The sequence below is a fragment of the Amycolatopsis acidiphila genome (genome assembly GCF_021391495.1).
GTDB classification, from domain to species: Bacteria; Actinomycetota; Actinomycetes; order Mycobacteriales; family Pseudonocardiaceae; genus Amycolatopsis_E; species Amycolatopsis_E acidiphila.
Genome location: NZ_CP090063.1, coordinates 3,615,654 through 3,728,217 on the forward strand (window position 1 = coordinate 3,615,654; position 112,564 = coordinate 3,728,217).

At 69.0% G+C, this 112,564-nt stretch carries 110 protein-coding genes, 1 tRNA gene and 4 pseudogenes (2 of these 115 only partly in view); 53 read left to right on the forward strand and 62 right to left on the reverse strand.

Translation table 11 applies throughout. The features are described from left to right. The 6 genes in view from LWP59_RS17570 to LWP59_RS17595 are tightly spaced (at most 10 nt apart) and all read left to right on the forward strand, a layout consistent with a single transcriptional unit that may run on beyond the window. Window positions 1–474, forward strand: partial view of an MSMEG_0572/Sll0783 family nitrogen starvation response protein gene (locus tag LWP59_RS17570; RefSeq protein ID WP_144631934.1) — the 3' portion only. Its footprint begins 39 nt before the window's first position; only the last 474 of its 513 coding nucleotides appear in the window; its start codon lies beyond the left edge, outside the window; the stop codon is at window positions 472–474. Window positions 475–484: 10 nt separating this feature from the next. After that, a complete protein-coding gene (locus tag LWP59_RS17575; RefSeq protein ID WP_144631931.1) occupies window positions 485–1,558 on the forward strand; it encodes an MSMEG_0568 family radical SAM protein in 1,074 nt (357 codons plus the stop codon). Window position 1,559: 1 nt separating this feature from the next. Further along, complete coding sequence (locus LWP59_RS17580) at window positions 1,560–2,981, forward strand: MSMEG_0567/sll0787 family protein (RefSeq protein ID WP_144631928.1); 1,422 nt, start codon at window positions 1,560–1,562, stop codon at window positions 2,979–2,981. Further along, a complete protein-coding gene (locus LWP59_RS17585) occupies window positions 2,978–3,838 on the forward strand; it encodes a carbon-nitrogen hydrolase family protein (RefSeq protein WP_144632323.1) in 861 nt (286 codons plus the stop codon). The genes LWP59_RS17580 and LWP59_RS17585 overlap by 4 nt, the downstream gene beginning before the upstream one ends. A gap of 5 nt (window positions 3,839–3,843) precedes the next feature. Continuing rightward, on the forward strand, window positions 3,844–4,671 hold the full coding sequence (locus LWP59_RS17590) for a carbon-nitrogen hydrolase family protein (protein WP_144631925.1): 828 nt from the start codon (window positions 3,844–3,846) through the stop codon (window positions 4,669–4,671). After that, complete coding sequence (locus tag LWP59_RS17595) at window positions 4,668–5,750, forward strand: MSMEG_0565 family glycosyltransferase (RefSeq protein WP_144631922.1); 1,083 nt, start codon at window positions 4,668–4,670, stop codon at window positions 5,748–5,750. The genes LWP59_RS17590 and LWP59_RS17595 overlap by 4 nt, the downstream gene beginning before the upstream one ends. Window positions 5,751–5,780: 30 nt before the next feature. Here the strand turns inward: LWP59_RS17595 and LWP59_RS17600 are convergent, their stop codons facing one another. The 11 genes from LWP59_RS17600 to LWP59_RS17650 are packed head-to-tail and all read right to left on the reverse strand — an operon-like array spanning window position 5,781 to window position 16,984. Next, window positions 5,781–6,524, reverse strand: a complete 744-nt coding sequence (locus LWP59_RS17600) for a maleate cis-trans isomerase family protein (protein WP_456151354.1) — start codon at window positions 6,522–6,524, stop codon at window positions 5,781–5,783. Then, a complete protein-coding gene (locus tag LWP59_RS17605; RefSeq protein WP_144631919.1) occupies window positions 6,521–8,911 on the reverse strand; it encodes a xanthine dehydrogenase family protein molybdopterin-binding subunit in 2,391 nt (796 codons plus the stop codon). The genes LWP59_RS17600 and LWP59_RS17605 overlap by 4 nt, the downstream gene beginning before the upstream one ends. Continuing rightward, window positions 8,908–9,420: a (2Fe-2S)-binding protein gene (locus LWP59_RS17610; protein WP_144631916.1), complete on the reverse strand. Its 513-nt coding sequence runs from the start codon at window positions 9,418–9,420 to the stop codon at window positions 8,908–8,910. Before LWP59_RS17610 ends, LWP59_RS17605 begins: the two co-directional genes overlap by 4 nt. Continuing rightward, a complete protein-coding gene (locus LWP59_RS17615; RefSeq protein ID WP_144631912.1) occupies window positions 9,417–10,463 on the reverse strand; it encodes a M29 family metallopeptidase in 1,047 nt (348 codons plus the stop codon). Before LWP59_RS17615 ends, LWP59_RS17610 begins: the two co-directional genes overlap by 4 nt. A gap of 12 nt (window positions 10,464–10,475) precedes the next feature. Beyond that, a complete protein-coding gene (locus LWP59_RS17620; protein ID WP_144631909.1) occupies window positions 10,476–11,300 on the reverse strand; it encodes an alpha/beta fold hydrolase in 825 nt (274 codons plus the stop codon). Then, the gene (locus LWP59_RS17625) at window positions 11,297–11,890 is read right to left on the reverse strand and encodes a hypothetical protein (RefSeq protein WP_144631906.1); all 594 of its coding nucleotides are present in this window, start codon (window positions 11,888–11,890) and stop codon (window positions 11,297–11,299) included. The genes LWP59_RS17620 and LWP59_RS17625 overlap by 4 nt, the downstream gene beginning before the upstream one ends. After that, complete coding sequence (locus tag LWP59_RS17630; RefSeq protein WP_144631903.1) at window positions 11,887–12,498, reverse strand: CoxG family protein; 612 nt, start codon at window positions 12,496–12,498, stop codon at window positions 11,887–11,889. Before LWP59_RS17630 ends, LWP59_RS17625 begins: the two co-directional genes overlap by 4 nt. Then, the gene (locus tag LWP59_RS17635) at window positions 12,485–13,354 is read right to left on the reverse strand and encodes an FAD binding domain-containing protein (protein WP_144631900.1); all 870 of its coding nucleotides are present in this window, start codon (window positions 13,352–13,354) and stop codon (window positions 12,485–12,487) included. The genes LWP59_RS17630 and LWP59_RS17635 overlap by 14 nt, the downstream gene beginning before the upstream one ends. Continuing rightward, window positions 13,351–14,451 (reverse strand): PEP/pyruvate-binding domain-containing protein, encoded by a 1,101-nt coding sequence (locus LWP59_RS17640; protein ID WP_144631897.1) that lies wholly within the window; start codon window positions 14,449–14,451, stop codon window positions 13,351–13,353. The genes LWP59_RS17635 and LWP59_RS17640 overlap by 4 nt, the downstream gene beginning before the upstream one ends. Then, window positions 14,448–16,322, reverse strand: coding sequence for a PEP-utilizing enzyme (locus tag LWP59_RS17645; RefSeq protein WP_144631894.1), 1,875 nt, complete (start codon window positions 16,320–16,322; stop codon window positions 14,448–14,450). Before LWP59_RS17645 ends, LWP59_RS17640 begins: the two co-directional genes overlap by 4 nt. Beyond that, on the reverse strand, window positions 16,319–16,984 hold the full coding sequence (locus LWP59_RS17650; protein WP_144631892.1) for an isochorismatase family protein: 666 nt from the start codon (window positions 16,982–16,984) through the stop codon (window positions 16,319–16,321). The genes LWP59_RS17645 and LWP59_RS17650 overlap by 4 nt, the downstream gene beginning before the upstream one ends. Window positions 16,985–17,343: 359 nt before the next feature. Between LWP59_RS17650 and LWP59_RS17655 the strand changes: the two genes are divergently transcribed. The 3 genes from LWP59_RS17655 (at window position 17,344) to LWP59_RS17670 (ending at window position 21,866) form a co-directional block, all read left to right on the forward strand. Beyond that, window positions 17,344–18,720 (forward strand): ammonium transporter, encoded by a 1,377-nt coding sequence (locus tag LWP59_RS17655; protein ID WP_186382985.1) that lies wholly within the window; start codon window positions 17,344–17,346, stop codon window positions 18,718–18,720. Between the two features lie 100 nt (window positions 18,721–18,820). After that, complete coding sequence (locus tag LWP59_RS17660) at window positions 18,821–19,522, forward strand: GntR family transcriptional regulator (protein WP_233921995.1); 702 nt, start codon at window positions 18,821–18,823, stop codon at window positions 19,520–19,522. A 670-nt stretch (window positions 19,523–20,192) separates the two neighbouring features. Then, the gene (locus LWP59_RS17670) at window positions 20,193–21,866 is read left to right on the forward strand and encodes a sialidase family protein (RefSeq protein WP_229857735.1); all 1,674 of its coding nucleotides are present in this window, start codon (window positions 20,193–20,195) and stop codon (window positions 21,864–21,866) included. Between the two features lie 56 nt (window positions 21,867–21,922). On the opposite strand, the gene LWP59_RS17675 is transcribed toward LWP59_RS17670, so the two are convergent. The 4 genes from LWP59_RS17675 to LWP59_RS17690 are packed head-to-tail and all read right to left on the reverse strand — an operon-like array spanning window position 21,923 to window position 27,217. Then, window positions 21,923–23,980 (reverse strand): glycoside hydrolase family 2 protein, encoded by a 2,058-nt coding sequence (locus tag LWP59_RS17675; RefSeq protein ID WP_144631880.1) that lies wholly within the window; start codon window positions 23,978–23,980, stop codon window positions 21,923–21,925. Between the two features lie 5 nt (window positions 23,981–23,985). After that, window positions 23,986–24,855, reverse strand: coding sequence for a carbohydrate ABC transporter permease (locus tag LWP59_RS17680; RefSeq protein ID WP_144631877.1), 870 nt, complete (start codon window positions 24,853–24,855; stop codon window positions 23,986–23,988). Window positions 24,856–24,857: 2 nt separating this feature from the next. After that, window positions 24,858–25,832: a carbohydrate ABC transporter permease gene (locus LWP59_RS17685; RefSeq protein WP_144631874.1), complete on the reverse strand. Its 975-nt coding sequence runs from the start codon at window positions 25,830–25,832 to the stop codon at window positions 24,858–24,860. Continuing rightward, window positions 25,829–27,217, reverse strand: a complete 1,389-nt coding sequence (locus LWP59_RS17690) for an ABC transporter substrate-binding protein (RefSeq protein ID WP_144631871.1) — start codon at window positions 27,215–27,217, stop codon at window positions 25,829–25,831. Before LWP59_RS17690 ends, LWP59_RS17685 begins: the two co-directional genes overlap by 4 nt. A 113-nt stretch (window positions 27,218–27,330) precedes the next feature. On the opposite strand from LWP59_RS17690, the gene LWP59_RS17695 reads away from it, so the two are divergent. After that, window positions 27,331–28,374 (forward strand): LacI family DNA-binding transcriptional regulator, encoded by a 1,044-nt coding sequence (locus tag LWP59_RS17695; protein WP_229857737.1) that lies wholly within the window; start codon window positions 27,331–27,333, stop codon window positions 28,372–28,374. A 638-nt stretch (window positions 28,375–29,012) separates the two neighbouring features. On the opposite strand, the gene LWP59_RS17700 is transcribed toward LWP59_RS17695, so the two are convergent. The 3 genes from LWP59_RS17700 to LWP59_RS17710 form a co-directional block, all read right to left on the reverse strand. Beyond that, window positions 29,013–29,684, reverse strand: a complete 672-nt coding sequence (locus LWP59_RS17700) for a VOC family protein (protein WP_144631868.1) — start codon at window positions 29,682–29,684, stop codon at window positions 29,013–29,015. 490 nt (window positions 29,685–30,174) lie between these two features. Further along, window positions 30,175–32,316, reverse strand: a complete 2,142-nt coding sequence (locus LWP59_RS17705; protein ID WP_144631864.1) for a 2Fe-2S iron-sulfur cluster-binding protein — start codon at window positions 32,314–32,316, stop codon at window positions 30,175–30,177. A gap of 13 nt (window positions 32,317–32,329) precedes the next feature. Next, window positions 32,330–32,638: a siderophore-interacting protein gene (locus LWP59_RS17710; protein ID WP_229857739.1), complete on the reverse strand. Its 309-nt coding sequence runs from the start codon at window positions 32,636–32,638 to the stop codon at window positions 32,330–32,332. 221 nt (window positions 32,639–32,859) lie between these two features. Here LWP59_RS17710 and LWP59_RS17715 point away from each other — a divergent pair, with 221 nt between their 5' ends. Continuing rightward, window positions 32,860–33,480: a TetR/AcrR family transcriptional regulator gene (locus tag LWP59_RS17715; RefSeq protein WP_144631860.1), complete on the forward strand. Its 621-nt coding sequence runs from the start codon at window positions 32,860–32,862 to the stop codon at window positions 33,478–33,480. A 91-nt stretch (window positions 33,481–33,571) separates the two neighbouring features. Here LWP59_RS17715 and LWP59_RS17720 read toward each other — a convergent pair whose 3' ends face one another. Then, window positions 33,572–34,315, reverse strand: coding sequence for a TetR/AcrR family transcriptional regulator (locus LWP59_RS17720; RefSeq protein ID WP_144631857.1), 744 nt, complete (start codon window positions 34,313–34,315; stop codon window positions 33,572–33,574). Between the two features lie 267 nt (window positions 34,316–34,582). Here LWP59_RS17720 and LWP59_RS17725 point away from each other — a divergent pair, with 267 nt between their 5' ends. From LWP59_RS17725 to LWP59_RS17735, 3 genes are all read left to right on the forward strand, one after another. Further along, entirely contained in the window at window positions 34,583–35,314 is a 732-nt protein-coding gene (locus LWP59_RS17725) for an SDR family NAD(P)-dependent oxidoreductase (RefSeq protein WP_144631854.1), read from the forward strand. Between the two features lie 95 nt (window positions 35,315–35,409). After that, window positions 35,410–35,559, forward strand: a complete 150-nt coding sequence (locus LWP59_RS17730; RefSeq protein WP_186382983.1) for a hypothetical protein — start codon at window positions 35,410–35,412, stop codon at window positions 35,557–35,559. Window positions 35,560–35,566: 7 nt separating this feature from the next. Further along, entirely contained in the window at window positions 35,567–37,054 is a 1,488-nt protein-coding gene (locus LWP59_RS17735) for an MFS transporter (RefSeq protein ID WP_144631851.1), read from the forward strand. Between the two features lie 553 nt (window positions 37,055–37,607). On the opposite strand, the gene LWP59_RS17740 is transcribed toward LWP59_RS17735, so the two are convergent. Next, complete coding sequence (locus LWP59_RS17740; RefSeq protein WP_144631848.1) at window positions 37,608–38,330, reverse strand: sulfite exporter TauE/SafE family protein; 723 nt, start codon at window positions 38,328–38,330, stop codon at window positions 37,608–37,610. A gap of 200 nt (window positions 38,331–38,530) precedes the next feature. Continuing rightward, window positions 38,531–39,265 (reverse strand): ketopantoate reductase family protein, encoded by a 735-nt coding sequence (locus LWP59_RS17745; RefSeq protein ID WP_144631845.1) that lies wholly within the window; start codon window positions 39,263–39,265, stop codon window positions 38,531–38,533. Window positions 39,266–39,338: 73 nt separating this feature from the next. Between LWP59_RS17745 and LWP59_RS17750 the strand changes: the two genes are divergently transcribed. Continuing rightward, window positions 39,339–40,220 carry a MurR/RpiR family transcriptional regulator gene (locus LWP59_RS17750; protein WP_144631842.1) on the forward strand — a complete coding sequence of 294 codons (882 nt, stop codon included), beginning with the start codon at window positions 39,339–39,341 and terminating at the stop codon, window positions 40,218–40,220. Further along, the gene (locus tag LWP59_RS17755; RefSeq protein WP_144631839.1) at window positions 40,220–41,080 is read left to right on the forward strand and encodes a DMT family transporter; all 861 of its coding nucleotides are present in this window, start codon (window positions 40,220–40,222) and stop codon (window positions 41,078–41,080) included. The genes LWP59_RS17750 and LWP59_RS17755 overlap by 1 nt, the downstream gene beginning before the upstream one ends. A 252-nt stretch (window positions 41,081–41,332) precedes the next feature. Here the strand turns inward: LWP59_RS17755 and LWP59_RS17760 are convergent, their stop codons facing one another. Then, window positions 41,333–42,034, reverse strand: a complete 702-nt coding sequence (locus LWP59_RS17760; RefSeq protein ID WP_186382982.1) for a TetR/AcrR family transcriptional regulator — start codon at window positions 42,032–42,034, stop codon at window positions 41,333–41,335. A 246-nt stretch (window positions 42,035–42,280) separates the two neighbouring features. Here LWP59_RS17760 and LWP59_RS17765 point away from each other — a divergent pair, with 246 nt between their 5' ends. Genes LWP59_RS17765 through LWP59_RS17775 form a run of 3 tightly spaced genes read left to right on the forward strand, consistent with a single transcriptional unit; the run spans window position 42,281 to window position 45,006 of the window. Then, entirely contained in the window at window positions 42,281–42,913 is a 633-nt protein-coding gene (locus tag LWP59_RS17765; protein WP_144631834.1) for an FAD-dependent oxidoreductase, read from the forward strand. 31 nt (window positions 42,914–42,944) lie between these two features. Next, on the forward strand, window positions 42,945–44,132 hold the full coding sequence (locus LWP59_RS17770; RefSeq protein ID WP_144631831.1) for an FAD-dependent oxidoreductase: 1,188 nt from the start codon (window positions 42,945–42,947) through the stop codon (window positions 44,130–44,132). A 1-nt stretch (window position 44,133) separates the two neighbouring features. Further along, entirely contained in the window at window positions 44,134–45,006 is an 873-nt protein-coding gene (locus tag LWP59_RS17775; protein ID WP_144631829.1) for a VOC family protein, read from the forward strand. 132 nt (window positions 45,007–45,138) lie between these two features. On the opposite strand, the gene LWP59_RS41020 is transcribed toward LWP59_RS17775, so the two are convergent. The 11 genes from LWP59_RS41020 to LWP59_RS17825 form a co-directional block, all read right to left on the reverse strand. Beyond that, window positions 45,139–45,816, reverse strand: a complete 678-nt coding sequence (locus LWP59_RS41020) for an AAA domain-containing protein (protein WP_144631826.1) — start codon at window positions 45,814–45,816, stop codon at window positions 45,139–45,141. 199 nt (window positions 45,817–46,015) lie between these two features. Then, window positions 46,016–47,353: an ROK family transcriptional regulator gene (locus LWP59_RS17780; protein WP_222425380.1), complete on the reverse strand. Its 1,338-nt coding sequence runs from the start codon at window positions 47,351–47,353 to the stop codon at window positions 46,016–46,018. Next, window positions 47,319–48,299 (reverse strand): GDP-mannose 4,6-dehydratase, encoded by a 981-nt coding sequence (locus LWP59_RS17785; RefSeq protein ID WP_144631823.1) that lies wholly within the window; start codon window positions 48,297–48,299, stop codon window positions 47,319–47,321. The genes LWP59_RS17780 and LWP59_RS17785 overlap by 35 nt, the downstream gene beginning before the upstream one ends. 34 nt (window positions 48,300–48,333) lie before the next feature. After that, window positions 48,334–49,536 (reverse strand): class I SAM-dependent methyltransferase, encoded by a 1,203-nt coding sequence (locus LWP59_RS17790; RefSeq protein WP_144631820.1) that lies wholly within the window; start codon window positions 49,534–49,536, stop codon window positions 48,334–48,336. 39 nt (window positions 49,537–49,575) lie between these two features. Continuing rightward, window positions 49,576–50,121, reverse strand: coding sequence for an NUDIX domain-containing protein (locus LWP59_RS17795; protein ID WP_233921996.1), 546 nt, complete (start codon window positions 50,119–50,121; stop codon window positions 49,576–49,578). Between the two features lie 273 nt (window positions 50,122–50,394). Next, a complete protein-coding gene (locus tag LWP59_RS41025) occupies window positions 50,395–50,634 on the reverse strand; it encodes a GTP cyclohydrolase I (protein ID WP_229857741.1) in 240 nt (79 codons plus the stop codon). A gap of 196 nt (window positions 50,635–50,830) precedes the next feature. Beyond that, window positions 50,831–51,025 (reverse strand): hypothetical protein, encoded by a 195-nt coding sequence (locus LWP59_RS17805; protein WP_144631814.1) that lies wholly within the window; start codon window positions 51,023–51,025, stop codon window positions 50,831–50,833. A 162-nt stretch (window positions 51,026–51,187) separates the two neighbouring features. Further along, complete coding sequence (locus tag LWP59_RS17810) at window positions 51,188–51,355, reverse strand: hypothetical protein (protein WP_186382979.1); 168 nt, start codon at window positions 51,353–51,355, stop codon at window positions 51,188–51,190. A 286-nt stretch (window positions 51,356–51,641) separates the two neighbouring features. Continuing rightward, a complete protein-coding gene (locus tag LWP59_RS17815) occupies window positions 51,642–52,262 on the reverse strand; it encodes a hypothetical protein (RefSeq protein ID WP_222425379.1) in 621 nt (206 codons plus the stop codon). Further along, entirely contained in the window at window positions 52,259–52,732 is a 474-nt protein-coding gene (locus LWP59_RS17820; RefSeq protein ID WP_229857743.1) for a DUF6292 family protein, read from the reverse strand. Before LWP59_RS17820 ends, LWP59_RS17815 begins: the two co-directional genes overlap by 4 nt. A gap of 169 nt (window positions 52,733–52,901) precedes the next feature. Then, window positions 52,902–53,342 carry an Hsp20/alpha crystallin family protein gene (locus LWP59_RS17825; protein ID WP_144631811.1) on the reverse strand — a complete coding sequence of 147 codons (441 nt, stop codon included), beginning with the start codon at window positions 53,340–53,342 and terminating at the stop codon, window positions 52,902–52,904. A gap of 106 nt (window positions 53,343–53,448) precedes the next feature. Between LWP59_RS17825 and LWP59_RS17830 the strand changes: the two genes are divergently transcribed. Next, window positions 53,449–54,054, forward strand: coding sequence for an HSP18 transcriptional regulator (locus LWP59_RS17830; protein WP_144631808.1), 606 nt, complete (start codon window positions 53,449–53,451; stop codon window positions 54,052–54,054). A 310-nt stretch (window positions 54,055–54,364) separates the two neighbouring features. Here the strand turns inward: LWP59_RS17830 and LWP59_RS17835 are convergent. The 4 genes and pseudogenes from LWP59_RS17835 to LWP59_RS17850 form a co-directional block, all read right to left on the reverse strand. Further along, window positions 54,365–54,461: transfer RNA gene (locus LWP59_RS17835), tRNA-OTHER, on the reverse strand. Between the two features lie 14 nt (window positions 54,462–54,475). Further along, window positions 54,476–54,691: pseudogene (locus tag LWP59_RS41030) on the reverse strand (DoxX family protein); the annotation flags it as partial. A 107-nt stretch (window positions 54,692–54,798) separates the two neighbouring features. Beyond that, window positions 54,799–55,884 (reverse strand): glycosyltransferase family 4 protein, encoded by a 1,086-nt coding sequence (locus LWP59_RS17845; RefSeq protein WP_144632305.1) that lies wholly within the window; start codon window positions 55,882–55,884, stop codon window positions 54,799–54,801. A gap of 38 nt (window positions 55,885–55,922) precedes the next feature. Continuing rightward, entirely contained in the window at window positions 55,923–58,037 is a 2,115-nt protein-coding gene (locus LWP59_RS17850) for an amylo-alpha-1,6-glucosidase (protein WP_144631803.1), read from the reverse strand. A gap of 16 nt (window positions 58,038–58,053) precedes the next feature. Here LWP59_RS17850 and LWP59_RS17855 point away from each other — a divergent pair, with 16 nt between their 5' ends. Further along, entirely contained in the window at window positions 58,054–58,704 is a 651-nt protein-coding gene (locus tag LWP59_RS17855) for a hypothetical protein (protein WP_144631801.1), read from the forward strand. Here LWP59_RS17855 and LWP59_RS17860 read toward each other — a convergent pair. The 3 genes and pseudogenes from LWP59_RS17860 to LWP59_RS17870 form a co-directional block, all read right to left on the reverse strand. Further along, window positions 58,691–59,209 carry an Hsp20/alpha crystallin family protein gene (locus LWP59_RS17860; protein ID WP_229857746.1) on the reverse strand — a complete coding sequence of 173 codons (519 nt, stop codon included), beginning with the start codon at window positions 59,207–59,209 and terminating at the stop codon, window positions 58,691–58,693. The genes LWP59_RS17855 and LWP59_RS17860 overlap by 14 nt on opposite strands. 288 nt (window positions 59,210–59,497) lie before the next feature. Continuing rightward, window positions 59,498–59,904 (reverse strand): annotated as a pseudogene (locus LWP59_RS17865) (transposase); the annotation flags it as partial. A 453-nt stretch (window positions 59,905–60,357) separates the two neighbouring features. Further along, a complete protein-coding gene (locus LWP59_RS17870; RefSeq protein ID WP_144631795.1) occupies window positions 60,358–61,017 on the reverse strand; it encodes a TetR/AcrR family transcriptional regulator in 660 nt (219 codons plus the stop codon). A gap of 410 nt (window positions 61,018–61,427) precedes the next feature. Between LWP59_RS17870 and LWP59_RS17875 the strand changes: the two genes are divergently transcribed. The 12 genes from LWP59_RS17875 to LWP59_RS17930 all read left to right on the forward strand — a co-directional run bounded on the left by LWP59_RS17875 (window position 61,428) and on the right by LWP59_RS17930 (window position 73,390). After that, window positions 61,428–63,131: a 4Fe-4S binding protein gene (locus LWP59_RS17875; protein WP_144631792.1), complete on the forward strand. Its 1,704-nt coding sequence runs from the start codon at window positions 61,428–61,430 to the stop codon at window positions 63,129–63,131. After that, the gene (locus LWP59_RS17880) at window positions 63,128–64,306 is read left to right on the forward strand and encodes a thiolase family protein (RefSeq protein ID WP_144631790.1); all 1,179 of its coding nucleotides are present in this window, start codon (window positions 63,128–63,130) and stop codon (window positions 64,304–64,306) included. The genes LWP59_RS17875 and LWP59_RS17880 overlap by 4 nt, the downstream gene beginning before the upstream one ends. Then, complete coding sequence (locus tag LWP59_RS17885; RefSeq protein WP_186382977.1) at window positions 64,296–64,751, forward strand: Zn-ribbon domain-containing OB-fold protein; 456 nt, start codon at window positions 64,296–64,298, stop codon at window positions 64,749–64,751. The genes LWP59_RS17880 and LWP59_RS17885 overlap by 11 nt, the downstream gene beginning before the upstream one ends. Window positions 64,752–64,756: 5 nt before the next feature. After that, window positions 64,757–65,794, forward strand: a complete 1,038-nt coding sequence (locus LWP59_RS17890) for a quinone oxidoreductase family protein (RefSeq protein WP_229857768.1) — start codon at window positions 64,757–64,759, stop codon at window positions 65,792–65,794. A 52-nt stretch (window positions 65,795–65,846) separates the two neighbouring features. Further along, a complete protein-coding gene (locus LWP59_RS17895) occupies window positions 65,847–66,596 on the forward strand; it encodes a dioxygenase family protein (protein ID WP_186382976.1) in 750 nt (249 codons plus the stop codon). After that, window positions 66,596–67,510 (forward strand): isocitrate lyase/PEP mutase family protein, encoded by a 915-nt coding sequence (locus LWP59_RS17900; protein ID WP_144631778.1) that lies wholly within the window; start codon window positions 66,596–66,598, stop codon window positions 67,508–67,510. Before LWP59_RS17895 ends, LWP59_RS17900 begins: the two co-directional genes overlap by 1 nt. Then, window positions 67,507–69,117: a class I adenylate-forming enzyme family protein gene (locus LWP59_RS17905; RefSeq protein ID WP_186382975.1), complete on the forward strand. Its 1,611-nt coding sequence runs from the start codon at window positions 67,507–67,509 to the stop codon at window positions 69,115–69,117. The genes LWP59_RS17900 and LWP59_RS17905 overlap by 4 nt, the downstream gene beginning before the upstream one ends. Before the next feature lie 130 nt (window positions 69,118–69,247). Next, complete coding sequence (locus tag LWP59_RS17910; protein ID WP_144631775.1) at window positions 69,248–70,603, forward strand: aromatic ring-hydroxylating oxygenase subunit alpha; 1,356 nt, start codon at window positions 69,248–69,250, stop codon at window positions 70,601–70,603. A gap of 1 nt (window position 70,604) precedes the next feature. Then, window positions 70,605–71,156, forward strand: coding sequence for a 3-phenylpropionate/cinnamic acid dioxygenase subunit beta (locus tag LWP59_RS17915; RefSeq protein WP_144631773.1), 552 nt, complete (start codon window positions 70,605–70,607; stop codon window positions 71,154–71,156). Between the two features lie 34 nt (window positions 71,157–71,190). Continuing rightward, window positions 71,191–71,427: a dihydrodiol dehydrogenase gene (locus tag LWP59_RS17920; RefSeq protein WP_222425377.1), complete on the forward strand. Its 237-nt coding sequence runs from the start codon at window positions 71,191–71,193 to the stop codon at window positions 71,425–71,427. Window positions 71,428–71,431: 4 nt separating this feature from the next. After that, a complete protein-coding gene (gene hcaB, locus LWP59_RS17925; RefSeq protein WP_144631770.1) occupies window positions 71,432–72,214 on the forward strand; it encodes a 3-(cis-5,6-dihydroxycyclohexa-1,3-dien-1-yl)propanoate dehydrogenase in 783 nt (260 codons plus the stop codon). Window positions 72,215–72,400: 186 nt separating this feature from the next. Then, entirely contained in the window at window positions 72,401–73,390 is a 990-nt protein-coding gene (locus LWP59_RS17930) for an AraC family transcriptional regulator (protein WP_186382974.1), read from the forward strand. On the opposite strand, the gene LWP59_RS17935 is transcribed toward LWP59_RS17930, so the two are convergent. Then, window positions 73,380–75,380 carry a carboxylesterase/lipase family protein gene (locus LWP59_RS17935; RefSeq protein ID WP_144631764.1) on the reverse strand — a complete coding sequence of 667 codons (2,001 nt, stop codon included), beginning with the start codon at window positions 75,378–75,380 and terminating at the stop codon, window positions 73,380–73,382. The two genes, LWP59_RS17930 and LWP59_RS17935, sit on opposite strands and share 11 nt — an antisense overlap. Window positions 75,381–75,625: 245 nt before the next feature. After that, window positions 75,626–76,243: a TetR/AcrR family transcriptional regulator gene (locus LWP59_RS17940; RefSeq protein WP_144631761.1), complete on the reverse strand. Its 618-nt coding sequence runs from the start codon at window positions 76,241–76,243 to the stop codon at window positions 75,626–75,628. Between the two features lie 75 nt (window positions 76,244–76,318). Between LWP59_RS17940 and LWP59_RS17945 the strand changes: the two genes are divergently transcribed. The 4 genes and pseudogenes from LWP59_RS17945 (at window position 76,319) to LWP59_RS17955 (ending at window position 79,307) form a co-directional block, all read left to right on the forward strand. Further along, complete coding sequence (locus tag LWP59_RS17945) at window positions 76,319–77,818, forward strand: FAD-dependent oxidoreductase (RefSeq protein ID WP_144631758.1); 1,500 nt, start codon at window positions 76,319–76,321, stop codon at window positions 77,816–77,818. A 10-nt stretch (window positions 77,819–77,828) separates the two neighbouring features. After that, window positions 77,829–78,104 (forward strand): annotated as a pseudogene (locus LWP59_RS41035) (NADPH-dependent FMN reductase); the annotation flags it as partial. Window positions 78,105–78,189: 85 nt separating this feature from the next. Beyond that, a complete protein-coding gene (locus tag LWP59_RS17950) occupies window positions 78,190–78,609 on the forward strand; it encodes a DUF6153 family protein (protein WP_229857747.1) in 420 nt (139 codons plus the stop codon). Window positions 78,610–78,692: 83 nt separating this feature from the next. Next, window positions 78,693–79,307, forward strand: coding sequence for a DUF305 domain-containing protein (locus LWP59_RS17955; RefSeq protein WP_144631752.1), 615 nt, complete (start codon window positions 78,693–78,695; stop codon window positions 79,305–79,307). 347 nt (window positions 79,308–79,654) lie between these two features. On the opposite strand, the gene LWP59_RS17960 is transcribed toward LWP59_RS17955, so the two are convergent. The 4 genes and pseudogenes from LWP59_RS17960 to LWP59_RS41040 all read right to left on the reverse strand — a co-directional run bounded on the left by LWP59_RS17960 (window position 79,655) and on the right by LWP59_RS41040 (window position 82,607). After that, entirely contained in the window at window positions 79,655–80,842 is a 1,188-nt protein-coding gene (locus tag LWP59_RS17960) for an MFS transporter (protein ID WP_144631749.1), read from the reverse strand. Beyond that, window positions 80,839–81,132 (reverse strand): phosphatase PAP2 family protein, encoded by a 294-nt coding sequence (locus LWP59_RS17965; protein WP_222425376.1) that lies wholly within the window; start codon window positions 81,130–81,132, stop codon window positions 80,839–80,841. Before LWP59_RS17965 ends, LWP59_RS17960 begins: the two co-directional genes overlap by 4 nt. Next, the gene (locus LWP59_RS17970) at window positions 81,117–81,449 is read right to left on the reverse strand and encodes a phosphatase PAP2 family protein (protein ID WP_222425375.1); all 333 of its coding nucleotides are present in this window, start codon (window positions 81,447–81,449) and stop codon (window positions 81,117–81,119) included. The genes LWP59_RS17965 and LWP59_RS17970 overlap by 16 nt, the downstream gene beginning before the upstream one ends. After that, window positions 81,446–82,607, reverse strand: a pseudogene (locus LWP59_RS41040) (Chromate resistance protein ChrB). The gene LWP59_RS17970 and the pseudogene LWP59_RS41040 overlap by 4 nt, the downstream one beginning before the upstream one ends. Window positions 82,608–82,992: 385 nt before the next feature. Between LWP59_RS41040 and LWP59_RS17985 the strand changes: the two are divergent. After that, entirely contained in the window at window positions 82,993–84,249 is a 1,257-nt protein-coding gene (locus LWP59_RS17985) for a sodium:proton exchanger (RefSeq protein WP_229857750.1), read from the forward strand. Between the two features lie 328 nt (window positions 84,250–84,577). Here the strand turns inward: LWP59_RS17985 and LWP59_RS17990 are convergent, their stop codons facing one another. After that, window positions 84,578–85,321 (reverse strand): VIT1/CCC1 transporter family protein, encoded by a 744-nt coding sequence (locus tag LWP59_RS17990; protein WP_144631746.1) that lies wholly within the window; start codon window positions 85,319–85,321, stop codon window positions 84,578–84,580. A 51-nt stretch (window positions 85,322–85,372) separates the two neighbouring features. Next, window positions 85,373–85,675, reverse strand: a complete 303-nt coding sequence (locus LWP59_RS17995; protein WP_144631743.1) for a hypothetical protein — start codon at window positions 85,673–85,675, stop codon at window positions 85,373–85,375. 538 nt (window positions 85,676–86,213) lie between these two features. On the opposite strand from LWP59_RS17995, the gene LWP59_RS18000 reads away from it, so the two are divergent. Beyond that, window positions 86,214–86,780 carry a dihydrofolate reductase family protein gene (locus LWP59_RS18000; protein WP_144631740.1) on the forward strand — a complete coding sequence of 189 codons (567 nt, stop codon included), beginning with the start codon at window positions 86,214–86,216 and terminating at the stop codon, window positions 86,778–86,780. A 326-nt stretch (window positions 86,781–87,106) separates the two neighbouring features. Here LWP59_RS18000 and LWP59_RS18005 read toward each other — a convergent pair whose 3' ends face one another. The 4 genes from LWP59_RS18005 to LWP59_RS18015 all read right to left on the reverse strand — a co-directional run bounded on the left by LWP59_RS18005 (window position 87,107) and on the right by LWP59_RS18015 (window position 91,021). Further along, the gene (locus tag LWP59_RS18005; RefSeq protein WP_144631737.1) at window positions 87,107–88,114 is read right to left on the reverse strand and encodes an RNA polymerase subunit sigma-70; all 1,008 of its coding nucleotides are present in this window, start codon (window positions 88,112–88,114) and stop codon (window positions 87,107–87,109) included. A 96-nt stretch (window positions 88,115–88,210) separates the two neighbouring features. After that, window positions 88,211–88,333 (reverse strand): hypothetical protein, encoded by a 123-nt coding sequence (locus LWP59_RS40350; protein WP_267903737.1) that lies wholly within the window; start codon window positions 88,331–88,333, stop codon window positions 88,211–88,213. Window positions 88,334–88,802: 469 nt separating this feature from the next. After that, on the reverse strand, window positions 88,803–89,354 hold the full coding sequence (locus LWP59_RS18010; protein ID WP_229857754.1) for a hypothetical protein: 552 nt from the start codon (window positions 89,352–89,354) through the stop codon (window positions 88,803–88,805). Window positions 89,355–89,458: 104 nt separating this feature from the next. Continuing rightward, the gene (locus tag LWP59_RS18015; protein ID WP_308431738.1) at window positions 89,459–91,021 is read right to left on the reverse strand and encodes an MFS transporter; all 1,563 of its coding nucleotides are present in this window, start codon (window positions 91,019–91,021) and stop codon (window positions 89,459–89,461) included. A gap of 77 nt (window positions 91,022–91,098) precedes the next feature. Between LWP59_RS18015 and LWP59_RS18020 the strand changes: the two genes are divergently transcribed. The 3 genes from LWP59_RS18020 to LWP59_RS18030 are packed head-to-tail and all read left to right on the forward strand — an operon-like array spanning window position 91,099 to window position 97,593. Further along, on the forward strand, window positions 91,099–93,744 hold the full coding sequence (locus LWP59_RS18020; RefSeq protein ID WP_186382972.1) for a LuxR C-terminal-related transcriptional regulator: 2,646 nt from the start codon (window positions 91,099–91,101) through the stop codon (window positions 93,742–93,744). A 24-nt stretch (window positions 93,745–93,768) separates the two neighbouring features. Continuing rightward, entirely contained in the window at window positions 93,769–96,399 is a 2,631-nt protein-coding gene (locus LWP59_RS18025; RefSeq protein WP_144631728.1) for a LuxR C-terminal-related transcriptional regulator, read from the forward strand. Window positions 96,400–96,456: 57 nt separating this feature from the next. Then, window positions 96,457–97,593, forward strand: a complete 1,137-nt coding sequence (locus LWP59_RS18030) for an AI-2E family transporter (RefSeq protein WP_144631723.1) — start codon at window positions 96,457–96,459, stop codon at window positions 97,591–97,593. Here the strand turns inward: LWP59_RS18030 and LWP59_RS18035 are convergent. The 3 genes from LWP59_RS18035 to LWP59_RS18045 form a co-directional block, all read right to left on the reverse strand. Then, window positions 97,576–98,010: a DUF7144 family membrane protein gene (locus LWP59_RS18035; protein WP_144631720.1), complete on the reverse strand. Its 435-nt coding sequence runs from the start codon at window positions 98,008–98,010 to the stop codon at window positions 97,576–97,578. The two genes, LWP59_RS18030 and LWP59_RS18035, sit on opposite strands and share 18 nt — an antisense overlap. Window positions 98,011–98,099: 89 nt before the next feature. Continuing rightward, window positions 98,100–98,699: an Rv1733c family protein gene (locus tag LWP59_RS18040; RefSeq protein WP_186382971.1), complete on the reverse strand. Its 600-nt coding sequence runs from the start codon at window positions 98,697–98,699 to the stop codon at window positions 98,100–98,102. 25 nt (window positions 98,700–98,724) lie between these two features. Next, on the reverse strand, window positions 98,725–99,129 hold the full coding sequence (locus LWP59_RS18045) for an SHOCT domain-containing protein (RefSeq protein ID WP_144631714.1): 405 nt from the start codon (window positions 99,127–99,129) through the stop codon (window positions 98,725–98,727). Here LWP59_RS18045 and LWP59_RS18050 point away from each other — a divergent pair. Further along, on the forward strand, window positions 99,128–99,274 hold the full coding sequence (locus LWP59_RS18050) for a hypothetical protein (protein WP_186382970.1): 147 nt from the start codon (window positions 99,128–99,130) through the stop codon (window positions 99,272–99,274). The genes LWP59_RS18045 and LWP59_RS18050 overlap by 2 nt on opposite strands. A 268-nt stretch (window positions 99,275–99,542) precedes the next feature. On the opposite strand, the gene LWP59_RS18055 is transcribed toward LWP59_RS18050, so the two are convergent. Next, a complete protein-coding gene (locus LWP59_RS18055; RefSeq protein ID WP_308431739.1) occupies window positions 99,543–100,007 on the reverse strand; it encodes an archease in 465 nt (154 codons plus the stop codon). After that, a complete protein-coding gene (locus LWP59_RS18060) occupies window positions 99,965–100,486 on the reverse strand; it encodes an HD domain-containing protein (RefSeq protein ID WP_186382968.1) in 522 nt (173 codons plus the stop codon). Before LWP59_RS18060 ends, LWP59_RS18055 begins: the two co-directional genes overlap by 43 nt. 187 nt (window positions 100,487–100,673) lie before the next feature. On the opposite strand from LWP59_RS18060, the gene LWP59_RS18065 reads away from it, so the two are divergent. Genes LWP59_RS18065 through LWP59_RS18080 form a run of 4 tightly spaced genes read left to right on the forward strand, consistent with a single transcriptional unit; the run spans window position 100,674 to window position 103,785 of the window. After that, window positions 100,674–100,913, forward strand: a complete 240-nt coding sequence (locus LWP59_RS18065) for an amphi-Trp domain-containing protein (RefSeq protein ID WP_144631705.1) — start codon at window positions 100,674–100,676, stop codon at window positions 100,911–100,913. Between the two features lie 4 nt (window positions 100,914–100,917). Continuing rightward, on the forward strand, window positions 100,918–102,324 hold the full coding sequence (locus LWP59_RS18070; RefSeq protein ID WP_222425374.1) for a DUF2252 domain-containing protein: 1,407 nt from the start codon (window positions 100,918–100,920) through the stop codon (window positions 102,322–102,324). After that, the gene (locus tag LWP59_RS18075) at window positions 102,321–102,767 is read left to right on the forward strand and encodes a hypothetical protein (RefSeq protein ID WP_144631702.1); all 447 of its coding nucleotides are present in this window, start codon (window positions 102,321–102,323) and stop codon (window positions 102,765–102,767) included. Before LWP59_RS18070 ends, LWP59_RS18075 begins: the two co-directional genes overlap by 4 nt. Then, the gene (locus tag LWP59_RS18080; RefSeq protein ID WP_144631699.1) at window positions 102,757–103,785 is read left to right on the forward strand and encodes an RDD family protein; all 1,029 of its coding nucleotides are present in this window, start codon (window positions 102,757–102,759) and stop codon (window positions 103,783–103,785) included. Before LWP59_RS18075 ends, LWP59_RS18080 begins: the two co-directional genes overlap by 11 nt. A gap of 12 nt (window positions 103,786–103,797) precedes the next feature. Here LWP59_RS18080 and LWP59_RS18085 read toward each other — a convergent pair whose 3' ends face one another. The 3 genes from LWP59_RS18085 to LWP59_RS18095 form a co-directional block, all read right to left on the reverse strand. Continuing rightward, window positions 103,798–104,046: a hypothetical protein gene (locus LWP59_RS18085; RefSeq protein WP_144631696.1), complete on the reverse strand. Its 249-nt coding sequence runs from the start codon at window positions 104,044–104,046 to the stop codon at window positions 103,798–103,800. A 20-nt stretch (window positions 104,047–104,066) separates the two neighbouring features. Beyond that, the gene (locus tag LWP59_RS18090) at window positions 104,067–104,417 is read right to left on the reverse strand and encodes a hypothetical protein (protein ID WP_144631693.1); all 351 of its coding nucleotides are present in this window, start codon (window positions 104,415–104,417) and stop codon (window positions 104,067–104,069) included. Window positions 104,418–104,494: 77 nt separating this feature from the next. Continuing rightward, complete coding sequence (locus tag LWP59_RS18095) at window positions 104,495–105,028, reverse strand: DUF308 domain-containing protein (RefSeq protein WP_144631690.1); 534 nt, start codon at window positions 105,026–105,028, stop codon at window positions 104,495–104,497. Between the two features lie 182 nt (window positions 105,029–105,210). Here LWP59_RS18095 and LWP59_RS18100 point away from each other — a divergent pair, with 182 nt between their 5' ends. Further along, window positions 105,211–107,055 carry a glycoside hydrolase family 15 protein gene (locus tag LWP59_RS18100; RefSeq protein WP_144631687.1) on the forward strand — a complete coding sequence of 615 codons (1,845 nt, stop codon included), beginning with the start codon at window positions 105,211–105,213 and terminating at the stop codon, window positions 107,053–107,055. Here LWP59_RS18100 and LWP59_RS18105 read toward each other — a convergent pair. Beyond that, window positions 107,003–108,310 carry a diacylglycerol/lipid kinase family protein gene (locus LWP59_RS18105; RefSeq protein ID WP_229857755.1) on the reverse strand — a complete coding sequence of 436 codons (1,308 nt, stop codon included), beginning with the start codon at window positions 108,308–108,310 and terminating at the stop codon, window positions 107,003–107,005. The genes LWP59_RS18100 and LWP59_RS18105 overlap by 53 nt on opposite strands. A 178-nt stretch (window positions 108,311–108,488) precedes the next feature. Beyond that, entirely contained in the window at window positions 108,489–109,034 is a 546-nt protein-coding gene (locus tag LWP59_RS18110) for a hypothetical protein (RefSeq protein ID WP_144631681.1), read from the reverse strand. Window positions 109,035–109,201: 167 nt separating this feature from the next. Between LWP59_RS18110 and LWP59_RS18115 the strand changes: the two genes are divergently transcribed. The 5 genes from LWP59_RS18115 to LWP59_RS18135 form a co-directional block, all read left to right on the forward strand. Continuing rightward, window positions 109,202–110,296 carry a cation:proton antiporter domain-containing protein gene (locus LWP59_RS18115; protein WP_144631678.1) on the forward strand — a complete coding sequence of 365 codons (1,095 nt, stop codon included), beginning with the start codon at window positions 109,202–109,204 and terminating at the stop codon, window positions 110,294–110,296. Next, entirely contained in the window at window positions 110,293–110,751 is a 459-nt protein-coding gene (locus LWP59_RS18120; protein WP_229857756.1) for a DUF7144 family membrane protein, read from the forward strand. Before LWP59_RS18115 ends, LWP59_RS18120 begins: the two co-directional genes overlap by 4 nt. Before the next feature lie 14 nt (window positions 110,752–110,765). Beyond that, window positions 110,766–110,987, forward strand: coding sequence for a hypothetical protein (locus LWP59_RS18125; RefSeq protein ID WP_144631675.1), 222 nt, complete (start codon window positions 110,766–110,768; stop codon window positions 110,985–110,987). Between the two features lie 13 nt (window positions 110,988–111,000). After that, on the forward strand, window positions 111,001–112,350 hold the full coding sequence (locus LWP59_RS18130; protein WP_144631672.1) for a hypothetical protein: 1,350 nt from the start codon (window positions 111,001–111,003) through the stop codon (window positions 112,348–112,350). Window positions 112,351–112,543: 193 nt separating this feature from the next. Further along, window positions 112,544–112,564: the 5' portion of a hypothetical protein gene (locus LWP59_RS18135; protein ID WP_144631670.1), read on the forward strand. It continues 195 nt past the right edge of the window; only the first 21 of its 216 coding nucleotides appear in the window; it begins with the start codon at window positions 112,544–112,546; the stop codon falls past the right edge of the window.

Sequence of the window (112,564 nt, forward strand, 5' to 3'; positions counted from 1 at the left end):
GAGATCCCGCACCCCGCGCTGCCGCAAGGGTCCACTCTGTACGGGGGGACGAAAATCTTCCCGGACTACAAGGCGGAGAACGGGGAGACGTATTTCACGCTGGTCCACGGTATCGCGCACGAGTCGTCGGTGAGCTTCGTGGCGATCCTGCAGGCGACCCGAGCACTGCGCAAGGGTTTCGAGACGGCGATCTACTTCTATGGTCCCGGTTCACTGAACTGTCTTGCCACCCGCGGCTTCCCCACGACGGGCAACGCGGCGTTCCCCGGCGAGATGAACATCAACGACCAGCTCAAGACGTTCATCGCCGAGGGCGGCAAGGTGTACTGCTGCCGGTTCGGGCTCTCGCTGCACGGCGCGCGGGAAGAGGACCTGATCGAAGGCGTGATCCCGGCGCATCCGCTCGACGTGCAGGACGCCTTGATCCACTACGCCCGCAAGGGCGCCATCATCAACTCGACCTACATGTTCTAGGGGAGCCGCAGTGCGCGTTGGCACCGAGCAGAACTCTTTCGAAGCCAGGGTGGATGTTGCCGTCCGCGGCGTGCGCTGGGACGCGCCCGTCCAGCGCAGCAAGGGCGCCGGTCCGAGCGACGACGGCCATCTTGTCGTCGACGGTGCCAACGCGGCGCTGCCGCTCGATCCGGACAGCCCTTACACCGTGCGGGAAGGACGCGTCTACGACGGCCGCATCGACCTCGGGTTGACGGTGGAACCCGTGGCCCGGCCGAACTTCTATGACCTGAAGACGGCGGACGGTGTGCCGTACCGGCAGATCGCGCTGTTGCACGGCCGGGACGTGCTCGCCACAACCGTCGTGCAGACCTGTATCAGGTACGCCGAGGACCAGCGCTGTCGCTTCTGCACCATCGAGGAGTCCCTGCGCGCCGGCTCGACCATCGCCGCGAAGACCCCGGCGCAGCTCGCGGAGGTGGCCGAGGCCGCCGTCCGGCTGGATGGGGTCAGGCAGATGGTGATGACCACCGGCACCACCGCGGGTCCCGATCGGGGCGCCCGCCATCTCGTGCGCTGTGTCCGAGGGGTCCTCGAAGCCGTGCCGGGGTTGCCGATCCAGGTGCAGATCGAGCCGCCGGGCGATCTGGCGGTGCTGACGGAATTGCACCAGGCGGGCGCTGTCTCGGTAGGCATCCACGTGGAGTCCCTCGACGACGAGGTGCGCCGCCGGTGGATGCCGGGCAAGTCGACAGTGCCGATGACGGAGTACGAGGCGGCCTGGGACGAGGCGGTGCGCGTGTTCGGCCGCAACCGCGTATCCACCTATCTCCTGATCGGCCTCGGCGAGGACCCGGACGAGCTGGTGGCAGGCGCGGGCCGGCTCATCCAGCGCGGCGTGTACCCGTTCGTGGTGCCGATGCGCCCGATGCTCGGCACCCTCGCCCGCCGCGACGGCGCGAAGGCTCCGTCCGTGACAGTGGTCAAGGACGTCACGGAACGCGTCGCGGCGTTGCTTCGAGCGGCGGGCATGACGGGCGCCGACCAGGTCGCGGGCTGCGCGGCGTGTGGCGCGTGTGGTGCCCTCAGCGCGGCGGGAGCCTGACGTGCGCGACGTCCTGGCACTCCTCGGCGACACGGTGAGCGTGCAGCGCGAACCGGCTTTTCACATCGAACAGGCCGACGACCGCGCGACGGTCGCCGCGTACCACGCGTTGCGCAGGCAGGTGTTCGTCGACGAGCAGGCCCTGTTCACGGGGCACGACCTCGACCACCACGACGAAGACCCGCGCACGGTCGTCCTCGTCGCCCGTGAGCGAGCAGGCACCGTCGTCGGCGGCGTCCGGCTGCACCCGGCCACGGACGGCCCCGACCTCGGCTGGTGGCTTGGCGGCCGCCTCGTGGTCGCACCCGCCGCGCGCGGACGGCTGACGGCGCCGCACGCGGCGCTCGGCAGCCTTGACCGTGTCGGGCCCGCGCTCGTGCGGGCAGCGTGCGCGTACGCCGAGAACGCAGGCGTTCTGCGGTTCGATGCCGCCGTCCAGGCCCGCAACGAAGCCATGTTCCGCAGGCTCGGCTGGCACCGGGTTCGTGCCGTGACCGTCGCGGACACCCCGCACGTGCTGATGCGGCGGTCCATCGGCCGCGTCCAGGCACTCGCGAACGCGACCAAGCGCGACCTCGGACCCCTGCTCACCGGCCTGACCGGCATCCCGGGCTTCGTCGGTGACGACGGCGTGCCCGTGCCGGGCAGCGATCTTGTCGCGGCGTGCGACGCGATCGTCCCGTCGATGGTCGAACGGGACCCGGACTGGGCCGGCTGGTGCTCGGTCCTGGTCAACGTCAACGACCTCGCCGCGATGGGCGCGGAACCGGTCGGCCTGCTCGACGCCCTCGGCGCCCGCGACAGGTCCTTCGCCAGCCGGGTGCTGGCAGGACTGAGGCGGGCGAGCGAGGCCTATGGCGTACCGGTGCTCGGCGGCCACACCCAGTTCGGCGTTCCCGCAGCCCTGTCCGTCACCGCGCTCGGCCGGTCGGCGCATCCGGTACCGGGCGGTGGCGGGCAGCCGGGCCACGTCGTCCGGCTGACCGCCGACCTGGCAGGCCGGTGGCGGCCGGGATACGCCGGACGCCAGTGGGACTCGACGACGTCCCGCCGGACGCCCGAGTTGCACGCGATGCTGAGCTCGGTCGGCCGAGCCCGCCCGGCTGCCGCCAAGGACGTGTCCATGGCCGGTATCGCCGGCACTCTCGGCATGCTCGCGGAAGCGAGCGGCTGCGGCGCCGAACTGGACGCGGCGCGTATTGCCCGTCCTGCGGGCACGAGTGCGGGCGACTGGCTCACCTGCTTCCCGGGTTTCGCGATGCTCACGACGGACGAACCGGGCAACGGCACCCTCGATGCAGGGCCCGCCGTGTCTGTCGAGTGTGGACGGTTGGTGTCCGGGGGCGGTGTGGCGCTGTGCTGGCCGGACGGGGAGCGGACGGAAGTGCTGGCCGGGGGCGTGACCGGATTGGGAGAGGCATGACCACCTTGCGGATGGCCGCTGTCGCGGCTCCTTTCGATCGGGATCTGGACGGCGATTTCGCCCGGATCGAGCGAATCATCGAGCAGGCGCGTGGCGACGGTGTGGGTTTGCTCGCGCTGCCCGAGGCCTCTCTCGGCGGTTATCTCGCGGACCTCGGCGGGGACGCCGAAGGGCCGCCCCCGCTGGCGCTGGACGGCCCGGAGATCCAGCGCCTGCGCAAGCTCGCCGGCGACATGGTCGTCGTGGCCGGCTATTGCGAGGATGCCGGTGATCGTCTCTACAACAGCGCGGTCTGCGTGCACGGCGACGGCGTGCTCGGGAACCACCGCAAGGTGCATCAGCCGTTGTCCGAGGACGCGAGCTACGGTGCCGGCCAGTCGTTCGCGGCCTTCGACACGCCGGTCGGGCGCCTCGGCACCATGATCTGCTACGACAAGGCTTTTCCGGAATCCGCGCGGTCGCTGGCCTTGGACGGCGCCGAGATCGGGGTGTGCGTCTCCGCCTGGCCGGGCAGCCGCACGAATCCTGCCGCCGATCTCGCGCAGGACCGCTGGAAACGCAGGTTCGACCTGTTCGACCGGGCTCGCGCGCTCGAGAACCAGATCGTGTGGCTCTCGGCGAACCAGTCCGGCACCTTCGGCGCGCTGCGGTTCGTGGCCAGCGCGAAGGTGGTCGACCCAGGTGGCGAAATCGTCTGTGAAACTGGCGTCAGGGAGGGGCTGGCGGTCGCGGAACTCGACGTGACGCAGGCGCTGGCGACGGCTCGGCGGTCGATGGGGCACCTGCGGGATCGCCGCCCGGAGGCGTATCCGGCGCTGGGTGCCGGCGAGGAAGAGCTCGCCGGAACGAGATACTAGGGTTCATGGGCCTCATCCGGATCGGTGCGGTGGCTGCGCACTTCGGTCGCGACCTCGACTTCGACCTGCAGCGCATCGGGACCTTGATCGAGCACGCGCGCCGATCGGGCGTGAGCCTGTTGGTCCTGCCCGACGCCGCATTGGGCGGCTACCTCGCCGACCTCCGCCATCCCGACCCGGACGCGCTCCCGCCGGCTCTCGATGCCGATGGGCCCGAGGTCGCAAAGGTCGCTGCCATGGCCGCGGAAATGGTGGTCTGCCTCGGCTTCTGTGAGGCCGGTGGCGACCGCCGGTACAACTCCGCGGTCTGTGTGACGGGGGACGGCGTGCTGGGGCGGCACCGCAAGGTCCATCAGCCGGTGGGGGAGTCCGCGGCGTACGCGCCGGGCGAGCGCTTCGCCGCGTTCGAGACCCCGGTCGGCCGCGTCGGCATGCTCATCGATTACGACAAGACGTTCCCCGAGGCCGCGCGGTCGCTGGCAGTCGATGGGGCGGAGGTGCTCGCCTGCCTGTCGGCGTGGCCCACGAGCATCACGAACCGTGCCCCGCGGATGGCGCAGGACCGGCAGTCCCGGCTGTTCGATCTGTACGACCAGGCCCGGGCCGCGGAGAATCAGGTGGTACTGGCTTCGTCGAACCAGACCGGCGCCATGGGCGGCATGCGCTTTCTCGGTCAGGCGAAGGTCGTCGGCCCCGGCGGGGATGTCCTCGCCCGCACCTGGGCCAAAGCGGGGCTCGCGGTCGCCGAGCTGGACGTGCAGGCGGAGATCGCGACCGCCCGCCGCGTGTTGAAACATCTCGACGAGCGAAAACCAGAGGTCTACCGAGCATGAGGATCGCGCTCCTGAGCTACTCGACCAAGCCACGCGGCGGAGTGGTGCACACACTCGCGCTCGGGGAAGCCCTCGCGGCCGAGGGCCAGGACGTGACGGTCTGGACGCTGGGCCGAGGCGGTGACAGCGGCTTCTTCCGCCCGGTGGATCCGCGGGTGCGGCTGCGGGTCGTGCCGTTTTCCGAGATCGAGGGTGAGGGCGTCGGCCCGCGGATCCTGCGCTCCATCGACACGCTGCGCGCCGCGTTCGAGCCGGCCGGCTACGACGTCGTGCACGCTCAGGATTGCATCAGTGCGAACGCTGTTGATCGCTGTGTGCGAACGGTCCACCACATCGACCACTTCACGACGCCGGAGCTCGCCGCGTGTCACGAGCGGGCGCTCGTGCGACCCTACGCGCACGTGTGCGTCTCGGCCGCCGTCGCGGACGAATTGGCGCAGGGATGGGGAATCAAGGCCACGGTGATCCCGAACGGCGTCGAAGCCGCGAGGTTCGCCGCCGCGGCATCGCCGGCTGCCGAGCGGCAGCGGCAGCGGTGGCGGGAGCGCCTGGGCCGGTATGTCCTTTCGGTGGGCGGTATCGAGCCGCGCAAGGGATCTCTCGAGCTGCTCGAAGCCTTCGCGTTACTGACCGAGCCGGATGTGCGGCTGGTGATCGCCGGCGGCGAAACCCTGTTCGACTACCGCGAATACCGGGCGCGGTGGGAAAAGCGCGCGGTCGAACTGGGTGTGTCGCCGGTGGTGCTGGGTGCGGTGGCTCATGACGAGCTTCCGTTCCTGGTGGCGGCCGCCGGTGCCTTCGCCTTCCCGTCGAGAAAGGAGGGGTTCGGCCTGGCGGCCATGGAGGCGGTGGCGGCCGGCGTTCCGCTGGTGGTAAGCGATTTGCCGGTGCTGCGCGAAGTCTTCGGTGGCGTAGCGGGTTTCGGCTCGGATGCGCCGGGCCTGGCACTGGAGCTCGCCCGGGCCTTGGCGGCTCCTGACCCGGCACGCCGCGCGGCGGGCGAGTCGCTGGCTGGTCGCTACACGTGGCGGGCCTGCGCGAAGTCGCACATTCAGCTCTACCACTCGCTGACCGGCTGAGAGAACACTGACGCCAAGTAGCAGCAGCGGTCAACCCCGCAGCAGGCGGCCCGCACCGGAGATCGCCGGCTCGTGGCCGAGGGACCGCAGCACCTCGTAGGCGGTCGCCGTCGCGGCGGTGACCACAGGCAGCCCCAGCTCCTCCTCGGCCACCTCCACCGCGTCCAGCGACGGCATCTGGACGCACGCCGAGAGCACCACGGCCTCCGCGCCCTCCCGCCGCAGGCCCCGGGCGATGCCGGGCAGCTTGCCGGGATCCAGCCGGCCCACGGCAAGGTTGTCGGCCACCTCCAGCGACACCGCGTCGAGCACCTGCACACCCTCGCCCTCGATGTACTCCCGCACCATCCGCGTCAACGGCGCCATGTACGGCGTCACGATCGCGACGTGGCTCGCCCCGATCGCCCGCAGCGTCCGCACGAGCGCGCCCGCGCTGCTGACCACCGCCGCCGGATGGCCGTTGCGTTCCGCCGCGTCCCCGATGGCCTGCTCGGACTCCTTGTGCGCCCCCGGCCCCTGCGCCATCACCGCCACGAGGCACGCATACGCGATCACGTCGACATCCGCGTCCGACACCGCTGTCGCGCACTCCGCTGCCTTGCCGACCATGGCCAGCAGCTCCTCGCGGTTGACGTGCTTCATCCTCGCGCGCGCCGAGTGGAACGTGTACCGGTGCCCGGTGCTTTCGCGCTGCCTGCGGAACAGCTCCGGCAGCTCCGTCTCCATCGTCGTGTTCGAGCTCGGCACGATCAGGCCGATCCGGGACGAGTTCACCACTGTTCGACTCCTTTGTCCGAAGTGAGGGCGCGCCAGACCTTCTCCGGCGTCACCGGCAGGCTGTCCAGTTCCACGCCGTGGTCCGCCAGCGCCTCGCAGATCGCGTTCGCGATCGCCGCGCCCGGCGGGATCGTGCCGACCTCACCGACCCCGCGGATGCCGAACGGCGTGACCGGCGACGGGACCTCGGTGTGCAGCAGCTCGACCGGCGGCAGGTCCGCGGCCGTCGGCGGGAAGTAGTCCACCATCGACCCGTTGACCAGCTGCCCGGTCTCCGCGTCGTAGCGCAGCTCCTCCGTGAGCGCGGCACCGAAACCCTGCGCCAGCGCGCCCCGCACCTGCCCGTCGACGATTTTCGGGTTCACGACCGTGCCCGCGTCGTGGACCAGCACGAACCGCTCCACGCCGAACTCGCCGGTCTCCGGGTCGACCGCCACCAGCGCGGCCGCCGTGCCGAACGAGTAGGCCGCGTCGGACGGCTCGAAGTGCGACGTCGCCTCCAGGCCGGGGTCCTCGCCGGGCGGGATGCCCTGGCCGGTGATCGCGGCGCTGTAGACCTCCGCGAGCGGGACCGCCACGCCCGGCTCGGTGCGATGCCGCACGAGCGGACCCGCGATCTCCAGCTCCTCGGGCTGCACCTCCAGCCGGAACGCCGCCAGCCGCAGCGTCTTGCGCGCCAGCTGTTCCGATGCCTCGCGGATCGCGCCCGCGGCGGCGATCATCGTGCGCGACGCGAACGAACCGGTGTTCAACGGTGACGCGGCCGTGTCGCCGACGTGCACCGTCACCGCGTCGTAGTCGGTGCCGAACACCTCGGCCACCAGCTGCGCGAACGCCGTCTCGCTGCTCTGGCCGATCGTCGACACTCCCGTGTAGGCGTCGATCCCGCCGGACCTGTTGGCGCGCAACGTGATGCTCTCGTGCGCGCCGAACTGCGAGCCGCGCTTGGCGAGGAAGCGCGAACTGGCGTACCCGGTGCGCTCGACGAACGACGAGAAGCCGATGCCCACCAGCCGCCCGTCCGCGCGTGGCCGCCGCGGTGCCGCCCGGTGCTCGGCCCAGCCGATCCGCTCCGCCGCCATCCGCAGGCAGCGCTCGTAGTCGCCGCTGTCGTAGACCGCGCCGGCCGGGTTCACCCACGGCAGGTCGGCCGGCTTGAGCATGTTCCGCGCCCGCAGCTCGACGGGGTCCATCCGCAGCCGCCGGGCCAGCCGGTCCATCAGCCGCTCGTACGCGAAGTTGACCTCGGGCTGCCCGTAGCCGCGGTACGCGCCGACCGGGGTCTTGTTGGTGAGCGTGACCCGGCGCTCGGTGTAGCCGTCCTCGACCTTGTAGGGACCGTTGAAGACCACGCTGGACAGTTGCGCGGACCCGAACGGCGAGTTCCAGCCGCCGATGTCGGTGGCGTAGACGTCGGTCATCGCGAGGATCCGCCCGTCCGCGTCCGCCGCGATCCGGTAGTCGTGCACCGACTCGCGGCCGTGCGTGCTGGCCCGGAAGTGCTCACCCCGGTCCTCACTCCACTTGACCGGGCGGTGCAACGCCATCGCGTGCAGACACGCCAGCACGTCCTCGGGGAACACGCCGAGCTTGAGCCCGAAACCACCGCCGACGTCCGACGCGATCGCGCGGACCTCGCTTTCACGCAGCCGCAACGACTCCGCGAGCTGCTTGCGGATCAGGTGCGGCACCTGGGTCGAGCAGTGCACGGTCAGCTCCCGTGCGCCGGGCCGCCACTGCGCGACGACCCCACGGGTCTCCATGGGCAGCGCCGTGACCCTGCCGATCCGGAACCGGCCTTCGACGACCACGTCCGCTTCGGCGAACCGTGCCGCCGGGTCTCCTCGTCCGTCCGAATTGGACGCGAGCAGGTTGGACCCCAGCACCGACGGGTGCAGCACCGGCGCATCGGGCTCCAGCGCCGCGAGCACGTCGACGACGTGGGGCAGGGGTTGGTACTCGACGTCGACCAGTTCGAGCGCGTCCTCCGCCAGGTGCCGGCTGGTGGCGACGATACTGACCACCGGCTGCCCCTCGTGCGTTGCGACGTCCTGGGCGAGCGCATAGTACGGCAGCCTCGGTGCGCCGGGCACCGGGCGCAGCACGCCAAGCGGCTCGCTCAGCCGCTGGACCTCAGGCCCGGACAGCACGTGCTGGACACCTTCGAGCCGTTCGGCGGCGGAGGTGTCGACCCGCACGATCCGGGCGTGCGGGTACGGGCAGCGCGCCACGGCCATGTACAGCACCCGGGCCGGGTCGACGTCGTCGGTGAACTGCCCGTCGCCGCGCAGCAGCCGCTCGTCCTCCTTGCGGGCCACCGAGACACCCAGTGCGCCGGGTCTCCTGCCGGCGGTGCGTTCCGGTGAGCTCTCCAGCGTCGTCATGCCGTCCTCGCGCCGTCGGCCGTTTCGTCCTCCCGGGCCCCCTGCGGGTGCTCGGCGAACCACCGCTCGATAGCCGTTACGACGTTCTCGTAGCCGGTGCACCGGCACAGCACGCCCGCGATCTCCTCGCGGATCTCGGCCCGGCACGGCCGCTTCCCCTGGTACGCCAGTGCCGTCGCGGTCATCAGGAAGCCGGGCGAGCAGAACCCGCACTGCAGGGCGTGCTCCTCCTTGAACGCCTGCTGCAGCGGGCTGAGCCGGTCGTCCTCGGCCAGCGACTCGACGGTCCGCACGTGCCGGCCGTCGAGCTGGCAGGCGAGCATGAGGCACGACTTGACCGCCTCGCCGTCGACCATCACCGTGCACATGCCGCACGAGCCTTGCTCGCAGCCGACGTGGGTGCCGGTGAGGCCGAGGTGCTGGCGCAGGAAGTCCGCCACGTGCAGCCGGGCCGGGACGCTCGCGTGCACGAGCTTCCCGTTGACCATGGTCTCGACCTCGACGTTCATCGTTTCTCGGCCGGGCGCATGTCGGGCACGGTGAGCTCGCCCGCGTCGACGATGAGCTCGTCGTCGAGGTACAGCGAGCAGCCACGCATCGGGATGTCGAAGTGGCAGGGGGTGTCGTTGGGTCCGCCGAGCTCGTTGTTCGGGCCGATGGAGAACATGACGTTGCCGTAGAAGCTGCGCAGCTCCATGCCCATGCCGCCGGGGAACTGGGTCAGCCCGTGCCAGTGTGCGCGCTCGTCGAGGCCCCAGCCGACGTGCGACATGCCGTAGCCGCGGGGGTCGTGGAACGACTCGATGTAGCTGCGCAGCAGGTCGGCGTCGAGGCCGGAAGAGCCGGAACCGCCGCGGATGTCGCGGATGAAGCCCTGTTCAATGGTGAGCTCGACCGGGGTCTGCACGTAGGTGTTGAACGGCAGCAACACGTCGCCCGGTGCCAGGACGATCTTGCCGTCCACGCCGTCGTCGGCGCCGCCGGTGAACACGAATGCCGCAGGCCAGTGGTCCCACCGGCCGGGCTGGTCGGTGTAGCCGTACTCCGACAGCGTCGGGTAGACGCCGAGGCGGTAGCTGACGTCGGTGCCGAGCGGGCTGGTGATCCGCATGGTCTGGGCCTTGGCGAGGATCTCGGCGGCGATCTCGACGCGCCCGCGCAGCTCCTTCGTCGGCATCAGCCGGGCCAGCAGCGGCACCGGCTCGACAGCGCTGAGGATGCGGGTGCTGGCGCCCTGGATTTCGAACTGCTCCTTGCTGAACAGCAGGAACGTGCAGTCGACCACCATGTCGACGCTCTTGAGCGCCTCCACCGCCAGCCTGTTGCCCTTCAGCCCGGACTCGCCGACCGCCCACGCGCCGGAGGAGCCCGACGGCGAGGGAAGGCGCAGGTGGAACGTCTGGGCGCCCAGCTGCTGCGCGGCCCACAGGAAGGCGTCGGCGTACTCCGCGCGCTCGCCGCCCTGGGTGAGCACGGCGACGGTCTCGTCCTCGTGCACGCCGGACAGGGTCAGCTGGCGCAGGCAGATCTCGTTGAACAGGTTCTGGTCCATGGGGTTGCTCTCCTATCGCTGGCGTGCCGCGAGCAGGTGCGGCCGGACGGTGTCGAGGAAGCCGGTCAGGTTGTCCCACGGCACCATGTGGCCGGCCGCGGGAACGCTCAGGATTTCGATGTCGGGACGGCCCGAGCGCAGGTCTTCGGCGGCGGCGGCCGGGACGACGGGGCTGTCCCCGCCGCGGACGAGCAGGACCGGCGCGGTCAGCCGGGCCCAGTACTCGAAGAAGTCCTCGCGTTCGAAACCCTCGTGGGTCTCCAGCACGGCGGTCTCGTCGCACGAGGCCAGCACTTCGGCGCGCAGCCGCAGTTCGCGCTCCGGCCACTTCGGGTAGAAGCGGCGGATCTCGTCGGCAGTCGTGCCGCGCTGGGCTTCGTGCAGCTGTTCCAGGAAGGACTCCCGGGACGTCGGGTACGGCCCGCGGCCGGGGCCCGACGTCGGCGGGTCGACGAGCACGAGCAGGCCGTGGTCCCGCGGGGCGTGCCGCACCGCGTAGGCGGCGGCGATCCGGGCGCCCATCGAGTGCCCGACGACGACCGGCCGGTGCAGGCCGAGCGCGCCGACGAGCCCGGCGACGTCGGCCGCGTAGTCGGTGAGCCGGTACTGCCCCGACGGGGCCCGCTCGGTCTCGCCGCGACCGCGGGCGTCCGGGACCGTGACGCGGTAGCCCCAGTCGGCGAAGAGCACCGCGAGGAAGTCCGCGGTGACCGCCGGGCTGGTGATCCCGGGCAGGACGAGCAGGTCGGGGGAGTCCGGCTCGCCGTAGCGCAGGACACGGTGGCGCAAGCCGTTGGCTTCGGCGAAAACACTTTCCCCGGCAATGGCTGTGGTCATCGGTCCTCCTCCGGCAGCTGTCCGGTCGCCCACTCCAGCAGCGCCGCGACGGGTTCGCGGGCGGCGGGGACCCGGACACGGCCGGCCATGTAGGTCAGCTTGGCGATTCCCTTGTCCCGCGAGCAGCTGCCCGAGGACACCCAGCTCGCGGTGAGCCCGGCGAGGGTTTCCAGGTAGGACAGCGAGTCCGCGGCCTGGACCTCGTCGGCGCCGTTGAGCCCGCCGACCTCGTGCAGGCCGACGAGCCTGCGCACCTCGGCGATGTCGAGCGAAGCGGTGTCGAGACCGGCGAGCCAGAACCCGACGATCTCGGCCGAGCGGAGCATGTGCGGGTACAGGTAGAACGGGCTGTCCCAGTCGGTCGTCGCGTGGTCGAGCGCCGGGCCGCCGGGGAACATGCGCTCGATGTCGTGGGTGAGCGCGGCGATCCGCAGCTCGGCCGGCGCGTCCGGCACCAGCCAGACGAGCCAGTCGCGGGCCCGCGCCAGGTGGTGGGCCTGGTTGTAGGGCCGGACCCACTCGGCGGCCAGCGCCTCGGTCCCGCTCGCGGCGGGCACCTCGGGCGCGGTCCAGGGCAGTACGGACGTCATCGGCGCGACCTCCGGAAGCTCCTCGCGAGCGTCGCGAGGCTGACGGCCACCGAGACCGCGCTCAGTGCGGCCACGACCTTCGTCCACGGATCAGCCGCGGCCACGGGGGTGGGTTCGGCCACGGTGGACGCCACCGGGGTGGCGACCGGAGCCGCCGCGGTTTCGCCGCCCAGCGCGGTCTCGAGGTTGCGCGAGAACGCGCCCGTGACCTTGCGCGCCTGCTTGGCGACCACCTTCTGCCCGACGCTGCCGAGCGCCCCGGCGAGTGCGACGTCGCCTTCGACGATGACCGTCGTGCGGTCGCCCGCGGGCTCCAGCTGCACGTTCACCGTCGCCCGGACATTGCCCATCGCGCCGCGGACCGTCTTGCCGGTGGCGGTGAAGGCGATCAGCTTCTCCGGCACCCGCTCGACGATCTTGATCGAGGCGGCGAACGTCGCGGTCATCGGGCCGACGCTCTGGGTGACCCGCACGTCGATGTCCTCCGGACCGCGCATCGTCAGGTCCTCGACCCCCGGGACACAGCCCGCCACCCGCGCGGGCTCGTCGAAGAAGGTCCAGACCTCGGCCACCGGCCTGCCGACCTGGAACTCCTCACGCAACTTCATGGATTCCTCCTTGGGCTTCGCGCAGCTCGGTGAGCACCCGGCGCACGTACACGGGCACCAGGTGGCGGCGGTACTCCGCGGAAGCGCGGACGTCCGTCGGCGGGTCGACGACGGTCAGTGCCGCCTCGGCGGCGACCGTCACGTCGTCGTCGGTCAGCCGGCTGCCCTCGAGCGCCGAGGGGGCGAGCACGGGGCTGTCGGCCACGCCGCCGAGAGCGAGGCGGACGCCGTGCCAGGTCCCGTCCTCGTCCCGGTTGCCGGTGGCGACCGCGCTGATGACCGCGAAGTCGTTGTGCTTGCGGCAGAACTCGCGGAACGCGAAGTGCTGCGGATGGGCCGGGAACTCGACCGCGACGACCAGCTCGCCGGGGTCGAGCACGGTGGCGTACGGGCCTTCGTAGAACTCCGCCAGCGGGATGCGGCGGGTACCGGCGGGCCCGGCGGCGACGACCACCGCGCCGAGCACGAGGCACGCCAGCGGCAGCTCGCCGGTCGGGTCGCCCTGCACGAGTGCGCCGCCGACGGTGCCGCGGTTGCGCACCTGCCGGTCGCCGATGTGCCGGACGATCCGGGCGAGCAGCGGCAGCCGCTCGGCGACGAGTGGGGAACGCTCCACGGTGGAGTACCGCACCAGCGCGCCGAGGACGGTCCGGTCGCCCGCTGGGAGGATGTCGTCGAGGTCGTCGATGTCGTTGATGTCGACGAGCGCGTCCGGCCGCCACAGGCGCATGTTCAGCATCGGGACCAGGCTCTGGCCCCCGGCGAGCACGCGGGCGCCACCGCCGTACTCACCGAGCCGGGCGACGGCCTCCGCCACGGACGTCGGCCGGTGGTACGCGAACGGAGCAGGCTTCATGCGCCCGTGCCCCGGCTGCCGCGAGCCACGCCCACCCCCGCGAACCGCGCCAGCACGTGGTTGACGGCGGACTTCCGCTCACCGACCAGCTGCTCGGCCCGCCGGCGGCTCCACACCGTCTCCGGCCGCACCTGCAACACCCGCACGTCACCCCGTTCGCCGACGGCCCACTCGACGTCCTGCGGGCCGCCGCGGTGCTGTTCGATGCGCTTGGCCAGCTCCGCGAGCGCGCGGATCTGGTCGTCGTCGAGGCACGGCGACTCCTGCCGGTCCGTCTCCACCGGCACCAGACCGACCGCCGCGGCCGCCGGGTCGAACCCGAACTTCGACTCCTGCCGGGCCACCTCGCGCCGGATCACCTCGAAGGTCACCTTGTCCACGACGTAGCGGCTGGGCGTGATCCCGCCGCTCACGACGCCTTCGCCGAGGCCCCAGCAACCCTCGATGACCACCTTGGACCGGTCGCCGGTCACGGGGTCGAGGGTGAACATCACCCCGGCCGCGCGCGCCTGCACCATCTGCTGCACCCCGACGCAGATGCCGAGGTCCGCGGTGAGCACACCGGCATCGGCGTCCGGCCGGTAGGTGAGCACCGCCGCGCCGAACATCCCGGCCCAGCAGCGGCGGACGTGCCGCAGCAGGTCCTCGGCGCCGCGGATCCACAGGAAGGTGTCGTACTGCCCGGCGAAGCTGGCACCCGCGAGGTCCTCGGACTCGCCGCTCGACCGCACGGCCACCGGCAGGTCCTCCTGTCCCGCACGGCGTTCCAGCTCCGCGTAGGCGTCCCGGATCTCGCGCTCGAGGTCGGCGGGCAGGTCGGCGTCGTCGATGGCGGCGGCGAACTCGGCGCTGATCCGCTGCACGTCCGCCAGGTCGGCGCCGCCCGCCTCCGCACGGACCGCACGCGCCCGCTCCGCCAGCCCCGCCGACTCCAGGAAGTGGCGGTAGGCGGTGGTGGTGATGCCGAACCCCGGGGGCACCTCGAAGCGCGCCGCGGTCATCTCGGCCAGGCTGCCGAACTTGCCGCCGAGCACGCGGTTGCCGACGGCGCCGGGGTCGTCGAGCCACAGGACGAACCGGGAAACGGCGGGGGTCATGCCTGCGCCTCCTCGACAACGCGGACGACGCCGGTGTTGCCGTCGACCTCGATGAGCTGTCCGGTTCGGATGGTCGTCGTCGCGAAGCCGGTGCCGACGACCGCGGGCAGGCCGTACTCGCGGCACACGATCGCGGTGTGGGCCATGATCCCGCCGACGTCGGACACCGCGGCCGAAAGCCGCGAGAAGACCGGCGCCCAGCTGGGCGCGGTGATGCGGCAGACCAGGATCTCCCCGTCCTGCACCAGGTGCAGGTCCTCCGGGTCCACGATCACCCGGGCGCGGCCGGTCGCCTTGCCCGCGGACGCCGCGACCCCGCGCAGCTCGCCGCCCTCCTCGCCCTTGGCGCCCAGCCACTCCTGCACCGACTCCTGCGTGATGCCCCAGAGCATCACGGTCAGCGGTTCGGTGATGAACTCCGGCGGCACGCCGAGCGCGGGCTGCGGCGGGTGCGCCTTGAGGACGTCCCGGATCCGCTTGCGGCGCGCGATCTCGGGGCGCCAGTAGGTGACGCCGCGAGCCTCCGTGCCGGTGGCCCAGCCGATGTTGAGGTCGTACAGCGCCGAGTAGATCTCGTTGCGGTGCAGGTAGAAGATGTCCTCGCGGTCGTCGAGGAAGTCGTGTGCGACGAACACGTCGCCCAGCTCGCGCACCTTCGACCAGAACAGCGAGTGGTGCCAGTGCTCGACGTAGAAGTTGTGGTTCTCGACGAACGGGAACACCTTGCGGGCGAGCTCGACCAGCCCGTCGAACACCTCCTGGTCGGCCTCGGTGGGCAGGTAACCGCGGTACTCCGCGGTGATCCGGGTGCGCTCGGCGAGGATCTCGTCGAGCGGGCGGCGGATGTCCGCACCGCCGAGCAGGCTCTTGACGTATCCGCGCAGTGCGGTGAACGGCAGGCGCAGGTCGTCGATCCAGGCCCGGTCGCTGTGCGTGTAGCCGGCACCGGTGGAGAACCAGAACCACGGGTCCTTCGCCCCCTCGAACGCCTCGATCCACTGTGGACCGTTCGGGTGCGCGGCGATGGCGGCGAGCACGTCGTCCGGGTTCTCGCCATCCAGCACGAGGTCGGCCAACTCCAGCTCGACGGCGAGCTTCGCCAGCCCGCGCACCTCGTCGTCCGGGCGGAACAGCATGATGTCGATGCCCGACACCATGGCCGCGAGCGTCTGGTCGGTGATCCCGGGGAAGGCGGCCTGGCAGAACTCCTGGAACGTCAGGTACGCGCCGTACCCGAGGTTGAGCATCTCGAAGTGGTACGAGCCCATCTCGAACAGGTTCGCGGTCAGCTCGCCGTATTTCGTGAGCAGGTCGTACGTGGAGTACGTGCCCTTGTGCCGCAGGACGCTCTCCAGTGGCTCCTGCTCGGGCAGCGGGGCGAAGTGGATCGCCTTGAGCCGTTCGATGCAGCCGGTCGCCTTCGCCACCCACTGCTCGTAGATCTCGTCCCAGTTCTCGTAGTAGTGCCCGGCGCGGAGGGAGAACTCCTCGGCGCGGCGGGCGATCTCGTCGGGGTCGGTGACGGCGTTGGGGCTGATGTAGAGGTAGCCGTTGATGATCCGGTGGTCGATCCCGCCGGCGGGCGGTACCGGCCACACCCGCGTCGACATCTGGCTGGCGGCGACCCACCAGTTCTCGGTCATGATCGTGTCGAACGGGTAGAGCGGCTCCGGGTTGTGCATCCCGTCGAAGAACCAGAACTTGCCGTCCTCGAACTCCGCCCGCTCCTGGCTCAGCAGCGCGTAGTACGGGTACATGCTCTCCCAGCCTTCGGCGCCCGGCGGCGTCTCGACCGCGAAGGGGCTGGCGAAGCGTTCGCCGGGTACTGCCTGTGCCGGTCGCGTGCTGGGATTCGGGTCAGTCACGGTCATGCGTGCGCCTCCGCCTCGGCTGTGGTGGTGGGAAGGGTCCCGAGGTAGCTCAGGACGTCGTCGAGGTCGACGACGTCGCCGTACTTCTGGTCCATGTCGAAGAGGTTCGCCTCGTGCGGGCCCGGCGCCCGGTCGGCGACGCAGTCCCGCGGCACGAGCACCGGGTAGCCGTACTGCACGGCGTCGACGACCGTGGCCCGGACGCAGCCGCTCGTCGTCGCGCCGGTGACGACCACCGTGTCCGCCCCGGCCGACGTGAGGTACGCGGCCAGCGCCGTGCCGAAGAACGCCGACGCGCCGGTCTTGACCACCAGGTGCTCCTCCGGCCGCGGTGCGAGCCTGCCGTCGATCTCCACCAGCCTGCTGCCGAGCGTCAGCGCCGCCATGCCGGTCGCCTTCCGCAGCCACGCGAGCGTGCCGACCTGGCCGGGGTCGTAGGCGATGGTGGTGAACACGACCGGCAGGCCGAGTTCGCGAGCCCGGCCGAGCAGCCGCGCGGTGGCCAGCACGGGCCCGGTCATGTCCGCGCCCGTCGGGTACGCGCGGTCGGTGAACCCGTAGGAGAAGTCGACCACGATCACGGCGGGTCGCGCGCCTCGCGGTACCCGGCGGCCGAAACCGGCTTGGTCGTAGACGCGTGCGGTCGAGGACGGGGTGTCCACCGGCGGCTCCCTTCGTTGGAAAGCTCCACCAGTGTGGCATACATGTATACCATTTTGGCAAGGACTTCCTCGCGGAATTCTCGGGCGGCAGTGGGTCCAGTCTGCGTCACGCACCCGGTTCGGGGGAAGGGCTCGGCGCCCGTCGCAACCTGTCCGTCATGATCCGTAACCCGTCTGTCACGAGGAAAACCAGCAGGTCACGGGGTCGACACGAAGGCTTGCCGCGAGTTGCATACCGGTATACCTTCTTGCTTCACGCATACCCGCGGCACCCGCGGGAGCGGTTTCTCGGCACCTCCGCGGATCTCGCCCACTCCGGCGCACTCGGTGCGCCCCTTCCGTCCCCGCTGGGAGAAGTGATGCCACAGTTCCCCGAACAGGCCTCCACCAACTGGGTCCTGTCGACCTTCATCTACACCGTCGGCGCGGTCGCCGTCCTGCTCGTCGTGGCGGGACTCGTGTTCGTCGACACCGGCCTCGTCCGCCGGCGCAACGTCCTCGACACCACCGTGCAGAAGATCGGCGCCGCGATGGTCGGCGGTCTCGGCACCCTGCTCATCGGCTACCCGATCTGGCAGTGGCAGTTCAACCAGGCGTTCGGCGTGCCGGAGCCGTTCCGGCAGGCGGTGCGGGACTGGTGGCTCGGCGGCGCCTTCACCACCACGTCGTCGCGGTACGTCGACCCAGCCGCCCTGCCCGAGGCCGACGTGCAGCAGATCTTCCTGGTGTTCTTCGTGACCTTCACGATGGCGACCGTCGCGTTGATCCACACCGGCGTGGTCGAACGGATCAAGCCGGTTCCCCTCTACGTCATGTCCTTCGTCGTCGGCGCGGTGCTCTCACCGCTCGTCGGTTATCTGTGCTGGGGTTCGCTGTCGCCGCTCACGCTGCGCGGAACCCACGACTTCGACGGCGTCTTTCCGCTCTACATCACCGCGGGCACGTTCGTGCTCGTGCTGGCGTGGCGCGTCGGCCCGCGGCTCGGCGCCTTCCTGCCGCACCGCAGCGGCGCGAAGCCCGCGTCCCACAACGCGGCGTTCGTGGGCATCGGGGTGCTGCTGATACTGGTGGCCCTGCCGTTCGTGACGCTCGGCAGCGGCTACATCGTGCCGGGCACGGGTTTCTTCGGGATCTCGTTCACCGAAAGCGGGCTCGGGCTGGTCGTCGTGAACCTGTTCGCCGCGCTGCTCGGCGGTGCGGTGACGGGGTTGCTGCTGGCGTACCGGCGCCGGGACGCGACCTCGGCGCTGCTCGGCCCGGTCGCCGGTGTCGTCATGGCGGGCACGCTGCTCGACATCGGGAACGCCTGGGAGTGCCTGCTCGTCGGCGCGCTCGGGCCGGTGGTCGCGCTCGGCACCGCGGCGTTGCTGAAGAAGGCGCGCATCGACGACCCGAAGGTGGTGCCGCTGGCACTCGGCCCCGGTGCGATCGGTGCCGTGCTGACGGGCTTCCTGAAGTGGGGCACGCGAACCGGTGGTTACCTCGGGCTGGACGGCGCGCACGCGGTGGGCGTCGGGGAGATCACGCCGTGGTGGCAGCTGGCGGGGGTCGTGGCGACGATGCTGGTGGCCGGGGTGCCCGCGCTGCTGCTGTGTCTGGTGTTCGAGCGGTTCGACGGGCTCCGGGCGAGCGAGCATGAGGAGCTCGTGGGGCTCGACCAGACGCGGTGGGGCGTGTCGAACTTCGCGGACGACCTGGAGGCGATGCCGGTGGCGGAGCCGCCGGTGCCCGCGTGACTCCGGCGGCGGGGCCCGTTTCCGGCGGGCCCGCCGCTATGATCTGCACTTGGCCCGCGGCGCATCCGGCGGTCGCGGCGAGCGTTGGGAGAGCGCGTTCATGCAGTCACCGGGGCGTGGCGTGGTGCCCCTGTCCCAGCGCACGAGCGAGGGTGTGGCGCGCGTCCTGCGGAACGAGATCTTCTCCGGCCGGCTCAAGCCGGGGGAGCCGGTGCGGGAGCGGCTGCTGGCCGAGCAGCTCGGCGTGAGCCGGACGCCGGTGCGAGAAGCCCTGTTCACGCTGCAGAGCGAGGGGCTGGTCGAGCTGACGCCCAACCGGGGCGCGACCGTTCGCACCATCACCGCGCGCGACATCATGCAGATCTACACGCTGCGCGAGGTACTCGAGTCGTACGCGGCGGGCGAGGCGGCGCAGGCCAGGACGAGCGAGGACCTGGAGGCACTCGAGGACGCGCACGCGAAGCTGGAGCGCGTCTCGCCGACGGGCACCCCGATGCAGGTCGCGATGGCCGACCTGGCCTTCCACACGCTCGTCAGCGAGGCGGCGGGAAGCCGGATGCTGCAGACGATCATGGGACAGGTCCTGGCGTTCACGGTCAGCTTCCGGTCGAACTACTCCTATCCGGGTGAGCGGGCCGCCGTGGCGATCGAACAGCACCGCGCGATCCTCGACGCGCTCCGGGAACAGGACGCCGAGCGGGCGGAGCGGCTCATGCGGGAGCATGTCGAATCGGCGAGGCTCTTCGCGCTGCGGCACTTCACGCATGCGCAGCGGGAGGCAGAGCCCGAGACGGGCACCTGAGCAGATCGCTGTGCCGCGTACGCGCCTGTGTGTGGCCGGCGCCGAGCCCGCGAACGCCTCGGGCGCGCGGGCATCGGCGATCTGTCCCAACTGCGGGACGTCCTTCACCACTGTCGCGAAGGCTCGGCGAACACGGCGGGTCGAGGGGTGGGAGTACGCCTTGTCGCCCCGCAGCCGGACATCCAGCGGCCCAGCGCCGGCATAGCCGGAGGCGAGGTCGTCCTCCACCAGGGGCAGCAAGTGGGGATTGTCTCCGGCCTGTCCGGGGCTCAGTCGCACGGCGACGAGGTCGCGGGTGGCGTCGGCCAGCGCGTGAATCTTGGTGGTCAGCCCGCCACGGGAGCGGCCCAGCGCGTGATTGTCCGGCTCGGCGGGCGGATTCGTGTCGATCGCCCCAGCCCGCTGTGTGGTCGCCGGCCGGCTCCCGGCCCGGGATCGCCGTCCAGGTGGCCTATTGCAACGTGTGCAAACCCGCAGTACCGTTCTTGCAAACGATGGCAAAGCGGCCTGCGGTGGGCACCCGGAGCATCGGCTGACGGCGAGAACGGCGGACGGCCCGTGTGCTGCCGCAGCGGCTCGGCGATCTCGGATGCTGCTCGGGTGGGCTCAGCGGGACGACGGATCGAGCTGTCCGCGGCCGCGGCGCCATCCCGTCCGAGGAGTGAGGTCCATGGCCCCTGGTCCCCTGATTTTCCATCACCGCTCTGATCCCCGGCGGCGCGTCGCGCTGCTCGCCGCCGCTGTGCTGACCGCCGCCGTGGCGGCCGCCGTTCCGGCGGCAACGGCCACGGCGGCCACCACATCGGGCGGAGTCCTCTACCGTCCGAGCACCGCGAGCGGGTCCACAGAGGACGCGAGCTACCCACGGGTGATCCGCCTCGAACACAGCGGCAGCGCGAACGGCACGTTGCTGTCCACGTTCTCCCATTCCGGCACAGGCGTGACGAAGGCGAACTTCCCGGTCTACCGCTCCACCGACAACGGCGTCACGTGGACGTCCTCGCCGATCGGCACGGTCACCGACACCCAGCACGGCTGGGATCTCGACGGCCCGACGCTGTACGAACTCCCGCGCGCCGAAGGCTCACTGCCGGCAGGCACACTGCTCGCCGCCGGCACAGCGTGGAACCACGGCGACTACACGCAGCAGGCTGTCGAGGTGTTCGTCTCCACCGACCAGGGCGCGCACTGGACCTACCGCAGTTCGTGCGCCGCCGAGTCGGGCATGGCCGACACGACCGGCCACGGCATCTGGGAACCGGAGTTCACCACCACCGATCACGGGCTGATCTGCTACTACTCCGACGAACGCCCGTCGGTGAACAACTACGCGCAGGTCCTCGCGCACACCGTGTCCACCGACGGCGGCCTGACCTGGGGCAGCGAGGTCTACGACGTCGCGGTGCAGAACGGCGTGGAACGGCCCGGCATGACCACGGTCGTCGCGCTGCCCAACGGCACTTACGCGATGACGTACGAGGACTGCAAAGCCGGCTTCGACCCGGACCAGGCGTGCGACATCTACCTCAAAACCTCGTCCGACGCCGAATCGTGGAACCCCGGCAGCCTCGGCACCCGCATCGAGACCAGCGACCACCGCTTCCTGCTCCACACCCCGTATCTGGCCTGGTCCTCCGCGGGTGGTGCCAACGGAACACTCATCGCTTCCGGGCAGCGGGTGGTCGCGGGCACCGACGGTTCGCTCGCGGTCCAGCCGGAGGACGGTCACGTGCTGTTCGTGAACCGGAACCTCGGGTCCGGTGCCTGGCAGGAGATCACCACGCCGGTCACCACGGCCCCGACCGGCGGCTACGACGCGGGTGAGACTTCCTGCGCCGGGTACAGTTCACCGCTGCTCGCGGCGGCTTCCGGCAACACGTTCCTCATGCTCGCGGGCACGCATCTGTCCACGGGCAAGTGCGAGACGGCCTTCGGCACGGCCACGCTGCCGAACGCGCAGGGCCAGATCACCGGCCCCGGCGACACCGGCAAATGCGTCGACGTGAACACCAACACCTCGGTCAACGGCAACGCGGTGCAGCTCTACACCTGCGGCATCGCGACGGGTCAGCAGTGGTCGCTCGAAACCGACGGCACGATCCGCGCCTACGACAAGTGCCTGAACATCGTGAACAACGGCACCGCCAATTCGTCCAAAGTAGAGCTTCGTGACTGCCTGGGCACCGCCGCCCAGCAATGGCAGGCGCGTGCCGACGGGTCGATCTACAACCCGCAGTCGGGCCGCTGCCTGGACGACCCGGCCGCCCAGACCACGGACGGTACGCAGCTGCAGATCTACGACTGCAACGGCCTGTTCACCCAGGTGTGGCACGTCCCCGCCTGAGTCCTTCGAGCATGAAAGGGGAGGCCGGTCCACGGTGGACCGGCCTCCCCTTTCGCTCAGACGCGCCCGCCGCGCCGGTTCGGCTCCTCCACCACCGCCGCGTCGACGAACGTCCGTGCCAGCACGCGGTCTTCGGCCACCAGCCACAGATGCAGCCGCGCCGGGCCGCCGGGCGCCGGGACGGTCAGCGGGACAGCGGCACTGAGCCGGAACGGCTCCGCCTCTACCGCATGGGAATCCGTTGCCGCGACGGGAATGCCGCGTGAGCCCGAAGCGCCCCACGCCGCGTGCAGGGTGCCGGTGACCGGCGCCGTGCCCGTGTGCGAGACGTGCACGTCCAGGGTCAGCGGGCCGTCCGGGACCGGGATGTCGGCGCCGGCATGCGCGGGCACGAGATCCACCACCAGCGTGGTCGGCGCGAACGCATCGGCCGGGTCCAGCCCGCCCCAGTCCTTCCGCCCGCGGCGCGCGTCCAGCAGGCCGGCCATCTCGTGCTCGACGTCGGTCAGTTCGGTGTAGATGTAGCCCGCGAAGCGGTCGTGCCGGCGGATTTCCTGCGTCTGCCAGCGCACGTGCCACGCGCGCTCCAGGCTGGTGAAGCCCGCGCCGAACTCACTGTTCAGCACCGGCACGCCGGAACGCGGGAAGCCGGGCGAACCGTAGAAGGACTTGTCGACGACGAAGTCCGGCGAGAGCCTCACCTCGAACGTCTCACGCTCGCCGGAGGCCAGCGCGGCGAGGTTTTCCGCCCAGTCGCGCGGGTTTTCGTCGTAGTAGTGCCAGTCGACCAGGTCCGTCTTCACGTGCGCCCAGCCGGAGTTCTCCACGATCGGCCGGGTGTCGTCCAGCGAGCGCATCTCCTCGTACGCGTGCTCCGCCGCGGCAGCGCGCTCGGGGCTGCCCGGGATGTCCCAGTCCAGGCCCCATTCTTCGTTGTACAGTCCCCAGATCACGATCGAGGGGTGGTTGCCGTCCCGGCGGACCAGGTCGGGCAGCTGGGCCTCGAACGCCGCCGCCGCGGCCGGGCTGAACCGGCTCGGGCACGGCGGTTCCGCCCAGACCAGCATCCCCATGCGGTCGGCATGGTCGAGCCACCGCGGTTCCTCGAACTTGAGATGCTTGCGCACCAGGGAAAATCCGAGTTCACGTGCCAGATCGAGGTCTCGCACCAGCGCTTCGTCGTCCGGTGCGGTGAGGCCGGTCTCCGGCCAGTACCCCTGATCCAGCACGCCACGCACGTAAAGCCGTTCCCCGTTGAGGTAAAGCTCCTCGCCGCGGGTTTCGATCCGCCGCAACCCGCCGGTCACGGTGAGGTGATCGGCTTGCGGTCCTTCGCCGACGCGCAGCGAGACACGGTAGAGGTGTGGCGACTCCGGGCTCCACAACCGGGGCGATTCGACCTCCAGCCGGGCCTCGAACCGGCCGCCGGTCACCGGGAGCACGGTTTCCCGGCCTTCCAGCTCGGCCACGACCGTGCCGGTGTCGGAAGTGTCCCCGGCGAGCACGCCGGCGATGTCGAACCCGGTGAGGGAATCCCCGCGCAGCGCGACTTCCTCGACGTAGGTGCGCCCGCGCGCCTCCAGCCAGACGCTCTGCCAGATCCCCGAGGTCGGCGTGAACGAGACGCCGTCGTAGTCGTCGCGGGGGATCGACCGCTGTTTGCCGTGCGGGATCTCGCGCTTGTCCGCCGGGGCGTCCACCTCGACGGTCAGCTCCGCCGGCCGACCCGGCTCGAGCACGCCGGTGACGTCGAACTCGAACGAGCTGTGCCCGCCGACGTGGGAGCCGACCGGCACGCCGTCGACGGAGACGGTCGCCCGGTGATGCACGGCGCCGAAGCACAGCACCACCCGCCGGCCGGACCACTCGGGCGGCACGGTCACCGTGCGGGCATACACGGCGTGCTCCAGCCAGGTGCGCTGGACCCCGGAAGCCGCGGTCTCCCAGGCGAACGGGACGGTGATCGAGCCGGGCGCCCCGTCGCCGGCGGTGAACTCCCAGCGCCCGTTGAGGCTCAGCCAGTGGGCCGAGCGGTCCCGGTCGGGCCGCGGGTATTCCGGCCGGGGCACCGCCTCCGCGACGAGCGGTTCGGCGGCGTTCTCGGCAATCGTCATGTGTTTCAGCCCTTTACGCTTCCGGCGAGGATGCCGTTGATGAAGTGCTTCTGCAGCAGGATGAACAGGATCAACAGGGGCAGGAGCGCGACCGTCGCGGCGGCCAGGAGCTCGCCGGTGATGGTCGCGTAGTCGGCCCCCACCCGGTTGCCCGAGATGTTCTGGGCGAGGGTCGTGAGGACCACCTGGAGGGTGGCCATCCGGCTCGAGCTGGCCGCCACGACAGGCCAGACGACGTCGTTGTAGATGTTCATGATCGTGAGCACGCCGAGCCCGGCCAGTCCCGGCCGGATCGCAGGCAGGACCACGCGCCAGAAGATGCCGAACTCGCCGCAGCCATCGATGCGGGCGGCGTCGAGCAGCTCGTCCGGTACCGCCGCGATCACCTGGCGCATCCAGAAGATCGCGAAGGCGTCCACCGAGCCGGGCAGGATCAGCGCCTGGTAGGTGTTGACCCAGCCGAGCTCCTTCATCTCCAGCAGCAGCGGGATGATCAGGACGATCGTCGGGAGCATGAGCGTGAGCAGCACGGCGCCGAAGATCAGGTTCTGGCCGCGGAAGCGGTACTTCGCGAACGCGTAGGCCGCCAGCGGGGCGAAGAACATCGTGATCGCGCCCTTGGCGAGCAGCACGACGCCGGTGTTGAGGAAGCCGCTGCCGACCGGCACGTCGTGGAACATCCCGCGGAAGTTGGCGAGCGTGAAGGTCGCCGGGTCGAAGCCGAGCGGGTCCCGGATGATCTCGCCCGCGGGCTTGAACGAGGACAGCACCGCCCACACCACCGGGGCGAGCAGTGCCACGGTCAGCACCAGCAGGAACATGTGCGAACCGAGCAGCGGGCGGCCGCGCCGGCCTCGGACGTCGAGGGTGGTCATGGTCAGTCCTCCGCTCGGAGCAGCCGGACGAACAGCAGCGACACCGCCATCACGACGATCACCAGGAGGAACGAGTTCGCCGCCCCGGTGCCGAGATCCGCGCGGTTGATGTGGTTGAACAGGAAGAGCCCCGCCGTGGTGGTCGAGTTGTAGGGCCCGCCCTTCGTCACCACGTACGGTTCGGTGAAGATCTGGAACACCGCCAGTGTCTGCAGCACCACGGAGAACATCAGGGAACGGCGCAACAACGGGACGGTGATGCTCCACAGCTGCCGCACCCGGCCCGCGCCGTCGAGCGACGCCGCCTCGTAGAGGCCGGGTTCGACCTGCTGAAGTCCGGAAAGGACGATCAGGACGACGAAACCCGTTGTCTTCCAGAGGAACAGCAACGCCAGCGTCGGCTTGGCCCAGGCGCTGGTGACGAGCCAGCCGACCGGGGGCAGCCCGACGGCGCCGAGCACCGCGTTCACCGCGCCGTAGTTCTGATCGAACAGCACGATCCAGATCTGGGCGATCGCGACGAGCGGCATCACGAACGGCACGACGAACGCGACCCGGTAGAAACTCCGCAGCCGTTTGATGGTGTTGAGCAGGACCGCGACGATCACCGACAGCACCAGCTGCACCGGCACGACCAGCAGCCACAGCACGGCGGAGTTGCCCAGTGACGACCAGAAGGCGCTGTTGGCCAGCAGGTAGCGGTAGTTCCCGAAGCCGACCCACTGCGCCGCGCCTGTCCCGTGCCAGTCGGTGAAGCTCAGGCGCAGCGTGAAGAACAGCGGGTAGATGCTGAAGGCGAGGAAGACCGCCACGAACGGCAGCACGAAAGCGTAAGGCGCGAGGCGGCGGCGCCAGGAGAACGTGCGCCTCCCGCGTGGCGCCGCCGCTTTCGCTGTGCGGGGCCCGGCAGGCACCGCCGGGCCCCGTCGTCCTTCCCGGAACACCGTCGCCGCGCCGGACGGGGCGGGCCGGGTCATTTGCGCTCGATCAGGTTGGTCTGGATGTCCTTGCCCGCCTGGTCGATGACCTGCTGCGGGGTCATGCTGCCGTCCAGCATCTTCTGCAGGTCGGTGCCGAGGTAGTCGACCGCGCCGTCCCACCAGACCGGGATCGGCGCGCCGCCCGGGATCTGCCGGCCTGCCTCGACCGCGGTCTGCCACAGGTCCTGGCCGCCCATCGCGTCGATCGGCTGGAACAGCGGCTTCGCGGGGTCTGCGGCAGGCTGGTAGGCGGGGATGGACGTGTTCGTGCCACCGGGGTAGACCTCGTTCGGGCCGTAGACGGCGGTGTAGCCGGCCTGGTCGAAGGTCAGGAACTGGTAGAGCAGCCAGGACAGCTGCGGGTTCTTGGCGTCCTTGGGGATCACGAACGACGAGCCACCCATCGCGCCGCTGCGCGCGCCGCCGTCGGACCAGGCCGGCAGCGCCATCGCCCGCCAATCGCCCTTCGTCGCGGTCAGCTGCTGCTGCGGCGCGTAGTCGAACCAGATCGCCCACGGGTAGAAGACCTCGTCACCGGAGTCCAGCGCGCCGACGTCGCTGGGCTTGAGATACTCCGCGCGGGTACCGAGGCCGTCCTTCTGCACGGTGTCGAGCCAGGTCAGGATCTGCTGGTACGGCGCCGAATTGAGGCGCAGCTGCCCATCGGCGCCGGCGAGGCTGGTGCCGAGCTGGCTCGCGTACATCTCCAGCTGGAGCTGGCTGTTGAACGCGTTCTGCTCCAGGTGGATGGGCTTGGCGCCGGGCTTGTACTGCTGGTACTTCTTCGCCGCGGCAAGGAGATCGTCGTAGGTCTTGATCCCGTTCGGGTCGATGCCGGCCGCGCTGAGCGCCTTCGCGTTGTAGAAGAGCAGCCCGGGGTCGAGGTCGAACGGCACGCCGTAGATGCCGCCGTTGACGGTGTTGACGTCGACCTTCTGCTTCGCGATGTCCTTGGTGTAGGGCGCGAGCACGTCCTTGAGGTTGTACAGGTGCTCGACGTAGCCGCCGACCTTCGCGTCGTCCAGGAAGACGCCGTCGGGCACGTCGGTGCCGGTGATCAGCGTGTTCTGCAGCTTGGAGTCGATGTCGACGGCTTCGTGGTGGACCGTGATGCCCGGATATTTCTCGGTGAACTTCCTGATCGCGGCGTCGAAGACCTTGAACAGGTCGCCGGAGCGGTCCCAGATGGTGATCTCGCCCTTCGGCGAGGCGTTCGCCGGGACTTCGAGCATGGCGCCGCCGGCAGCCGGACCGCTGGCCGAACCGATGTCCGGACCGCAGGCGCTCAGCCCGGCGGCGAGCACGGCCGCGGCGGCGATGGCGGTGCCGCGACGGGCGAACGACCGGGCGCTCCGTCCGTTCCGGCCAAGAGTGGGGTTCATGGCACTCCTTTGTGCGGGGACAGCGGCAGGACGGCGCGCGGGAATCGGCACGCCGCCGGTTTGCCAACGTGAGCAAACTGTACGACATGCTTGCACACGTTGCAAACGCTAGGATGAGCACTCCGGCCGAAGGGAGCGTGGTGATGGCGGCGACGTTGCGGGACGTGGCGGATCGGGCGCAAGTCTCCGTGCGCACGGTGTCGAACGTCGTCAGCGGTTACGAGCACGTCAGCGAGAAGATGCGGCAGCGCGTGCAGCGGGCCATCGACGAGCTCGGCTACATCCCGAACCCGGTGGCGCGCACGCTGCGCACCGGGAAAACGGGTCTGCTGTCGCTGGTGGTGCCGGAGATCGACGTGCCGTACTTCAGCCAGCTCGCCCGGGAGGTCATCGACGCGGCGGGCCACCTCGGGTTCCAGGTCATGATCGACCAGACCGGCCACGACCACGAGCGGGAACGGCAGCTGCTGCGCGGCGGCGGCCGGCGCAACCTGTTCGACGGCATGCTGTTCGCGTCACTGGCCACCCGTGACGAGCTGCGCGACGTGAACCCGGCCAGGTCCTCGCCGCTGATCCTGCTGGGGGAGCACCTCTTCGACCGCCGCTTCGACCACGTCGCCATCGACAACGTCGTCGCGGCCCACGACGCGACCTCGCACCTGCTCGACCGCGGCCGCACCAGGATCGCGGCGATCGGCGCGCAGCCGAAGGAGTCGTACGCGACGCCGCTGCAGCGCACGGAGGGATTCCGGAAAGCGCTCCGGGAGCGCGGCCTGGGACCGGTGAACGCCTTGCAGCGCACGGCCGCCCATTACGGCCGCGCCGACGGTTACGCCGCCGCCACGTCCCTGCTGCGCAAATCGCCACGCCCGGACGCCATGTTCTGCTATTCGGACCTGCTGGCGATGGGCGCGATCCGCGCGGTGTTCGACGCCGGCCTGCGCGTCCCGGAAGACGTCGCGATCATCGGCATCGACGACATCGAGGAAGGCCGGTACTCGCGGCCCTCACTGAGCACGGTTTCCCTGGACACGCCGTTCATCGCCCGCACCGCGGTGTCCCGCCTCGCCGCGCGCATCGAGGACCCATCGCTGGCGGCGGAGGAATTCATCGCCCCGCACACCCTGATCGCGCGGGAGAGCACGGAGAACCGCTGAGCCGGGAGTGCGGTGTCCTGGTTTTGGCGGGAATGGGAGAAGTAAGCGCACGGCGAATTCGGGGGAAAGGGAAAGGAGTACGCCCGGCGGCAGAACCACGTGCTGCTGCTGAGCGTGGACAGTTGCCGACTTATTGTATTTCGGCGATTCACCCAACGAATGCGAAGAAGTGGACGGCATGGCCACTGGGGCGATCACAGCGTTGGTCATGACGAGCACCGGCGGAAACCACGCAGCCGTGGCTTACAGGCCACTGGCGGGTGTTGAAGTGCCTTCTGGCACCAGTACGTCAGATGTAGCAGGGATGCCACAAACTGTGTCCGAGGGGGAGCTGCACACTAACCACACGGTTGCAGCTCTGAACATCTGTGCTGGGGCCGCGCGCGATCGCCGGCTCCGGGGCAGGGCGGGACCGACGATCGGCTACCCGCAGCGAGGACGTTCGCCCAGAAGGCGCCGTGCCGCTCGGGCTTGGCTCGCTCGTGCTGGCTGCGGCTCTCACCGCTAATGTCGTGTACCACGGTCGCGGCGGTGTGCCGCGCGTCGGTGCCCTCGGCCGCGCCGCCGATGCCGAGGGTGGCCACGCGGCGGCCAGTCTCCCAGGTCGCCACCGGGAGTCGCGAGGAAACGGGCGCCCGCTACAGGTCGGCCGGGTTCCTGCGCAGCGTGACCTCGCGCCCGGACGCGGTGCGCACCGTGACCGCGCGCACGCCCGGCCGGCCGGGCACGACCGCCAGCGGCAGCCGGTCGAAGGTCTCGGCACCGATGTGCTCCCGCAGTTCCTCGGCGTCAGCGCCGATCTCCAGCCGGGTCACGGCCACCCCGCGCTCACCGTGCTCCACCGCCCCACGATCCGGGTTGGTGGCCGGGTCCTCCCGGTAGAACCAGTTCGGCAGCCCCCGGCGCCAGCACGTGTCGAGCGCGCGGCCGGGGCCGGGGGCGGTGGTGATGATGCGCTGGGTGCCGTCGGGCTGGACGCGCCCCGGAAGCCGCGCCACCTCGCCGCCGAGCCGCTGCGCGACGGCGGTCATCTCCTCGAGGGTGTCGGCGCGCAAGCTCCAGAACATCCACCGGTCGCCGTCCGCGACGACCTGGTCGAACCAGGCGACCCCCGCATCCCGCTCGGCTGCTGGGGCCGTCGCGGCCTCGACCTCCAGGTAGACGTCCTCGCCGAGCGGGAAGATCGTGTTCGCGATGCCGGCGGCGAAGACGCCACCGTCGTAGTGGGCGAGTCCTGTCTCCTCGTGCACTCTGCGGACCCCGTCAGCCAAGTCGCGGACGCCGAGGCAGAGATGATCCAGATGGAACATCCGCTGAGGCTACCGTGATAAGGCTTATGGCCTCCGGCGGGCAAGGCCGACTGCTGATCCGGGGTGAGATGGTCTGCAGACCGGAGCAAGATCACCGGCGGCTGTAGGCCGCTCGACGACGGCGCTCCGGGCGTCGTCTCGCTCCGGATCGGGTCTCATTTCTGGTCTTCGAGTGACTCGTTGTCGCTCGTATAGGTCACGAGAGCGTTGATAGTCCTCTGCCAGTCAGGTCCTGACACCTCGTCGGCAACTCGCGAGTCGCACTTGCTTTCGCAAGCAATGCTCGGCGGAGTCTGTACCCCCGCCGGGCTGCGGGAGTCCTCGATCGCATCACCGTCCTGCTCTGCGCGCTCGCCGCCGCGAGCGCTGGCCGTCCTCCTCGGCTCGCAGCGGCGCGTCCAGGTGCGTCACGGCGTCGTGTAGCGAAGCCCTGAAAGCGGTCGAGCTCCGAGAGAGCAGGGCGGCTTTGCGTCGCTCCCACACCTAGCCGTTACGGCTCGGTGATGTCCAGGGTGACCTTGGACAGCGGGCAGCCCACGCACGTCAAGACGTAACCGTCGGCCTTCTGTTGCGGCGTCAGGCAGTTCGGCCCGTTCATCGCGACCTCCCCGCCGCGGAGCTTCACCATGCAGTCCCCGCAGTTGCCAACCGTGCACGAGTACGGCATCGGCAGCCCCGCCGCGAGCCCGGCGTCGAGAAGAGTCTGGCCGGGCTCGACCACCACGGAGCCGACCTCGTGCGCCCCTTCCTCGACGATCATCTCCTGCGGCGCGGTGGCCGTGGTGGTCGTGTCCGGCCCGCTGGTATAGCGCTCGTGGTGCACGCGGTCGTCCGGCACACCGAGCTCGATCAAGACGCCCTGGACCGTGTCCATCAGCGCTTCGGGCCCGCACAGGTAGTACCGGGCGTCTTCTGGCGGCCGCAGCTCGGTGAGCCAGGTGCGCACACCCGCGGCGTCGAGCCGTCCGTGCTCCTGCGTCAGGACGTGCGTGACCGACAACCGCTCGGGGTTCTCTTTTTCCAGCCGGAGGAGCTCGTTGGCGAAGATGACCTCCTCCTCGCTGCGGTTGCTGTAGAGCAGCGTGATCCGGCCGGCCGCCGGTGCCGCCAGCAGGGTGCGGATCATGCTCATCATTGGTGTGACACCGCTGCCCGCGGCGACCAGGACGACGTCTTGCGCCGCCGCCGGATCGGTGTGGAACGCCCCGGACGGACCGCGCACCGACAGCCGGTCCCCGGCGCGAAGGTTCCGGTGAACGTGGGTCGAGAACCGGCCGCCTTGGACTTGCTTGACCGTGACCTCGAGCCGCGATGCCCCAGGCGCCGATGACGCGGAGTAGGCGCGTCGCACCGGTCGCCCGTCGATGTCCGTGACGAGCGTGAAGAACTGCCCTGGCCGGAAGTCAAAGGAACTCCGGCCCTCGGCGTCCTCCAGCACAAGGGTGACGGCGCTCGACGTTTCCCGGCGCACTCCAGCGACGCGGACCTCCCGTAATCGTTGCGCCGGCTCGGATTCGACGACGGGCGGCGTCGGTCGCGAGCCGACCTGGACGTCTTCGTAACCCTCCTTCCGCAGTCCGGACCGGTAGGCGACGTTCATCGCGCGCCGCAAAACCCGATCGATACCCGGAATTCCCGCGACGATCCTGAGTACGCGGGCGAGCACGCCTCTCTGGGCCTTGGCCATGTTCGCGGCGAGGTGATCCCCGGCCAGCACCATCAAGTCGGGCGCCGTGCCGCGTTCGAGATGGGTGGCCGCTGCCCAGACCCGCGAGCGCGCCACCGCGTCGCTGGCGGTCACCTCGGCGTGCTCGACGTCGATCAGCAGCGCGGCGTGCGGAGGTGTCCCGCGCAGCGCCATCGTCTCCAGCAACGCGGGATCGTCGGTGATCGTGCCCCGGCCGCCGACGTGCAGCACGCCGGTCCGGCCCGGGACGAGGGCGGCGAACGAGAGCCGGTCGTCATGGAGAAGGTTGTGGAGGCTGTCCGCGCGCTTGTTGCCCTTGCGGTCCGGGATGATGAGAGTCCGGCCGTCGAGGATTCGCGCGACGGTCCGCTGGTCCCCACGCGGACTGGTGTCGCTCCCGCCCGAACCGTCCCAAGTAGACAGAGCGAGGAACGGTGCGGCGGCGAGGAAGTCCGTGACGCCGGGACCGCACAACGGGCCGTCGCCCTCGACCTCCGGCGCCGGTTCGGCGGGGGAGGGTGGCTGCCACAGGCGTGCACGGATGACGGCCTGTGCGCAATGCACGTAGGCTTCTTCGACGTCGACGAATGTCTCGGCGCCCTTTCGTTTTCCCACGGAACCGTTGACGCGCAACGTCTCCCCGACGCCCGGCAGGAGGAAAACGAACGACACCGGGCCGTGCGCCTCGCCGTCGGGCAGGGTGAACGAGAACCGCGTGGGCGTGTGGACGCGCACGAATCCCGGTGTGCCGCCGATGAACGTCGTGTGGCTGACGCCACCGGCGTCGCGGTGGCCGAAGCCCGCGAGCGGGCAGTGCGCCAGGATGGTCCGGCAGCCCTCGTCGAGGGCGCTGATCTGCTTCAGCATGATCATCGACGGCGGCCGCCCGAGGACCGCCTCGACCTCGTCGACCGTCGTCATCCGGTGGAGTGTGCTCAGCTGCATCGAAAATCCCTCCTCAGCCCGGTGCGGACCAGCCGTGCCGCCAGTAACCCGCGAATGAGATGCCCGCCTTCGGCGCGCCGTGGTCGTTGACGAGGTGCCGCCGCACCGACGTGGCCGCGTCGGTGCGGCGGCACCAGTGGATTCGCGTCCAGGGCGGTGCCACCACGTCACGCACTTCGGCCGCGGCCGGTGCTTCCAGGTGGACCTCTGCGGTCAGCGACGGCGCCTGGTCGAGGATCGCCAGGATGGCCGGCAGTGCCGTCTCGTCGCCGGCGAGCAGTTGCGACTGCGCATGTTCCGGCGGCCGGTACGTGGTGCCCATGTCGAAAATGCCTGCGGACCGACTTCGGCATCAGCAGCACCTGGGCCATCCACGCCTCGCCCGACGTGGTCGGCATTCGCCGCGCGGTCTGGCCCTCGCGCGGTGTGCCCTCGGGATCACGAGACGCCACCCGAGATATTGTTTTCCCAGCTCATGACACTATTATGAGCATTAGCTCAGGTAAGTTCTACTCGCTTTTGCCGCCCTCGAGGAGGATCAGGATGCCGTCGGCAGACCGTCGCTTAGAACCACGTCGCAAGCCCCGCCAGGTGCGCGCCGAGCTCACGCGCGAGCGCATCCTCACCGCGGCTGCTCGCGTTTTCGCCGAGCACGGTTACGCCGCCGGCACCACCAACCGCATCGCCGAGCGCGCCCGTATCTCCATCGGCTCGCTGTACCAGTACTTCCCGAACAAGGACGCCATCCTCGCCGAGCTCCTGATCCAGCACATCGACCGGGGCATCTGGACCGACGCCGATGAGCTCGACCTCTCGCCCGGGACGCTGGAGGCGACGGTCCGGGCGCTCATCCGCGACGCGATCGACAACCATGGCGACGATCCCCAACTGCTCCGGGTGATGATCGAGGAGGCGCCGGTCTCCCAGGAACTGCTCGACGCGATTGAGCGGCACGGGAAGCTGCGCACGGCCCAGGTGCGCGACGTCATCGTCCGGCACCCCGACGTCCGCGTGGGTGACCCGGACGTCGCTGCGGAGATCATCATGTTCACCGTTGAGATGAACACACACAAGTTCATGGCCGCGCCGCGGACCATCCCCGTCGAGACGTTCGAGAACGAGCTGGTCGCCATGGTGACCCGCTACCTGCGCGGGGATCAGTAGCAGCAGCACGAACGACCCCGGCAACCACCGAAGTCTCAAATGGGAAAAGCCTCCGGACACTGCGGGGCGGTTCACTGACCGTTTCTGCTGTCTATGTCTGCTCAGCGTGTTCCGGTGGCTGCCCGGTGAGGCTGTCGAGCATCAGGTTGAGGGTGAAGTCGAAGCGCTGGTGTCCGCTGCCGGAGGTCAGTTCGGCGGCGTGGCTCCTGGTGTGGGGGAATCGGTCGGCCGGCAGGGAGCCGAGGCGCTGGAGCAGCTCGTCGCGGCTGAGGACCCATTCGTGGCTCTGGTCGGTCTGTCGCGTGCGGACCAGGGAGATCTCCAGTGTGTAGGCGGCGACGTAGAGAGACAGGGAGTCCATGGCCCAGGCCGCGGTCTGGGGCGCTATTCCGCCGGCGAGCAGGATCGCCAGGATCGCCTCGCTGACCCGGAGGGTCTCCAGGTTGGTGGGCATGGCGGCCAGCGTCGCGCGGGAGATGCCGGGGTAGCGCAGGTACTGGTCGCGGATCTGGGCGTAGACCTGCAGGATCTGTTCGCGCCATTGGTCCGGGTCGGGTTCGGGCAGCACGAGTTCGGAGTTGAGCCGTCCGATGATCAGATCGTCGATGTCGGCCTTGTTGACCACGTGCACGTACAGCGAGGAGGGGCTGGTGCCGAGCTCTGCGGTGATGGCGCGGATCGTCAACGCCTCGTAGCCCTGGGTCGCCACGACGTGCAGGGCCGCGTCGATGATCCGCTCGACGGTGAGCGGCTCGCGGCGCGGCGTGGGCCGGGCGGGAGCGGCGGCGGGCTGCAGGTGCCGGGCCGCGCGGCGCGCTTTCGGATCTAGGACCATGCCCTCAACCCTATTTGACAAGAACTAAGTTCGCCATGTAGAACTTAGTTCACGTCTGATGAACTAAGTTCACCACCGAGCCGCCGGTAACTCCCGCTCGATCCCGCCTGGTCAAGCTCGTATCCACCATCCTGGCCGGACTGCTGCCCGAGCACTCTCCAGCAAACTTGCTGACCGTGTCCCACGGGCATCCCGACCCTCACCCCGAACTGCGCCGTCCCCGGACAAGCACAAAACTTCTTACCTGCTCGAAAGGAATACGCCACCGTGAGCGTCAAGACGGCTTTGATCACCGGCGCCGGCCGTCCGGCGGGGCTCGGCTTCGCCGTAGCCCGCCAACTCGGCGAACTCGACTACCACGTCATCCTGACCGCGCGCGACGTCACCCGCGCGGAACCACTGGCCGAGCAGTTGCGTCAGGACGGGTACGCAGCCACCGCTCTGCGCCTCGACCTGACTGACCAGGCAAGCATGCGGGAAGCGGCCGGACACCTCACCCGAACCTTCGGCCACCTGGACGTGTTGATCAACAACGCGAGCGACATGCCTGACTTCAGGACCCTGTCCGCGCTCGACGCCGACCTCGACGCGGTGCGCTCAGCGATGGAGGTCGACGTGATCGGCCCGTGGGGACTGGTCCAGTCGGTGCTGCCGTTGCTGACCGCCGCGCCCGCGGCGCGGATCGTGAACGTCTCCAGCATTTCGGCCCTCCAGGTCGCCACCGGACTCGATCTCGGCGCGAGCCTGCGCGCCCCGGCGTACTCGATGGCCAAGCACATGCTCAACGTTCTGACCACCGTGCTCGCCCGCGCCTTGGACGACACCCCGATCCTGGTCAACGCTGTCGACCCCGGCGAAACCGCCACACACCCCGAGCGCGGAGACGACGACAACGACCGCTCGGCCGCGGAAAGCGCCCGAGGCATCGTCTGGGCCGCCACCCTGGGCGCCGACGGACCCACCGGTGGGCTCTTTCGCGACGGACGGCCATTGACCTGATACAACCCCCGACCTCGCGAGCATCCCCGGCCACCACGAATGGCCTGGTTGCTATGGCGAGCGGTGCGGGCGCCTCGACCTGATGAGGAACCACCATGAGCACTCCGGTCGCGATCACCGGCACCGGGCTCGGCGGCCGCACCCGCGAAGCCGCGGCCTCGGCGCAGGCCCGCGCCTCCTTCGCGGACGAGACCCCCGACGGCCTGCTCGAGCTGCTTACCAGCAACGTCGAGCCGACGGAGTGAGGGCGACATGGATGAGATGGAAACGACGGCGACCGGCGCAACTTCCGGGGCCCAGCCCCACCACCCACGCCGCTGGTGGATCCTGGCCGTGATCTGCCTGGCCCAGCTGATGGATGTGCTCGACGTCACGATCGTGAACATCGCGCTGCCCGATGCGCAGAAGGAACTTGCCTTCTCGGTCGGCGACCGGCAGTGGATCGTGACCGCCTACTCGCTGGCCTTTGGCAGCCTGCTGCTGCTGTTCGGCCGCGTCTCCGACCTGGTCGGACGACGGGTGATGTTCCTGGCCGGCCTGATCGCCTTCGGCGCCGCCTCGGCGCTGGGCGGCGCGGCGCCGAACTTCGAGGTGCTCGTCACCGGCCGCGCTCTGCAGGGCGCGGCCGGCGCGATGCTCGCCCCCGCCGCGCTCTCGCTGCTCTCGACGAGCTTCACCGAAGCCAAGGAACGCGCTGCCGCGTTCGCCGTGTTCGGTGGCGTCTCCGGTTCGGGAGCGGCGATCGGCATGTTGCTCGGCGGTGTGCTCACCGAATGCCTCAACTGGCGCTGGACACTGTTCGTCAACGTCGTCATCAGCCTCGTCGCGGTCGTCGGCGCCGCGACCCTGATCCCGCGCCAGCCCAAGACCGACGACCGGCCCCACGTGGACCTGCCCGGCACACTCATCGCCTCGGTCGCCCTGTGCTGCGTCGTCTACGGCTTCGCCAACGTCGAATCGCACCCCTGGAGTGCCCCGGGCACCTGGGTGTCCCTGGCCGGGGGCGCCCTGCTGCTCGCGGTGTTCGTCTGGTGGCAGACCAGCGCCGCGCACCCGCTGCTGCCGCTGCGCGTCATCCTCGACCGCACCCGCGGTGGCTCCAACCTGGCGATCTTCCTCGGCGGCATCGGCCTGTTCGGTGCGTTCCTGTTCCTGAACTACTACATGCAGGAGATCCTGCGGTACTCACCGGTCATGACGGGTATCGCGTTCCTGCCGATGGTCGCCACCCTGGTGATCACCGGGGGAGTGTGCACTACACAGCTCTACCCGCGAATCGGCGCGAAAATACCGGTGTGCGGAGGTATGATCATCGCGGCCGGAGGCATGGCCTGGCTCACCGGCATCAGCCCGCACAGCTCCTATTCCGCGAACATCCTCGGCCCGCTGATGCTCTTCGGGATCGGCATCGGTGCCATCATCGCCCCGGCGATGAACGCCGGAACCTCCGGCGTCGAACCGCACGATGCGGGCGTTGCCTCAGCCATGGTGAACATTGCCCAGCAGATCGGCGGATCGATCGGAATCGCGTTGCTCAACTCGCTCGCCGCCTCCGCGCTGACCCGGTACCTGATCGGCAAGGACGTCACCAGCCAGATAGTCCAGGCGGACGCCGCGATCCACAGCTACGCCGTCGCGTTCTGGTACTCGAGCGCGATCTTCACCGCCGGCGCCGTGGCCTGCGGTCTGACCCTGCGAGCCGGCAAACCCGAACCCGTCAATCCCGACTCCCCTGGCTGACGTACCACCCACCGGGCCCGGGACCCAGTCACCCATGGAACTGGTGCGCGCGGCTCCATACAGCGCGTCGGCCGGGGGAACGCGGTTGTAGTGGTACCAGCCGCCGTATTCGGCTACGGCGCTCTCGCCATCCTGGATTGATTGAGCTCTGCCACCGCCAGGCGTTGATATTGCCCAGGTTCGACCGGTCGTCGCAATACCGAATAGCAGCTCGTTCAGTGCTTCGACCGGTGACTTACAACCGAGTCTCTTGTGTGGACGGTTGTCGAGTGCGGTGGCGACTGCGTCGAGTTCGTCTCGGTTCCAGCGGGCCGGGTCGGTCCCTTTCGGGAATGCTGGCGTAGCAAGCCATCGGCAACACTATCGACACAAACACGAGCCTGCCGTGGATCACCGGTAGTCACAACTCTCGTGAGCTGTGGTCCCAGATCGTCCGCCGCGGTCGATCTGGTCCTGCCGGACCCATTATGCAGAGCGTCGGCGCTGATACCCACTTTGGTGGCACCAATGCGCGTCCGGTAGTCGGTAGCCGAAGTGGCTCGGGCGAAGCCAATCACCGGAGCGCGAGGAGCATCCCTGTTGCGCCGACGACGAGCACGGCGTCGATGAGGAGTTCGAAGGTGCGTTCCCGGAGCCGGCGCACGATGCGTTTGGCGAGCATCGATCCGGCGAGGAGGGCGACCCCGATGGCGAGTCCGCGCGCGATGACGGGCGGTGCGAGCACGTCGGAGAAGCCGAAGGTGGCGAGTTTGCCCGCGTAGAGCAGCACCGCGCTTGCCGCCTCCGAGCCGAGGAAAGCGCCGCCGCTCATGCCGTATCCCGTGAACACCGGCACGCTGAGCGGGCCCGTGGAGACCACCAGTCCGGTGAGGAATCCGACGAGCGCCCCCGCGACAGCCATGTGCCACAACCGGATGCGGATGCGGATGCGCCGGATCAGGCGGCGCATCGGGATCATCGCCAGGAAGAACACGGCCAGGAAGACGTCGACGACGGCCGGAGGGATCGTGAGGAGCGTGTGGGCGCCGAGCACGGCGGCGGGAACGCCCGTCAGGGAGTACGCGAGGACTGGCCGCCAGCGGATCTCGCGCCACCAGGCGACCACGCGCCCGACGTTGCCGAACACGGAGGCGATCGCCATCACCGGCACGGCGACCCGCGGCCCGTACAGGGCGACGAGCACCGGGAGGAGGACCAGCGAGGAGCCGGTGCCGACGACGCCGCTGAGGACGCCGGCAGCGAGGGCGAGCACGAAGAGAAGGAGCAGCGCAAGCATGTGGGGACCGCTTCTGTCCCGTCGCGGGCGCGGCGGGACCGATCCTCCAGGTTTTTGTCCGTTGAGATGACCGCACCCCGGTCGGCGGTGCGCGGTGGCGCCGCTCGGACCAGCCATGCCGTACGGCACCGGAACCCTAGGCGCTGTCAAGATCAGGGTACGCTGCGCCCCCACTGACGCTGCGCCCCGGGTCCTGGGGGTCAACCGGGTCCGTCACTTGCGGCCGCGATGAGTGGCACGACCACGTCGCTGATCGGCGTCGGGATGCCGTGAGCCTGGCCGCGGCGCTGCACGATGCCGTTGCGAATGTCCCATTCCAGCGCACGGCCGGCTTCGCGGTCGGCGAGGTCGGTTCGGCCGTACATGCCCGAGCGGCGGCGGGTGAGGACGATCAGTCCGGCGACGGCGTTCTGCAGTAGTTTGCGCCATGCGACGGAGGTGAAGTCTGTGGCCAGCTCGACTGCGCACCGCGTGGCGCGCAGCGCCTCGAGTACGAGCCGCGACCCCGACGTGTCCGGCAGGGTGAGTCGTGCATCCCGGCGCAGCCGTACCGAACCGTCGGGCTTCGCCTCAGCGGGGAACCACACCACCGACGGGATGACCTGCCCGCCGGCGATGTAGGGGGCCGGCATCGCCCGCTGTTCAACCCCGTTTTGCAGTACGTACACGACTGTCTGCGGGCTGCACAGCGCTGCCAGCCAAGGCGAGGCCGCCTCGATCTGCGTGGCCTTGACGGCGAGGAACACAAGGTCGACCGGCTCCTTGGCCTGCGCAGGGTCGGTTTGCACGGGCCCTGGCACGAGGATGCGCCTTTCCTCGACGCGCAGTTCGAGATGTTCGCGTGCCCTGCGCCCGTAGAGGTGCGGTGTGCGGCCGGCCTCGTGCAGCGCCGCGGCGACGGTCGTGCCTATGACGCCGGGGCCGACGACCGCGATTGTTGCAGCAGCACCTCGGCGCCCCCTCCGGACTTTCGATCAGAGTCATCCATCGTAGGTTATCCTGTTACGTGTGGCCAGCGTAGTAGGTAACAGCATTTCCGATGGTGCCCGGCTCGCCAGATGGCTCGGTACGGTGCAGGCGCGCACTGGCGACCTTGCGCCGAGCGAGGCGAAGGTCGTCGAGCTCGTGCTTCGCGACCCCCTGTTCGTCGGGGCGAGCACCACCGCGCAAGTGGCCGAGCGCGCCGGTGTCTCTGCTCCGAGTGTGGTCCGCGCAGCTCGCGCAATCGGGTTCAACGGGTTCACCCAGCTGAAGCTCGAGATCGCACGGGCCCGTGGCACCGCCGAGTTCTTCGCACCCCCGACGCCGCTGACGGGGAGTTCCTCGACAGTCGATGTGATCGAGACGTCGATCCAGACAGGCCACGACGCACTGACCGCACTCGGCGGCGCTGTCGACCCCGAGGCCCTGGACAAGGCCGTCAACGCGGTGCGGCAGGCGGGGCAGGTTCTTGCCTTTGGTGCAGGGCCGTCCGCGACCGTCGCGGCGGATGCTGTCTTCCGGCTGCGTGCTCTCGGCGTGCGGACCGCGGGGATCCAGGATCACGAGTCGGCGATGATCGCGATGCGCCTCCTGGATCCGGTTGATGTCGTCATCGCTGTCAGCTCGACGGGGCGCACCTCGACGACGCTCGCCGTCGCCGATGCGGCCTCCTCCGCCGGTGCAACGCTCATCGCGATCACCAATCAGCACGAGACGCCGCTCGCCTCCCTCGCCGATATCGCTCTCGTCGTGGGCGGTGCGCCGCTACCTGCGCAGATGGCCGCGGCGGGGAGCCGGCTCGCGCAGCTCGTGGTCATCGACGCGTTGGCAGCCGCCCTCGCTTTGCGCGACCCTGAGCGAAGCCGCCTGGCGGAGCATGCGGGCATCGACTTGCCCGACATCTCCTGATGCAGCCCGGCACGATCGCCATCGTCCTCGTCGCCGCGGTGGCGCATGCGGTTTGGAACATGGCGTCGAAGTACAAGCGCGGCGACACCTTCCTGTTCGTCTGGGCCTACACCTGCGCATCGGCGGCGTTGTGCGTCCCGATCGGCATCGTCCTCGTCGCGACCGGCGCGCAGCCGCTCAGTTGGCAGTTCGCGGTCGGTTCGCTCGTCTCGGCCGCACTGCACCTGGCTTACTCCCTGACGCTCCAGGCTGGTTACGATCGCGCCGACCTCAGCGTGGTCTATCCCGTCGCTCGCGGGACCGGCCCCGTGCTGACGATGCTGTTCGCGATCCTTCTGCTCGGAGAACGGCTCACCGCGCTCGCGATGCTCGGCAGTCTCGTCATCGTCGCGGGCATCGTCGTCGTCGCAGGCAACCCGTTCAAAGGCATACAGCGTAATCCTCTTCAGGGCGTGCTCTGGGGTGCTGCGACGGGTGCCGCGATCGCGGGCTACACCCTCTGGGACAGCTATTCGATCGTCTCTCTGCATCTGGCGCCCGTGAGCTACTACGCCGGCACGCTCCTGCTGCAGACCTTGCTCCTCACTCCGGGGGCAGTACGCCGACGAGACCTGATCTCGGCCACCGTCCGTACGGACGCGGCGCCGGTCCTGACCGTCGCGGTGCTCTCCCCGCTGGCCTACATCCTCGTCCTCACCGCGATGCAGACCGCGCCCGTCGCACTCGTCGCACCCCTGCGCGAGTCATCCATCGTCATCGGATCCCTTCTTGCCTGGAGGCTCTTCCACGAAAACCACCTCGTACGCCGCATCACCGGCGCCGGGATCGTCCTCGCCGGCATAGCCGCCGTCAGCCTCTGACGTCGACACATCGCGAGTGTGGGGTACGTGCACGGGTATGGCACCTGCCGGGGGTCTATCGCACGACCAGGACGCAGCCGTCCACATCGGACAGAACAGAATCCGCGCCGGACGCGGTCTGCACGTCGTCAGAGACGACCCCCACGCAGGAGCTCGAGGCGCCCTGGACCTAGGTCGCCCGGAAGTTCCTGGCCGGCCACATCAACGAAATGCTGCGCTCCACCGCGATGACTGACCGTCACCAAGGCCCCGTCATCCTGTTTCGGAGTGCAGGGCCTGATCGTGGGAGAGGATGCCGCGGACGAGGATGTCGATGAACCAGGTGAACCGCTCCTCGCCGGTGCCGGACATGATGTGGTCCCGCGCGGCGTGAACGCGCGGGTACTCGCTCGCCGCCGCTCGGTTGATGGCCTGTGCGACCGGACCGTCGGGTGCCGCCGGGTTCGAGCCGAGTGCGTGTTCTGCCGCGACGGCGGCGACGAACATCGTCAGCATGTCGATGGCCCAGGCTGCGGTCGCCGGTTCGACGCCGGCTTCGGCGAATATCTCCAGGAGAGCCTCAGCGATGCGCAACGCGTTCGGTCCCACGGCGGTGGTCTGGACGGCCAGCTGGGCGAGGGCGGGGCTGGTCGAGAGGAGTTCCGCGTAGGACCGGAGGAGCCCGTCAAGACGGTCGCGCCACGGTTCGCCGGCCTCGCCGACGGCGACGGCGTCCAGTGCGCGATCGAGGACCAGTGCCTGTAGTTCGGTCATGTCGTCGACATAGGCGTAGAGCGAGGCCGGTCCGGTGTCGAGCGCCTTCGCGATCCTGCGAAGGCTCATGCCGGCACCGTCGTCCGAGGTGATCTGACGTAGGGCCTCGTCGACGATCGCATCGCGGCTCAGGGGCGGCTTTGCCGGCCTGTTGCGGCGGCTCTCCACGTGCGAAGAACGGAACGGGTCACGCTGCGTCATGTTCGAACGGTATTCGTTACGAACCGTGTTCGTCAAGCTGATGTTGTGAGTCAAGCTTCCGGGGCTGGAGACAGGTTCGTCGAAAGGTCGCGACACCCTCCGGCTGGTCAGCGCGAACGGCGCACTTGACGAATGGTGTTCGTCACGAATACAGTTCGTCAACATTAGGGTGCCCGACCTGGAGACGAGCGCTCGTCACGAACTCACCGGAGGAGCGAGCACTTGAGTCTTTTCGCCAGGACGAGGATGGCGTTCGCGACGATGCGCGAGATCGAGGATGGCGCGCACGTCTTCACGTTCGCTCCAGTGAAACCGCTGGCCTTCACTGCGGGCCAGCACGGCATCTTGAGGATCGCGGGAGTGGCGGGCAGGCGGGCTTTCTCGCTCGCGTCCGCGCCGGAAGATCCGGAAGTGATGATCGCGACGCGGCTGCAGTCAGACAGTGACTTCAAGCGCGCCCTCGCCGCGCTCAAGCCCGGCGATCTGGTCACGCTCAACGGCCCGATCCTCAACTTCACGCTCCGCGGTACTCCCGATGATGTGGTGTTCCTCGCGCAGGGCATCGGCATCACGCCGTTCCGCTCGATCCTGCGGCACATCGTGGCCGCCGGCGTCCGCAAGCGCACGCACCTGGTCCACGTCGGTGGCACCGGCAACCCGCCCTTCCGGTCGGAAACCGAGCAGCTCGCGACGACCTCGGCGTACCTCGGCGGCCGCGATGCCTACGCCGTCGCGGTCAAGCAGCTGGTCACGAACAACCCCGACGCGACCTATTTCGTCTCCGGAGCAGCTCCCTATGTGAAGGACACCGTCCGGCAACTCACCCAACTCGGCGCCGCCAGGAGGCAGATCCGCACGGACACCTTCTTCGGCTACTGAAATCTCTGGCTGAAGGAAGGACCGATCCGTCATGCCGGCACCTGGCATCGTCGTCGTCGGCGCGGGCCTGAGCGGTCTGGTCTGCGCACGAATTCTGCACCAACACGGAATGGCCGTCACCGTCTACGAGGCGGACGCGACACCGGCCACCCGCCAGCAGGGCGGGTCACTCGACATCCACACCGACACGGGGCAGATCGCGCTCGAGGAGGCCGGTCTTCACGAGGCATTCCGCGCGCACACGCACATCGGCGGTGAAGCTCTCCGCGTGCTCGACAAAACCGCACATGTTCACCTCAACCACGAGGAGCCGCCGGGCGGCAACGGCCGGCCGGAGATCGACCGGAGAATCCTGCGGCAACTGCTCGTCGACTCACTGGAACCGGGCACGATTGCCTGGGGGAGAAAGGTCGTCGCCGCACGACCCGCCGCGTCGGGACACGAGCTGGAGTTCGCCGATGGCGCCACCGTGCGCGCCGACCTGGTGGTCGGGGCAGACGGCGCGTGGTCGAAGATCCGGCCGCTGCTGACCCCGGAACAGCCTGGATACACCGGAATCACGCTGGTCGAGATCCGTCTGTCCGACGCGGCCACTCGGCACCCGGACGCGCTCGCCCTCACCGGCCGGGGAAGCTTTTTCGCGCTCTCGGGCAACAAATACCTCGGCGGACACGGCGGGGACACCATCGCGCTCGGCTGCGGCCTGCGCGTTCCGGAAAACTGGATCACCGACAGCGGCATCGACTGGGACGACCCGGCGGACGCCCGCCTGGCGCTGCAACGCGAATTCTCCGACTGGGCCCCCGCCCTGACCGACCTGATCCGCGGCTGCGACGACACCATCTGGCCTCGCCCGATCTACGCCTTGCCCACCGGCCTCACCTGGCAGCCGGTTCCCGGGGTGACCCTCGTCGGTGACGCCGCGCACCTCATGTCGCCGTTCGCCGGCGAAGGCGCCAACCTCGCCCTGATCGACGGCGCCGACCTCGCCAGGGCGATCATCGACCACGACGACCTCGACACCGCGCTCGCCACCTACGAGAAGGCGATGTTTCCCCGGGGGGCCAAATCTGCCGCCGCTTCGCAGAAGGGCCTCGACATGATGTTCGTCGATGGGCCGCCGCGGAAGCTCGTCCGGTTCTTCCGGACCATGTCCACCGTTTCCCGCCTGACCAAACCGTTCCAGCGCCTGTTCACGTCGAAGAACCCGGAGGGATGACGTGGGAAAAACCTACCGGATGAACGAGCGGCTTGCCCTCGGCGCCGTCGAACTCACGGTCGCCGATCTCGACCGCAGCCTGGCGTACTACACCGAGGACATAGGCCTGCGAGTGCTCACGCGCGACGCGGACAGCGCCCACCTCGGCGTGCCGGGACGTACTTTGGCCGTCGTGCGGGAGCGGCCCGGCGCGGTGCCGCCGCCGGCCTCAAGCCCGGGCCTGAGCCACTTCGCGCCACAGGTGCCGGCTCCCGCCGACCTGGCCCGATTCGTCACGCACTACACGAGCCGGTACTCCGGATACCAGCTGACCGACCACGTCGTCGCACACTCGTGCTACGTCTTCGACCCGGACGAGCACTGCGTCGAAGTCACCTGCGCCCGCCCGCCCGACGAATGGCGCTGGCAAAACAACCACCCCGTCGTCGTCGCCGATCCGCTGGACCTGCGGCACTTCTCCGACGAGCCCGGCGCGGACCTGCCGTTCGACGGGCTCCCGGCTGAGACCACGATGGGGCACGTCCAGCTCAAGGTGACCGACCCGGAACTCGCGGCCACCGAGCCCTTCTACTGTGGACTGCTCGGCTTCGACGTCGAAGGCCGCCTCGGAACCATGTTCCTCGCGGTCGGGGTGACCGACCAGCACGCCCTGCTCGTGCTCACCAACCGCTTCAGCCCCGACGGCGGCGTGCCCGCACCGGAGAACAGCGCCCACCTTCTCGGCGTCGACCTGGTGCTCCCCGCGGCGGACGACATTCGTGCGCTGGCCGAACGGCTCTCCACTGCCGGCTACCCCCACGAACTCGCGGCGGGCGTGCTGAAAGTGCGCGACCCCTCGGGACACCTTCTGCGTTTCACGACAAGTTCGATCTGAATGAGACGGGCCTGGTCGGCCGCGCGAGGCGAACAACGCTTCGTGTAAGCACAGCGCGGCTTCGTGCAAGCGCAGCGCGGCTGGATATTCCACACTCGCCAGAAGTTTCACTGGTTTCGATAAATTTCTTCATTACAGAACCGGATGATTTCCGGGTTGCATCGGTATTGCTCGTCGAGTAGCAGCGGTTCCGGACGGAACCGCGCGGCGAACGCGCTGAATACGGAGTCTTCGCCATAGGTATGGTGCCTTGTCGCGAGTTCTTGGCGCTGGACTCCGGCCTGTTCGGCGAGCCGGCGCAGTTGTCCGGTCCGCGGTGACGACCGGAGGTAGCTGTTGCGGATCGCCGACGATGACCAGTCGCTTCGAGCGGTAGGCGAGGGGGAGTACCTGTGCGAGGCTGCACTGACTTGCGTCGTCGCTCACCACCAGGTCGGTCGTGGCCGCAGCGCAGCGGAAGTTGGGCCGGCTGGACAGCGTCGAGGTGGCCCACCCTTTGGCGTAGCCGAGTGCCTCCACCATCAGATCGCGACGTGGCTCGTCTTCCGTCAATGTGGTGCTGAGCCTGGTGAGCTCGGAACCCGAGGTGATGCCGCGGCGCACGAGTTCGCGAAGCTGCCTCTCCGAAGCGTGTCGCCACCGCAGTTCCGTGCGTTCGAAGTCGCCGAGCAGGTTGCCTTGGCGAGTTTCGAGCAAATGACGAAGTTCCCGGTGAGTGTGGTCGAATTCCCGCTCCACGCGAAACCAGGCGATGACCTGCGCTGTCCGAGGTGAATGGAACTTCAACCCCGACGGCGACGGCACCCTCATCCGGTGGACCTACGAATTCAAGCCGCTTCCCGGTCTCGCTGGATCCTTGCCGGTCCCTTCACGCCACTCTGGCGCCGATACATGCTGGCCGCTCTCGTAAAGTGCATTTAAGTGATCGACGCGGACAAAAGCGACTCGTTGGGCCGCCGGTTCCGCGACCGGCCAAGGGCGCCACGTGCCGCCCCGCCCCAGTGAGCGATCAAATCTGCTCTTGACTTCTGCGCTTCGAGATATTCTGGTATTCGACCAGTGGGTCGTGTAACAGGTGGGAGAATCCGAGTTCGCCGGCGCCGATCAGGGTGGCGTCGTCACCGAGTGCCGAGACTTCCAGTCTCACCCGTTCTCTGGCTACGGGTAGGACGTTGACTGCTATACGGGTGTGCACATATGTCGCCAAACCGGGGTAGATGTCCCGTAGCATTCCGCCAAAGATCACCATGCCCGGGTTGAACAGGTTGATCAGGTTGGCCACCCCGACGCCCAGCCAGTCGCCAATCCGGCGAAGCGCGTCCCGGGCGGCGGGATCGCCTCGGCCGGCATCGTGCGCCACGGCTCGCACCGCGTCACGGCCGAACAGGTCCGCGGGCCGGCCGGCGGCGTCGAGCAGCGCCCGCTCACCGACCTCGGCCTCCAGGCAACCCCAGGAACCGCATCCGCACGGGCGCCCGTTCATCGGGTTGACCACTATGTGCCCGACCTCGCACCCATAGCCCGTATCGCCGTCCAGCAGCTTGCCACCGGCGATGATTCCCCCGCCTACGCCGACATCTCCGTGCAGGTAGATCAGGTTCCGCATGCCGGTTCCGGCCCCGCGTTGCTGCTCGGCGACCGCGCCCAGATGCGCTTCGTTGCCGACCAGCACCGGCAATTCCAAACCGAGTTTCCGGGAGAGCTCGGCTCCGAATTCCTGATCGACCCAGCCCAGATCAGGACCGAAGCGCACCGTCCCGTCGCCCGGCTTGATCATCCCGCAGTAGGACGCGCCGACCCCCACGCAGACCGCCGTCGGGGGCGCCGCTTGGTGCAGCTGCCTGCCGAGCCGGGCGAGTACGTTCACCACGTACTCAAGATCCGGTCCAGCGCGCGCTCGAGCAGCGACCGCGCGCTCAAGCACCACTCCGCCCAACCCGATGCGGGCAGCGGCCAGCTGATCGACCGCGACGTCAAAGGCCAGTACGTAGATCCGTTCGGACTCGGGTAGCACCATCAGAGACGGGCGGCCTTGCTGGTGACTGTCCTTCGGAAGCTCTTCGCGGACCAGGCCGGCATCGGTCAGCTCCGCGGTCAGCGCCATGATCGTGCTTCGGTTCAGGCCCAGTTCCCTCGTCAGGCCCGCACGAGAAATCCCGCCGCTGAGATGGACACTGCGGAGGAGCGCGCCGACATTGTGCCGCCGGATCTCCTCTCGATCCAACCCGATCTCCCCAGCAGTCCGGCAGTGCAGCATCGCGGTGCCTCGTTCGACGAGGATGAGAGCGCTCTGACGGGAATCGTACCGCCTGTCACGCACCCCGTTGCAGGTCGGCCAGATCGTCATCGACCATCATCTCGATGAGATCGCGAAACTTCACCCGAGGCTTCCAGCCGAGGCGTGCCCGTGCATGCGAGGCATCTCCCACGAGGAGATTGACGTCGGCGGGGCGGAAGAGCCGCGCGTCCTGCACGACGTAACGCGTCCAATCCTCGATCCCCACGCGGCTGAAAGCGATGTCGAGCAGATCTCGAATCGAGTGGGTCTCGCCGGTGGCGACGACGTAGTCGTCAGCCTGGTCTTCCTGGAGGATCAACCACATCGCCTCGACGTAATCGCCCGCGAACCCCCAGTCTCGGCGTGCCTCGAGATTTCCGAGCGTCAGACGCTTTTGCAGGCCGAGCGCGACGCGCGCCGCACCGCGAGTGACCTTACGGGTGACGAACTCGTGACCTCGGCGCGGACTTTCGTGGTTGAACAGTATTCCCGAGCAGGCGTGTGCACCGTAGGATTCTCGATAGTTGACAGTCATGTAGTGACCGAAGGTTTTCGCCACCCCGTAAGGGGACCGGGGATGAAATGCCGTTGTCTCGCGCTGGGGAACCTCGTGCACGTTGCCGAACATCTCGGAGCTCGAAGCCTGATAGAACCGGACCCTGGACATGTCGTTGTGCGTATGTACCTGAATTGCTTCGAGAATACGTAGTACTCCCATCGCGGTGACCTCGCTGGTGATCTCGGCCTGCCTCCAGGACAGGCCCACAAAGCTGATCGCGCCCAGGTTGTAGACTTCGTCGGGCTGGGAGGTCTCCATGGCTCGGATGAGGCTGCGGAGATCGAGAAGATCGCCGTCCAGAAGATGAATCGAAGGTGCGACTCTTCGTACGGCCGGTATTCTGGGGTTGTTTTGACCGTGGATCAGGCCGAAAATCTCATACCCCTTTGCCGCCAGGAACTCCGCAAGGTACATGCCGTCCTGGCCGGTCACTCCCGTGATGAGGGCGCGCGGCACGTTGTCTCCTCAAGGGTCCAATCGGTGACCTCTGTCAGGCGCTGACGATCTCGAGATCGGGCAGCGGGAAGATCAGCTTCCCTCCGGATTCCAAGTACTCGCGTTCCCGTTGGACGAATACATCCCGAAAAAACCAGGGCATGACGAGCATGTACTCGGGGTGGTCCCTGTGTGCCCTCTCTTCCGATATTATGGGCACGCCTGTCGAAGCCATCTTGCGGCCGATCTTCGCCTTTTGGCGTTCGACTGCGAACGGTAGATCTTCTGCTGTCAATGAGGCGGCCTGAAGAATCGTTCCGCCCCGTGTGCTGGCGCCGTAGATGTAGCACCGCTCGCCGTTGGCGTTGATGCTGTTGATCAGTTGACGCAGCTCGGCGAACGCTTTCAACGATCGCGTTGCGAAATTGTGCCAGGTCTCGACGCGAGACAGTCCGTATGAAATCTCGTTCTGCCGCTGAGCTTGCACGGACGGATTCTGTGGCCGTGCTCCGCGATGTGACACGAGAGTGCGGAAGGAGCCGCCGTTTATGTGGGAAAGGTGGACGTCATTGACCTCTAAATCATGCCGGTTGAGCAGGTGTTCCAAGGCGGCCAACGACCAATACGTCACGTGCTCGTGGCAGATGTTGTCAACAGCGCCGAGTTCCAGCATGCTGAGCGCGTAGTTCTGCTGAACCACCCATATCCCGTCGTCTGCCAGTACCTGCTTGACGTTCGAGACGAATTCATTGGGGTCGTCCAGGTCGTAGAACATGGAGATGCTGGTGACCACGTCGAACTTCTGATACGATTCGCCGGTCTCGAACCAGTGACGATCGAAATAGTCGACCAGTATGCGGTCCGCGTGCTGCCGGGAATCGCGTTCAAAACTCGACACCGGATCCACGCCGACCCTGTGCAGCCGATCCGGTACGAATGACAGCAATGTGCCGTCGTTGCAGGCGATGTCCAGCCACTGCCGGGTGTCGGGCTTGACCTCCAGTGCCTGATTCACGATCGACCGAAGGTCGTCGCGGATCGCCTCGTTGATACCGGACCGAAACCCGTATCGGTCGTGGTACATGAGCTCACGAGGTGTGGTGTCGCGCAGCTGTGCTAACCCGCAATGCTGGCACAGCACCAGGGACAGGGGCCATTTCGGAGGGCGACTGTCGTCGTCGCGAAAGTCGCTGAGATACTGGTTGTCGAGGTCCAGTACCTCGGTCATGTCACTGCTGTGGCACGAACGGCACCTCATAGCAACCTCCAGACTTGCTCTCCGGGTCCGGCTGCCGGGTCAGAGAAGCCCGGCGTTCTTCAGTACGACGGGCAGGAACGGATGAATTAACCATGAGCCGGTGACGTGAAGTTCGCGGATCTGGGCAGGCGTGTACCACCGGACCCATTCATGAGTCTCATCGGCGGCGTTCAGGTTCGGTATTTCCGGTTCAGTGCATTCGTATCTCATCAGAATGAGAAGGGTCTGAAATCCACGTTCTTCCGGAGGGATGCTTCTGGAACCCCATATGACGTTGTAGATGTTGTCCAAGGCGAAGCGGGCGGGATCTGCGTTTTTGAACCCGAGTTCGCGGGCGAGGGCGCGCCCGGCTGCATCGGTAACAGATTCGCCCAGCTTCATTCGGCCGCCGAACGCCCACAGCATTCCTCGAAGCGGCAACTCCTGCCGATAACCGAGGAGAACGTTTTGTTCGGCTGTGTGGACGATGACGTCCACGTTCGCCTGAACGAGATGGTCCAGCGCCTTGCCGTAATCGGTTTCCGGCAGGCCGAATTCCGGTACATCCCGTGCGGCGAAGCCGTTCTCGACGAGTTCGTGAACCACGATATCCACGCTGACCCCCAAGCAATCGGAGGTCTCTTCGACCGTTGACTCGCCGACAATCCAGGTGACCCCGCGATGAAGATCACGCTAGCAGAATCGGTCAAAAGTGGCAATCCTGATCGCGAGTTGGTTCCTCGTCCGGGAAATTCCGGCTTGTCGAGGCAGTTTCAAAAATCAGCGTGTTTTGTGGCCGCTGACAACTAAAGCCGTCCCGCCGGCGAAACCGGCACCGACGATGGCGTTCTCCTTCCGCCGGTCAGGCCTGGATTTCGGTCAGCGCGAAGAACTCCTGCCCCGCGCCCGCCGCCTGCACCCCCGCAGGTACATGCACAGGTGCTCCGCCTCGATCACGACGCCGACGCCCTTGGGCGCCAGGTGTTCCTGCGGCCAGTCGGCGACCTGCTGGGTGAGCCGCTCCTGGGTGCTCCGACGCCGGGTTCTTGCCGAGTGCGACGAGCAGGTCCGGAGGTGGCCGGGCTCCCCGGGGCCGGCCGTGGCGTTCCACCTCGACAAGCTGGTGGCCGAGGACCTGCTTGAGGCCAGCTTCGAACGCCGCGCGGGCCGCCCCGGCGCGGGCAGCCCCGCCGAGCTCTACCGGCGCTCGGGCAGGCAGGTCTCGGTGTCCCTTCCCGAACGGCGGTACGAGCTGGCCGGTCTGCTGCTCGCCGGGACGCTCGAAGAAGCGGCGGCGTCCGGCGAGCCACCGGCGTCAGCCCTGCGGCGCCGCGCCCGTGAGGCGGGGGAGGAACTCGGCCGCGAGGCGGGTGCCGGAGCCCAGGACGCTGTCCTCCGCGCCCTCGAGGAGCAGGGTTTGGAGCCGCGTCCCGCCTACGGGACGATCCCTGCTCGCCAACTGCCCGGTCCACCGGTTGGCCCAGACGCACACCGAACTGATCTGCGGCATGAACCTCAGCCACGTCGAGGGAATCCTCGACGGACTGGGGTGCGCCGACCTGCGAGCGAGCCTGGAGCCCGCCGCAGACGCGTGCTGCGTCCGCGGCGGGCTTCCCGGTGATCCGCTGACCTCGGCGAGCCGGCACGGCCACCGGGGCGATCACAGCGTTGGTCATTTCGGGAGAACGTTCTCCCGCGCGAAGTACGCGGCCGCGCGCTTGAGAATTTCATTCTCCATCTCAAGCTGGCGGGTCTTCTTCCGCAGCTCGGCCAGCTCTTTCTTCTCCGCGCTCGTCAAACGGCTCGCTGAGCCGTTCTCATCGGTGTCGGCCTGGGTCATCCAGTTCCGCAGGCGGGTGTGGTTCAGGCACCGGGACATCCTTCCTGGTGGCCCAAGGTCACCTCAGGGTAGGTGTCCGAGCTGCGGGGACAAGCTCAGCTGGCGTTTGGTGTCTCGCACTACAGCTCAAATCTCTACGGATTCAGCGGATTGCCTCTCCGCCGGCGTGCGGCGGGCGCGCTGGCGTGCGGCCGCGGCTCGTGGATCAGCCACGAGGGCATTTCCTTTGTTCCTGGTTCCGAGGCGGGCGGTGCGACCGAAGTGCGTTCAGGACCCAGAGGTCGGTTCAGGCGGCCGTTCGAGCGCGCGAGGGGGCGGATGGTCGTGCGGGCGCCTGTGGCCTCGCCGGGGGTGATTGTTCATTAGCGAGGATGCGTTCGGCGCCGGCGAGTGCGCGGTCGGCGGCCTGCAGCTGTGTGATGGTTCGGGCGCGGATCTCTTCCAGCTGCCGGATCCGGTCCTGGGCCTGGCCCAGTTGTCGTTCTGCGATCGAGCGTGCCTCGGCGAGGATCCGGTTGCGGGCGCGGTCTGCTTGAGCGTTTACGGCGTCTGCTTGTCGGCGTGCCGTGTCGAGGATTTCGGCGGCTTCGGCGCTGGCAAGGTCGAGTATCCGGTGAACGCGTGCGCTCACTGCGTTGGGGTCGGCCGGGGTGCGGCAGACGGTGTCGAAGCGGGCCTGTAGGGCGGCGCGTTCGGCACGCACCTGCTCGAGCAGATCAGCCAGCGTTTCGGCTTGGTGGAGGGCGGCGTCGCGGTCGATGGTGAGGATGCGGATTTCGGCGTGCAGTTCGTCGAGGTACTCGTCGACCAGCGTCCGGTCGTAACCGCGCAGGGTCAACGGGAAGCTGAGCGGCAGTGGCAGCAGGCGGTCGCCATCGGTCGGTGCTGGGGCAGGCGTCGCAGTCACGGTTGGCAGGACCTTTCGGGGCTTGGCTCCACGGCCGAGGGGACCGGCAGGTAGGCGAGCAACTGGGTAGCCAGGTCATCCAGACTCCCAGCCGAGCGGATCGCGGGCGGGGCCGCCCCGCAGACGGTGCGGTCGTCGCGGTGGAGAGTGTCGACGAACCGTGCGATGTTCCTCGGTGCGGGCGCGATCGTGGGGCCGCCCAGGTAGGCGAGGACGATCAGGTCTTCGCTGGAGTGTGTTTCGATCGCGATGGCCCAGCCGTGCTTCTCGTCCCACAGCAGTGCGACGTCGCGGTCGGGGTAGCGGGGTAGGCGGGTGTCGAGCGCGAGGTAGGCCGAGACCGGAGTGGTGTGGTCGATGGTGGCGGATTCCAGCCCCACTCCGAGTTCAGCGGCTACCGCGCTCAGGTAGCCGCGCAGCGCGCGATATGCGGTGTGCTGCTGGAGCGAGATGTCGAGCGACGCGGTCACTGTTGCACAAACCTTTCTCCCAGGCGAGCGTTGAATGGGCAGGGCCCCCGAGCCGCGGTGGAAGAGCGGGCCCATCCACCGCGGAATGCCGCGCCGCCGTGCTGTTCGGCGGCGCCTGACGTGCGGAGAGGCGGCACGGCGGCGCGGCGTGGACGCGGCGTCCGGGCCGTCAGGCCTCGATTTCCCTGGGTTCGCCGCCGGTCCGGCCGATCGCGATGCGGCGTGGCTTGGCGTTCTCGGCGACCGGAATGCGCACCGTGAGGACACCGGTGTCGTAGTCGGCCTTGATGTTGTCGATGTCCAGGTTGTCGCCGAGGAGCAGCTGGCGGGAGAACACGCCCAGCGGACGTTCGGAGACCTGTGTCCGGACGTCGTCGCCGGTGGGCAGTGGACGCCGCTCGGCCTTGACGGTCAGCACGTTGTGCTCGACGTCGAGCTCGATCGCGGCGGGGTCCACGCCGGGCAGGTCGAAGCAGACCACGAACTCGTCGCCGGCGCGGTAGGCGTCCATCGGCATCGCCGCCGGCCTCGACCAGGTCCCCGGTGCACTGCCGAACAGCTGCTGGGTCAGCCGGTCGAACTCATGGAACGGATCGGTGCGCATCAACATCCGGTTCCACCTCCTGTTGCCCTGTCTGTGGTGTCAATACGCACTTTCGTTGTATCATGTCATCGTGTCGATGACAATCTCTCTGTCGTCTTAAGGATGACATCACATGGACGCTGACCCGATCACCACCCTCGGCGACATTCGCGCCGTGGTCGTCGCCGCCCGGAAAGGTGGCGCGGAGCGTGAGCAACTGCTCGACGCGCTGGCCGCGCTGCGCGCGGTGCGCGATGAGCTCAGTGCGTGGGAACCGGAACTGATCAGCGCGGCCCGCTCGAACGGCACCAGCTGGGCGGCACTGGCCCCGGCGCTCGGGGTGGCTAGCCGACAGGCCGCCGAGCGTCGCTATCTGCGGCTGCGGCCGTCCGACACCGGAGAAGCCACCGGCGAAGCCCGGGTCGACGCGCAGCGTGACAAACGCGCCGGCGACCGCGCCGTCGCGGAGTGGGCGCGACGCAACGCCGGGTCGTTGCGGAAGCTGGCCGGGCAGGTGAGCGCCCTCGAAGGGCTCGGTGCCGCGGCGCAGGACAGCGCCGACCGGGTCGGCGACGCACTCGGCACCGACAACCCCGCCGACCTGCTCAGCCCCCTCGCCGCGTCCCACCCGCACCTGGTCGAACACCACCGGGGACTCGCCGACCAGCTGGCGGGCATCGCCGAGCACACCGATCGGCTTCGCCGCGACGCCGCCGTCCAGCGACGCACCCAGCGCTGACCTTCGCGCGCAGTGCGAGCCTGGATACCGTGAAGGCCTCCTTCCCGGCATTGAGCGCCGGTCAAGGAGGCCTTCACGGCTGGTCACCAGGGTGCCAATCGCTCAGCCCAGTTCAGGCGGCCTGGCCGAGCGTCTGATCGTGCCCGGCGCGCGCACCGCGCTCGTGCGCCGCCATGCCCACCACCAAGCCCAGCATGGCGACTACGACGGCAGCGAAGCCCCAGACGGGCCCGCTCGTCGCCCAGCCGACGAGGTGGTCCAGGCTGAACCGGCCGGGGCCGGTGAACGCCAGCGCCAGCGTCGAGCCGATCAGCGCCAGCGGGTACTCGAACCCGCCCGCGGTGTTCCACAGTCCGTGGCGACCATGAACGACCAACGCCGCGTTGGCCAGCACCGCCATCAGCACCGCGGCCGCGAACGGAGTCGCGAAGCCCAGCGCCAAAGCCAGGCCTCCCACCAACTCCGCCGCGCCGAGCAGCAGCGCGAACGCCCGCCCCGGCCGCCAGCCGAGCGACTCGAGGAAGCCCGCGGTGCCCGGCACACCGTGACCGCCGAACCAGCCGAACAGCTTCTGCGCGCCGTGACCGGCCATCAGGAGTCCGATCACCGCTCGAAGAAGCAGCAAACCGATGTCCATCACAAGTCACCTCCCAGCAAATGGAGCCATACTCTGTTGTCGATCAAGTGAGCGGAGGAAAACCTGTGCTGCAACAGGTCCCGCCCAGTGTGAATCCGCTTCGCCGGCTATCCGGTCTGAAGCAGGCTTTGCCCGGCCCAGCTCCGGCCGCGCATCGGCCGCAGGGGCGCCGTACGTTCCCAGCCGGCGTCGGCGAGTGCCCGCCGGTAGACCCGCTCGTAGCCCGAGGCCATGGCGTCCGGATGGAACCGGTGAAGCACGTGGGCACGGCATGCGGCGGAGCTGATCGCCTCGACGGCGTTGATCGCGTCGGCCAGTTCGGCCGGGTCGTCGCACACCAGCCCGGTGCGGCCGTGGGCGACCACCTCGGGCACCGAACCGCGCCGCAGGGCCACCACGGGCGTGCCGCAGGCCATGGCCTCGATCATGACCATACCGAACGGTTCTTCCCACTGAATGGGGAAGAGCAGACAGCGCGCCTTGGCCAGCAGCTCCTTCTTCTGCTCACCGCCGACCTCGCCCAGCCACACCACGTCGTGGCCCAGGCGCGGCTTGATCTCGGTCTCGAAGTAGCGGATCTCGGCCGGTTCGGAGCACTTGGCGGCCAGCACGATGTTCCGGCCTGCCTCGCGGGCTACGTCGATCGCGAGGTGCATGCCCTTGTCGGGGGTACAGCGGCCGAGGAAGAGGACCCAGTCCTCCTTGTCCTCGTGGAACGGAAAGTCGTCGACATCGATCGCGTTGTGCACCGTCGCACACCAGTTGAGGTCCGGTGCGACGCGTCGCTGCGCATCCGAGATCGCGACGAGCCGGACGCGGTCGCCAAGGTGGCGGTAGTACTGGCCGGGTTCACCGCTGACCGGGCCGTGCACCGTGACCACGGTCGGGATGTCGCGACCGCGGGCCAGCAGCGGACCGGCCAGCGAGTGGTCGTGGACGACGTCGACGTCCAGCTCGTCCAGGATCCGGCCGGTCGCGGCCGCGTGCAGCACTTCGGGCATCGGCTCCCCGAGGCGTGCGCCCTGCGGGGTGTCATACGTGCGCCGGAACCGGCCGCGTGTCCCGTTGTGTCCCACGCCGACGACGATGACCTCGTGTCCGCGCGTGACCAGCGCGTCGACCAGATCGGCGCAAACCGCCTCGACGCCTCCGTAACCCTGTGGGGGCAGTTCGAACCACGGTGGCGCGACCATGGCGATCCGAAGCGGGCGGGTACTCACAGTTCCTCCTTTCAGTCGCAGGCGCACGCCTGCCGTACCACCTGCCAGCCCTCGGGCAAACCGTCCACTCGCGGCTGTCCATCATGGATGCCGACACACACACTCGTGCCACCGAACGGCACGTCACGCAGGCGCAGCGCGCCGAATCGCTGGGGCAGCACGGGATCGAGCCGGACCCGGCCGTGCGGTAGGCACGGCTCGGCCCGCAGCAGCACCCGCAGCAGTTCGACCGGGGTCGCCGCGGCCCAGGCCTGCGGCGAGCAGGCCGTCGGATATGGAACCGGGCGCGGGTATTCAGACCGGTCGAACCCGCAGATCAGCTCGGGCAGCCGGCCGTCGAACTCCGCCGCGGCGTCCAGCACCGCGCAGGCGACCCGCTGGGCGTGGTCGACGAAGCCGTAGCGCATGAGACCGGCCGCGATGATCCCGTTGTCGTGCGGCCACACCGAGCCGTTGTGGTAGCTCATCGGGTTGTACGCGCCCATGGTGGTCGCCAGCGTGCGTACACCCCAGCCGCTGAACATTTCCGGGGACAGCAGGCGATCCGCGACGGCGGCGGCCTTGTCGTCGTCCACGATGCCGGTCCACAGCAGGTGGCCCATGTTGGACGCGAGCGAGTCGATGGGCCGCTTGTCCCGGTCCAGGCCGAGCGCGTACCACCCGCGGTGGGGCAACCAGAACCGCTCGTTGAACGCTCGCTTGAGCCGTGCGGCCCGCTCCCGCCACCGCCGTGCGCCCTCGGCGTCCCCGGCCTCGTCGGCCAGCAGCGCGCGGGCGAGGTAGGCGGCGTAGACGTAGCCCTGCGCCTCGCACAGCGCGATCGGCGCCTGCGGGATCCGGCCGTCGGCGAAAGTGATTCCGTCCCAGGAGTCCTTCCAGCCCTGGTTGACCAGCCCACGGTCGGTGGCGCGCCGGTACTCGATGAACCCGTCGCCGTCGGCGTCGCCGTAGTGTTCGATCCACGCGAGTGCCTCGTCGGCGTGCGGTAGCAGTGCGTGCACCTGTTCGCGGTCCACGCCCCAGCGGCGCAGCTCGCCGAGCAGCATCACGAACAGCGGTGTGGCGTCGACGGTGCCGTAGTACACGTTGCCGCCGAGTGTCAGCGACGCGTCGCCGAACCGCAGCTCGTGGGGGATGCGCCCCGGCTCCTCCTCGGTAACCGGGTCGACCCGCTTTCCCTGGTAGCGCGCGAGAGTCTGCGCGGTGCCGAGCGCGAGCGAGGGATCCAGCGGGATCGTCATCAGTGAGGTGATGATCGAGTCGCGCCCGAACAGGGCCATGAACCACGGCGCTCCCGCGGCCACGGCCGCCCGGTTCGGCAGGTCGGGATCGAAGATTCGCAGGGCGCCGAGGTCGCTGCGGCTGCGCGCGAGGGTGTGGCGCAGCGAGTCGTCGTCCGCGACCAGGCTGGGCCCGGTTTCCCGCCATTCGGTCGAGCGCAGGGCTGGGCCGGTCAGCTCGACCGGCCGGTCCTGCGGGAACGACTGGGGCGACTCCTTGCCGTCCACCACGGGTAAGACCTGCATGGTGGTCCGCCAGGTGCCTCGTGCGGGGACGACCACGGGGAAGGTGATCGTGTCGGCGGAAGTGACCGCGTCCTCCGCGACGATGTGCACCTCGCGATCCTGGTCCCGCCAGCGCCGCGCCAGCCGCAGCCGGCCGTCGCCGTGCTCGATGCTGTGGTGGCCGTGGCGGCGGATCTTGCCCTGCTTCACCTCGAACAGGTCGGCGAAGTCCGCCTCGACCCGCACTGTGAGCGTGCACGCGGCGGCCTCCGGGCCGAGGTTGCGCAGCACGATGTCCTCGCGCATGCCGGCGTCGACGAACCGGTGGCGCTCGACAAGCAGCGTGCTGTCGGCCAGACCGGCCCGAGGCCGCGCGCGCCCAAGGAACGTCGCGGAATACGACGCCTCGGCCATCACCGCGAGCGGTTCGACGGCTTCGTCGTCGAGCCGGAGCTGCCATTCGGACAGGATCCGGGTGTCCCTGAAGAACAGTCCGTGCGGGGAACCCCGGTTGATGTCCCCGGTCTGCTCGCAGAGGCAGAACGATGCCCCCTCCAGCAGGGTGACCGAGCCACCGCTGAGCCGGGCGGGTTCCCCGGCGAAGGTCCAGCCCTCGGTCATCGGTCATCCCTCCGTCGTGGAAATCGGTGGTGGTATCGGCCCGCTCGCGGACGCGCTGGACGGTATCGACGACGCGGTCGTGGTCGGCGTAGGCGGCGTGGAGACGGCGCTCGTCGGCGACACCGATGTCGTCGGGACTGCGCTTGTCGTCGAGGTCCGCGGCGCCGGAACGGATGCCGGCGTCCGCCGGCCCGCGTCATGTCGCGGATCGATCAGCTGGACGATCGCAGGCGCGCTGGGGCCGGACGAGCCGCGGACCGTGTCGGCCGTGGACCGGCCCAGTACCCGTTCCCCGAAGGTGATCACAGCCATCGCCAGCGCGAACGCCACGACGGCCGTCATCGCGACCCGCCGCCAGTTCGGCGGTGCGGCACGAAGTCTGTCGTGGGTGCGGCGCAGGGCCTGCTCGTACAGTGCCGCGCCGGCCGTGCTCAGGCCGCTCACCAAAGCCGCGCCGGCAACGGTTCCGGCGACCCCGAGAGACGAGGCCGCGACGGCTGCGGAAACTGCGGCGAGAGCGCTCGCGGCCACTTCCATGACACTGAGTCGCGAGCGTCGTGCGGTTGACGGATCAGCCACCCGGGGCCGCATCCTTGCCACTCCTTCCAGGTGCGGACCGGCGGGAGCCGGCGCGGCCGGCTCCCGGCGACTGCTCAGTTCCCGGTGATCTCGATCCGGCGCGGCTTCATGGCCTCGCTCTTCGGAATCCGCACACTCAGCACGCCGTCGTTCAGGTTCGCCTCGACGCGGTCGGCGTCGACCTCATGCGGCAGCGTGGTGCGGTACTCGAACCGGCCTCGCCGTCGAGTGCGAGACCGGAACCACCCGGCCTGCTCCCGCTCCTTCAGCTCACCGGCGATCGCCAGCGTGGTGCCCATCAGCTCGACAGAGACGTCCTCACGCTTCACGCCTGGCAGATCGACCGCCACCAGATAGGCATCGGCCGTCTCCGACACGTCGGCCAGCGGGGACCACACAGGCACGCCGCTGACAGCCGACTCCAGCCACTCGTCCAATCGGCCGTGGAGATCCTCGAACTCACGGAACGGATCCCACCGGTTCACCGTGTTCGACGAACGCAGCACAGGCAGTGCCATGGTTCTCACCTCTCCTCCGGAAAATCGACCAATGGTCGGCTCTGCCGGGGAAGCCGCCCCAGGCAGGCCATCCACACCCAAAGACGATCAGGCGCCACGACTTGTTTCCCAAAATTCTGTGGCGTTCGTCACGGCGCCGAACCTGGTCCAAGGACGTCGCCGCCAGGTGCGGAGCTGCTCGACCTGTGGGAGCGCCCGGCGCTTCCGCCCCAGGCGGCCAGCGGGTTTCGGCGTGACTTCGCGCGGCGGCCTTGGTGTTCGTGCCTGGGTTGTCGCTGCGCGCGAGGGGTGTGTAGCGCGACCCGAACCTTTCCTCCCGAACGTGGCCGACATCCCAACAACAACGCCAGAAGGCAAGCAAGCGCCGTCGGTGAGCGCGACGAGTTCCTTGCGGCCGGCCGTGCGCACCCCGATCATCGCCAGCAGGCACAGTTTCCCTTCCTCCAGAAGGATATTGACGTGGATTCCGTCCGTCCACAGATAAACGTAGTCCACATCGGACAGACCACGTTGGGCGAAGGCGCGTTGCTCGGTCTTCCACTGCTCGGTCAGCTGCGCGATCACCGGTCCCGACAAGCCCTTCGTCGAGCCGAGGAACTGCCGCAGCGCGGGCACGAAGTCCCGGACGAGAGCCCCGCGCAGGTAGGGCAAGCGCAGCACCTCGGTTGCGCACCACCACCCGACGGCCGCGCTCGTCACACTCCTCAGCGAACTGGGCGATGTAGGCGTCCACCTCGGCCGGGCACCTTCACGACGATCTGATCGATCAACGACGAACTAACGGCCGATCGGTCATCGCCGGCATCGGGGTCAGGGACTCCGGTGAGCCTCGGGTCGTACCCTCCCGGCCGACGTTGGCGCGTCGGCCTTGCTCGGAACCTTCAACCGGTCACCATTAGGTACGCCCCTGCCTGCTGATCCACAGGTATCAAGCGTTGCTCCTGGATTGGACTCCGCGGCGGAAGGCAAGATCGCTCGCCGTCTTGACTCTGTGACGGGCGCTACCTCATAATCGGCCAAGTAACCGATTATGAGGTCGAAGGAGGTCATCCACGTGGCAGGCGGCTAGGGGATGAGGACTCCGCGGCGACACACAGAGTCTCGCTTCATCACGTCAGTTGCGGTTCCACCCAGTTCTTGCGTCGAACCGGGTGGGTGGCGAATGGCGCCAAAACGCGCGCGAACCGAAGATTCTCGACAACGTTCAGCGCAGCACCATCCGGTTAGTTGCGGGTCAGCAGCGTTCCCATGAGAGCTCGCATCAGCCCCTCGATCGCATTCCTTGCCTGAGTCTCCTGGTTCAGGCTCACCACTACGAGCCCCCAGGCCATCGACCGAAACATTGCGAGCAAAGCATGTACGTCGCCTTCATCGATCTCCCCTTGCAGCACGGCGTCATCTCCGATGCGACGCAATGTTCGATCGACGACCGGGGGAATGTGCAGCGGAACATCGGTGTCTCGCTGATCCACCCATCCGCGCAGGATCATGGACACCCGGCTCTGGCTCATGACGCTCGGATCAATCATGGCCTGCAAGAGGCCACGCAGCCGAGTTCGAAGGTCGCCGTGGCGGTTCAGAATATCGTTGAACCCGGTGTAAACCTCCTCGACTGCGTACTCGAACGCCGCCTCGTACAGCGAACGCTTGGTCGGGAAATAGTGGTGGAGAGTGCCGGCGGTGAGGTCCGCCGCCGAGGAAACCTCGCGCAGCGTGGTCCCCTTGAAGCCACGGAGGGAGAACTCCTTGATCGCCGCATCAAGAATGGTGTTCCGCGTATGATCACTGTCACCTTGGGCCGGCCGGCCGGCACCCCGCTTCTGGCGCGCCACGCTCTCCCTGGCGTCCGCAGGTGGTGGCACATCACTCTTGGTGCGGCTCAATCGCGGTCATCCGTTCTGCTCGTGTCGATCTACCACTGCGCGGTCACCACTATATTCGGGTTCGCCGGGCGCACCCCGCCGGTGTGGCGACGACTATCAGCGGTCTTGCCTGTGGCAATTCCGCCAGCTCCAGGCACTGGTCCGGCCAGGCGCACGGCTCACGCGTCGTCGCGCAACTCCGCGAGATGGCCTGGTATCGGGCCGGAACAGGCGCAGCTGCTCCCGCGACCCATCGTGGTACGGCCGGCGATGACGATGTCGCCGACACGGCCGGCGTCGATTCGCCCACCGGTCACCCTGCGCAGGAGCCCGAGTAGCCGATGCGCAACCCTGTCCCTCGCGAACGACGCTGTTCTGAAGAGGACTGGCGCGCGGTGCTCACCGTTCCCGAACCACGGCGGTGGTAACTGATGCCCTACGTCATCACTCAGAGCTGCTGCAGCGACTCTTCGTGTGTTTCGGCATGCCCCGTCAACTGCATCCATCCGGCTCCGGACGACCCCGACTTCGGCATGACGGAGATGCTGTACATCGACCCCGAACGATGTATCGACTGCGGCGCGTGCGTCGAGGAATGCCCCGTCGACGCCATTGCCGCGGATTGGGAGCTCACCGAGGCGACCGAGCGGTACGCGGCGATCAATGCGCACTACTACGACGGCGAGGACAAGTCGCAGTACAGCGCCGAAACCTACATAGCGCGCCGCCGCGTCGTCGACGTGCTCGAGCCACCGCGTTTCGCGATAGTCGGCGCTGGACCCGCGGCTTTCTATGCCGCCGAGGAGATCGCCTCGACACGAGGGCTCAACGCACAGATCAACCTTTTCGAGCAATTGCCGGCGCCAGGTGGGCTGGTTCGCTACGGCGTCGCCCCGGATCATCCCGATACGAAGAAGATCGGACAGACCTTCGCTCGTATCGCCAAGAGTCCGGGAACCACTATCTACCTCAACGTGGAAGTGGGGTCGGATATCAGTCATGAAGAGTTGCTCGCCCACCATCACGCGGTGCTATACGCGGTTGGCGCCCCGGCCGATCGAGAGCTGGGCGTCCCGGGGGAGGAGCTGGCCGGAAGCTACGCGGCCAGCGACATCGTCCGCTGGTACAACGGCCATCCGGATTTCGCCGATCGCACGTTCGACCTGGCTGCGGACAAGGCCGTGGTGGTCGGCAACGGGAACGTCGCCCTGGACGTGGCAAGGATCATGCTCGCCGGCGCGGAGGAACTGGGACGGACCGACGTGGCCGATCACGCGCTGGCGGTTCTCACCGGGAGCCCGCTGAGGGAGGTGATCGTCCTCGGTCGTCGCGGCCCGGCACAGGCGGCTTGCTCGGTCCCGGAGCTCCTCGCACTCACACACCTTCCGGAGGTCGAACTCGGGGTCGATGAACGCGACGCCACACTCGATCCGGTCTCGGCCGAGGCCCTGCGCAACAGTCCACACGCGACGACGCGGCTCAAAGCGGACATCTTCGCCGAGATCGCCAGGGGAGGACGCTCCGGCAAGGACAGGAGAATGACTTTCAAGTTCTTTGCCTCCCCGACCGAGATCGTGGGGCACGATCGCGTCGAAGGGCTGCGTGTCGAGCGCACCGAACTCGTCGCTCGCGCGGATGGAAGCCTCGAGCCGCGCCGGACTGGAATGACCGAGGTCATCGACTGCGGGATCGTCATCCGTTCAGTGGGGTTCCGCGCGGTTGCCTTGCCGGGGCTGCCGTTCGACCAAGACCGTGGCGTCGTCCCGAACCGCCGCGGCCGGGTCGTCACCGCCGGTGACCAGATCCTGCCTGGAACCTACGTCGCCGGCTGGGCCAAGCGTGGGCCGACCGGTGTCATCGGAACCAACAGGAAATGCGCGCGTGAGTCAGTCGAGGCGCTCGTCGAGGACTATCTCGCGGGCAGGCTTGCGGCGCCCTCACACGGAAGCACCAAGCTTGGTGAGCTTGTCTCGAGCCGAAAGCCGACCGCGATCACTTTCGAATCGTGGGAAAAGATCGACCGTTATGAACGGTCGCTCGGCCACAGCCAGGGCCGACCGCGGGTCAAGCTGGCCACGGTGCGGGAAATGCTCGACGTGATCGGCTCCGAGCGCACTATCCGGAGTCGCACATGAACCGGGCCTCAACGACAGTCAGTGTCGCGGGTGTCGGGACGGCCGGCTTCGCGCGGCACAGTGGAGTCAGTGCCATTGCGCTCGCCGACATCGCACTGACCGAAGCTCTCGACGACTGTGGGCTGTCTCGTGCCTCGGTCGACGGGCTGCTCGTCCACATCGGCTCGCCCCGGGGAGCCGACTACGACACGCTCGCACGAATGCTCGGTCTGTACGTCGGTTTCGCCGGGCAAACCTGGGCCCACGGGCGCTTCACGGGAACCATCATCCAGCATGCGGTCCTGGCCCTCGCTCACGGTCTCGCCGAGTACGTCGTGTGCCTTGCCACGTTCCGCAACAGCGTCTGGGGCAGGCACGGCACGACCGGGTTCCCCGACTTCGCCGAAGCGATCCGCGAGGGCGGCGGGCCGCACGCCGAAACGTTGCCGGCCGGGCTCGCCGCCCCAATCGGTGGCGCGGCCATGGCTGCCCAGCGCTACATGCATGTCTACGGTGTCGATGCCGCGAAACTCGGCGCAGTCGCGCTGGCCCAGCGGAGGGCGGCGCTGCAGAACCCGCTCGCGGTGATGCGTGAGCCGCTGGATCTGGCCACCTATCTGCGTTCACCGTTCGTCGTCGAACCCCTTCGCAGACTCGACTGCTCGGTGCCCGTGGACACCGCGGTCGCGGTTGTGCTCACGCGCGCCGACCGTGCCCGGGACATGCCGCGCCCGCCGGTCGATGTGCTCGGATTCCAGGGCCTGTCCGCCGGCCCGGACGAGTTCGTGTTCGGGCCGCCCGGACTGGGCGTCCATCAGGTCTCGGCCGTGAACCGCCGGCCGGAGGGTGCCGCCCAGGCGGTCTTTCGGACCACCGGGCTCACACCCGCGGACATCGACACGCTCCACTGCTACGACGGGTTCTCGCCACAGGTCCTGTGGACTCTTGAGCGATTCGGTTTCTGCCCGGCAGGTGAATCGGCGGACTGGGTGCAGGGCGGCCGGATCGAGATCGACGGAGAACTTCCCGTGAACACAAGCGGCGGCCATCTGTCCGAAGGGCACTCCAACGGCTGGGGGCAGACCATCGAAATCGTACGACAGTTGCGCGGGGAGGCCGGACCGCGGCAGGTCAACGACTGTCAGACGGCCATGTGGGCCACGACGTTCGGGGATGCGATCATCTATGGCCGTTGACGCCCACACCGTGTCAGAGTTTCCGGGAACCGGCGCGGCGAGCGACCTGATGCCGTCCAGGACGGACGACACCGAGGCGTTCTATTCCGCTCTGGACAACGACGGCCGGCTACTGCTCCAGCTCTGCAGGGCCTGTAACCGGCACCGAACGCCAACAGTGCCGGTGTGCCCGCACTGCGGCGCCCGGGAATTCACCTGGACAGCGGCGGCGGGAACCGGCCGGCTGTACAGCTGGGTGCGTTACCACCGTCCCTATCTTTCCCCGTTCGCGTCATTGACACCCTATTCGGTCGGCCTGGTGGAACTCGCCGAAGGGCCGCGAATGTTCGGACGTCTCGTCGGCATTCCGTCTCCGGTCATCGGTATGCGCGTCCGAACGGTCTTGGAGCGCTGGTCTGACGGAGTGGTCGTGCCCGCGTTCGGTGCCGCTGAGGAGGGTGAGTGACAGTGATGCGTGCCGCGATGTTGCGCGCACCCGGACCGCCTGAGCAGTTCGAGGTCACCGAGGTCGAGATACCCCGGTTCGGCCGCGACGAGGTACTGGTGCAGGTCAGAGCATGTGGTGTGTCGTCGCGGGATGTCGTCGAACGCAACGGCACCTACCGGCGCGACGTGACGTTCCCCCTGGTGATCGGCCTGGAGATCAGTGGGACGGTCGTTGAATGCGGCCAGGATGTGCCCGACCTCCGGCCGGGCGATCACGTGTGCAGCAAGGCCTTCAGCAGTTGCGGGCAATGCCGGCTGTGCCGGACCGGACGGGAGACGACGTGCTCGCGCAGGCGGCCGGTGCGCGGCGGCTACGCCGAGTACGTCGTGCTGCCGTGGGATGCGCTCGTCCGGGTCCCGTCCGGACTGCCGTTCGAGGAGACCTGCGGCCTTGGGCCGGCCGGCGGCGTCGCGCTCAACGCGGTCCGCGACGTCGCACGCGTCACGGTCGGAGAGACTGTTCTGATCACCGGCGCCACGGGGGGAGTCGGCTGGATGGCGCTGCAGATCGCGCGGCTGTCCGGTGCCAGGGTCATCGCGGCCACCCGCGACCCCGACCGGCGATCCTCCCTCCTCGAGGCGGGCGCCGACGAGGTGATCGTGATCGACGGCCCTGACTTCTCACCGCAGGTGCGGACGCTCACCGACGGAGAAGGTGTCGACGTCGTGGTCGACACGGTCGGCAGCCCGGTCTTCGGCTCCTGCTTCAACAGCCTCGCCGTGCACGGTCGTTACGCCCTCGTCGGCCAGCTCCTCGGCGAGGAGATCTCGATCAACCCGGCGCGGATCTTCTTCAAGCGCGCGAGCCTGCTCGGGGTCGGCAGTGTGAGCCGTGCGCAACTGGCCGACGTCGTCGACCTGGCCGCGCGCGGCCAGATCAGACCACGGATCGCGTGCACGCTCCCGCTCGATGACGTCGTGCGGGCACACCACCTCGTCGAGCGGAGCGCGTTGTTCGGCCGAGTGGTGTTGGCGCCGTCCCCGTCAGCTTCGACAGAATGAGTGGAACTTGACCGTGAATGCCACAAGCCGACTTCAACTGATCGCCGACCGGGTGACGTCCGCACTGACTCCCGTGATGCGGGAGCTGCGGATCACGGAGGACGAACTGCACGCCGCAGGCGACTTCCTCGACAGGGTCGGCCAGGCAGGCATGTGCAAGAGCCTTCTCGACATCGCCTTCGCCATGACCGCGATCGACACCCGGCGCCACGGCATCCCCGGAACCAGAACCAACCTCGAAGGACCGGTGTACCGGCCCGGTGCGCCAACCCGGGCCACCAACAACCTCATCGAACGTGACCTGTCGCCGGACGCCGATCTGCTGGTCCTCTCGGGCCAGGTGACCGACGCCGTCACCGGCCGCCCGATGAGCGGTGTCGAGCTGGACTTCTGGCACGCCGACGAGCACGGACGCTACGACTACGACGGCAACCATCTGCGCGGCGTGGTGCACAGCGGCCAGGACGGGCGCTACCGGGTGGACACGATCATGCCGGTGGACTACGCCGAGCATCTGAACGATCCCATCGGTGAGCTGCTCGCCATGCTCGATCGGGACGGCTACCGGGCCGCGCACATCCATCTCAAGGTGCGTGTCCGGGGCGTCGAAAGGCTCACCACCCAGCTGTTTCGCGGCGACTCCCCGCACTTGGACCAGGACTACGTCATCGGCGCGGTCAGCGAGGACCTCGTGGTCGAGCCGAGGCTGGTCGGCACCGTGGACGGCCACCGCCAATACGCGATGAGCTTCGACATCGCTGTGCCACCCCTGCCCGCCGACCACCTCGTGGAGGGATCGTGATGGACGGAACGTTCCGACCCAACGGACATCGGCCGGTACAGGGCCGGCAGCGGCTCTCCGACCTGCTTGCCGCCGGCCGTATCTTCGCCGCGCCGGGCGCCTACGATCCGTTCACGGCGCGCATCCTCACCGATCTGGGATTTCCGGCGGTCTACCTCGGCGGCAATGCCCTGGCGTTGCAGCTGTGCCTCGGCCAGCCGTTGGCGACGTTGACCGAATCGGTGGACGGCGCGGACAAGATCATCCGGGCGATTGACGCGCCGCTGATCGTGGACGCCGGCGCTGGATTCGGCGATGCCGCACACACGTTCCGTACCGCCGGCGAGTTCGAGCGCATCGGCGCGGCGGCCATCCACATCGACGATCAGCCCTATCCCAAGCAGATCGGCTACCACTACGGACACGGCGAGCTGCTGGAAACCGAGCTGGTCGCCGACAAGCTCGAAGCCGCGATCGCCGCCCGCCGTGATCCGGAGTTCCGGGTGATCGCCCGAACCGACGCACTACGCGTGACGGGCGACCTCAACGCCACGGTCGCCCGCTGCCAGGCGTACGCGGAAGCGGGCGCCGACATGCTCATGGTGCTCGACCTCACCCCGCAACAGTGTGCGCGGATAGCTCCCGATCTGGGCGGCAAGCCGCTCGTGTGGATCGGCGGCGCATCAGATCCCGGACCACACCTCGACGAACTCGCCGCAGCCGGATTCGCGGTCGCCGTCTACCCGTTCACCACCATCGCCGCGGTGGTCGCCGCGGTCCGTGCGACCTGGCAGCCGCTGCGCGAACGCGGCCAGCTGGAGCAGCCCGCGGACCTGATCGCGGACGCCCGCGCTCGCGTCCTCGATCTCGCCGGGCTGGGCCGTTACCACGACTTCGAGGCGAAGAACCGAGCAACGAAGGAAGCCAGGCAGTGAACACACCGCGAACTCTCGCCGGAGCAGTCGAGAACACCGCGGCGGCCGCGCCCGGCCGTCCGGCGCTCCTTTATCACGGGACGACGTTCAGCTACCACGACCTGCACGCGGAATCCTGCCGGGCAGCGAAGGCGTTGCTCGGCCTCGGGGTGCGACGCGGGGACCGCGTGGGCGTGCTGCTCGGCAATCAGCCGGAATGGGTCGTCATCTGCCTGGGCGCGGCGCAGATCGGTGCGGTTCTGGTGCCGCTCAACACGTGGTACCAGTCCCGGGAGATCGAGTGGACCCTGCGCCACTGCGGCGTCACGGTACTCGTCTCGGGCAGCCGGTTCCTGAAACGTGAGTTCGACCGCCTTCTCACCGACCTGATTCCCGAACTGGCCGCGGGTGAGCCCGGTGAGCTGCGCAGCACGCGTTTGCCTCGGCTGCGAGCGGTCGCCATGACCGGGGACCCCGCCCCTGGGGCGTTCAGCTGGCCGGGCTTCCTGTCGGTCGGGGCCTCGGTGACGGATGCGGATCTAGAGAAAGCGGCCGGATCCGTGACGGCCGACGATGACATGTTCGTCATCTACACCTCCGGAAGCACCGCCGATCCCAAGGGGGTGCGCCTCACCCACGGCGGGCTGCTCGGCAACGGCGCCGAGGTCGCCAGAAGGCGGTGGATCGACGCCGAGGACCGGATATGGCTCGGCGCGCCGTTGTTCTACGGACTGGGCGCCGCCAACGCGCTGCCTGTCGCGCTGGCGGCGGGGGCGGGTCTGGTGCTGCAGGACTATTTCGACCCCGGCGTCGCCATCCGCACCATCCGGTCCACCTCTGCGACGACGTACTACGGGACCGGGAACATGACGCGCGCGATCCTGGACCATCCGACCTTCTCGCCCGGCAAGGTGGCCACCCTCGAGAAGGGCACTGCCGGCATAAGCCGCCATTACAAGTCCATGACTCTTACCGAACTCGGTGTTCGTCTCGCCACCCCGGCGTACGGCCTCACCGAGACCTACGGGCACATCACCGGCGGACTTCCGGACGACCCCCTCGATGTCAAGCTCGACACGGACGGTGCCCCGTTGCCCGGTGTCGAGGTTCAGATCGTCGATCCGGTCACCCGCAGGCCGCTGCCGCCCGGTGAGCGAGGACTCATCCTGCTCCAGGGTCGGGTCACCCCCGGGTATTTCGACAACCCGGACGAAACCGCGAAAGCCCTGCGGCCAGACGGTTTCTTCGACACCGGCGACCTCGGGCACCTCGACAGTGCGGGCAGGCTGGTGTTCCACTCCCGGATCAAGGAGGTGCTCAAGAGCAACGGCGTCACGATTTCCCCAGCCGAGATCGAGCAACTGCTGGTCAGCCATCCGGACGTGACGGACGCCTGTGTGGTCGGCGTCCCTCATCCCGACCGCGGCGAGCTGATCGTCGCGTTCGTGACCGCCAAGACTCCGTTGAAGGAAACAACACTTCGAGACTACGTTCGCGAGCGGGCCGCCTCATTCAAGGTGCCCCACCATGTCCTGGTTCGCGACAAGGACGACCTGCCCCGGCTCGCCAGCGGAAAGATCGCCAAGCTGCGGCTGGCCGAAATGGCGATCGCCGAGCTGACGGGTTGAGCGTGGGCTCACGGTCAAACGAACGTGACGTTCGCCCGCTCGCGCCAGCTAAGAGCTGAACCCGACAGCCGCTTTCTGCGAGGGTCGGCGTTTCACGTCCGCCAACAACGATGGAAACACGGGTGCAACGATGCTCGACGAAGAGTCAATTGTCGCCACGGTACGCAAAGGAATGCTGCCGGCCCACATCTACAACGACCCCGCGGTCTTCGCCGCTGAGCAGAGGAGCATATTTTCCAGGAACTGGCTCTTCCTGGCGCATGAGTCCGAGGTCCCGGACCCCGGTGACTACGTGGTGCGCGGAGTGCTCGACGACTCGTTCATCGTGGCTCGCGGAGAGGACGGCGACGTTCGGGCACTCTTCAACATGTGCCTGCACCGCGGCATGCAGGTGTGCCGGGCCGAATTCGGGAACACATCACACTTCCGCTGCCCCTATCACGGGTGGACCTACAAGAATGATGGCAGGCTCATCGGCCTGCCGTTCTTCAAGGAAGCCTACGGCGGAGATCGCGGGTTCCGCCGCGACGAGCATTCCCTGCTGCCGGCGCCTGCCACGCAGGTCATCAACGGGATGATCTTCGTAAGTCTCGACCCGTCGACGCCCGCGTTGCCGGAGCGGCTCGGCGGCTTCGGCGACTACCTGGACTTCTACATGAAGCCCGGGCCGGGTGGTGTCGAACTACGCGGCCCCCAGCGCTGGCGGCTGCCGGCCAACTGGAAGATCGGCGCCGAGAACTTCGCCGGTGACACCTACCACACCCCGCACACGCATCTCAGCGTGTCGGAGATAGGTCTCATGCCCGACGCCAGAGGAGGTAACCGGAAGGGCGGCGCGATGTACTTCGCCGACGGCGGCGGCGGGGCCACCTTCCCGCTCGGTCCGGGTGACTTCCGCCAGCGACTGCGCACCATCGGGTATCCGGACGATCTGATCGACCGTCGTGAGTCCAGCTGGCCCGCCAGCATCAGGACGTTGATCGGGGAGAACGGGCACATTCCCTCCGCCGCCACCATCTTCCCCAACCTCAGCTTCCTGCATCTGTGGGCGAAGATCAGCGAGACGCGGACCGCGCCATTCACCACGCTCCGGCTTTGGCAGCCCATTTCCGAGCGGGAGACGGAGGTCCTGTCGTGGTTCGTGGTCGAGAAGGAAGCTCCCGAGGATTTCAAGAAGGCCTCCTACAAGGCGTACCAGATGTGCTTCGGGTCGAGCGGCATGTTCGAGCAGGACGACATGGAGAACTGGTCGTCGATCACGCGTGTCGCCGGCGGGGCGATGGCTCGCCGGCTCGAACTGAACAACCGTATGGGGCTTCTCGAGAACAACGAGCCGGTGGCGCGCCCACTCACCGAGTTCGCCGGCCCTGGTGTGGCTTATGGTGGCTTCGGCGAGTTCAACCAGCGACGTTGGTTCGAACTGTGGTGCCGGGACATCGCAGACGGCCGGCCGCCGGCGAAGGAAGCCGTCGGGGAGGGCCGGTGACATGAGCCTGCACCAGTCAGAGCCGACGCGAGTCGGTACGCCCTTGTCCTTCGGGGATCCGGCCCATCATGCCGCCCACCAGTTCTTGGTGGAGGAGGCCCATGTCCTGGACAGCCGGGACCTCGACGGCTGGCTTCGGATGCTCTGCCACGACGTCACGTACCGGGCTCCGGTCAGGGTCACGACCGCACGTGGTGCGGCGTTCGACGAGCTGGAGACGGCCAGCCATTTCGACGAGGACTACTACTCGCTTCGGAAGAGGGTCGAGCGGTTCAGCACCGAACACGCATGGACGGAGGACCCGCCCTCACGGACCCGGCACTTCGTCAGCAACGTGCGATGCTTCCACGTCGACGAGCCCGGCCTGCTGGCCGTGGACTCGTACCTTCTCCTGTTCCGGAGTCGCGGTGATGTTCGCCCACCGGACCTCGTTTCGGCAGGTCGTCATGATCTGCTGCGCGGCGACCCGGAGGTGGGCTACCAACTCGCCCGCCGCAGGATCACGCTCGACGAGTCGGTACTTCGCACCCAGAACCTGGCCGTGTTTCTGTAGATCGCGTTGCGCGCGCTACCGCAAGGGGAAAACGATGAGTGAAAACGAAGCCAACCGGCACGTCAGTCCGGTGATCGAGATGGCCAACGAGTTCGGCTCGGTGGTCCTCACCAAGATTCGGACCCACAATGGCGAGCGCCTGCGGATCCGCTCTCCGGAACTAGGGCGTTCGATAGACCTCTGCCCGCTGGAACTGGAGAGCCTGACCTGGCAGACACCCGAGGTCTTCTCCGGGTTCCTGCAGACGCCTTTCGGCGTGATGGAGGACTGAGGCGATGGGATGGCTTTCAGGTCAACGCGCGCTCGTCGTCGGCGGCGGCTCTGGCATCGGGCGGGCCGTGTTGTCGTCCTTCCTGGAGGAAGGAGCCCAGGTCGCGACGATGGAACGCGATCCGGACAAGTGCGCGGCGCTAAGGACCGAACTCCCGGAGTGCACGGTGAGCCAGGGCGATGCGACGACCCTGACCGACACCAGGCGTGCGGTCCAAGCCGCCGCGGCAGGGCTCGGTGGCCTGGACTGCCTGGTGAGCTGTGTCGGGGTGTTCGACTTCTACCGCGGCTTGGCGGAGCTCACGGAGGAGCAACTGTCGGCCGGCTTCGACGAGATCTTCCGGACCAACGTGCTGAGTCAACTGCTGTCTGTGAAGGTGGCGTTGCCGCTGTTGCGCGCATCCCGCGGCTCGGTGATCCTGACGCTCTCCTCGTCGGCGTTCTATCCAGGGCGCGGTGGGATCCTGTACGTCGCCTCGAAGTTCGCCTTGCGCGGCGCCGTGATCTCCCTCGCGCACGAACTTGCCCCCGACGTCCGGGTCAACGGGGTCGCGCCGGGCGGCACGACCAACACCCGGCTGCGCGGACTGGCCAGCCTGGGCGAGGCCGAGCACGAGGTGGTGGACGGCCCCGGGCGAACGAAGGACCTTGAGGAGCTGACCCCGCTCCGGTTGGCGATGTCGTCGCGGGATCACACGGGTAGCTACGTCTTCCTGGCCTCCGCACGTGCACGGGGAATCACGGGCACCTTTGTGCACCCTGATGGTGGAATGTCGGTCCGCTGTTGACCGGGTTCCGTCCAGGGCAACAGCGGGTGCAGGAAGAGAGGACTCGCGCAGGGTTCTCCACGAACTCAACGCGCGCCGTTTCGGTGCGCCGTCGCAGAACGGTACGACCTCGGGCGACCCAGTAGTCGGACGGGAGATGGACCATTGGACATGAATGCGGGTTCCGGTGGGAGCGTCCGTTTTGGCATGAACGAGCCGCTGCGGACGCGGCCGCTCCTGGACAGCCGGGACGTTGAGCATGCTCATGCGGAGATCACCGGGCTGTTCAGCCCGCACGAGCTTATTCCGATCGGCCTGCGCAGCGGGTTCCACGCCCGCGCCAACGTGGCGACGCTGAACCGCGTTCGGTTGATCTACCTGTCGCTCGGCAGCGAGGTCGTCGTGCGGCCCGCGCCGTTGACCGATTACTACGCGATCAACATCGTGATCGGCGGTGCCGCCGACGTGCGGCGCGGCAGGCGCGCCATCGCCGTGGAAGGATCGACCGCGGGAGTCGTGCTGACCCCGGACTCGACGATCGACATGCGGTGGTCGGCCGACTGCCGGCACCTATCGGTGGTCGTCGGCCGGTCGCATCTTGAAGAAGCGTTCTGGTCCTTGTGGGGCGACGTGCCCCGCCCCGAGGACTTCCCGATCGGGCTCGACCTGCGGATGGGCCGGGTCGCGAGCTGGATCCGGTTGGTCCGCTGGGCGGTTGCCGACATCGACCAGGGCAGCGGCCTGGCCGCGAACCCGCTCGCCGCCAAGCAGGTCGAGGACCTCCTCGTGCACGGGTTCGTCGCGGCTCAGGGCCGGCGGTCCGGGCCGCAGCCCTCTGTCCGTGCCATGACGCAGGTGGCCGTGCGAGACGCGCGGGAGTACATCGAATCGCATGCGGCCGACGCGATCTCCGTCAGCGATGTCGCGCGCGCGGCCGGCGTGAGCGTGCGGACCTTGCAGGAGTGCTTCAAGCGGCACGTCGGCATGACACCGATGACCTACCTGCGCGACGTGCGTCTCGATCGTGTCCACGGCGCTCTGCGGTCCGCCGACCCGCGCACCGCGGTTACGGTGACCGAAGTCGCCCTGAGCTGGGGCTTCGGTCACCTGCCGCGATTCGCCGCCGCTTACCGCCGGCGGTTCGGCCAGCTGCCGTCCGAAACGCTGCGGCGCGGTGTTTCCCGCGCTAACCGCTGATGCCGTCCCACAGATCGGCGTGATGGCCCTTCCCGAAGCCCTCGAGCACGTGGCACTCCGGGATGGCGAGACGTATGACGTTCTCCCGCGCCGGGTCGTAGACGGGCCACTGCGGCAGCGCGGAGGACTCCGGACTGGGCGTGCCGGTACGCGCGAAGGTGGTCCAGTAGCCGACCATCTCGGCCGCCAGCTTCGCGTCCGCCTCGTCGTGAGGGACCACGCAACCGCCGCCACCACGGAAGTTCGGGAACAGGTACTGCAGGTCCTGTGTGTGCGCCGCCCCGTAGGGGAAGGACACGGGAGGCCACGGGGTGGACGTGCAGGCCACGTCGAACTCGTAGGCGTACACGGCATCAACGTATTCGCGCAACATGCGGTTGGACTGACGGTTGCCGAGGTTGATGAAGCCGCAGTCGCCGATCGCGGCCGACATCGCCTCGCTCGCGGAGGCGTAGTCGGCAGGCGGATAGGCGGAGATGATGTCGTCGATGCGATCGGCTGGAATCGTTCGGCCCAGCATGATGGGCGGCAGGTTGGTCAGGGCGTCCCTCATGATCGCGGCGTAGGCCTCGGCCGGGATCGGGGTCCCCGTGCTGAGCTCGATCAGTCCCTGGAACCAGTTGAACTCCGAGCGAGTCGTCCCGTTGATGGTCGGCACACGGTTGAAGCGACCCGACGTGAACAGGTCCACCATGGGTTCGGGGATGACCGTGCCGTCGGCGGTCTGCCCGATCTCGTACTTGCCGATGCCGAAAGTCTTGTCCGGGAGCAGGTTCGCGGCGAGCAGGTCGGATGCCGGGATCGCCCGCAGGTCGTCGGCGGTCGCCCCTGGCGCGCCGGTGTCCCTGATGAGGTCCAGCCCGTTCTGCTCGACGTGCACGGTCAGGGGGGTCCGGAGGAGGGGAGCGCCCGTACCGCTCTGGATGATCGCCTTGTGGAACAGACCGCGCGAACCCGGCGACGCGATGTTGCACCACACGCTGATCCCGCCGGCCGACTCGCCGAAGATCGTCACGTTGTCCGGGTCTCCACCGAACCCGGCGATGTTGTCCTGGACCCAGCGCAGGGCGGCCTGCTGATCCATGATGCCGTAGTTGCCGATCTCGTGGTCCTCCGCGTTGATCGCGGGGTGGGAGAAGAACCCGAAGACATTGACCCGGTAGTTGAACGACACGAACACGACCTGGCCGTCCTTGACGAGCGCCGACGGGTCGTAGCCGGTGCTACCGCCGATGAACAACCCGCCGCCCGGGATCCACACCATCACCGGTAGCTTCGCGCCCTCGTCCACGCCGGCCGGGGCGTACACGTTCAGGTACAGGCAGTCCTCGGTGTTGCTGGAGAACCCGAAGCCGACGAACGACTTGTTGTTCTGCGCGCAGACATTGCCGTAGGCGAACGCATCGCGGGGTAGCCGCCAGCCCTCCGTTTCGACGGGCGGCCGCCAACGCAGCCGACCGACGGGCGCGGCTGCGTAGGGAATGCCAAGGAATTGATGCATACCGTCGATGACCAGGCCACGAACAGGACCCCTGCCGGTCGGCGCAGTCAGGGTCGGCGCCAGCTCCCAGTACGTTCGTTCCACGCTTTCTCTCCTCTTCGAGATGAAAGATGACTCACCCGTGGGCGGGTGCTCGGAGCGTAAGATCCGGCCGCAGGTTCGGCGATCCGCTAAGCGCACGTCATCCGGAAAGCGCGAGCATGCCTGGTGCTTGTTTGGCTGGGTAGCTCGCTCGTGCCGCCGTCCACGCCTGAGCGCAGCGAAGGTCAGTCCGAACGCGAGCCGGCCGGCGCGCAGCGCCTCGGTCAGCACGGTGACCGCGCCGCAGCCGGGATCGAGAACGAGGTCGCCGGGGCGGGTGTAGGTGGCGATCGCGTGAGCGGCGATGGCGGGCGGAATCCGCTTGGTGTCGGTCTCGGTGCCGGGCACACAGCCGGCATCGCGCAGCTGCGCGAGCGGGTCACGCTGCCCGGTCGGCCAGACCGACATCGGCGGCTCCTCCCCCCGGCGGTTGGGGGAGCGGTCAAGGCGACGTGGGACGGTCGGTCATCGGAGGTCTCCTCCCCGTCGACGGCGAGGTTTTGGGCCGGCTGGCGGGTGAACACCAAGAGGTCGTCGCGAACCGGCACGCGCAGCAGAGCGATGCGATCGAGGTAGCGCAGTCCCGGCGTTGCGCGCGGCGTGCACCGGCGAGCCAGCGGGGTCGGTGAGCCGACCCAGCGGCCTGAGAACAATCAAGGCTTCGAGTGTGCGGAGCTGGCCGAGTTGTGGGATGTGCTGGTGGCTGTCCAGCCGGTTTCGATGAGCTGGAAGGTCTGGTCGATCACCAGTTCTGGGTGGGCGGATGTGCGGGCCAGGGTGTAGACGTCGAGTGCGAACCGGGCCAGGGCGCGGCAGGCGGGGAAGGTTTCGGGGTCTGCGCCGAGGTCGGTGCTGATGGCGTCGGTGAGGGCGTCTTCGTGGCGCAGCCACATCGTGGTCGCGTATTCGCAGAGGGTGGGTGTCTGCTCGATCAGCTGGTGGTAGGCGTCCAGTTCCGGGGTTTCTCGTGCCTCGCGGAGCATGATGTGGAACTCCTGGCGTAGTGCCTCGGGGATCGATGTGCCCGCCGGCCGGTGGCGGACGGCGTTGACGAGCCGTTCCTGCTGGTCGTGGTCTTGGTCGAAGACAAGCGCTTCCTTGGACGGGAAGTGTGCGAACAGAGTGGTGCGGGCCACGTCCGCCGCGGCGGCGATGTCGCTGATGCTGACCGCGTCGAAGCCGTGTGCCAGGAAAAGTTTCAGCGCGGCGTCGGCGATCGCGCGCCGTGTCGCGGCCTTCTTGCGCTCCCGGCGTCCCGGTCGGTCGGTCACCCCGGCATTCTAACCACACTCGAACCAAAACACTACTTAGTACAGTTATGGTCTTAGTAGTGTTAGGTTGCGGGTATGGAAGACAGAGGCACTGCCCTGGACCGGTCGTGCGAGGTGCTGGTGGTCGGTGCTGGGCCGACCGGGCTGACTGCGGCGTGCGAGCTGGCGCGCCGTGGGATCGAGGTGGCCGTGGTGGATGCCGCCGAAGGACCGTTCCCGGGATCGCGGGGCAAGGGGTTGCAGCCGCGCAGCCTCGAGGTGCTGGACAACCTGGGCATCGCGGGCCGGTTGATCGCCACGGGACGGTTCCGGATGCCGCTGCGGTTCTTCCGGTCGGTGACCAGCTATCAGGACATCGACCTCAGCGGTGGTGCCGAACCCGGTCCGGACAGCCCGTACGCCCGGACACTGCTGATCCCGCAGTGGCGGGTCGAGCAGACACTGCGGGACCTGCTGGCCGACTGCGGTGTGCGGGTGGCCTGGGCTGCCCGTGTGACCGGGCTGGCGCAGGACGACAAGGGTGTCGTGGTCGACCTCGCGGACGACAGCCGCGTGCTGGCGCGGTATGTGATCGGCGCGGACGGCGGCTCCAGCACGGTGCGCAAACTGGCCGGGTTCACGTTCCTGGGCGAGATCGACGAGGACGAGCAGATGCTGCTCGCCGATGTACGGCTGGACGGGCTCGACCGGGACTTCTGGCGGATCTGGAACCGTGCGGGCGGTGGGTCGCTGGCGCTGTGCCCGCTGCCGGCCACCGACACGTTCCAAGTGCAGGCGTCGCTGCCTCCTCGGGCCGCCACCCCGCCCACTGTGCCTGCCTTGCAAGAGATCGTCGACGAGGTTCTCGGGGACGGCGTGGTGCGGTTGCGGGAGGCGAGCTGGCTGTCGCGGTGGCGGCTGAACGTCCGCATGGTGGACCGGTACCGGACCGGGCGGGTGTTCCTCGCCGGCGACGCCGCCCACGTGCACTCCCCGGCCGGCGGCCAAGGCATGAACACCGGCATCCAGGACGCGGCCAACCTCGGCTGGAAGCTCGCCGCCGTGCTCCGCGGCGCCGAGCCCGCGCTGCTGGACACCTACCAGGCCGAGCGACTGCCGATCGCTGCGGCCATGCTCGGCCTGACCAACCGGATCATGGGCCAGCAACCCGGTGCCCACGGCACGGACCAGGACGAGCTGCTCCAGATGGGCATCACCTACCGGGGCGGCCCGCTGGCACTCGGCCACTGCGCGGCGGGCCCGCAACCCGGCGACCGTGCCCCGGACGCACCATGTCAGCTCCCTGGGGGACGGCCCGTCCGCCTGTTCGACCTGCAACGGGGTGGGCGGTGGACCCTCTACCGCTTTCCCCGTAGCGCAAGCCCAATACTGACCGATCCATCCACAATGGTCATTTACGACATCGGCCGGGACATTGTCGACCAAGACGGCCACATCCACGACGCCTACCAGCCCGGCGACAACGAACTGATCCTCGTCCGCCCCGACGGCCACATCGGTCTCCGCAGCACCGATCCCGCCGCCGTGCGCTCATACCTCACCGGTGTTGCGTTGACAACGCGTCCACTCTCCTGAAGGAGTGTCGGTGATCACCATCGCCGTCATTCTCGCCGGCACGCGTCCGGGCCGGGCCGGCGCTTCCGTCGCCCCCTGGCTCGTGGCCGAGGGCGCCCGAGATGAACGCGCCCGCTTCGAGTTGCTCGATCTGGCCGAGATCGCATTGCCGCCGCTGAACGAACCGGCTCCACCGGCAACAGGCAGTTACCTGATGCCGCACACCCAAGACTGGGCGAAAACTGTCGCCCGGTTCGACGGATACCTCATCGTCACCCCGGAGTACAACCGCTCGTTCCCCGGAACCCTCAAGCGCGCCGTTGCCGGGGGCATCACGCTGGTTCTACCGTGCAGGGGTGGTCTTCCCGGCACCTGCGACAGCTCCGCGGTGGATGCTGCTGTCCGTGCTGGCATTAGCCGTAATCGGGATGCACAGCCTGGTGACCACCCACAACGCGCACGCGTCCGATGGATGGTCGGGGATGGTCGGCACGTCTGCGGAGGCGGCGTTCAAACCGGTCGCACCCGTCGCGGGACCGATTGCCGGCCAGGAGACGGTCGAGACGGATAACGAGTGCTGCCCGGACCACCACTCCGGTCCCTCCGGCCATGGCCACGACCTGCTTCACCTGTGCCTGGCCGTGCTGGCTGCCCTCGCCGGGCTGGTGCTCGGGTGGCTGTCGTGGCAACGAGGTCAGACCACGACCCCTCACTGCGACCCGATCCGCGCCGTGACCAGCGCCGGCCGCGGACCACCTCGCATCCGCTCCTCCAACGAGTTGTTCTCCTCGCTCTGCGTGCTGCGGCTGTGACAGGACCAGTGCGTGCGTCTGTGCGCGCACTTCGCATGTCCTGCACCGAAATATCACCAGCTCGCTAAGGATGTAAACCCGTGATGACCAGGAAGACCCTGGTCGGGATGGCTCTGGCCGTCCTGACCCTCGGCGCCGTGCTCGCCGGATGTGGCGGCGGCACCACCACCGGCCACGACATGAGCAGCATGAGCGGCTCGGCCACGAAAGCGCCCGCCGCCGGGCAAGGCGATCACAACCCGGCCGATGTCGCCTTCGCCCAGCAGATGATCCCGCACCACCAGCAGGCCCTGGACATGGCCAAGCTCGTGTCCAGCCGGACGACGAACACCAAGGTCGTCGACTTGGCCGGCCGCATCGAGAAGGCACAAGATCCCGAGATTCAGCAGATGACCGGTTGGTTGAGCACTTGGGGCGCCGCGGCGAACGGCATGAACATGCCGGGTATGACCAGCGGCCAGCCGATGCCCGGCATGATGAACTACACCGACATGACCAAGCTGCAGGGCATGAAGGGCGCCGAGTTCGACCGGATGTGGCTGCAGATGATGATCCGGCACCACCAGGGCGCCATCGACATGGCCAAGACCGAACTGGCACAAGGCAGCAACACCGACGCCAAGACCCTGGCCCAGAAGATCATCGACGGCCAGCAGGCGGAGATCACCGAAATGAACGGACTGCTCGGCCAGGACTGAGCAACAGCCGCACCGGGTGGGGGATCCCGCAATGCGGGATCCCCCAGCCCCTGGTCAGCACAAGTCCCGGATCAGGTCGCGGCCTCGTGACGGTCGGCCGGGTTCTCCGCTGCCGCGGACGCCTTGGCGTGGCCCCGTCGACGGCGCCGGAGGGCACCGCGACGGCGAGAGGCCATATGGCCCACAACCACGTGAACGCCGACCGTGATGACCTTCATCAGGATGACCGCCAAGACGATGTTGGTTCCCCAGTTGGCCCACGGCGAGTCCCAGTGCGCCGCCGAGCAACCCGACGTGCACGACGATGGCCCCCAGCCCGTATAGCGATCAGCCAGGGCGCAGGCGGATCATGCGCGGGCTCCGGTCCGCGCACCCGCCACGACCAGCCCGGCGACCATCAGCAGGACGGCCAGGCCGAGGAAGCCGGCGTTGAGAGTCGCCGTTACGGCGATCGCGCCGACCAGCAGCGGGCCGCCCGCGTCGCCGAGTTCACGGCCGACTTCGGCGGCACCCATGGTCTGCCCGAGCCGCTCCTGCGGGGTGACCGCGGCGAGGTGCGCGAACCCGAGCGGCGTGGCCAGCCCCACGCCGACCCCAACGGCCACCGCCGCCGCCAGAACCCCAGCGACACCAGGGACCAGCGCGGCCAGCACCATCCCGGTGGCCGCCAACCCGAGCCCACCGGCCATGCCGGCGCCGTCACGCAGGCGCCCGGCGTCGCGGGCGCGGCCGGACCACGGCTGCACCAGTGCGGAACACAATGCCAGCAGCGACACAGCCGCGCCCGTGACCAACGGCGTCAACCCGGCCGCCGCGCCGGCCACGGGCAGGAATCCCACCCCGACCGCCAGCGCCGCGGTCGTCGCGGCGAGAGTGGCGGTGGGGCGCAGGAAGCTCGGTCGGGCCAGGCGGCGGGCCAGGTCGACCACGGTCTGGCGGGTGCGCGGCAACGGTGGCGCCGCGGGCACGACCAGCATGGCCCAGCCGGTGACGGCCAGCGCGAGCACCGCGAGGGTGCCGAACAGCAAGGGAAATCCGCCGAGGGTGATCAAGACGCCGCCCAGCAGCGGACCGAGGGTGTAGCCGATGCTCTTCCAGGCGCCGTAGCCGCCGAAGGCCCGTCCCCGGCGCTTCGCCGGGGACAGTCGCGCGACGAGCGCTCCGGCGGCGGGGGAGAACGCCGCGGCGGCAGCACCCTGGCCAAGCCGCGCCAGCCCGACCACGGCCGGGTTTCCGGCAATGACGAAGGCAGCAGACGCGAGGGCGAAGGCGACGAGACCACCGAGCAGCACCGGGCGGGGGCCGATGCGGTCGGCCAGCGAGCCGAACACGGGTTTGAGGATCACTTCGGCGCCGTCGTACACCGCCAGCAGCATCCCCAAGGTGAGCAGGGAGGCGTGCTCACCGTGGGTATAGGCGCCGAGGCTGGCGGCGATGCTGTGCGCCCCGAACGCGGTCACGAATCCGGTCGCGTACAACGGCCGCAGCTGTGCGGCCGAGCCGTTGGAGGTCTGCTCAGGCGACTCAGCGCTCACCGGTCGGTGTCTTCCGAGGCAAGCCTGCCTGCGAATAACGCAGGACGAGCGCCGCCGTCACCGGAGCCCACCATCGGCTCCACCGCGGCCGCCGGAGAACGCGGTGCGGTGGGGAACGCCGGCCGCAAGGAGGTGCGCTCGGCGAACTCGACCAGCCGCACCAGGAGCCGATGCACCAGCCAAAACCCGAGCAGGCTGACCACCACGCCCACCAGCAGCCCGGCAACCACATCCTGGGGGTAGTGCGCGGCGACGTAGACGCGGGAGAACCCCATCACGACTGCGGCCAACGCGGCGAGCCAGCCGAGGCGCCGACTGACCGGGAACAGCCCCGCCGAGACGCCCCCGCCAGCACCGCGTGATCACTCGGGAACGCCGGATCGTGGCTGTGCTGAGCCAGCACGAGAATGTTCTGCAGCGCGGTGTATGGGCGCGGCTCACTGACCACGGCCGAGAGCGGCTGATTCACCCCCAGCGCAGCCAGCATCCCCAGCGGCGCCCACACCGCTGCCGCCATCCGCGCCGGATTCGCCTGCTGACGCGCCGACCACCACCCGGCCACCATCAGCGCGGCGAACACCGCGATCTCGTCATTGGCGTAGCTCAAGACAATCCTGTGCAGCCACGGCGTCGCGCGCCAGGTCGTTGATGACCTGGAACAGGTGCGTATCGATGTTCACTCGTGGTCCTCGGGCCGATGGTCGGTGGGTCACATTTGGCGCAGGGCTTGGAAACCTGCTCGGTGTAGTCGGCCAGCCGCTCGGTACAGTGCTTGAGCCGTTGCTCCGCGTCGGGGGCCGAGGGCGCGCCGAAGACATCACGTGCCTCAGGTCGCGATGCCAGCGCCGCAACCGCTCCGGGCTCTGCTCCTGTTCTTCCAGTTCGGCCATGGTGAACTTGCCGTTGCGGATCTCCTCGTCGATCTCGGCATCGAACTTGCCACAATCGGCCAGGAACTCCGTCCATTCCGCCTCCCGACCGGCGGTGAACAGCCCCTCCAGCCGCGCTCCGTCGGATTCGGCGCGCCCAGCTGTGCCCAAAACGACCACTTCGCCTTCACCGCGCCGGGCCAGTCCGATCACCCGGGCGACCCCTCGGCGAACACCAGCACGTTGAGCACCGCCCAGGTGCCCTGCCCCAACGACAGCGCCCCGATCCGGCGCAACTCCCGCCACACCGCCACTCGATGCCGCGACGGCTCTGCCGGCACCTGCACCACCAGCACCAACCACTGTGCGGCCTTCTGCTTGGCCACACAGGAGAACGTATCACCAGTTACAAACACTGTGGTGTGCTGAAGCCAGAGCCGCGAGGCTCCGACCGCAGAGATCCCTTCGAGCATCGACCGGACTTGGGGCAGCTTCGCCCGAGCATCAGCACCGGTCCGCTGTTGTCGCCGTTGACGGTGCCGCGGGGTGGAGGTGGGGCGAAAACGAAGCCGCCGTCGTGGAGGGTAAGGCCAGCCCGATCCGATCGGCCTTGAACATTCGGACATCAACTTCCGCTGTCTGCGGCCAACTCGGGTTGAGCTGGCAGTCCTGGACCTGGCTGGTTCCGCTTGGACCCAAGCGGAACCAGAGGGTCCGTCTTCAGCCGGAACCGGCAGCAGCGGCGTCGCGGAGCAGGCAGAGAAATGCCGGCCAGTGCAGAAGTTGTGAACAGGCGACGTCAGAAGCTCGGCTTGGTGGCCACTCGGAACAATGCGAGACGGCTGATTGCCCCAGGCTGGGTGATCTGCCGCACAACCGTCGGCGGGTGTGGCCATCGCTCGCGGCCGCTTGCCGGCCAGCTGCACGGGCCTCGCTGAAGCTCCGGCTTGGAGCTCGCCCAGTCAAGTGGGCGGATTGCGGATCACGGTCGATCCCGGTTCGGCGCCCCGAAACCATGATCCTCGGCGCCGCGAATCCGGACATTTGGCTCTCAACGATCTTGATCAACGGTTGCGGTAACTCGGATCCGCAGGTCAGGGTTGTGGTGTTCCGAAGGGGAGTAGCCCGCAAGTCCACTGTCGACACACTGAGAACCCGTTCTCCGGCAGCGGCACCCGCACTCGATGGGTGGGCGAGACCTTCGGCCGGTTGATCATGCCTGGCCGAGACCCCTGGACGTCGCGGCACGGCCTGCGCGCGTCCAGGAAGGAACCTGCACCCATGATGGCCACCAAGTTGCTGCGTCCTATCGGGATGTGCGTCGCCCTTGTCGTCCCGGCCCTCGTCCTGCGACTCATCGGCGCGCAACCGACGCCGGTGATCGGGCTGGTGTTGTTCGGGATGGCGGTGGTCGCCGCGTCGTTCGTTCTGGCCTGGGCTGCCGAGGCCGCGCAGGTCGACATCTCCGGCGGGCTGGCGATCGCGATCCTCGCGGTCATCGCCGTGCTGCCCGAGTACGCGGTCGATCTGTACTTCGCCTACACCGCAGGGTCGAACCCGGATTACGTCGCCTACGCTGCGGCCAACATGACCGGCTCCAACCGCCTCCTGCTCGGCCTCGGCTGGTCCTTGGTCGTGCTGATCGGCCTCGCGATCGCGAGAAAACGCACCGGGAAGACCGTGCGCGAGCTGACACTGGAATCCCCCTACCGGGTGGAGCTCGGGTTCCTCGCCATTGCGTCGGTCGTCGCGTTCGTCATTCCGGTGACCGGGCAGATCTCGCTGCTGTTCGGCTTCGCGCTGCTCGGGTTCTTCGTGTTCTACCTGTGGAAGGTCTCGCGCGCCGAAGTCGGGGAGCCGGACCTGGCGGGCCCGGCCGCGACGATCGGTGCCCTGCCCAAGCGCGTCCGCCGGATCCTGGTGGTGGCGCTGTTCGTCTTCGCCGCCGCGGTCATCCTCGCCTGCGCCGAACCGTTCGCGCACAACCTGATCACCGCCGGCACCCAGCTCGGGATCGACCAGTTCCTCCTCGTGCAGTGGCTCGCCCCGCTGGCCTCGGAGGCACCCGAGTTCATCGTGGCGATCCTGTTCGCCGTCCGCGGCAAAGGCGACGCCGCGATCGGCACCCTGATCTCCAGCAAGGTCAACCAGTGGACCCTGCTCGTCGGCAGCCTCCCGCTCGCCTACCTGCTCGGCGGCGGGGGCGGCGCCCTGCACCTGGACGCCCGGCAGGTCGCAGAGTTCCTGCTGACTGCGACGCAGACTCTGCTCGGCGTCGCCGCGCTGCTGGCGCTGCGGTTCCCGCGCTGGTCGGCCTGGACGCTGCTCGGGCTGTTCGCGGTCCAGTTCGCGCTGCCCGGCCAGACCGCCCGCTACGTCCTGGCCGCGATCTACGCGGTCATCGCACTCGCGGCGCTGATCCGCAACCGCCGGTACATCCTGCCCACCCTCGCAGCCCCGTTCCGCCGGGCATCCGACGACGGCGAGGACGAGCACGATCCGACCGCGTCGGACATCGCGGCCACGGCTGGTCGCTGAGACACGCTCACGTCGAAGCGACCACCCTCACGTTCGTCCCCGCGGCAACGGCAGGCTCGCCGGTGGCGCGGACCGCACCACCAGACAGCACAACCCGCCAGGACCGATGACGAACTCAGCCGTGCTTTCCTGCAGGAATTACGCGACGTGCTACCGACGCGGTTGCTCACGGCTGCTGCACGGCGCAGTCCACGCTACCTCGACCACGGGCGGCCCGAGCTGCCCACGCCGTGGCGGTACGGTCGCTGGTGAGACTTCGATTTAGGACGTCCGTGCCGAGCGAAACGACCGGCCAGCCCCCCTAGCTCGACGACGATGGAGGGCGTCGTCAGGCCACGGGCGCTCCGATGAGCTGACCGATGCCGTAGGTGACGGCGACGGCGAGCGCGCCGAGGACGAGCTGGCGCAGCCCGGAATGCAGCAAGGGGCGGCCGGTGAGCTTGCCGACGGTCATGCCGCCGGCCAACAGCGCAATGCCGGTCACCACCAGCGAGACAATCAGGGTGCTGGCGCCGAGAAGGTAGGGCAGCAGTGGCAGAAGCGCGCCGATCGAGAACGCGGCGAACGACGCACCGCCCGCGAGCAGGGCCGAGGGCAGATCCTGGGGATCGACGCCGAGCTCGTCGCGGGTGTGCAGCCGCAGATCCTGTTGGGGATCACGGGCTACTGCTTCGGCCATCCGGCGGGCCGTCTCGTTGTCCGCGCCGTAGCCGATGAACCGGTCGACCAGCTCGTCGTGCTCCTGCTGCGGGTAGCGCGCATGCATCTCCGCTTCCAGCGCGACCTCGGCGTGCACGAGCTCGTTTTGGTTGGTGACCGAGACGTACTCGCCGGCGCCCATGGAGAATGCCCCGGCGACCAGTCCGGCCAGGCCGGTGAGCACGATCGTGTGCGGCGCGACACCCCCGCCGCCCACACCGGCGATCAGGGCGGCGTTGGTGACCAAACCGTCAACGGCGCCGAACACGGTCGGGCGCAGCCAGCCGCCGGAGACGTCACGGTGACGATGGGCGGCCCAGGTCGTGGCAGCCGACCGGCCAGGGCGGCGTTCGGCGCCGGAATTCGTTGTCACCCTCCGAGTCTGGTCGACCCGACCGCAGGCTGCCTGTCGAGACGTCCGCGATCACCTGCTGCGGTGTGTCACCCGTCCGGCGCGGTGCCGTGGCCAAGCAGGAGCCAGACGGCCTCCGACGCCGTGCGTGGTCTCGGGGACGCCCCAGCCCGCTTCGGTTGCGGTGTCGGCAAGGCTCTGCCCAGTCGAGACTGCGGTGTCGGTCAGGTTCTGCCCGGCCTCGGCGAGCCCGGTCGTGGTCTCGCTGATCTGCTCACGACCCGGTACGTCGATGCCGGTCAGCTCGGCGACCTTGTCACCCACGCCACCAAGCAACTCCTCGGCCTTGCCCTTGATCATGTCGAACAAGCTCACAGCTAGATCCCTTCAGGTGATACGGAGCGCTCGTGTCGCATCTCCAGCAAGACGCCGAGGCCGCGGCGCAGGACACAGACCGGCTTGATGTCCCCACGTGACAGCTTCCCGCGACGAGTACGCTCCGGGACGAATCCGACAATCCCACCTGCTTCCGAGTTGCCGCAACCGTTTTCCGCCGACATCCATGCGCCGACTTTCCGTTCTGGCACCGGGAAACAGGAGATCGGCAACCCGAAAACGCGGCCGCCGGCCCCCGCATGATCCCTTCCCGCCTGCGGCGGCGCGCGATCCAGGCGGCGGTACCAGCAAGTCGACGACATCCATCTGCTCAGCTGAGTCGTCACCCGCAGGATCGTCCGCGGAGGGCCCGCCACCCGGCAGGAACGACGGACCGTCGCCACCGCAAGTTGATCTTCTCAAACAGGCTCTCAGTCCGGAACGCGAGGACTACCTGCGGACGCAGATCGCGCACAGATTAGGTTTTCGCGCCGCGCCCGTCTGTATGTGTGAGATCGACTCACGGGAGGATGGCATGATGCGGAAACTGATCTTCGGCATGAACGTGACCCTGGACGGCTACATCGCCGCGACCGGCGTCGACATCGGCTGGGGCGGGCCGCCGAGCGACGAGCTGTTCCAGTGGTGGCTCGACCAGGAGCGGGCGAGCGATCTGTCGCTGTACGGGCGCAAGCTGTGGGAGACGATGAGTTCCTACTGGCCGACCGGCGACCAGCGGCCGGGCGCTACTCCGGCGGAGATCGAGTTCGCGCGGAACTGGCGGGACACGCCGAAGGTGGTTTTCTCCTCGACGATCGACAAGGTCGACTGGAACACCCGCCTGGTCACCGGCGACGCGGTCGCCGAGATCACCCGGCTCAAGGCCGAGGACGGCGGCCCGATGAGCATCGGCGGCGCAACGCTCGCCGGGGCTGCCATGCGGGCCGGGCTGATCGACGAGTACGCCCTGGCCGCCTACCCGGTCCTGGTGGGCGGCGGCACGCCGTTCTTCACGGCGTTGGACAGCTGGGTGAACCTGAACCTGGTGGAGACGCGGACGTTTCCCGGCGGCGTGGTGCTGACCCGATACGAGACGAGGCGATGAGCACGGGCCACATGCTCGGCGCGTGAGGCCAGGTCGAAATCCTTCCTGGCGTGCTCACCGTGACCCTCGGCTATGAGGGAACCTTCCCCCGGGCCCCTCTCTTGCGTTCGGAGCGACCTGTTGACCGACTCGCTGGAGATGAGGACGACGGCGTCGTTGATCGTGACGATGTTCTTCGGGCGTAAAGAAGCCCCACCGGCAACGCCGGCGGGGCGGTGGTGTTCGCGTTGTCGCGTTGGTGTTCAGGCGGTCGGGGTGCTCATTCCGCGGTGACTTCGGTGACGGCGGCCGTGCGCTGGACTCGTCGACGATGGGGACATGTGTGATCACAATGTCGGGGGCAGGTCCAGCCATGGTTTGTCGGTGGCGTCGAATCCGGTGAGCTCGGCGATCTTCCCGTCGACGACGTGCAGGACCGCGATGTTCAATAACCGGTACTCCGGGTCGTCGGGGGTGCGGAGGTACAGCACGGCGGCAGGCATGCGGTTGACCGTCGTGGTGATACAGCGCCAGTCGTCGTGGCCGCGCTGGAAGAGCCCACCGGAGACCCAGCCGTCCACCGCGTCCTTGGCCGTCATGATCAAGGTGCCCGGCTCGGGCAGCATCGCGAAGCGCAGGTCGTCGCGCAGCAGGGACATCAGCCCGTCGAGGTCGTTGCGCTCATGGGCGTCGATGTAGGACTTCACCACGCCGCGCTCGTCATTCGACAGCTCGTGGATGGCGGGGCTCCGCCAGGCGAGGCGGCGGCCGGGCAGCTGCTCGCGCATCGTCACGCGCGCCCGCTGCAGTGCGCTGGTCACCGATGCGACGGTCAGCTCGAGGGCGTCGGCGGCCTTCGACGCCGGCCAGCCGAGGACGTCGCGCAGGATGAGCACCGCCCGCTGCCGCGGCGGCAGGTGCTGGACGGCGACGATGAACGCCAGCTCGATCGTCTCCCGTGCCACCACCGATTCCTGCGGGTCCTCGGGGAGCATCCGGTCGGGGTACGGCTGCAGGTACTGCACCTCGGAGCCGGAGTCCGACAGCTCGGACGGTAGGGGTGTGCGGTCCTTGTGCTTCTCCAGGAAGTCGAGGCAGACGTTCGTCGCGATCCGGTACAGCGAGGTCCGCAGCGCAGCGTGGCCCTTGAACGACTCCCGCTTGTTCCACGCTCGCAGGAACGTCTCCTGCGTCATGTCCTGGGCGTCCTCGTAGTTCGCGAGCATCCGGTAGCAGTGCACCTGCAGCTCACGCCGGTGGCGCTCCGTGATGAGCGCGAACCGCGCCGTATCGCCTGAGCGGACCGCCGCGATGAACGTGGCCTCGTCGGCGCCCAGCGGTCTAGCGTCGGTCATGGTCATCAATCCTTCCACCAGTGCGAGGGGGCTACCAGAACTGACGACGTGGCGGAGGATTTCTGATCGGTGAAGCCGCTGACACTGGGCCGTTCGTCAGGGCGGATGGGTCGGGTCGATCCAGGGGAGGTGCTCCGGGTCAGGCATACCCTCGATGTCGAGGTGGGGGTCGCCGTGGTACCCGGTGAACACCTCGTCCAGCGCCCAAATCAGCATCACCGGGCCAGAGGCTTATGGCTTTCCGCCACGCCATCGTCACCGGGCTAGCAACTTCACGCGGCCAGCAGAAACACCCAAACGAGGTGGGGCCAAATCAGAGTGCCGCACTTCGCAGCGACCGGCGAGTGGGCCAAATCAAGACCCACCCGACCCCGCAACCCAGACACCGGGGCCACCTCAGAATGCCGAACCGGGGCCACTTCAACTTGCCGAAATCAGCAGTTTGTCGGAAATGACGCAGGCCGTGCGCTGACAGAGAAGCGGGACTGTCGACTGAGGTCGGCCCGAGCGGGCCCTGCCGGTGGGCGGATACGCCAGGTGGCACTCCGCGGGGGTTCTTTGGCGGCTGTGTCGGGCGACTTCAGGTGTGGAGACTGGGGGAGCGACATCGATGCGGCCCGCCTGCTCATCGAGCAGCGGTGTGAAGCGCCAGAACGCGGCACGGAGATATCGCTGTTGGGTTCGGATGTCAGACCGGGCGGACTGTCGCCGCGGCCAGCAGCGCCCACCGCAGGACGGTGAACCGGGCTGGGCAACTCACGCCGCCACGGTAGGACCTCATCGCGCCGTGAGCCGGGTGGGGGTGCACTCCGGGTTCCGGCACGGCGACCGTGGCCGCCTGACGCAGCCCACTGTCGTGGTCAGGGTTGGTCGTGGTCATTGGCTGCCGTGCTCGTGGTGCTCGTCCTGATGTGCAGGAGTGTGCTGGCCGGACCCCTCGTGGTCGTGGTGGGCGTTCGGCGAGCCGCCCGTCATACCCAGCATCTCCCGGCCGCCCGTGCGGAAGAACCCCCAGGAGCAGGAGAGCGGCAAGGATGAGGAACGCGATGTTCAGCCAGGTGGCGTAGTTCCACGAGACGCTCTCGGTCATCACCGTTGCCGAGCGTTGGGTGGGGATGAGGCCGGTGACGCCGAAGACGAGGTCGACGAGGTAGGCCGCACCAACCATGGCGACGTAGAAGGTGCCGAGCAGGGCCAGGGGCATCCGGGTGCTGTAGTCCTTCCGGACCAGGCCTGCCAAGCTGAGGCCTTGCGACCGAGGCCATGCCCGCGAGTGCGTGCCGCCGATCGGTTCCGCCGGTGGCCTCTGAAGGCGTCCTATGTGGACGGCACCTGTGTCGGAGGTTACCGAGGGCCCGTCTGTGCTGCCGTCTCGACGGTGACCTGTCCACGGGGGAGCCCGGCGGCGGCGGTCAGCCCGAGCAGCCCGATCCCGGCCAGGGTGATCATCGCCGCGGCGTAGGCATGCGAGGTGAGGCCGGCGACGAGGATCGTGCCCGCGATGGCGGTACCCAGGGACGAGCCCAGGTTGGACACGCTGCGTGACAAGCCCGAGATCTCCCCCTGCTGATCTTCTCCAAAGCTGGACTGCACGACGTTGACCGAGGGGGTCAGCATCACCCCGAGGCCCAGGCCGATCAGCAACAGCCCGGGAGCGGAGGACCAGGGGTTGGGCACCCACCAGGCCATGACGAGCAGCACACCGACGCCGGCAATCGTGAGCAGGAAGCCCGCTACGATGAGCGTCCGCTGCGCGCGCCGCTTGGCCAGCCGGCCCGCGGCCAGTGACGACACGAGCAGTCCCGCCGTGGCGGACGTGAAGATCACGCCGGTCGCCATCGCGCTGTAGCCCTTCACGACCTGCAGGTAGGTCGCCACCACGAACGAGGAACCCATCAGCAGCAGCCACTGGATGTTCTGGGTGACCATGCCCAGGTTCGCCGTGCGGTTGCGGAACAACGCGAGCGACACCAGGGGTTCGCGGCCTGCCCTCTCTTTCGCCCGTATCCACAGGAAGAACCACAGCAGAAGGAGGCCGCCGGCGAGCAGGAAGGCGAGCAGCAGCCAGACGTCGACCTTGGCAAGGAGGATGCCCATGACGACGAGCACCAGGCCGGTGGCCGACAGCACGGCGCCGCCGACGTCGAGGTGTCGTGCCGGGTTGACCGGAAGGGGATCGGTGATCTTGCGGCTGAACAGGATGATCACCACGACCACCACAGCCTGGAAGCCGAACGCGGCGCGCCAGCTGATGGCCGACGTGATCAGGCCGCCGATCAAGGGCCCCGCAGCGCCCCCGATGCCGGCCATCGCCATGATCGCGCCGAACGCGCGTGCCCGTGCGGTGAAGTCGGCGAACAGCAGCGTGGTCAGGATGTACACGGGCGGGATCAGCAATGCCGTGCCGACGCCTTCGAAGATCGAGTTGCCGAGGATGAGCACGCCCAGCCCGGGCGAGAATGCGCTCAGGACGGCTCCCACGCCGTAGAGCGCCAGACCGGCCAGGAAGCAGCGCTTACGGCCGTAGCGGTCGGTGACCTTGCCGCCGGGGATCATCAACGCGGCCATGACGAGCAGGAAGAGGGTGATGGAGATCTGCACGCCTTGCACGGTCGTGTGGAGGTCGCGGCTGATGTCGTTGATCATCACGGTCATGTTCGAGCCGGCGAAGCTGCAGATGAACTGCGCGAGGGCGAGTGGGACGAGCACCGCCCGGAGCGAGCCGGACGTGGAGGGATCAGCCATCCGCGAATCGTGCTGCACGCCGCCCGCCGGCGGCTCACCCGGAAAGGAGGGGGTACGGCTCGATGGCCGCGATGAACCAGAAGCTCCAGATTTCAACGGCCGCACTGGTTTCTCGCCCATCGCTGGTGAGATGCCGTGACGCCGCTGGCTGCGCAGCGTCACCCGGTGCGACAGTGGGCGAGAGGCGGCCATCGGGAGTGGGAATGCACGAGGGTAGTCGAGGCAAGGCGAGGCGGCGAGTGCCCAGGGCCAAGGTCGTGGTGCCCGGCGTGCCGCCCGGCTATGTTTCGCGGCCGCGCCTGCTGTCCGCACTGGATCAGGCGCGCGACGCCACCGCGATCGTGGTGTGCGCCCCGGCCGGGTCCGGCAAGACGCTGTTGCTGGCCGAATGGGTGCGGCTGCGCCATGCCGCGGAAACGGCATGGGTCTCGCTCGACTCCGACGACAACGACGATCGCCGGTTCTGGTCCGGGATCCTCAAGGCGCTCGAAGCGTGCCCGGGCGTGCCGCCGGACAGTCCGTTGCGCCACCTCGCGGTGCCCGTGCACCCGAGCCGGCACCTCGGTTTCACCGGCGCAGTGGTCAACGCACTGGACGAGCTGCCCCGCCCGGTGTGGCTGGTGCTCGACGATCTGCACGAGATCGTGGGGGACGCACCGCTGCAGGGCCTGGAAACGTTGTTGCGGCAGCACGCGTCCGCGCTGAGGCTGGTGCTGATCGCGCGGCACGACCCGCCGCTGTCACTGGCCAAGCTACGACTCGCCGACCAACTCGCCGAGATCCGCACCGACGACCTGCGGTTTTCCGGTCCCGAGGCGCACGCGTTGCTCGCCGCGGCCGGGGTGGAGCTCAGCCCGGAGCAGCTCGCCGAGCTCGTCCAGCGGACCGAAGGCTGGGCGGCCGGCCTGAGACTGGCGACGGTGTCCCTGCGCGAGACCGAGGACCCCGGCCGGTTCCTTGCCGAGTTCGCCGAGAACGACCGCGCGATGGCGGACTACCTGCTCGACGAGGTGCTGTCCAGGCTGCCTCCGGACCTGCTGGAGTTCCTGCGGGCGATCAGCGTGTGCGATGAGGTATCCGCAGGACTGGCGCGCACCCTCTCGGGACGTGGCGACGCGGGCGTGCTGCTCGACACCCTGGAGCGTGCCACCTCGCTGGTCATGCGGGTCGGCGCCCGGCAGCGATGGTATCGGGTGCACGCGCTGGTGCGCTCGTACCTGCTCGCCGGCCTCAACCGGCAGCTGCCCGGCCAGGCGGTGGTGCTGCACCAGCACGCCGCCGACTGGTTCGCCCGGCACGGCCGCCCGGTGCAGGCGCTCGCCCAGCTGATCCAGACTCGCGACGCCGACCACGTCGTGGCGTCATTGCGGCGATCGGCCCTGCCGCTGGCGCTGGCCGGCGCGCATGACCTGCTGGCCCGCGCGCTGGCAGTGCTGGGTGAAAACGTGATCGCGGCCGACAGCCTGCTCGCGCTCGTCTCGGCATCGCTGCAACTGGAAGAAGGCGAAGCGGCCGGCGCCGAAGTGGACCTGGCGCACGCCGAGGCGGCCTGGGCCGTTCCGGCCCCGGCCGAACTCGAGCAACTGCACGTCCTGGTCAAGGTGCGGCTCGCCGAGCTCACCGGCGACATCGACGCCATGTTGCACACCACCGATGAGCTCGAACTCGGCGAGGCGTCACACATCCTGGGTGCGCTGAGCATGCTGCGCCGAGGCAACGCACTGCTCGCCGCGGGCCGCCACAACGCCGCGCACAAGCAGCTGGAGGCCGCGCTCGACGCGGCGCGCGAGAACGAGCAGGACTACGTGGCTACGCAATGCCTCGCCGCACTCGCCGGGGTCGCCGCGACCGTGGGGGACTACCGCCTGATGGGCCGGCTTGCCGGCGACGCGCTCCGCGAGGCCGAGGACAAGGGCTGGCGGCACACCATGGTCGCGGCCACCGCGTCGGCGGTGCTGGGGTACCGGGACTTGCTGCTCGGACGGCCCGCCGAGTGCCTGCGGCATGCGCAGGACGCCACCCAACTGGTCGACGGGGACGTGCCATCCGCCAACCGTGGGTTGTCCGTGTTGCTCGGCGCCCTGGCCGGCACGGCCCGTTTCGAGGTGGGCGAGTGGGCCGAGGGCCTCGCGCAGCTGGGCGCGGCCCGGGCCGGCGCCCGCGGCATTCATCTGCCGGCGCCACAGGTCGTGCTCGGCGCCGTGCTCGAGCATCGGGCGGCAGTCCGGTTCGGCTGGACGGAGGCCGCACGCGAAGCCGTGACCTGGGTCCGGGAGGCCGCGCCCGAGTGCGGGGAGCTGATGCTGATGCGGGCGAGGAGCCAGCTCGCGCTGGGTCGCCCCGTGTCCGCGGGCGCGCTGATCCGGGCAATGCTGGACGCCTCCCACACCATGCTGCTGCCCTGGACGGCCATCGATGCGTGGCTCCTCGACACCGAAGTCGCACTCTTCGCCGACGACGAGCCGGGTGCCCAACGGGCGCTGCACAAGGCCCTTTCGCTCGCCGGGCACATGGACGTGTTGTACCCGCTCGTTTTCGCCTCGCCGGTGGTCATCGAACTGCTGATCAGCCGGCTCGGCAAGCTGGGCGGCTTGCACAGTGTGGCCGCGCAGGTGCTCGAAGTCCGGCAAGCGCTCGGGGTTCCGGTGATTCCGCTGCCGCTCACCCGGCGGGAGCGCACTGTTCTGAACCTGTTGCCCACCCTGCGCTCGTTCGACGAGATCGCACAGGATCTGACGATTTCTCCGAACACCGTGAAAACGCATGTCCGGGCCATTTACCACAAACTCGGTGTCCGCAGGCGCCGCGACGCGGTGAGCGTGGCACTGGAACGCGGATTGCTCGAAAGCGCAGCCGAAGTGACCAATGGCCCTGGGCCGCATTGACGCGGCCACATAGCCTCGCTGGGTATGGGACCAACGGACCGAAACGAGGAAGCTGCGCGGCGTAGCGCGGATCGGATACCCCATCCGAAGATCGCGGTACCGCACGTTCCCGCCGGTTTCGTCAGACGGGAACCGCTGCTGGACCGGCTCGAGGACGCCGCAGCGACACCGGTCATGATGGTGTGCGCACCGGCGGGCTACGGGAAGACCTTGTTGCTCGCGGACTGGTTCACCGCCACCGCCGTGCCGGCCAAGGCGTGGTTGTCGCTGGATGGCAACGACAACACGCCGGCGCGGTTCTGGACCGCGATATTGCGCGCCCTGCGCGAACACGGAATCCTGCCGCAAGAGAGTCCACTTCGGACGGTGGTTCCCGATCCGAATGACACCGCGGGTTTCCTTGCGGAGCTCACCGACGGACTTGAGGCGTTGCCCGACCCGTTCTGCCTCGTGCTCGACGATTTCCACGAGGTCGTCGACCAGGAGACCTTGCACGGGATCGCGACGTTGCTCCGGCACCAGCCCGAACCGCTGCGACTGGTGCTGTCGAGCAGACTCGACCCGCCGCTGCCACTCGCGCGGCTGCGGCTGCAGGAGCGGCTTCGCACCCTGCGCGCCAGTGACCTGCGCTTCTCCGAGTCCGATGCGGCGGCGTTGCTCGAGACGAGCGGCGTCCGCCTCACCAGCCGCCAGCTGCGCCGGCTGATCGAGCAGACCGACGGATGGGCGGCCGGGCTCCGGCTCGCCGCGCGGTCGCTGCGTCAGGCATCGGACCGGAACGCGTTCCTCGAGGACTTCGCGTGCGACGACCGGGCCGTCGCCGACTACCTCGTGGGCGAGGTGCTGGCGGGCCTGCCGGAGGAGACCAAGGAGTTCCTCGCCGCGGTGAGCGTCTGCGACGAGGTGGCCCCGTCGCTTGCCACCGTGCTGTCCAGTCGCGAGGACGCGGGAGTGATCCTCGATGAGCTCGAACGCGAGAGCTCGCTGGTGATGGGCGTCGGACGCGAACGGCATTGGTACCGGCTGCATCCCCTGCTGCGGTCTTACCTCCGGGGCGACTTGGACCGGCGGCTGCCCGACCGGGCGGTGGAGCTCAACCACACCGCGGCGACGTGGTTCGCGGCGGAGGAATTGCCCCGGGAGGCCCTCGACCACGCGGCCAGGGCGGAGGAGACCGAAACGGTCATGACACTGCTTCGCGACCACGCAGTGGGCCTTCTGCTCCATGGCGAGCACGACATCGTGAGGCAGGCGTTGTCCGCGGCGGGCTGCGCGGTGGTCGAGGGGGACGCGTGGCTGACGCTGCTCGCGGCGCTGACCCACCTGGAACGGGATGAGCTGGGGCTCGCCGGCGCGTACCTCGCACGCGTGGGGATGATGCCGGAGGGCGACGGCGGGATGCCGGTGGGCTCGGTACACCAGCTTGTCACGGCGACGTACGAGCTGCTGCGCGGCGGCCCGAGGCGGCGGGCGTCGCTCGACTGGCACGGCGTCGTGGCCGGGCACGACCGGCCGGGGCTCGAGACGTGGGCGCGGGTCGTCGCCGGCTGGACGTCCTTGTGGGCCGGTGACCGGAGCACCGCCCGGCACGAGCTCGACGTGGCCATTCGGATGGCCCGCGATCTCGGCCTGGACTACCTCGCGCTGCACGTGCTGCTCGCCCGCGGGACGGCGGCCGGATTCGATGGTGACCTGGCCGGCCTGGCGGACGCGGCCGGCGAGGCCGTCGCGATCGCCGAGGGAAACGGATGGTCTCAGTCGACGTGCTCTGCCGGCGCGCACTTGATGCTGGGTTTCGCCCATTTGCTCCGCCTCCGTCCCGAGGCCGCCGTCGCCGAGGCCGGCGCCGCGAAGAGCGCGATCGGCGGAGCTCCGACGCCCCGGCTGTCTTACCTTGCGGCGGTCGCCGAGGGAGGTGCCCGGTTCGACCTCGGCGACCGCCAGGCCGCGCTCCAGCTCGTCGGCCAGGCCCGGCGGACGCTTGCCGATCACTCTCTCCTGCCTGAGCTCGCCGCTGCCGGCGCCCTCGTCGAACTCCGGTGCGCGGTGCTGCTCGGGGAGGAGGCCACCGCGGGCGAGGTGCTGCGGTGGACCTACCGGCGGGCCGGGGCGACAGCGGAATTCGCGCTGATGACGGCGTGGGCGCAGTTCGCCCGTGGCAGCCTGGGGCGGGCGGTGCGCACGCTCGACGGAGCCGGGCCCGCGCTGCTCACGGAAACCTTGGTGGAAGGCCACCTGCTGCGCAGTGCCGTGGCGATCCATTCCGCGCAGCGCACCCGTGCGCGCGGGGAGCTGGAAGAGGCGGTGCGGCTCGCGGAGCCGGCCGAGCTGATCCGGCCCTTCCGGTGGGCTGACCCGCTGGTGCGGCAGTTGCTCGTCGACCAGATCGGAAGCTTCGGCGCCGCAGATGCCTTCGCCGCCGGGGTACGCCTGGCGGTCGTCGCGTCCGGTGGAGACCACGACGGGTTGCTGACCGAACGGGAACAGACAGTGCTGTCACACCTCGGCGCCCAGCGCTCGCTGGACGAAGTCGCCACCGACCTGTCCGTATCGGTGAACACGATCAAGACGCACGTCCGCGCGATCTACGCGAAGCTCGGCGTGAACAACAGACGGGCGGCCGTACTGACCGCCCGTGAGCGCGGCCTCGCCTGACCTACTCGCCTTCCCGGGGTGAGGCGGCGCGTGGCGGAGGTGCTTAACGTCGCCGTGATGACGGACCGACAGCTCAGGGTCCACACCTTCACCGACCCGACTGTGCGCACCGGACCAGGCCTGCCGCGGGCCGTGGTCATCCTCCTGGGGCTCGCCGCGGTGACGGTCACGGTGGCGGGCATGCGGGCCACGGCGTGGCTGCTGGCGCCGGTCCTGCTGGCGCTGGTCATCGTGATCGCCGTCGCGCCTGTGCAGCAGGCGCTGCGCAGGCGCGGGTTCCCGGCGTGGTCGGCGACAGTGGTGCTCCTGCTACTCGTCTACGGGGTGATCATCGGGTTCGGCCTCGTGGTGTTCGTGTCGCTGGCGAAGCTGATCACGTTGCTGCCCAGGTACGCGAGCCGGTTCGACGAGCTCGTCACCAGGGCAACCGGTGTGCTCGCGCGTGCCGGGGTCGGCCCCGAGCAGCTGCGCGAAGTCGCGCGCTCGCTCGACCTGGGCAAGCTCTTGCCCTATCTGGGCTCGGTGCTGAGTGGGCTGACCGGCTTGCTGACCAGCGTGACGTTCCTGCTGGCGCTGCTGTTCTTCCTCAGCGCGGAGGCGGGTGGGTTCGGCACGCGCATGGCGGCGCTCACCCGGGACCGGCCGGCGACCGGGGCCGCGCTCGCCGCGTTCGCCACGCGCACGCGGCGATACCTCGTGGTCACCACCGTGTTCGGTCTCGTCGTGGCCGTGCTGGACACGGTCGCGCTCGCGATCATCGCGGTCCCGCTGGCCGTGTTGTGGGGACTGCTGTCGTTCGCGACCAACTACATCCCCAACGTCGGCTTCCTGCTCGGCCTGGGCCCGCCCGCGCTGCTCGCGCTCCTCGGCGGTGGCTGGCGGCCGATGATCGCGGTGATCGGCGTCTACTGCCTGTTCAACCTCGTGATCCAGTCGCTGATCCAGCCCTACTACGTCGGCGATTCGGTGGGACTGTCGGCGACGGTGACGTTCCTGGCGCTGGTGTTCTGGTCGTGGGTGCTCGGGCCGCTCGGCGCGATCCTCGCGATCCCGGTGACCCTGCTCGTGCGGTCCGTCCTGCTGGACATGGACCCCGGGACGAAGTGGTTCGCCGTGCTGTTGCACCTGTCCGGAGACGGCGCCGGCCGCGCTCGACGTGGCGACGGCCGGCGTCTCTCACCGGATGAGCCGTAGGTCCCGGCCGTGCGCGACGATCGCGTAGATAACGATCACATCCAGTGCGATGACCACCATCGACCACACCGGGTACGCCGCGACGAAGCCGAGGTTGACCACCGCGCTGACGCCGGCGATGACGATGGCCGCCACCCGCGCGGCGGCATTGCCGGTGAGGACGCCGATACCGGCGAGCACGGCCACCACGCCCAGGCCGATGTGCACCCAGCCCCAGACGGAGTAGTCGACGGCTACCACCAGGCCGGAAGGCCTGACCAGGTAATAGCCCCGGTCGTACACGGCGACGACGCCCTGTACCGCGTGGAAGAGGCCGAGCAGGATCAGCATCACCCCGCCGAAGGCGACCCAGCCGGTCCACGCGCTGACTCGCTTCGTCCTGGCCGCCGTCCGATCGCCGGCTGATGTCTGGGTCATCTCGTCCTCCTGAGGTCGGTTTGCGCCAGCCTGGCCGCGCGGCGGCGGCGACCGCCTCATCCGGTGGGGATGAACCCCCGGCAGCGGGGTCACGAGCGGCTCGGCCGGCCGCTGAACCGTTCCCATTCGCGGGTCCAGCTCGCGGCCCGGCCGCGGTTGAGCAGCAGCCGCCCGGCGGCCAGGCCGCCCAGGGCCGCGGCGACGCAGCAGATTCCCGCCGCGAGGGCGGCACCCACAGCGGAACCGAGCACCGTGGCTCGGCCGGCCGGCGCCGTGGTCAGGTCGTCATTCCGGTCGAGCCAGATCGGCTGGGCGCTGCCGGCAGGCGTGACCGGCTCGACCCAGATCGGTGCGGTGCGGTCGAGGCCGTCGGCGCCGGTCCAGGTGGCCGGGGCCTGGACCTGTTCATCGGCCGACGGGATGTCGGTCAGCGGCGCCTCGGGTGCGTCCGCCTGGATGATCGCGATCGCCGGGTGCCGTTCCAGTCCCTGCTGTCGTGCCAGCGCCGACTGTTCCCGGTAGACATCCGCGCCGGCCGCCGCGGCGACCGGGATCGCGGCCAGACACAGCCCGATGGCCAGCAGCGCCAGCACCGCCTCGATGCGATCCCAGCGCCGGGCCAGCGCGCTGCGGCCGGGGCGCAGCAGCCGTAGCTGCCGTGCCGGCCAGTTTCCGGATCCGCCCCTCACGTGTCCCATCGCCGCCGCCCGCACGTCAGATCGCCACCAGCTTCGCCCTGGCGCGCTGGTATTCCTCTTCGGTGAGGTCGCCGTGGTCGCGCAGCCTGGTCAGCCTCGCCAACGCCCCGTCGCCGGAGCCGTTCGGGCGCGGGACATCGGCGGCGGCGTCCCGGACGTAGGCGCGGAAGGCCTGGTCCCGCTGCCGCGCACGCTGGTACTCGCGGTCGCCCATGCCCCGGCCGCGTGCGATGAGGTAGATCAGGACGCCCAGGAACGGCAGCACGCACACGAAGATCGTCCAGCCCGTCTTGGCCCAGCCACTCAGCTCGTCGTCGCGGAAGAGGTCGCCGAAGACCCGGAACAGCAGCACGAGCCACAGCACCCAGAGGAAGAACCACAGCATGGTCAGGAACAGGTCGAGCAGGGGATAGCCGGACATGGTGGAACCTCCGATCGGCGACCGGCCCGGTGAAGCGGCCGGTGCGGGCAGGCGGGACGAGACCACGCTCGGCCGCCGCGTGCCGCAGCCGCACCACCCGAAGCGGATGGCTCGTGCGGTGGCGGAATTCATCTCGGCGGGATGAGGGGCCCGGTGCCGGGCGGGACATCGTGGCGGGAGGAGGCCCGCTCACGGCAGGGAGGATGCCATGGCAGAAAGCGCCTACCACGGCAGCTGATCCTGCTCGGCCTGGTCCACCCGGTGGAAGGTCTCGCCTCGGTGTTCGACGACGGTTATTACCTGGTGAGCTCCGCCGGATTGCTGACGGGGAACACCGCGGCCCGGCTGCCGGGGTGATCCTCGCAGGCGCACGGACGGGAGATGAAGCTCCCGGAGGACCGAGGCGAGGGTGGTCAGAGGTCGATCCGCGCGGTACACCACCAGCCGCTGGGAAACCGCCGGCAGAGCGCACTCCGGCGTGAAACGGCTTTCGGAAGCGCGCCGGAGGGCAGGATCGCGGCGGCGCTGACGGTCTCGCGGCACACTTCCAGTCCCTCGGCGATCACCGACACCGCCGTCGCGACCGGTACCTCCTGCCTCTCCAGCACGTCGGAGATGACCTGGCCCAGTACCGCTTGCAGGAGTTCGGCGTCGGTGCCGCCCGTGACCCTGAAAGATGACCGCGCCGACGGGGAGGGGCGTGCCGGGCCGATGAAGCTTCCCACCACTGCGTCCACCGCTTCCGCGATGCACGCTTCCCGGGTGCCGGCCCACGTTTCGATCCGCAGGTCCCCGGCGTGCACGGGACGCCGCGAAGGTGCAGCTCGCGGCGGTTTCACAACCGGCCCAGCCCGTTCGCGCCCACCGAGACCGGGCACACGACCCGGACGGCCAACAGGAGTCGCACTCGCTGGAACGCCGCCGCTCGCGCTTCGAGCCCGCCCGCGTCCAGCGCCCGCACGACGAAGGAGTCCGGCGCGTGCCGTGCCCGGATGTCGGCGATGCGCTGTTCGAAGGTGGCCGGCTGCCCGGTCGCGTCGACCGACATATCGCAATACCACAGGGCGTCACGGAGGTTCGTCGTTTCGTCTGGGAAGTGCGCGAGCTGATCAGTGAGACCTCGTAACCCGGCGACGGACCTCGCGTCGGAGTGGTTCGCGACCAACGCGCAGAGACGCATCGGCGCGCCCAGGTGACGCAGGAACCGCGCGCCGTCGAGCGGGTGGAAGCCGGAGACCACCAGCGGTCCGGCATAACCGATGTCATGCAGAATTGCCGCGGTGACAAGCAGATCCTGTTCATCGGCGGCCAGGAGCCGGGGACCGATCCGGGCGGCTACCCGAGCAGTCGCTCGCACGTGCGCCCACCGTCGCGGTAGCGCGTGCGCGAGACAGCGCCGGGAGAGTTCGCGTGCAGATGCCACATCCACGAGGACATCGTGATCATCGCGGACCGGTTGCCCCCCATCCGTTCGGGGTGAACTCTCGGCGCTTCACCACGGGCGGGTGAGGCGCGACAAGGCGTGACGGCGTTCTGTGCGAACCATGTCCATTCTGGAAGTGACACGCGAAGAGCTGCTGACGCGCGAAGAAGCAGCGCACCGGTTGTCGACGCTGGCGGCGGCGCTCTCCGACGGCGAAAAGGTGCTGGTCCCCTTGGGCGGCAGCAACGTGAAGGTGAACGTGCCCGAGCACGTCCGCTGCGAGATCGAGCTCGAGGTCGACGGGGACGAGGTCGAGCTGGAGGTCGAGCTGAAGTGGCCCGCGCCGGGACACCAGGACTGAGTCGGTGGTCACCTCGATCCGCGAGCGGACAACAGGCCGCCACGGGCTGACGCCGGTCGAGCGGGCGGCGCTGGGAAAGGCGGCGCGATCGGCGGTGCCACGCTCGCGGCACGCCGAGTTCGCCCGGGACCCGAACGCGCCGACTCCGCTGGAGCTGCTGGCCGGCCAGGACGCGAACCGGGTGCCGGAGCTGCTGCCGATCCGGCACGAGCGGATGGCCCTGTCGCCCCTCAGCTACTTCCGCGGGGCGGCGCTGCCGATGGCGAGCGACCTCGCCGGAAGCCCGCGGACCGGGTTCACCGTGCAGACCTGCGGTGACGCGCACCTGTCCAACTTCGGGTTGTTCGCCTCGCCCGAGCGGCGCCTGGTGTTCGACATCAACGACTTCGACGAGACCTTGCCCGGACCTTGGGAATGGGACGTCAAGCGGCTCGCGGCCAGCCTCGAGGTGGCCGGACGCGACAACGGCTTCCCGCGGAAGCGGCGGCGGGAGATCGTGACCGGTGCGGCCGCCGAGTACCGCAGCGCGATGCGCGAGTTTTCGAGGTGGACCGTGCTGCGGGTCTGGTACGCCCGCGCCGATGTGGAGACCGTACAGGCGACCTTTGCCGATCAGCTCGGTGCGGCGCGTCGCAAGAAGCTGTCGCAGACCACGGTCAAGGCGCGTGCGAGGGATCATCTTGGTGCGCTGGAGAAGTTCACCGAACGCGCGAACGGGGGACCGCGGATCGCGTCAGACCCGCCGTTGATCGTCCGGGTGGAGGAGCTCGGCATCCGCGACCGAGCGGCCCAGGTGATCGAGGAACTGCACGGCGTGCTCGCGGCGTACCGGGAAACCCTGGAGCCGGAACGGCGGCTGCTGCTGGACCGCTACCGCGTGGTCGACTTCGCGCGGAAGGTCGTCGGCGTGGGCAGCGTGGGCACCCGGTGCTGGATGCTGCTCCTGCTCGGCAAGGACGACCGGGATCCGTTGTTCCTGCAGGCGAAGGAAGCGGGCCCGTCGGTGCTGGAGGCCTACCTTGAACCGAGCGAGTTCGGCAACTCCGGTCGGCGGGTCGTCGTCGGGCAGCGGCTTATGCAGGCGGCCAGCGACATCTTCCTCGGCTGGGTGCGGGTGACCGGCCTGGATGGGGCAATCAGGGACTTCTACCTTCGGCAGTTGCGCGACTGGAAGGGCTCGGCGGAGATCGAGACGCTGGATCCGGTCGGCATGCTCGCCTACGGCCGGTTGTGTGCCTGGACGCTCGCGCGGGCCCACGCGCGCACCGGGGACGCGATCGCGATCGGCTCGTACCTCGGGTCCGGGACGTCGTTCGACACGGCGATCGGCGAGTTCGCCCGCGCGTACGCCGATCAGAACGAGCGCGACCACGCGGCATTGGCCGACGTGGTCAAGACGGGCGCGCGATGAACCCGCGGCGGCCGGTCGCCGGCGACGCGGTCATCGCGGTCGCGGCCGTGGCGATCCGAACCGGTGCGAAGGTTGCCGGCAACTTCGCCCCGCTGCTGCGGACGGAGCGCTGGCCCGGTCCGCTGCGGGCGCTGGCCGGAACCGGCTTCGCGTACCGGCAGGAAGCTACCGCACAGGCGATCCGGTGGTACCACAAGGCGGCTCCTGCCATCGTCCGGGACGTGCTGGACCAGCTGGATCTGGCCGGTCTCGTGCGAGACATCGTCGAAGAGAGCGATCTGCCCGAACTCGTCCGGCTGGCGACCGGTTCCGTGGCGACGGAAACCGCGCGCGACCTCCGGATCCGCACGATGACAGCGGACGAGACGGTGTCGCGGTGGGTCGGCCGGGTCCTCAGCCCGGGCGCTGGCGCCTCAGCCGTGGGGGCACCGGTTGGCGGCTGACGACCGGGCCGGTGTACCGGCAGAGGTCCGGGCGTGCCAGGGGCACCGCGCCGGCGTGGTGAGCCGCGCGCTGGCGGCCGTGGTCGATCTCGGCGTGCTCGTGGTCGCCCTCGGCGCAGGCTACCTGGCCGTGGCCGGGCTGGCTTTCGCGGTCAGCCCGGCCCGGTTTTCCTTTCCCCGGCCGTCGCGGACCGTCGTCGTGGTGGCGGCGGCCGCGCTCGCGATCAGCTACTTGACGGTGTCGTGGACCGCGACCGGGCGCACGGTCGGCGATCTGGCGCTGGGCTTGCGGGTGCTCGGCCGGGGCGGCCGCTGCCCGCATCCGGTGCTCGCGTTGCTGCGTGCCGTGTGTTGCCTGGTCTTCCCGATCGGCCTGGCCGTGGCCGCCGGTCCAGGACGCCGGTCCGTGGCCGACCTGCTGCTGCGCACGTCCGTGGTCTACGACTGGTTCCCGTTCACGTCACCCGGAACGTGCGAGGTGCGCCGGTGGCGCGCCGGGAAGCGTGACCTGCCCGAGCGGAGGGAAGTGAGCGCGGTGGTTGCCAGCAGGCGTGTGATGGTGGCGGTACTGGCCGGTGTGGTGACCGTCGTCGTGGGCGGCTGCCAGTCCGGTGGCAGTGAACCGCCGGCCGCGCCTCCGGCGACCGCGGCGACCATGGCGCCGCCGGCGTCGCCCCTCGCTTCGGTCCGGCCGGAGTGCGCGAGCCTGGTGGACAGCGGGCAGGCGCTCGCCGCAACTGTGAGCGAACTGGTCCAGGGGACCGCGTCCCGGGAACAGGTGCGCATCGCCGCGGCGCAGCTGTCGAGCGCGATCGACTCCGCCCAGCACACCGTCGGCGCCGAGATCAGCGCTCGGCTGAACGACGTCAAGGCCGCGCTCCAGCGGGTGGTCGATGCGGCGGGAGCGCAGCCGCCGGACGGCGCGGCGATGCGGGCCGGGGTGAACGACCTTCTCGTCGCGCTCCGCGACGTGGCGACGAGCTGCCAGGCGGCCGGCACACCGACCTCTGGGGGATGATGCCGAGCGCGCTCAGCTGGTCTTCGGCACCTGTGGCGCCCGTTGCGGCTCGGGTACCTGTTGCACGGACACGATACGCAGGCCGAGGTCCTCGCACAGCCGCAGGATCCCGTGGAGATGCATCACGTCGGGCACGCGGCTGTAGATGAGGGTTTCCGGGGGAGCCGTGATGATCCGCATCTCGCTGAAGTCGCCCACGATGTCGCAGATTCGCTCGGACAGTTCGCCGCTGACCCGGAACTCATAGGTCCGTTCCGCCACAACGCCACCTCCTTGTGTCGTCACGTCTCACTACTGGATTCCGGTTTGCCGGACATGATGACGGCGATGACCACAGCGACGTCGAACCCGACCAGCGTCAGCCATCGGGAGTCGGCCGGAACCAGCACGGCGTGCGTGAGCGCGTCGGCCAGCGCCAGCAGGGCCGCCGCTGCCCGGCCCCAAGCCCGCCTAGAGAACACCGCGAAGGTGGCGGCCAGCGACACCAGTACCGTGAACGGCCGGACGTGCCCGGTCACCATGAGCTCGCCGATCAGCAGGGCACTGGGACACAGCCACACCAGTCCGGTCGCGACGGGCCGGCGCACCGGCACAGCACTGTCCTGGTCCCCTGGGGGCGGTAGGTCGCTCATCGTCAGCTCCAGACTGCCGCCGGCCGTGGCAGCGATCCGGTCAGGATCGCTTGCCAGCCGGGCATTTCCTTCGCCCGTCATGGGTGAGAAGCCGCGCGCCGGGCGTCGAGCCCCACCCACACGGTGATCGCACCGCACAGCAGCAGCTGCAGGCCGAGCAGCCAGACCAGCACGAGCAGTGCGACCGAGCCGTAGACCAGCGCCGTGATCCCCGCGAGGATCCGCAGCACGGCCGCGGTCAGGTCCAGCCAGCGTTCGGGTGTGCGACCGCGCAGTACCACCCGGATCGCCTCGTTGAGCCCGCTGATGATCCAGTACGCCGCCAGCAGCAGTGTGAGCAGGTGCAGGGACTGGTCCGCCTGTGGCAGGGCCAGCAGCGCCGCGAGCACGAGCAACGTTCCGGTCAGCACCCGGCGTCTGCCGTGCTCGAGACGGGGCGAGAGGAAGGCCGACAGGATCCGGAAGACCCCGATCACGACCAGCACCACGGGGAACACGAAGGCGATCACACCCAGTGTGGCCTGCGGGAAGGCCGGGATGGCGATCCCCGCGACCACCGCGACGGCGCCCGGGACGACGAGGAACCAGGGGGACTCCATCGTTCGGTTCATGATCGTCCGCTTCCGCCGGGAACGTTCTCGGCCGCCAGCGTGGCGGAAGGGCCTTCGCGCGACCTCACCTCTGGAATGTGACGTCCGAGCGTTGCCTTCGTCCGGCCGGGGTGATGCGCCGTGGCGCGGCCGGCACGACGCTGTTGCCGCCGGACTCCGGCACGTCCACTGTGGAGGTAAGGATGACCGAGACCGCAATCGCCGATCACGGGATGATCGGGGACCTGCAGACAGCCGCGCTCGTCGGCACCGACGGCTCGATCGACTGGTTCTGCTGCCCGCGTTTCGATTCGCCGAGTGTCTTCGGCGCGCTGCTCGACGAGCACCGCGGCGGGCGATTCCGGGTGCGCCCGGCCGGCACGGAGTACGTCACGAAACAGATGTACTACCCGGATTCGGCCGTACTGATCACCCGGTTCCTGTCCGAACAGGGCGTGGGCGAAGTGGTGGACTTCATGCCCCCGTCGGGTGAGGTTGCCACCGGCCGCCATCGGCTCGTGCGCATGCTCCGCTGCGTGCGCGGCCGGATGAGCTTCGACATCGAAGTGGCGCCGAGGTTCGACTACGGCCGTCGCACGCACACCGCACAGGTCACCGAGCACGGCGCGGTCTTCTCCACCGACCAGCTGGAACTCTCCCTGCACACCGTGCGGGAACCGGAGGACGAGCGGCTGGCTCGTGGCCGCGCCGAGGACGGCGACGTGCGGGTCGCAGTGGACCTGGTGGCCGGGCAGGTGCGTGGCATGATCCTCGAATCGGGAGCCGACGGTCCGCCGCGCGAGATCCGGGTGGCGGAATTCCAGCGCCTGTTCGACGAAACAGTGCGCTACTGGCGATCCTGGCTCGCACGATCCACCTACACGGGGCGCTGGCGCCAGGTCGTGGCCCGGTCGGCGATCACGCTGAAGCTGATGACCTACGCCCCGACGGGGGGTTTGGTGGCGGCGCCGACCATGGCCCTGCCCGAGCAGGTGGGCGGTGAGCGGAACTGGGACTACCGGTACACGTGGGTCCGCGACGCGTCCTTCTCGGTGTACGCACTGCTGGCGCTCGGTTTCCGGGACGAGGCTGCGGGGTTCGGTTCGTGGCTCGGCGACCGGATCCGCGAGCACGCCGGGGGAGAGGGGGGACCGCTGAACATCATGTACCGCGTCGACGGTTCCGCCGATCTCAAGGAGGAGGTCCTCCAGCACTGGTCGGGCTACCGCGGGTCCCGTCCGGTGCGGCTCGGCAACGGCGCCGCGGAACAGCTCCAGCTCGACATCTACGGCGAGGCGCTCGACAGCATGTTCGTCGGCGCCCAGGCCGGGCTCGACGTGCCGTACCGCGGCTGGCTCGCCATCCGGGAGGTCCTGGACTGGCTCGCCGGTCACTGGGACCAGCCGGAGGAGGGCATCTGGGAGACCCGGGGCGGCCGGCAGCCCTTCACCTACGGCAGATTGATGTGCTGGGCCGCGCTGGACCGGGGTATCCGGCTCGCGGTGGCACAGGGGCGCCCGGCGCCGCTCGAGCGCTGGACCCGCGAGCGCGACGCGATCTACGACCAGGTGATGCAGCACGGGTGGAACGAGCACCGGCAGGCGTTCGTCCAGCACTACCACACCGAAGTGCTGGACTCCGCCCTGCTGCGGATGCCGACGGTCGGGTTCGTCGCGCCCCGCGACCCCCGTTGGTTGTCCACATTGGACGCCATGGACGCGGAGCTGGTCACCGACAGCCTTGTCTACCGCTACAACCCGGACGCCTCGCCCGACGGGCTGCGTGGCACCGAGGGCACGTTCTCCTTGTGTACCTTCGCCTACGTCTCGGCCCTCGCCCGAGCCGGCCGGATCGAGGACGCACGGCACGCCTTCGAAAAGATGCTCACCTACGCCAACCACGTCGGCCTGTACTCGGAGGAGATCGCGCTGACCGGCGAGCAGATCGGGAACTTCCCGCAGGCGTTCACCCATCTGTCGCTGATCGAGGCCGCGCTCACGCTCGACGACGCGCTGGACGACCGCACAGGACACGCCACAGCGCCCTGACCGCTTCGACGGGACCGGCATGCGGCGCGACGGCGGCGCCCGCCGCCCCAGCGGGAGTGCGCACCCGCAACGCGCTGGGCAGGGAGCGGAAGCGCAACGGCGGCGGCAGCCGCAGCGCCTCGCCGTCCACGCCGACATCCAACAGCGGCTGTCCGGAGCCGATCTCGAACTCGCGCACCGTCCACTCGCGATAGCCCCGGAAGCGGCGCAGGTTTCCGGCGGCCTCGGCCGAGAGGAGGGCGGTGACGTCTCGCGCCCGCTCCACGGTCAGCGTGACCACTCCGAGCAGCCCGGCGTCAAGCCTGCTCCGGGTGCCGAACCCGGCGAGGCTGTGGAGGTGATACGTGCCGTTCGACACCAGTACGACGTCGGGGCTCCGCGCCGCGGAGCCGTCGGGGCGGGTCAAGCGCAGGTCGAAGCCGCGCGCGTCCGGCCCGAGCAGCTCGGGCAGCAACTGGGTCGTCGTCGTGAGCTTGGCGTCGCGGTAGGCGTCGGACTGCACGACCGTCGCATACACGCCGAGCGACACGTTGTTGACGAACACGCGGTCACCGAGCAGGGCCAGGTCGATCCGTCGCTCGACGGCGTCCCCGAACGCGGCGAGCCCCGCCGCCACGTCCTCGCGGTCCAGACCGAGGTCGAGTGCGAAGTGATTGCGCGTACCGGCCGGCACGCACAGGAACGCGATCCCGTGCCGGCGCGCGACGTCGGCCACCAGCGCCTGAGACCCGTCCCCACCGGCCATGCCCAGCACGTCGGCGCCGTCGGCCACTGCCTGCTCGGCCAGCTGCCGCAGGTCGTCCCCGCGCCGCAGCACGATCGGGGTGACCCCCAGCGCGCGAGCCTTCTTCTCGAGTTCGAAGCGCTCGGCCTTCCCACCGCCCGACCGCGGGTTCATCAGCAGCACCCCGCGGCGGGCGGGGCCGACGGCGCGTGCGGTGGTCGCCGGCGCCAGGTCGCGGGCGATGGCCACCCTCGCCGCCGCAGTGGAGAGCACGGCCAGGCCTGTGACGGCGGCGAGCACCGCGAGCACACGCGTCTCCGGCAACGCGGCGGTCGCGGCGAGCGCCACCACCGCCGCGATCGCGGGCGGCAGCCGGGCGACGCCGCGGTGCAGCAGTGCGGACCAGGCCGCGACTACCGCGACGACGATCAGCGCCAGGCCCAGCGCGAGCTGGAGCGGGTTCCGGACGAGACTCCACACCACCACGGCGGCGGCCGCCGGCAGGCAGAGCAAGGCGGCTGCGGCGGCCACGCGGCGACGCGGCGCGGGGGGCGGTACCGCGTGAGCACCGCCGCGGACACCCCTCGTCCCCGCACCGGGCGCCCGGCCCGCCATGGTTCAGCGCCGCCGTCGGGTGACACGCCGCGCGGTCCGCCGCGCCGTGCGGCGAGCGACCCTGCGAGATCCGAACATGGTCCTACCTCCTGACTCAGGTGTGGCTTGGTGTGGCGGTTTCCAGTGCGTGCAGCTGTTTGGCCTCCTCCGCACTGACCAGCCCGATGGTGATCAGGTCGAGCGGGCTGACGAATCCGTCGCTGAGGCGGAACCCGCCGGTCGCCGCGACAGCGTCGCGCAGCGGGATGGCCCAGCGGTGCTCCAGCAACAACAGCGCGGCGGCTGAGCCGTCGGGGACTTCCGACAGCACGTCCCAGGCGTCCTCGTCGGAGAACATCTCGATGCCGTCCGCGGCCGCGTCCGCCCCTACTGCGGCACCGGCCGCCATACCTTCCTCGCCCTCGATCCCGAGTCCGATCAGCGCACCGATCTTGCTGCCGAGCTCGATGGCTTCCTCGTCACTGATGTTGCTCAGGTGGGCGACCTCGATCCCGCCGCCGAAGTCCTTGTGCACCGCCAGCGCGTCGATCACGCGGATGGTGTCGGTCTCTCGCAGGCGGTCCAGTTCGGTGATGATCGCGCCGTGGAAGTCCGGGTCCGGAAAACCCAGCACGACGAGCTGTACGGGTCCGATTGTCATAGGTGTGCCTCCGTTCTCCGCGGCGTGGCGCGCCGCTCGCCGCGAGCATCCAAGCCCCGTTCGCGGAGGGCCTCATCTCCAGGAGGTGAGCTTTCCCCGGCCTCCCGGTGGTGCGATGCCGACGGGAGGCGCCATGAACGCATGGGCTTTTCCCGGTCGCGGCGCTGGTGCAGCTCGGCTACGGGGCACTGTCCGCGCGCCTGCGGTCCACAGTGGTCTCCGGCGCGATGGTTTCGCCGCGGCGGTGTACTGCTCGGGTGGGCGGTCTCGTGCCCGGCGGCGTGGCCGGTCAGAGCGTGCGGGTGCTCGCCGAAGCGATGCCTCGGTTGTCTCGGTCGGCGCACTCGGCCTGCCGGTTGTCGAAGACCCGCCGGGTACCGTCCGGTGTCCGCGAGGGCCTCAACGTCGAAAGTGGACCGAACGACGGGATCTGCGTTCCACTGCGCATCATCTTCCTGACCGTCGCGGAATCCGGCGAGGGAACTGCGCACGTCGGCGCGGTGGCGGTGGTCCTCGCCGAGATCGGCTACGGCGCAGCAGCCGGAATCGGGGCGGGTGCACTCGCCGGCTGGGTGCCCACCCGGTTCCTCGCCAAGGGCTGGATGAGCCCCGCCTGGCAGCAGCTCAGCGCGGTCGTCACCCCGCTGCTCGCCTACACCGCTGCCGCCGCGCTCGGCGGCAGCGGGTTCATCGCGGCCTTCGTCGCCGGAAGCGTGTACGGAACCACAGGCGGGCGCCGGGTGCCACGCAGCACCACGCTGGCGGAGCAGGCGGGCGAGTTGCTCAACGCCCTGACCTTCCTGGCGTTCGGGGCCGTGCTGCTCAGCCCGGCGCTGGCGGCGCTCGACTGGCGGCTCGCCTGCTACCCGATCGCCAGCCTGACGGTGGTGCGCATGGTGCCGGTAGCGCCGGCCCTGCTGGGCACCGGCGCCCGCCCGCCGACGGTCGCGTTCGTGGGCTGGTTCGGTCCCCGCGGCCTCGCGTCGATCGTGTTCGTGCTGGTCCTGGTCGAGCGGACGGGACTGCCTGAGCGTGACGAGATCCTGGCGGTGGTCACCTGGACGGTCGCCCTCTCGGTGTTCGCCCACGGCACGGCCGCCGCCCGCAGCGGGCCGGTACGCGGCCTGGCATGCCGCGCACGCGAGGGACCCGGCGCGCTGACCGGCATCTCATCCGCGACGGGCGAAGAGGCGGCCCGGCCGCGCGAGCCAGCGTTGGCAGTCGTGCGAACCGTCGATCGTGAAAGTGGGAACCGAAGATGACTCAGCACGCCTACCCGCGGCCCGGGGCGGCCGACGCCCGCGAGCTGCCGCAGTCGCGCACCAGTCCGGTCACGACCGAGGCCCGGTGGACCGGCAAGCTCGTGTTCGGCGGTGTGATGATGGTCGTGGCCGGGCTGTTCAACGTGATCATCGGCCTCGTCGCCCTGTTCAACAGCGACTACTACGTGCTGGGCGCGTCAGGTGTGCTGGTGCTGGATCTCGCCGGCTGGGGCTGGCTGCACCTGATCCTCGGTGCCCTCGTCGTCCTCACCGGCGCCGCCCTGTTGACCGGCGCGACCTGGGCTCGTGTGATCACCGTGCTGCTGGCCGGGTTCAACGCGCTGGCCAGCCTGGCCTTCATGTCCGCCTATCCGCTGTGGTCCATCGTCGTGATCGCGCTCGACGTCCTCGTGATCTGGGCCGTGATCACGGCGGGCACCGAGGCGGAGGCCTGACCAGGACGACCATTGTGTCTGGACTCCAGTACGAAGTACGGGTCGACGGCCGGATGTCGGAGCGTGCGCAGCGGGCCTTCGGCGACTACGACGAGGTGCGGATCGTATCGGCGCCGGCCGAGACCGTCCTCTACGTCGACGTCACCGACGAGGCGCACCTGCAGGGGATCCTGACTCTGCTCGCCACCCTCCGCCTGCAGGTCGTCTCGATGCAGCGCATTCCGGAGTTGCCCTGATTGGAGGCCGACCGTGACCGAGCCGACCGCGGCCGAGACCGACACCACGGTCATCCAACCCTTGCGCGAGGACGAGCGTGCCGAACTGCTCCGCCTGCGCGGGGAGGTCGACGCCCTGCGCAAGGCGCCCCGCCGCCGTCGGGTGCCGAACTGGAAGGCGGTTGCCGCCGGCTTCCTGATCACCCTGGGCTGTGTCCTCGCACCGCTGTCGCTGCTCACGGTCTGGGTGCACAACCAGGTCGCGAACACGGACCGGTTCGTCGCCACGATGAGCCCGCTGATCGAGCAGCCGTCGGTGCAGGCCGCGGTGACCGATCGGGTCACCGACACCATTTTCGGGTACGTCGACGTGCAGGCGTACGCCAACCAAGCGGTGGACGCCCTTGCCGCGCAAGGACTTTCGCCCGTGCTCGTGGACCGGTTGCACTCGCTCACCGGCCCGCTGGCCTCGAGCCTGCAGGGCTTCGTGCACGACCAGGTCGGCACCGTCGTAGCGAGCTCGCAGGTGCGCGCGGTCTGGGACCAGGCACTGCGGGGCGGACACGAACAGCTCAACGCTGTGCTGTCGGGCAACGCCTCGGCGATCAGCATCGTCGCCGGCAAGGTGCAGCTGGACCTCGGTCCGGTGATCACCGCGGCGAAGCAGCGCCTGGTGGCCAATGGGTTCACCGCGGTCAACGCGGTGCCCGACGTGCATCCAACCCTCGCGGTGGGCGACGCGCAGACCCTGATCAAGGCAAGGTCCGCGTACAACACGCTGGACACGGTCGCGACATGGCTGCCGTGGGTCACCCTCGTGCTGCTCGCGGCGGGCGTGTACCTCGCCCGCAACCACCGGCGCGCCTTGCTGAACACAGGGTTCGGGATTGCGACGGGCATGGTGGTGATCGCGGTCGCGCTGTTCATCGTGCGGGGAGTGCTGATCGACAACGTGCCCAGTCGCTCGGCGGCGCCGGTGAGCGACTCCTACGACCTGCTCGTGCGGTTCCTGCGGGACGGGCTCCGGGTGGTCTTCGTGGTCGGGCTGCTCATCGGTATCGGGGCTTTCCTCGCGGGCCCGTCGCCCACCGCGGTGCATCTCCGCGCCGCCTCGAACCGGCTGATCGTGTGGCTGCGGCGGGGCGGTGCGAAGGCCGGGCTGCGGACCGGGAAGCTCGGCGGGTGGGTGCACGACCACCGCGTCCCGCTGCGTGCCGGGGTGGTCGGCGTGGCCGTGCTCGTGTTCGTGTTCCTCATCCCCCCGAGCGGTCTCGCCGCGATCGTCGTCGCCTTGGTCCTGCTCGTCTGCCTCGCCGTGATCCAGTTCCTCGACCAGCCGTCTCCCGGAGCCCAGGACCGGCCGACGGGCACCGGCACCGCCTGAACCTGTCCCATAGGAAGGTCCGTCATGGCCTATGCCGACCCATCGGCCGACCGCGAGGGCCGCACCGGCTCGTCGATCCTGACCGCGACCGCTGGCGTTCGTTGGTGGGTCCTGCTCGTCCTCGGCATCGCGTGGCTCGTGTTCGGCATGATGATCCTCCAGTTCGACCTGACGTCGGCGCTCCATCGCGCTGGTGACCGGGCTGATGCTGATC

Excerpts from the sequence above, each read along its gene's own strand:
- LWP59_RS17640 (WP_144631897.1), bottom strand. The coding sequence starts at position 14,451 with ATGACCCCCGCCGTTTCCCGGTTCGTCCTGTGGCTCGACGACCCCGGC.
- LWP59_RS17695 (WP_229857737.1), top strand. The coding sequence starts at position 27,331 with ATGAGCACTCCGGCCGAAGGGAGCGTGGTGATGGCGGCGACGTTGCGG.
- LWP59_RS17685 (WP_144631874.1), bottom strand. The coding sequence starts at position 25,832 with ATGACCCGGCCCGCCCCGTCCGGCGCGGCGACGGTGTTCCGGGAAGGA.
- LWP59_RS18050 (WP_186382970.1), top strand. The coding sequence starts at position 99,128 with ATGGTGGAACCTCCGATCGGCGACCGGCCCGGTGAAGCGGCCGGTGCG.
- LWP59_RS18110 (WP_144631681.1), bottom strand. The coding sequence starts at position 109,034 with ATGACAATCGGACCCGTACAGCTCGTCGTGCTGGGTTTTCCGGACCCG.
- LWP59_RS17610 (WP_144631916.1), bottom strand. The coding sequence starts at position 9,420 with ATGAACGTCGAGGTCGAGACCATGGTCAACGGGAAGCTCGTGCACGCG.
- LWP59_RS17810 (WP_186382979.1), bottom strand. The coding sequence starts at position 51,355 with ATGACCCAGGCCGACACCGATGAGAACGGCTCAGCGAGCCGTTTGACG.
- LWP59_RS17885 (WP_186382977.1), top strand. The coding sequence starts at position 64,296 with ATGGCCGTTGACGCCCACACCGTGTCAGAGTTTCCGGGAACCGGCGCG.
- LWP59_RS17985 (WP_229857750.1), top strand. The coding sequence starts at position 82,993 with ATGATGGCCACCAAGTTGCTGCGTCCTATCGGGATGTGCGTCGCCCTT.
- LWP59_RS17680 (WP_144631877.1), bottom strand. The coding sequence starts at position 24,855 with ATGACCACCCTCGACGTCCGAGGCCGGCGCGGCCGCCCGCTGCTCGGT.
- LWP59_RS17950 (WP_229857747.1), top strand. The coding sequence starts at position 78,190 with ATGCTGCTGTCCGTGCTGGCATTAGCCGTAATCGGGATGCACAGCCTG.
- LWP59_RS17590 (WP_144631925.1), top strand. The coding sequence starts at position 3,844 with ATGGGCCTCATCCGGATCGGTGCGGTGGCTGCGCACTTCGGTCGCGAC.
- LWP59_RS17900 (WP_144631778.1), top strand. The coding sequence starts at position 66,596 with ATGGACGGAACGTTCCGACCCAACGGACATCGGCCGGTACAGGGCCGG.
- LWP59_RS17635 (WP_144631900.1), bottom strand. The coding sequence starts at position 13,354 with ATGAAGCCTGCTCCGTTCGCGTACCACCGGCCGACGTCCGTGGCGGAG.
- LWP59_RS18065 (WP_144631705.1), top strand. The coding sequence starts at position 100,674 with ATGTCCATTCTGGAAGTGACACGCGAAGAGCTGCTGACGCGCGAAGAA.
- LWP59_RS17715 (WP_144631860.1), top strand. The coding sequence starts at position 32,860 with ATGCCGTCGGCAGACCGTCGCTTAGAACCACGTCGCAAGCCCCGCCAG.
- LWP59_RS17625 (WP_144631906.1), bottom strand. The coding sequence starts at position 11,890 with ATGACGTCCGTACTGCCCTGGACCGCGCCCGAGGTGCCCGCCGCGAGC.
- LWP59_RS17910 (WP_144631775.1), top strand. The coding sequence starts at position 69,248 with ATGCTCGACGAAGAGTCAATTGTCGCCACGGTACGCAAAGGAATGCTG.
- LWP59_RS17645 (WP_144631894.1), bottom strand. The coding sequence starts at position 16,322 with ATGACCGTGACTGACCCGAATCCCAGCACGCGACCGGCACAGGCAGTA.
- LWP59_RS17585 (WP_144632323.1), top strand. The coding sequence starts at position 2,978 with ATGACCACCTTGCGGATGGCCGCTGTCGCGGCTCCTTTCGATCGGGAT.
- LWP59_RS17880 (WP_144631790.1), top strand. The coding sequence starts at position 63,128 with ATGAACCGGGCCTCAACGACAGTCAGTGTCGCGGGTGTCGGGACGGCC.
- LWP59_RS18035 (WP_144631720.1), bottom strand. The coding sequence starts at position 98,010 with ATGACCCAGACATCAGCCGGCGATCGGACGGCGGCCAGGACGAAGCGA.
- LWP59_RS18075 (WP_144631702.1), top strand. The coding sequence starts at position 102,321 with ATGAACCCGCGGCGGCCGGTCGCCGGCGACGCGGTCATCGCGGTCGCG.
- LWP59_RS17790 (WP_144631820.1), bottom strand. The coding sequence starts at position 49,536 with ATGAGGTGCCGTTCGTGCCACAGCAGTGACATGACCGAGGTACTGGAC.
- LWP59_RS17935 (WP_144631764.1), bottom strand. The coding sequence starts at position 75,380 with ATGTCGGTCTGGCCGACCGGGCAGCGTGACCCGCTCGCGCAGCTGCGC.
- LWP59_RS17955 (WP_144631752.1), top strand. The coding sequence starts at position 78,693 with ATGACCAGGAAGACCCTGGTCGGGATGGCTCTGGCCGTCCTGACCCTC.
- hcaB (WP_144631770.1), top strand. The coding sequence starts at position 71,432 with ATGGGATGGCTTTCAGGTCAACGCGCGCTCGTCGTCGGCGGCGGCTCT.
- LWP59_RS17850 (WP_144631803.1), bottom strand. The coding sequence starts at position 58,037 with ATGACCGAGGGCTGGACCTTCGCCGGGGAACCCGCCCGGCTCAGCGGT.
- LWP59_RS17660 (WP_233921995.1), top strand. The coding sequence starts at position 18,821 with ATGCAGTCACCGGGGCGTGGCGTGGTGCCCCTGTCCCAGCGCACGAGC.
- LWP59_RS18095 (WP_144631690.1), bottom strand. The coding sequence starts at position 105,028 with ATGAACCGAACGATGGAGTCCCCCTGGTTCCTCGTCGTCCCGGGCGCC.
- LWP59_RS17630 (WP_144631903.1), bottom strand. The coding sequence starts at position 12,498 with ATGAAGTTGCGTGAGGAGTTCCAGGTCGGCAGGCCGGTGGCCGAGGTC.
- LWP59_RS18120 (WP_229857756.1), top strand. The coding sequence starts at position 110,293 with ATGACTCAGCACGCCTACCCGCGGCCCGGGGCGGCCGACGCCCGCGAG.
- LWP59_RS17675 (WP_144631880.1), bottom strand. The coding sequence starts at position 23,980 with ATGACGATTGCCGAGAACGCCGCCGAACCGCTCGTCGCGGAGGCGGTG.
- LWP59_RS18090 (WP_144631693.1), bottom strand. The coding sequence starts at position 104,417 with ATGAGCGACCTACCGCCCCCAGGGGACCAGGACAGTGCTGTGCCGGTG.
- LWP59_RS17730 (WP_186382983.1), top strand. The coding sequence starts at position 35,410 with ATGAGCACTCCGGTCGCGATCACCGGCACCGGGCTCGGCGGCCGCACC.
- LWP59_RS17710 (WP_229857739.1), bottom strand. The coding sequence starts at position 32,638 with ATGGGCACCACGTACCGGCCGCCGGAACATGCGCAGTCGCAACTGCTC.
- LWP59_RS17945 (WP_144631758.1), top strand. The coding sequence starts at position 76,319 with ATGGAAGACAGAGGCACTGCCCTGGACCGGTCGTGCGAGGTGCTGGTG.
- LWP59_RS18100 (WP_144631687.1), top strand. The coding sequence starts at position 105,211 with ATGACCGAGACCGCAATCGCCGATCACGGGATGATCGGGGACCTGCAG.
- LWP59_RS18030 (WP_144631723.1), top strand. The coding sequence starts at position 96,457 with ATGACGGACCGACAGCTCAGGGTCCACACCTTCACCGACCCGACTGTG.
- LWP59_RS17655 (WP_186382985.1), top strand. The coding sequence starts at position 17,344 with ATGCCACAGTTCCCCGAACAGGCCTCCACCAACTGGGTCCTGTCGACC.
- LWP59_RS17830 (WP_144631808.1), top strand. The coding sequence starts at position 53,449 with ATGGACGCTGACCCGATCACCACCCTCGGCGACATTCGCGCCGTGGTC.
- LWP59_RS17605 (WP_144631919.1), bottom strand. The coding sequence starts at position 8,911 with ATGACGACGCTGGAGAGCTCACCGGAACGCACCGCCGGCAGGAGACCC.
- LWP59_RS18000 (WP_144631740.1), top strand. The coding sequence starts at position 86,214 with ATGCGGAAACTGATCTTCGGCATGAACGTGACCCTGGACGGCTACATC.
- LWP59_RS17760 (WP_186382982.1), bottom strand. The coding sequence starts at position 42,034 with ATGACGCAGCGTGACCCGTTCCGTTCTTCGCACGTGGAGAGCCGCCGC.
- LWP59_RS17740 (WP_144631848.1), bottom strand. The coding sequence starts at position 38,330 with ATGCTTGCGCTGCTCCTTCTCTTCGTGCTCGCCCTCGCTGCCGGCGTC.
- LWP59_RS17915 (WP_144631773.1), top strand. The coding sequence starts at position 70,605 with ATGAGCCTGCACCAGTCAGAGCCGACGCGAGTCGGTACGCCCTTGTCC.
- LWP59_RS17805 (WP_144631814.1), bottom strand. The coding sequence starts at position 51,025 with ATGCCGCAGATCAGTTCGGTGTGCGTCTGGGCCAACCGGTGGACCGGG.
- LWP59_RS17845 (WP_144632305.1), bottom strand. The coding sequence starts at position 55,884 with ATGGTCGCGCCACCGTGGTTCGAACTGCCCCCACAGGGTTACGGAGGC.
- LWP59_RS17720 (WP_144631857.1), bottom strand. The coding sequence starts at position 34,315 with ATGGTCCTAGATCCGAAAGCGCGCCGCGCGGCCCGGCACCTGCAGCCC.
- LWP59_RS17690 (WP_144631871.1), bottom strand. The coding sequence starts at position 27,217 with ATGAACCCCACTCTTGGCCGGAACGGACGGAGCGCCCGGTCGTTCGCC.
- LWP59_RS17890 (WP_229857768.1), top strand. The coding sequence starts at position 64,757 with ATGCGTGCCGCGATGTTGCGCGCACCCGGACCGCCTGAGCAGTTCGAG.
- LWP59_RS17920 (WP_222425377.1), top strand. The coding sequence starts at position 71,191 with ATGAGTGAAAACGAAGCCAACCGGCACGTCAGTCCGGTGATCGAGATG.
- LWP59_RS18045 (WP_144631714.1), bottom strand. The coding sequence starts at position 99,129 with ATGTCCGGCTATCCCCTGCTCGACCTGTTCCTGACCATGCTGTGGTTC.
- LWP59_RS17875 (WP_144631792.1), top strand. The coding sequence starts at position 61,428 with ATGCCCTACGTCATCACTCAGAGCTGCTGCAGCGACTCTTCGTGTGTT.
- LWP59_RS17700 (WP_144631868.1), bottom strand. The coding sequence starts at position 29,684 with ATGTTCCATCTGGATCATCTCTGCCTCGGCGTCCGCGACTTGGCTGAC.
- LWP59_RS17615 (WP_144631912.1), bottom strand. The coding sequence starts at position 10,463 with ATGGACCAGAACCTGTTCAACGAGATCTGCCTGCGCCAGCTGACCCTG.
- LWP59_RS17780 (WP_222425380.1), bottom strand. The coding sequence starts at position 47,353 with ATGACGATCTGGCCGACCTGCAACGGGGTGCGTGACAGGCGGTACGAT.
- LWP59_RS17670 (WP_229857735.1), top strand. The coding sequence starts at position 20,193 with ATGGCCCCTGGTCCCCTGATTTTCCATCACCGCTCTGATCCCCGGCGG.
- LWP59_RS17765 (WP_144631834.1), top strand. The coding sequence starts at position 42,281 with ATGGCGTTCGCGACGATGCGCGAGATCGAGGATGGCGCGCACGTCTTC.
- LWP59_RS17595 (WP_144631922.1), top strand. The coding sequence starts at position 4,668 with ATGAGGATCGCGCTCCTGAGCTACTCGACCAAGCCACGCGGCGGAGTG.
- LWP59_RS41020 (WP_144631826.1), bottom strand. The coding sequence starts at position 45,816 with ATGAGGGTGCCGTCGCCGTCGGGGTTGAAGTTCCATTCACCTCGGACA.
- LWP59_RS17825 (WP_144631811.1), bottom strand. The coding sequence starts at position 53,342 with ATGTTGATGCGCACCGATCCGTTCCATGAGTTCGACCGGCTGACCCAG.
- LWP59_RS17755 (WP_144631839.1), top strand. The coding sequence starts at position 40,220 with ATGCAGCCCGGCACGATCGCCATCGTCCTCGTCGCCGCGGTGGCGCAT.
- LWP59_RS18025 (WP_144631728.1), top strand. The coding sequence starts at position 93,769 with ATGGGACCAACGGACCGAAACGAGGAAGCTGCGCGGCGTAGCGCGGAT.
- LWP59_RS18005 (WP_144631737.1), bottom strand. The coding sequence starts at position 88,114 with ATGACCGACGCTAGACCGCTGGGCGCCGACGAGGCCACGTTCATCGCG.
- LWP59_RS17930 (WP_186382974.1), top strand. The coding sequence starts at position 72,401 with ATGAACGAGCCGCTGCGGACGCGGCCGCTCCTGGACAGCCGGGACGTT.
- LWP59_RS17620 (WP_144631909.1), bottom strand. The coding sequence starts at position 11,300 with ATGACCACAGCCATTGCCGGGGAAAGTGTTTTCGCCGAAGCCAACGGC.
- LWP59_RS17770 (WP_144631831.1), top strand. The coding sequence starts at position 42,945 with ATGCCGGCACCTGGCATCGTCGTCGTCGGCGCGGGCCTGAGCGGTCTG.
- LWP59_RS17735 (WP_144631851.1), top strand. The coding sequence starts at position 35,567 with ATGGATGAGATGGAAACGACGGCGACCGGCGCAACTTCCGGGGCCCAG.
- LWP59_RS17705 (WP_144631864.1), bottom strand. The coding sequence starts at position 32,316 with ATGCAGCTGAGCACACTCCACCGGATGACGACGGTCGACGAGGTCGAG.